Source organism: Erwinia pyri, from assembly GCF_030758455.1.
In the GTDB taxonomy this organism is placed as follows: Bacteria; Pseudomonadota; Gammaproteobacteria; order Enterobacterales; family Enterobacteriaceae; genus Erwinia; species Erwinia pyri.
In genome coordinates, this window is sequence record NZ_CP132353.1 from 2,120,542 (window position 1) to 2,234,339 (window position 113,798).

General features: G+C 53.4%; 106 protein-coding genes (2 of these 106 only partly in view). 46 read left to right on the plus strand and 60 right to left on the minus strand.

What is annotated here, in order from left to right:
* Both eptB and fabV read left to right on the plus strand, forming a co-directional pair.
* Positions 1-282: the 3' portion of a kdo(2)-lipid A phosphoethanolamine 7''-transferase gene (gene eptB, locus Q3V30_RS09840; protein ID WP_306212807.1), read on the plus strand. Its footprint begins 1,377 nt before the window's first position; only the last 282 of its 1,659 coding nucleotides appear in the window; its start codon lies off the left edge, out of view; its stop codon occupies positions 280-282.
* Positions 283-422: 140 nt separating this feature from the next.
* The gene (gene fabV / locus Q3V30_RS09845) at positions 423-1,619 is read left to right on the plus strand and encodes an enoyl-ACP reductase FabV (protein WP_306212810.1); all 1,197 of its coding nucleotides are present in this window, start codon (positions 423-425) and stop codon (positions 1,617-1,619) included.
* Positions 1,620-1,735: 116 nt separating this feature from the next.
* Here the strand turns inward: fabV and ptrR are convergent, their stop codons facing one another.
* On the minus strand, positions 1,736-2,611 hold the full coding sequence (gene ptrR, locus Q3V30_RS09850; RefSeq protein ID WP_306212812.1) for a putrescine utilization regulator PtrR: 876 nt from the start codon (positions 2,609-2,611) through the stop codon (positions 1,736-1,738).
* A 131-nt stretch (positions 2,612-2,742) separates the two neighbouring features.
* Here ptrR and Q3V30_RS09855 point away from each other — a divergent pair, with 131 nt between their 5' ends.
* A complete protein-coding gene (locus tag Q3V30_RS09855; RefSeq protein WP_306212814.1) occupies positions 2,743-4,122 on the plus strand; it encodes an NAD-dependent succinate-semialdehyde dehydrogenase in 1,380 nt (459 codons plus the stop codon).
* 1 nt (position 4,123) lies between these two features.
* On the opposite strand, the gene Q3V30_RS09860 is transcribed toward Q3V30_RS09855, so the two are convergent.
* Positions 4,124-5,902, minus strand: coding sequence for a sensor domain-containing phosphodiesterase (locus Q3V30_RS09860; RefSeq protein ID WP_306212816.1), 1,779 nt, complete (start codon positions 5,900-5,902; stop codon positions 4,124-4,126).
* 145 nt (positions 5,903-6,047) lie between these two features.
* On the opposite strand from Q3V30_RS09860, the gene Q3V30_RS09865 reads away from it, so the two are divergent.
* The 6 genes from Q3V30_RS09865 (at position 6,048) to Q3V30_RS09890 (ending at position 10,674) form a co-directional block, all read left to right on the plus strand.
* Entirely contained in the window at positions 6,048-6,470 is a 423-nt protein-coding gene (locus Q3V30_RS09865) for a thiol-disulfide oxidoreductase DCC family protein (RefSeq protein WP_306213167.1), read from the plus strand.
* 94 nt (positions 6,471-6,564) lie between these two features.
* Positions 6,565-7,278, plus strand: a complete 714-nt coding sequence (locus tag Q3V30_RS09870) for a GNAT family N-acetyltransferase (protein ID WP_306212817.1) — start codon at positions 6,565-6,567, stop codon at positions 7,276-7,278.
* A gap of 139 nt (positions 7,279-7,417) precedes the next feature.
* Positions 7,418-7,852 carry a DUF2231 domain-containing protein gene (locus Q3V30_RS09875; RefSeq protein WP_306212818.1) on the plus strand — a complete coding sequence of 145 codons (435 nt, stop codon included), beginning with the start codon at positions 7,418-7,420 and terminating at the stop codon, positions 7,850-7,852.
* Positions 7,852-9,165, plus strand: coding sequence for a PQQ-dependent sugar dehydrogenase (locus tag Q3V30_RS09880; RefSeq protein ID WP_306212821.1), 1,314 nt, complete (start codon positions 7,852-7,854; stop codon positions 9,163-9,165). The genes Q3V30_RS09875 and Q3V30_RS09880 overlap by 1 nt, the downstream gene beginning before the upstream one ends.
* A 123-nt stretch (positions 9,166-9,288) precedes the next feature.
* Complete coding sequence (locus Q3V30_RS09885) at positions 9,289-10,083, plus strand: siderophore-interacting protein (RefSeq protein ID WP_428979246.1); 795 nt, start codon at positions 9,289-9,291, stop codon at positions 10,081-10,083.
* Positions 10,084-10,140: 57 nt separating this feature from the next.
* On the plus strand, positions 10,141-10,674 hold the full coding sequence (locus Q3V30_RS09890; protein ID WP_306212823.1) for a PadR family transcriptional regulator: 534 nt from the start codon (positions 10,141-10,143) through the stop codon (positions 10,672-10,674).
* Between the two features lie 3 nt (positions 10,675-10,677).
* On the opposite strand, the gene Q3V30_RS09895 is transcribed toward Q3V30_RS09890, so the two are convergent.
* Positions 10,678-11,703 (minus strand): glycosyltransferase family 2 protein, encoded by a 1,026-nt coding sequence (locus Q3V30_RS09895; RefSeq protein WP_306212825.1) that lies wholly within the window; start codon positions 11,701-11,703, stop codon positions 10,678-10,680.
* A 620-nt stretch (positions 11,704-12,323) separates the two neighbouring features.
* On the opposite strand from Q3V30_RS09895, the gene Q3V30_RS09900 reads away from it, so the two are divergent.
* Together Q3V30_RS09900 and Q3V30_RS09905 are read left to right on the plus strand one after the other, a co-directional pair.
* Positions 12,324-13,427 (plus strand): glycosyltransferase family 4 protein, encoded by a 1,104-nt coding sequence (locus Q3V30_RS09900; RefSeq protein ID WP_306212826.1) that lies wholly within the window; start codon positions 12,324-12,326, stop codon positions 13,425-13,427.
* Between the two features lie 256 nt (positions 13,428-13,683).
* Positions 13,684-16,077 carry a membrane-bound PQQ-dependent dehydrogenase, glucose/quinate/shikimate family gene (locus tag Q3V30_RS09905; protein WP_306212828.1) on the plus strand — a complete coding sequence of 798 codons (2,394 nt, stop codon included), beginning with the start codon at positions 13,684-13,686 and terminating at the stop codon, positions 16,075-16,077.
* A 128-nt stretch (positions 16,078-16,205) separates the two neighbouring features.
* On the opposite strand, the gene Q3V30_RS09910 is transcribed toward Q3V30_RS09905, so the two are convergent.
* The 10 genes from Q3V30_RS09910 to Q3V30_RS09955 form a co-directional block, all read right to left on the minus strand.
* Positions 16,206-16,955, minus strand: coding sequence for an NAD-dependent epimerase/dehydratase family protein (locus Q3V30_RS09910; RefSeq protein ID WP_306212830.1), 750 nt, complete (start codon positions 16,953-16,955; stop codon positions 16,206-16,208).
* Positions 16,956-17,236: 281 nt separating this feature from the next.
* Positions 17,237-17,449: a transcription antiterminator/RNA stability regulator CspE gene (gene cspE, locus Q3V30_RS09915; RefSeq protein WP_306212832.1), complete on the minus strand. Its 213-nt coding sequence runs from the start codon at positions 17,447-17,449 to the stop codon at positions 17,237-17,239.
* Between the two features lie 223 nt (positions 17,450-17,672).
* Positions 17,673-17,918 carry a hypothetical protein gene (locus tag Q3V30_RS09920; RefSeq protein WP_306212834.1) on the minus strand — a complete coding sequence of 82 codons (246 nt, stop codon included), beginning with the start codon at positions 17,916-17,918 and terminating at the stop codon, positions 17,673-17,675.
* A 162-nt stretch (positions 17,919-18,080) separates the two neighbouring features.
* A complete protein-coding gene (locus Q3V30_RS09925) occupies positions 18,081-19,715 on the minus strand; it encodes a GMC family oxidoreductase (RefSeq protein ID WP_306212836.1) in 1,635 nt (544 codons plus the stop codon).
* Entirely contained in the window at positions 19,712-20,248 is a 537-nt protein-coding gene (locus tag Q3V30_RS09930) for a sugar dehydrogenase complex small subunit (RefSeq protein WP_306212838.1), read from the minus strand. Before Q3V30_RS09930 ends, Q3V30_RS09925 begins: the two co-directional genes overlap by 4 nt.
* Positions 20,235-21,635, minus strand: coding sequence for a c-type cytochrome (locus Q3V30_RS09935; protein ID WP_306212840.1), 1,401 nt, complete (start codon positions 21,633-21,635; stop codon positions 20,235-20,237). The genes Q3V30_RS09930 and Q3V30_RS09935 overlap by 14 nt, the downstream gene beginning before the upstream one ends.
* Before the next feature lie 125 nt (positions 21,636-21,760).
* Positions 21,761-22,465 (minus strand): hypothetical protein, encoded by a 705-nt coding sequence (locus Q3V30_RS09940; RefSeq protein WP_306212842.1) that lies wholly within the window; start codon positions 22,463-22,465, stop codon positions 21,761-21,763.
* Between the two features lie 64 nt (positions 22,466-22,529).
* Positions 22,530-23,678, minus strand: a complete 1,149-nt coding sequence (locus Q3V30_RS09945) for a lactonase family protein (RefSeq protein WP_306212844.1) — start codon at positions 23,676-23,678, stop codon at positions 22,530-22,532.
* A gap of 30 nt (positions 23,679-23,708) precedes the next feature.
* Positions 23,709-24,347, minus strand: coding sequence for a 3-oxo-tetronate 4-phosphate decarboxylase (gene otnC / locus Q3V30_RS09950; protein WP_306212846.1), 639 nt, complete (start codon positions 24,345-24,347; stop codon positions 23,709-23,711).
* Between the two features lie 20 nt (positions 24,348-24,367).
* On the minus strand, positions 24,368-25,675 hold the full coding sequence (locus Q3V30_RS09955) for an MFS transporter (RefSeq protein WP_306212849.1): 1,308 nt from the start codon (positions 25,673-25,675) through the stop codon (positions 24,368-24,370).
* A gap of 236 nt (positions 25,676-25,911) precedes the next feature.
* On the opposite strand from Q3V30_RS09955, the gene Q3V30_RS09960 reads away from it, so the two are divergent.
* Complete coding sequence (locus Q3V30_RS09960) at positions 25,912-26,949, plus strand: LacI family DNA-binding transcriptional regulator (RefSeq protein ID WP_306212851.1); 1,038 nt, start codon at positions 25,912-25,914, stop codon at positions 26,947-26,949.
* Here the strand turns inward: Q3V30_RS09960 and Q3V30_RS09965 are convergent.
* Together Q3V30_RS09965 and Q3V30_RS09970 are read right to left on the minus strand one after the other, a co-directional pair.
* On the minus strand, positions 26,946-27,647 hold the full coding sequence (locus tag Q3V30_RS09965; protein ID WP_306212853.1) for a molybdate ABC transporter substrate-binding protein: 702 nt from the start codon (positions 27,645-27,647) through the stop codon (positions 26,946-26,948). The two genes, Q3V30_RS09960 and Q3V30_RS09965, sit on opposite strands and share 4 nt — an antisense overlap.
* A 17-nt stretch (positions 27,648-27,664) precedes the next feature.
* Positions 27,665-28,903 carry an alpha-hydroxy acid oxidase gene (locus Q3V30_RS09970; RefSeq protein ID WP_306212855.1) on the minus strand — a complete coding sequence of 413 codons (1,239 nt, stop codon included), beginning with the start codon at positions 28,901-28,903 and terminating at the stop codon, positions 27,665-27,667.
* A 265-nt stretch (positions 28,904-29,168) separates the two neighbouring features.
* On the opposite strand from Q3V30_RS09970, the gene Q3V30_RS09975 reads away from it, so the two are divergent.
* The 3 genes from Q3V30_RS09975 (at position 29,169) to Q3V30_RS09985 (ending at position 32,013) form a co-directional block, all read left to right on the plus strand.
* Positions 29,169-29,837, plus strand: a complete 669-nt coding sequence (locus Q3V30_RS09975; RefSeq protein ID WP_306212857.1) for an aspartate/glutamate racemase family protein — start codon at positions 29,169-29,171, stop codon at positions 29,835-29,837.
* Positions 29,838-29,840: 3 nt separating this feature from the next.
* The gene (otnK, locus tag Q3V30_RS09980) at positions 29,841-31,109 is read left to right on the plus strand and encodes a 3-oxo-tetronate kinase (RefSeq protein WP_306212859.1); all 1,269 of its coding nucleotides are present in this window, start codon (positions 29,841-29,843) and stop codon (positions 31,107-31,109) included.
* A 103-nt stretch (positions 31,110-31,212) separates the two neighbouring features.
* Complete coding sequence (locus Q3V30_RS09985; RefSeq protein WP_306212861.1) at positions 31,213-32,013, plus strand: hydroxypyruvate isomerase family protein; 801 nt, start codon at positions 31,213-31,215, stop codon at positions 32,011-32,013.
* A gap of 171 nt (positions 32,014-32,184) precedes the next feature.
* Here the strand turns inward: Q3V30_RS09985 and Q3V30_RS09990 are convergent, their stop codons facing one another.
* From Q3V30_RS09990 to Q3V30_RS10025, 8 genes are all read right to left on the minus strand, one after another.
* On the minus strand, positions 32,185-32,856 hold the full coding sequence (locus Q3V30_RS09990) for an SDR family oxidoreductase (RefSeq protein WP_306212863.1): 672 nt from the start codon (positions 32,854-32,856) through the stop codon (positions 32,185-32,187).
* Between the two features lie 50 nt (positions 32,857-32,906).
* The gene (idnD, locus tag Q3V30_RS09995) at positions 32,907-33,950 is read right to left on the minus strand and encodes an L-idonate 5-dehydrogenase (RefSeq protein WP_306212865.1); all 1,044 of its coding nucleotides are present in this window, start codon (positions 33,948-33,950) and stop codon (positions 32,907-32,909) included.
* A gap of 16 nt (positions 33,951-33,966) precedes the next feature.
* A complete protein-coding gene (locus Q3V30_RS10000) occupies positions 33,967-34,521 on the minus strand; it encodes a GNAT family N-acetyltransferase (protein ID WP_306212867.1) in 555 nt (184 codons plus the stop codon).
* 50 nt (positions 34,522-34,571) lie between these two features.
* Positions 34,572-34,877 (minus strand): hypothetical protein, encoded by a 306-nt coding sequence (locus tag Q3V30_RS10005; RefSeq protein ID WP_306212869.1) that lies wholly within the window; start codon positions 34,875-34,877, stop codon positions 34,572-34,574.
* The gene (gene norW / locus Q3V30_RS10010) at positions 34,874-36,025 is read right to left on the minus strand and encodes an NADH:flavorubredoxin reductase NorW (protein ID WP_306212871.1); all 1,152 of its coding nucleotides are present in this window, start codon (positions 36,023-36,025) and stop codon (positions 34,874-34,876) included. The genes Q3V30_RS10005 and norW overlap by 4 nt, the downstream gene beginning before the upstream one ends.
* A 3-nt stretch (positions 36,026-36,028) precedes the next feature.
* Positions 36,029-37,498 carry an anaerobic nitric oxide reductase flavorubredoxin gene (gene norV / locus Q3V30_RS10015; protein ID WP_306212872.1) on the minus strand — a complete coding sequence of 490 codons (1,470 nt, stop codon included), beginning with the start codon at positions 37,496-37,498 and terminating at the stop codon, positions 36,029-36,031.
* A gap of 205 nt (positions 37,499-37,703) precedes the next feature.
* Positions 37,704-38,063 carry a TehB family protein gene (locus Q3V30_RS10020; RefSeq protein WP_306212874.1) on the minus strand — a complete coding sequence of 120 codons (360 nt, stop codon included), beginning with the start codon at positions 38,061-38,063 and terminating at the stop codon, positions 37,704-37,706.
* 13 nt (positions 38,064-38,076) lie between these two features.
* A complete protein-coding gene (locus Q3V30_RS10025) occupies positions 38,077-38,310 on the minus strand; it encodes a DUF2526 family protein (RefSeq protein ID WP_306212876.1) in 234 nt (77 codons plus the stop codon).
* 309 nt (positions 38,311-38,619) lie between these two features.
* Here Q3V30_RS10025 and norR point away from each other — a divergent pair, with 309 nt between their 5' ends.
* Positions 38,620-40,140, plus strand: coding sequence for a nitric oxide reductase transcriptional regulator NorR (gene norR / locus Q3V30_RS10030; protein WP_306212878.1), 1,521 nt, complete (start codon positions 38,620-38,622; stop codon positions 40,138-40,140).
* A 40-nt stretch (positions 40,141-40,180) separates the two neighbouring features.
* Here norR and Q3V30_RS10035 read toward each other — a convergent pair whose 3' ends face one another.
* Complete coding sequence (locus tag Q3V30_RS10035) at positions 40,181-40,795, minus strand: TetR/AcrR family transcriptional regulator (protein ID WP_306212880.1); 615 nt, start codon at positions 40,793-40,795, stop codon at positions 40,181-40,183.
* Positions 40,796-40,895: 100 nt separating this feature from the next.
* On the opposite strand from Q3V30_RS10035, the gene Q3V30_RS10040 reads away from it, so the two are divergent.
* A complete protein-coding gene (locus Q3V30_RS10040) occupies positions 40,896-41,915 on the plus strand; it encodes an NAD(P)-dependent oxidoreductase (protein WP_306212882.1) in 1,020 nt (339 codons plus the stop codon).
* A gap of 91 nt (positions 41,916-42,006) precedes the next feature.
* Here the strand turns inward: Q3V30_RS10040 and Q3V30_RS10045 are convergent, their stop codons facing one another.
* Positions 42,007-42,666, minus strand: coding sequence for a glutathione S-transferase family protein (locus tag Q3V30_RS10045; protein ID WP_306212884.1), 660 nt, complete (start codon positions 42,664-42,666; stop codon positions 42,007-42,009).
* Between the two features lie 116 nt (positions 42,667-42,782).
* Here Q3V30_RS10045 and Q3V30_RS10050 point away from each other — a divergent pair, with 116 nt between their 5' ends.
* Together Q3V30_RS10050 and Q3V30_RS10055 are read left to right on the plus strand one after the other, a co-directional pair.
* Complete coding sequence (locus tag Q3V30_RS10050; protein ID WP_306212885.1) at positions 42,783-43,670, plus strand: LysR family transcriptional regulator; 888 nt, start codon at positions 42,783-42,785, stop codon at positions 43,668-43,670.
* 169 nt (positions 43,671-43,839) lie between these two features.
* Positions 43,840-44,526, plus strand: a complete 687-nt coding sequence (locus Q3V30_RS10055) for an N-acetylmannosamine-6-phosphate 2-epimerase (protein WP_306213171.1) — start codon at positions 43,840-43,842, stop codon at positions 44,524-44,526.
* A gap of 115 nt (positions 44,527-44,641) precedes the next feature.
* Here the strand turns inward: Q3V30_RS10055 and Q3V30_RS10060 are convergent, their stop codons facing one another.
* Positions 44,642-45,535 (minus strand): SDR family oxidoreductase, encoded by an 894-nt coding sequence (locus Q3V30_RS10060; RefSeq protein ID WP_306212887.1) that lies wholly within the window; start codon positions 45,533-45,535, stop codon positions 44,642-44,644.
* A 357-nt stretch (positions 45,536-45,892) separates the two neighbouring features.
* Between Q3V30_RS10060 and Q3V30_RS10065 the strand changes: the two genes are divergently transcribed.
* Both Q3V30_RS10065 and Q3V30_RS10070 read left to right on the plus strand, forming a co-directional pair.
* A complete protein-coding gene (locus Q3V30_RS10065; protein WP_306212889.1) occupies positions 45,893-46,102 on the plus strand; it encodes a DUF2767 family protein in 210 nt (69 codons plus the stop codon).
* 142 nt (positions 46,103-46,244) lie between these two features.
* The gene (locus tag Q3V30_RS10070) at positions 46,245-46,637 is read left to right on the plus strand and encodes a YgiW/YdeI family stress tolerance OB fold protein (RefSeq protein WP_306212891.1); all 393 of its coding nucleotides are present in this window, start codon (positions 46,245-46,247) and stop codon (positions 46,635-46,637) included.
* Between the two features lie 100 nt (positions 46,638-46,737).
* Here the strand turns inward: Q3V30_RS10070 and Q3V30_RS10075 are convergent, their stop codons facing one another.
* The 3 genes from Q3V30_RS10075 to Q3V30_RS10085 form a co-directional block, all read right to left on the minus strand.
* Positions 46,738-47,916, minus strand: a complete 1,179-nt coding sequence (locus tag Q3V30_RS10075) for a PQQ-binding-like beta-propeller repeat protein (RefSeq protein WP_306212893.1) — start codon at positions 47,914-47,916, stop codon at positions 46,738-46,740.
* 59 nt (positions 47,917-47,975) lie between these two features.
* Positions 47,976-49,799, minus strand: coding sequence for a glycoside hydrolase family 15 protein (locus Q3V30_RS10080; RefSeq protein WP_306212895.1), 1,824 nt, complete (start codon positions 49,797-49,799; stop codon positions 47,976-47,978).
* 200 nt (positions 49,800-49,999) lie between these two features.
* Positions 50,000-50,641: an HD domain-containing protein gene (locus Q3V30_RS10085; RefSeq protein ID WP_306213173.1), complete on the minus strand. Its 642-nt coding sequence runs from the start codon at positions 50,639-50,641 to the stop codon at positions 50,000-50,002.
* A gap of 115 nt (positions 50,642-50,756) precedes the next feature.
* Here Q3V30_RS10085 and Q3V30_RS10090 point away from each other — a divergent pair, with 115 nt between their 5' ends.
* Positions 50,757-51,725: a GlxA family transcriptional regulator gene (locus Q3V30_RS10090; RefSeq protein WP_306212897.1), complete on the plus strand. Its 969-nt coding sequence runs from the start codon at positions 50,757-50,759 to the stop codon at positions 51,723-51,725.
* An 87-nt stretch (positions 51,726-51,812) separates the two neighbouring features.
* A complete protein-coding gene (locus Q3V30_RS10095; RefSeq protein WP_306212899.1) occupies positions 51,813-52,838 on the plus strand; it encodes an LLM class flavin-dependent oxidoreductase in 1,026 nt (341 codons plus the stop codon).
* 90 nt (positions 52,839-52,928) lie between these two features.
* On the opposite strand, the gene Q3V30_RS10100 is transcribed toward Q3V30_RS10095, so the two are convergent.
* The 5 genes from Q3V30_RS10100 to Q3V30_RS10120 form a co-directional block, all read right to left on the minus strand.
* Positions 52,929-53,897, minus strand: a complete 969-nt coding sequence (locus tag Q3V30_RS10100) for a hypothetical protein (RefSeq protein WP_306212901.1) — start codon at positions 53,895-53,897, stop codon at positions 52,929-52,931.
* 165 nt (positions 53,898-54,062) lie between these two features.
* On the minus strand, positions 54,063-54,776 hold the full coding sequence (locus Q3V30_RS10105; protein ID WP_306212903.1) for a GNAT family N-acetyltransferase: 714 nt from the start codon (positions 54,774-54,776) through the stop codon (positions 54,063-54,065).
* A gap of 153 nt (positions 54,777-54,929) precedes the next feature.
* Positions 54,930-56,402, minus strand: coding sequence for a pyridoxal phosphate-dependent decarboxylase family protein (locus tag Q3V30_RS10110; protein ID WP_306212905.1), 1,473 nt, complete (start codon positions 56,400-56,402; stop codon positions 54,930-54,932).
* 14 nt (positions 56,403-56,416) lie between these two features.
* Positions 56,417-57,799 (minus strand): diaminobutyrate--2-oxoglutarate transaminase, encoded by a 1,383-nt coding sequence (locus tag Q3V30_RS10115; protein ID WP_306213175.1) that lies wholly within the window; start codon positions 57,797-57,799, stop codon positions 56,417-56,419.
* Between the two features lie 641 nt (positions 57,800-58,440).
* The gene (locus tag Q3V30_RS10120) at positions 58,441-59,229 is read right to left on the minus strand and encodes an AraC family transcriptional regulator (RefSeq protein WP_306212907.1); all 789 of its coding nucleotides are present in this window, start codon (positions 59,227-59,229) and stop codon (positions 58,441-58,443) included.
* 252 nt (positions 59,230-59,481) lie between these two features.
* Between Q3V30_RS10120 and Q3V30_RS10125 the strand changes: the two genes are divergently transcribed.
* Positions 59,482-60,240, plus strand: coding sequence for an SDR family NAD(P)-dependent oxidoreductase (locus tag Q3V30_RS10125; RefSeq protein WP_306212909.1), 759 nt, complete (start codon positions 59,482-59,484; stop codon positions 60,238-60,240).
* A 98-nt stretch (positions 60,241-60,338) separates the two neighbouring features.
* Here Q3V30_RS10125 and Q3V30_RS10130 read toward each other — a convergent pair whose 3' ends face one another.
* The 6 genes from Q3V30_RS10130 to Q3V30_RS10155 form a co-directional block, all read right to left on the minus strand.
* Positions 60,339-60,695, minus strand: coding sequence for an MmcQ/YjbR family DNA-binding protein (locus Q3V30_RS10130; RefSeq protein WP_306212911.1), 357 nt, complete (start codon positions 60,693-60,695; stop codon positions 60,339-60,341).
* A 104-nt stretch (positions 60,696-60,799) separates the two neighbouring features.
* On the minus strand, positions 60,800-61,747 hold the full coding sequence (locus Q3V30_RS10135; RefSeq protein WP_306212913.1) for a cytochrome d ubiquinol oxidase subunit II: 948 nt from the start codon (positions 61,745-61,747) through the stop codon (positions 60,800-60,802).
* Positions 61,740-63,089: a cytochrome ubiquinol oxidase subunit I gene (locus tag Q3V30_RS10140; RefSeq protein WP_306212915.1), complete on the minus strand. Its 1,350-nt coding sequence runs from the start codon at positions 63,087-63,089 to the stop codon at positions 61,740-61,742. Before Q3V30_RS10140 ends, Q3V30_RS10135 begins: the two co-directional genes overlap by 8 nt.
* Complete coding sequence (locus tag Q3V30_RS10145; protein WP_306212917.1) at positions 63,082-63,564, minus strand: DUF1641 domain-containing protein; 483 nt, start codon at positions 63,562-63,564, stop codon at positions 63,082-63,084. Before Q3V30_RS10145 ends, Q3V30_RS10140 begins: the two co-directional genes overlap by 8 nt.
* The gene (fdhF, locus tag Q3V30_RS10150; protein ID WP_306212919.1) at positions 63,564-66,533 is read right to left on the minus strand and encodes a formate dehydrogenase subunit alpha; all 2,970 of its coding nucleotides are present in this window, start codon (positions 66,531-66,533) and stop codon (positions 63,564-63,566) included. The genes Q3V30_RS10145 and fdhF overlap by 1 nt, the downstream gene beginning before the upstream one ends.
* A 214-nt stretch (positions 66,534-66,747) precedes the next feature.
* Complete coding sequence (locus Q3V30_RS10155) at positions 66,748-67,698, minus strand: sugar-binding transcriptional regulator (RefSeq protein ID WP_306212921.1); 951 nt, start codon at positions 67,696-67,698, stop codon at positions 66,748-66,750.
* A 201-nt stretch (positions 67,699-67,899) separates the two neighbouring features.
* On the opposite strand from Q3V30_RS10155, the gene Q3V30_RS10160 reads away from it, so the two are divergent.
* From Q3V30_RS10160 to Q3V30_RS10190, 7 genes are all read left to right on the plus strand, one after another.
* Positions 67,900-68,838 carry a D-ribose ABC transporter substrate-binding protein gene (locus Q3V30_RS10160; protein WP_306212923.1) on the plus strand — a complete coding sequence of 313 codons (939 nt, stop codon included), beginning with the start codon at positions 67,900-67,902 and terminating at the stop codon, positions 68,836-68,838.
* 14 nt (positions 68,839-68,852) lie between these two features.
* Positions 68,853-69,464 carry a DUF2291 family protein gene (locus Q3V30_RS10165; RefSeq protein WP_306212925.1) on the plus strand — a complete coding sequence of 204 codons (612 nt, stop codon included), beginning with the start codon at positions 68,853-68,855 and terminating at the stop codon, positions 69,462-69,464.
* Complete coding sequence (locus Q3V30_RS10170; protein WP_306212927.1) at positions 69,464-70,984, plus strand: sugar ABC transporter ATP-binding protein; 1,521 nt, start codon at positions 69,464-69,466, stop codon at positions 70,982-70,984. The genes Q3V30_RS10165 and Q3V30_RS10170 overlap by 1 nt, the downstream gene beginning before the upstream one ends.
* A 1-nt stretch (position 70,985) precedes the next feature.
* Complete coding sequence (locus Q3V30_RS10175) at positions 70,986-72,095, plus strand: ABC transporter permease (protein ID WP_306212929.1); 1,110 nt, start codon at positions 70,986-70,988, stop codon at positions 72,093-72,095.
* Between the two features lie 75 nt (positions 72,096-72,170).
* On the plus strand, positions 72,171-73,001 hold the full coding sequence (locus Q3V30_RS10180) for a transketolase (protein WP_306212931.1): 831 nt from the start codon (positions 72,171-72,173) through the stop codon (positions 72,999-73,001).
* Positions 72,994-73,959, plus strand: a complete 966-nt coding sequence (locus Q3V30_RS10185) for a transketolase family protein (protein ID WP_306212933.1) — start codon at positions 72,994-72,996, stop codon at positions 73,957-73,959. Before Q3V30_RS10180 ends, Q3V30_RS10185 begins: the two co-directional genes overlap by 8 nt.
* 89 nt (positions 73,960-74,048) lie before the next feature.
* Positions 74,049-75,044 (plus strand): sugar phosphate isomerase/epimerase family protein, encoded by a 996-nt coding sequence (locus Q3V30_RS10190; RefSeq protein WP_306212935.1) that lies wholly within the window; start codon positions 74,049-74,051, stop codon positions 75,042-75,044.
* Between the two features lie 64 nt (positions 75,045-75,108).
* Here the strand turns inward: Q3V30_RS10190 and Q3V30_RS10195 are convergent, their stop codons facing one another.
* Positions 75,109-75,480, minus strand: coding sequence for a gamma-glutamylcyclotransferase family protein (locus Q3V30_RS10195; protein WP_306212937.1), 372 nt, complete (start codon positions 75,478-75,480; stop codon positions 75,109-75,111).
* Between the two features lie 131 nt (positions 75,481-75,611).
* On the opposite strand from Q3V30_RS10195, the gene Q3V30_RS10200 reads away from it, so the two are divergent.
* Entirely contained in the window at positions 75,612-76,217 is a 606-nt protein-coding gene (locus tag Q3V30_RS10200) for a TetR/AcrR family transcriptional regulator (RefSeq protein WP_306212939.1), read from the plus strand.
* Between the two features lie 179 nt (positions 76,218-76,396).
* Positions 76,397-77,137 carry an NADPH-dependent oxidoreductase gene (locus Q3V30_RS10205; RefSeq protein WP_306212941.1) on the plus strand — a complete coding sequence of 247 codons (741 nt, stop codon included), beginning with the start codon at positions 76,397-76,399 and terminating at the stop codon, positions 77,135-77,137.
* 222 nt (positions 77,138-77,359) lie between these two features.
* Here the strand turns inward: Q3V30_RS10205 and Q3V30_RS10210 are convergent, their stop codons facing one another.
* The gene (locus Q3V30_RS10210) at positions 77,360-78,646 is read right to left on the minus strand and encodes a methyl-accepting chemotaxis protein (protein WP_306212943.1); all 1,287 of its coding nucleotides are present in this window, start codon (positions 78,644-78,646) and stop codon (positions 77,360-77,362) included.
* Between the two features lie 201 nt (positions 78,647-78,847).
* On the opposite strand from Q3V30_RS10210, the gene Q3V30_RS10215 reads away from it, so the two are divergent.
* The gene (locus tag Q3V30_RS10215; protein WP_306212945.1) at positions 78,848-79,537 is read left to right on the plus strand and encodes an aspartate/glutamate racemase family protein; all 690 of its coding nucleotides are present in this window, start codon (positions 78,848-78,850) and stop codon (positions 79,535-79,537) included.
* A 69-nt stretch (positions 79,538-79,606) separates the two neighbouring features.
* Complete coding sequence (locus Q3V30_RS10220; protein WP_306212947.1) at positions 79,607-80,197, plus strand: DUF1349 domain-containing protein; 591 nt, start codon at positions 79,607-79,609, stop codon at positions 80,195-80,197.
* 239 nt (positions 80,198-80,436) lie between these two features.
* On the opposite strand, the gene bdcA is transcribed toward Q3V30_RS10220, so the two are convergent.
* Entirely contained in the window at positions 80,437-81,150 is a 714-nt protein-coding gene (bdcA, locus tag Q3V30_RS10225) for an SDR family oxidoreductase (protein WP_306212949.1), read from the minus strand.
* 75 nt (positions 81,151-81,225) lie between these two features.
* Here bdcA and Q3V30_RS10230 point away from each other — a divergent pair, with 75 nt between their 5' ends.
* Positions 81,226-81,849, plus strand: a complete 624-nt coding sequence (locus Q3V30_RS10230) for a TetR/AcrR family transcriptional regulator (protein WP_306212951.1) — start codon at positions 81,226-81,228, stop codon at positions 81,847-81,849.
* Positions 81,850-82,113: 264 nt separating this feature from the next.
* Positions 82,114-82,359: a hypothetical protein gene (locus Q3V30_RS10235; protein WP_306212953.1), complete on the plus strand. Its 246-nt coding sequence runs from the start codon at positions 82,114-82,116 to the stop codon at positions 82,357-82,359.
* A gap of 755 nt (positions 82,360-83,114) precedes the next feature.
* On the opposite strand, the gene Q3V30_RS10240 is transcribed toward Q3V30_RS10235, so the two are convergent.
* The 8 genes from Q3V30_RS10240 to Q3V30_RS10275 form a co-directional block, all read right to left on the minus strand.
* Positions 83,115-84,146 (minus strand): methionine synthase, encoded by a 1,032-nt coding sequence (locus Q3V30_RS10240; protein WP_306212955.1) that lies wholly within the window; start codon positions 84,144-84,146, stop codon positions 83,115-83,117.
* A 27-nt stretch (positions 84,147-84,173) separates the two neighbouring features.
* The gene (locus Q3V30_RS10245; RefSeq protein WP_306212958.1) at positions 84,174-85,151 is read right to left on the minus strand and encodes a DUF1852 domain-containing protein; all 978 of its coding nucleotides are present in this window, start codon (positions 85,149-85,151) and stop codon (positions 84,174-84,176) included.
* 318 nt (positions 85,152-85,469) lie between these two features.
* Complete coding sequence (locus tag Q3V30_RS10250) at positions 85,470-88,022, minus strand: excinuclease ABC subunit UvrA (RefSeq protein ID WP_306212960.1); 2,553 nt, start codon at positions 88,020-88,022, stop codon at positions 85,470-85,472.
* Positions 88,023-88,253: 231 nt separating this feature from the next.
* A complete protein-coding gene (locus Q3V30_RS10255; RefSeq protein WP_306212962.1) occupies positions 88,254-89,261 on the minus strand; it encodes a substrate-binding domain-containing protein in 1,008 nt (335 codons plus the stop codon).
* Positions 89,262-89,298: 37 nt separating this feature from the next.
* Complete coding sequence (locus Q3V30_RS10260; RefSeq protein ID WP_428979259.1) at positions 89,299-90,276, minus strand: ABC transporter permease; 978 nt, start codon at positions 90,274-90,276, stop codon at positions 89,299-89,301.
* 75 nt (positions 90,277-90,351) lie between these two features.
* Positions 90,352-91,857 (minus strand): sugar ABC transporter ATP-binding protein, encoded by a 1,506-nt coding sequence (locus Q3V30_RS10265; protein ID WP_306212965.1) that lies wholly within the window; start codon positions 91,855-91,857, stop codon positions 90,352-90,354.
* Positions 91,854-93,371 (minus strand): xylulokinase, encoded by a 1,518-nt coding sequence (xylB, locus tag Q3V30_RS10270; protein WP_306212968.1) that lies wholly within the window; start codon positions 93,369-93,371, stop codon positions 91,854-91,856. The genes Q3V30_RS10265 and xylB overlap by 4 nt, the downstream gene beginning before the upstream one ends.
* Before the next feature lie 3 nt (positions 93,372-93,374).
* Positions 93,375-94,409 carry an NAD(P)-dependent alcohol dehydrogenase gene (locus tag Q3V30_RS10275; protein WP_306212970.1) on the minus strand — a complete coding sequence of 345 codons (1,035 nt, stop codon included), beginning with the start codon at positions 94,407-94,409 and terminating at the stop codon, positions 93,375-93,377.
* A gap of 219 nt (positions 94,410-94,628) precedes the next feature.
* On the opposite strand from Q3V30_RS10275, the gene Q3V30_RS10280 reads away from it, so the two are divergent.
* Together Q3V30_RS10280 and Q3V30_RS10285 are read left to right on the plus strand one after the other, a co-directional pair.
* Complete coding sequence (locus Q3V30_RS10280; protein ID WP_306212972.1) at positions 94,629-95,165, plus strand: cupin domain-containing protein; 537 nt, start codon at positions 94,629-94,631, stop codon at positions 95,163-95,165.
* Positions 95,166-95,248: 83 nt separating this feature from the next.
* Positions 95,249-96,250 (plus strand): LacI family DNA-binding transcriptional regulator, encoded by a 1,002-nt coding sequence (locus tag Q3V30_RS10285; protein ID WP_306212975.1) that lies wholly within the window; start codon positions 95,249-95,251, stop codon positions 96,248-96,250.
* A 192-nt stretch (positions 96,251-96,442) separates the two neighbouring features.
* Here the strand turns inward: Q3V30_RS10285 and Q3V30_RS10290 are convergent, their stop codons facing one another.
* Positions 96,443-97,150, minus strand: coding sequence for a phage antirepressor KilAC domain-containing protein (locus tag Q3V30_RS10290; protein WP_306212976.1), 708 nt, complete (start codon positions 97,148-97,150; stop codon positions 96,443-96,445).
* Positions 97,151-97,685: 535 nt separating this feature from the next.
* On the opposite strand from Q3V30_RS10290, the gene Q3V30_RS10295 reads away from it, so the two are divergent.
* Together Q3V30_RS10295 and Q3V30_RS10300 are read left to right on the plus strand one after the other, a co-directional pair.
* Positions 97,686-99,593, plus strand: a complete 1,908-nt coding sequence (locus Q3V30_RS10295) for an Ig-like domain-containing protein (protein WP_306212979.1) — start codon at positions 97,686-97,688, stop codon at positions 99,591-99,593.
* A gap of 453 nt (positions 99,594-100,046) precedes the next feature.
* Complete coding sequence (locus Q3V30_RS10300) at positions 100,047-100,364, plus strand: hypothetical protein (RefSeq protein ID WP_306212981.1); 318 nt, start codon at positions 100,047-100,049, stop codon at positions 100,362-100,364.
* A 108-nt stretch (positions 100,365-100,472) separates the two neighbouring features.
* Here Q3V30_RS10300 and Q3V30_RS10305 read toward each other — a convergent pair whose 3' ends face one another.
* The 3 genes from Q3V30_RS10305 to Q3V30_RS10315 form a co-directional block, all read right to left on the minus strand.
* Positions 100,473-101,291, minus strand: coding sequence for an arginase family protein (locus tag Q3V30_RS10305; RefSeq protein ID WP_306212983.1), 819 nt, complete (start codon positions 101,289-101,291; stop codon positions 100,473-100,475).
* Between the two features lie 145 nt (positions 101,292-101,436).
* Positions 101,437-102,534: an ABC transporter substrate-binding protein gene (locus Q3V30_RS10310; protein WP_306213177.1), complete on the minus strand. Its 1,098-nt coding sequence runs from the start codon at positions 102,532-102,534 to the stop codon at positions 101,437-101,439.
* A gap of 46 nt (positions 102,535-102,580) precedes the next feature.
* Positions 102,581-104,710, minus strand: a complete 2,130-nt coding sequence (locus Q3V30_RS10315) for a TonB-dependent siderophore receptor (protein WP_306212985.1) — start codon at positions 104,708-104,710, stop codon at positions 102,581-102,583.
* A gap of 421 nt (positions 104,711-105,131) precedes the next feature.
* Between Q3V30_RS10315 and Q3V30_RS10320 the strand changes: the two genes are divergently transcribed.
* Complete coding sequence (locus tag Q3V30_RS10320; RefSeq protein WP_428979260.1) at positions 105,132-106,022, plus strand: MurR/RpiR family transcriptional regulator; 891 nt, start codon at positions 105,132-105,134, stop codon at positions 106,020-106,022.
* An 80-nt stretch (positions 106,023-106,102) separates the two neighbouring features.
* Here Q3V30_RS10320 and Q3V30_RS10325 read toward each other — a convergent pair whose 3' ends face one another.
* Complete coding sequence (locus Q3V30_RS10325) at positions 106,103-106,507, minus strand: GFA family protein (protein WP_306212986.1); 405 nt, start codon at positions 106,505-106,507, stop codon at positions 106,103-106,105.
* A 434-nt stretch (positions 106,508-106,941) separates the two neighbouring features.
* Positions 106,942-107,274 (minus strand): helix-turn-helix domain-containing protein, encoded by a 333-nt coding sequence (locus tag Q3V30_RS22755; RefSeq protein ID WP_428979247.1) that lies wholly within the window; start codon positions 107,272-107,274, stop codon positions 106,942-106,944.
* A gap of 746 nt (positions 107,275-108,020) precedes the next feature.
* Between Q3V30_RS22755 and ycgZ the strand changes: the two genes are divergently transcribed.
* Both ycgZ and Q3V30_RS10335 read left to right on the plus strand, forming a co-directional pair.
* On the plus strand, positions 108,021-108,266 hold the full coding sequence (gene ycgZ / locus Q3V30_RS10330; RefSeq protein WP_306212988.1) for a regulatory protein YcgZ: 246 nt from the start codon (positions 108,021-108,023) through the stop codon (positions 108,264-108,266).
* Positions 108,267-108,449: 183 nt separating this feature from the next.
* Positions 108,450-108,743, plus strand: coding sequence for a hypothetical protein (locus Q3V30_RS10335; RefSeq protein ID WP_306212990.1), 294 nt, complete (start codon positions 108,450-108,452; stop codon positions 108,741-108,743).
* A gap of 114 nt (positions 108,744-108,857) precedes the next feature.
* On the opposite strand, the gene Q3V30_RS10340 is transcribed toward Q3V30_RS10335, so the two are convergent.
* Positions 108,858-109,061, minus strand: a complete 204-nt coding sequence (locus tag Q3V30_RS10340; RefSeq protein ID WP_306212992.1) for a biofilm development regulator YmgB/AriR family protein — start codon at positions 109,059-109,061, stop codon at positions 108,858-108,860.
* A gap of 244 nt (positions 109,062-109,305) precedes the next feature.
* Between Q3V30_RS10340 and Q3V30_RS10345 the strand changes: the two genes are divergently transcribed.
* A complete protein-coding gene (locus Q3V30_RS10345; RefSeq protein WP_306212994.1) occupies positions 109,306-110,514 on the plus strand; it encodes a diguanylate phosphodiesterase in 1,209 nt (402 codons plus the stop codon).
* A 120-nt stretch (positions 110,515-110,634) separates the two neighbouring features.
* Here the strand turns inward: Q3V30_RS10345 and Q3V30_RS10350 are convergent, their stop codons facing one another.
* Positions 110,635-111,504 (minus strand): AraC family transcriptional regulator, encoded by an 870-nt coding sequence (locus Q3V30_RS10350; protein WP_306212997.1) that lies wholly within the window; start codon positions 111,502-111,504, stop codon positions 110,635-110,637.
* A gap of 567 nt (positions 111,505-112,071) precedes the next feature.
* On the opposite strand from Q3V30_RS10350, the gene Q3V30_RS10355 reads away from it, so the two are divergent.
* Positions 112,072-113,013, plus strand: a complete 942-nt coding sequence (locus tag Q3V30_RS10355) for a sugar phosphate isomerase/epimerase family protein (RefSeq protein WP_306212999.1) — start codon at positions 112,072-112,074, stop codon at positions 113,011-113,013.
* 88 nt (positions 113,014-113,101) lie between these two features.
* On the opposite strand, the gene Q3V30_RS10360 is transcribed toward Q3V30_RS10355, so the two are convergent.
* Positions 113,102-113,798, minus strand: the 3' portion of a protein-coding gene (locus Q3V30_RS10360; protein ID WP_306213001.1) for an apurinic/apyrimidinic endonuclease family protein. Its footprint extends 266 nt past the window's final position; 697 of the gene's 963 nt are visible here — the last part of the coding sequence; the start codon falls outside the window, past its right edge; the stop codon is at positions 113,102-113,104.

Genomic DNA, 113,798 nt, shown 5'->3' on the forward strand with positions numbered 1-113,798 from the left:
GATCACGGCGAGTCGATCTCAAAGAATATGCACTTCCACGGCACACCGCGCGATGAAGCGCCGATGGCGCAGCGTACCGTACCGATCATGGTCTGGGCCTCTGATAAATTCCTGCAGCAGCCTGATAATGCCAGCGCCTTCCGGCAGTTGAAAACGCTGGCAAAAAATAAGACGCCGGTCTTCCACGAGAAGCTGTTCGACAGCATCCTGGGCTGTATTGGTTATACTTCTCCGGATGGCGGCATTAATCAGCTGCGCAACTGGTGCCACGTCAGCCACTGATGCCGGAGCAGCCAGGCTGCATGAAGAGTGAGCAAACGGCTGAATGAAAAGGTATCCTTTGCCCGTTAACTTTGCCTGAACCGGCACAAGCGGGTATTCTACTGCCCATATTTACTGTGACAGTATCAATTGAGGTCGACATGATTATTAAACCACGCATCCGTGGCTTTATCTGTGTTACTGCCCATCCGGCGGGTTGCAAAGCTAACGTTGAGAAACAAATCGACTATGTGACCAGCCACGGCAAAATTGCCAACGGCCCGAAAAAGGTGCTGGTGATCGGTGCTTCTACAGGTTACGGCCTGGCAGCACGTATCTCTGCTGCTTTCGGCTGTGAAGCCGATACGCTGGGCGTATTCTTTGAGCGTGCTGGTGAAGAAACCAAACCGGCTACCGCTGGCTGGTACAACTCTGCTGCCTTTGAAGAGCTGGCGGAGGCCAAAGGTCTCTATGCTAAAAGCATCAATGGCGATGCCTATTCGGATGCTGTGAAGCAGAAGACCATTGAACTGATCAAACAGGATATGGGGCAGGTCGATCTGGTGGTCTACAGCCTGGCGGCACCACGTCGTACCCATCCGAAAACGGGTGAAGTGTTTAACTCTACCCTGAAACCAGTGGGCAAAACCCTGACCACTCGTGGCCTGAACACCGATAAAGAAACCATCACCGATATCACCCTGGAGCCAGCCTCGCAGGAAGAGATCGACGGTACCGTGGCGGTGATGGGCGGTGAAGACTGGCAGATGTGGATTGACGATCTGAAAGCCGCAGGCGTACTGGCTGATGGTGCCAAAACCACTGCCTTTACCTATCTGGGTGAGCAGATCACCCATGATATCTACTGGAACGGCTCAATCGGCGAAGCGAAAAAGGATCTGGACAAGCGCGTCCTGACTATTCGCGACACCCTGGCAGAGAAGGGCGGCGACGCGCGCGTTTCCGTACTGAAAGCGGTAGTGACTCAGGCCAGCTCCGCTATTCCGGTGATGCCGCTTTACCTCTCGCTGCTGTTCAAGGTGATGAAAGCTAACGGCACCCACGAAGGCTGCATCGAGCAGGTCTATGGCCTGTTCAAAGAGAGCCTGTACGGCAGTTCACCAATTGTGGATGAGGTAGGGCGTCTGCGTGCCGACTATAAAGAGCTGGCGCCGGAAGTGCAGGATGAAGTCACCAGGCTCTGGCCAACGGTGACCAACGAAAACCTGAATGAGCTGACCGATTTTGTCGGCTATAAAACCGAGTTTATGCACCTGTTTGGTTTCGGCCTTGAGGGCGTGGACTACGAAGCGGACGTTAACCCGGACGTGAAAATCAAAAATCTGGTACAGATGTAATTCTGTCAGAGTGTTGATCAAGCCTGTCTCCGGACAGGCTTTTTTTTGCGATATTTTCAGGAAATCAACGCTCTGTCAGCTGTCTGTGCTGGGACGCCCCCCCAAAATTAACCTGTTCAAACGGTCACGCCTGCCGGTTGCGCTTCAAGCATATTCATCATCGCACGCAGATTGGCGGAGGCGTTCCCTTTGCGCCACACCAGCCAGATATTGAGGTGCCCGCGCTGTTCAGCCAGCGGCCAGGCGAGTACGCTCTCTCTGCCCGGCATATTTTGCAGCATACTTTCCGGGATCATCGCCAGACCCGCCCCCGCGCTGACGCAGGCCACAATACCGTGATAGGACTCCATCTCGAAAATTTTGCCCGGTGCGGCGTTATCCCGCGCAAACCAGTTCTCAAACAGTCGGCGATAGGAACAGTTGGCGCGAAAAGCGTAGATGGTTGCTCCGGCAATATCCGCCGCACGCGCTACCGGCGGATGATTAAGGGAGGAGATAAGCACCATCTCTTCAGCAAAAGCCGGTATGCCTTCCAGCTGCGGCTGTTTGGGGGGCCCGTCAACAAATACCGCGCTGAAGCGGCCTGCAAGCAGGCCATCAATCATATCGCCGGAAGGGCCGGTTGAGAGATCCAGCTCCACCTCAGGCCAGGCCTGATGGTAGCGGGCAATCAGCGGCGGCAGGCGCACGGCCGCAGTGCTTTCAATAGCGCCCAGGGTGAATACCCCAGCTGGCTGCTGGCTGGAAACCCGCTGGCGCGCCTCTTCAGTGAGCGCCAGAATTCTGCCCGCGTAATCCAGCAGCGTCCTGCCTGCGTCAGTGATATGCAGGCGCAGTTTTTCCCGGGTAAACAGGGCGACGCCTAACTCCTCCTCAAGCTGGCGTAGCCGCGTGGATATATTGGAAGGTACGCGATGCAGCCTCTCTGCGGCAGCGGTAACGCTTCCCTGTTCCGCGATCGCCCGGAACACTTCCAGCTGAGTTAAATCCATAACATTCTCGAAATGAGTAAGATATTTTCATTATTATTCATTTTTAAAGAAGGTATCGCAAGCCTATGATAAGGGCATCAACCGTTAAATCTTTTATTACCGGCCAGTAAGTCTGGTCTTCAGGAGAGTTTATGACTGCACCCACTGGCGCCGTATCACGTAATCCCCTCACTGGCGAAATCTCTCGCCAGACGCCTTTTGCCTCCGCTGCAGAAGTGGACTTTGCCCTGCAGGAAACCTGGTCTGCCTTTCAGGCCTGGCGTGGTAGCGCAGTTGCCACCCGCAGCCAGCTGTTGCTGAAGATGGCCGATGGGCTGCGTCAGCATGCCCGTGAGCTGGCAGAAATGATGACTGATGAAATGGGCAAACCCATTACTCAGGGGCTGGCAGAAGTAGAGAAAAGCGCAGGGCTGTGCGAATGGTATGCGGAACAAGGCCCGGCGTTCCTTAAGCCGGAACCCACGCTGGTAGAAAACAATAAGGCCTTTGTGCAGTATCTGCCGCTTGGCCCGATCCTGGCCGTGATGCCGTGGAACTTCCCGGTCTGGCAGATCATGCGTGGCGCCGTGCCGATACTGATGGCCGGTAACAGCTACTTCCTGAAACCTGCGCCAAACGTGATGGGCTGTGCGCTGCTGCTGCAATCCATTCTGGTAGAAGCAGGCCTGCCTGAAGGGTTGTTTAAGGTAGTGAATGCCGATAACGAGGCGGTGGCAAAAATCATCAAAGATCGTCGAATCGCTGCCGTGACGCTGACCGGCAGCGTACGTGCCGGGGCGGCCATTGCCGCTATGGCCGGGGCGGCTATCAAGAAAAGCGTATTGGAGCTGGGCGGATCGGACGCCTTTATCGTGCTGGCCGATGCGGATATCGACGCTGCGGTTAAAGGAGCCATTTCCGGGCGCTTTATGAACAGCGGGCAGATCTGTATTGCCGCCAAGCGCATTATTGTGGAAGAGTCTGTTTTTGAGCAGTTCCGCGACAAATTCGTCGCCGCCGTCAAAGAGATGAAAGTGGGCGATCCGCGTGAAGCGGAGACTTATATCGGTCCAATGGCGCGCTACGATCTGCGCGATGAGCTGGACACGCAGGTTCAGGCAACCTTAAAAGAGGGGGCGGAATGTCTGCTGGGCGGTCATATCATTCCGGGCGCAGGTAATTTCTACGCGCCGACCGTTTTAAGTAACGTCAAGTCAGGCATGACCAGCTTTAAACAGGAGCTGTTCGGACCGGTTGCCTCACTGATCGTGGCGAAAGATGCCAGTGAAGCCGTTGCCATGGCCAACGATTCCGAATTTGGCCTGGGCGGCAGCCTGTGGAGCCGCGATACCGAGCGGGCCAGAGCGCTGGCGGCGCAGATTGAAACCGGCGGCGTTTTCATTAACTCTCCGAGCTTCTCCGATCCGCGCGTACCCATCGGCGGCGTCAAGCAGAGTGGCTTTGGCCGCGAGCTGTCCCATTTCGGCATCCGCGAATTCACTAATGCGCAAACCGTCTGGCAGGAAGGCTGAGTCAGCCTGCTGGCTTACTCTGCCCATTCAGCCACTGCTCGACCCCTTCAGGCAGAAGGGGTCTGCTGCAGAAAAAGCCCTGCACTTCGTCGCAGCCAAACTGGCGTAAGGCAAGCAGAGTTTGTTCATCCTCCACGCCCTCGGCCAACACGACGTAATTCAGCTCTTTCAGCATGGTGATCACATGCCTGGCGATGGTGCGGCTGGCGTCATCCGTCGCGAGTTTATAGATCAACGAGCGATCGAGCTTGATCACATCCACCGGAATACGTTGCAGATAGTTAATGTTGCTGTAACCAGAGCCGAAATCGTCCAGTGACAGGTTGAATCCCCGACGTTTTAACAAATTGAGTCCGGCCATTGCCAGCGGGCTTTCCAGCACTTTCTCCGTTTCCAGGCACTCAATTCGCAACAGTTTGACGGGCAGTCCGGCCTGCACCATTTTCTTTTCAAGCCAGTCGGCAAAGCCGGGGCGGGCGAAATCACTCACGCTGACGTTAACCGAAACGGGCAGCAGCAGCCCTTTCGCAACCCACTTCTTAAGCTGGGCCAGCACTGTCAGGATCACCCAGTCGGTCACTTCGGCCATCAGGCTGGTTTTTTCCACCAGCGGCAGGAACCCGGCGGGAGGAAGATTACCCAGTTCAGGATGTTCCCAGCGGATCAGCGCTTCCAGCCCGACAGGTGTGCCGCTGTGCAACGAAACCTGCGGCTGATAGACCAGATAGAGGCCGCTGCTGCTGCGCAAAGCGGCGGCTAAATCATGCATCAGCCTGAAATCAAGGTTACGACGGCTGTCGATCTGCGCGTCATAACTCAGGAAAGCTTTGTTCTGACCGATCGCTTCATGCAGCGCACTGACGCTGCGGCGAAGCACTTCCGGCGCCGGGCATTGGGTCGGGTTAAAGCTGACTTCCCCCAGCCGGATGGCCAGATCGATGGAGATATTCTCATGGAGCTGTGCATGAACATTGCCCAGACGCTCGCTGAGCCGTTTGAGCCATAACGGCGACTTAACGCTGGTAAGCAGGGCAAAACGGCCGGTAGCAATAGAATAAAGAACCTCTTCTTCACTCAGCTTCAGCCGTTCACGCAGCAGACTGGTCATCCCTTTCAGGATCGATTCCATCGTAGCCATCCCCAGAGAGCGGGAAATCTCATACGCTCTGGGCATATCTATACAGTCAATTAGCACCAGACTGTGGGGAGCCTCTACCGACAGCGTTTCCAGCTGCTCAATATCGCGCATCAGCTTCTGACGATTGGGCAGCAACGTTACAACGTCACGGTAGTCACTGCTGTACCACGCGTCCAGCCAGGCAGTCATAATGGCCGCCAGCAGCTCCAGCAGTTCGACCTGCTTCTGAGAGAATTCATGGGGACGGGTATCAGCCACACAGAGCGTGCCGATGACCGCACCATCCCGCGTCCTTAAAGGCGCCCCGGCATAAAAGCGGATGTAGGGCGCGGCCAGAATCAGCGGATGGTCTGCGAAACGCTCATCCTGCAGCGTATCCTGGCAGACCAGCACGGTGCCGCAGCTGGCCGTATGGCGGCATAACGCATCTTCCAGTGAGGTCTGCTCCAGGGCGAACTGTTGCGCACCTCTGATATATTGGTGCTGGTCATCCAGCACCGAGACAAAACTGCCCGGCACGCCCAGCAGCTGGCTGGTAAGCGAGGTAAATTTACTGAGGATATCCTCCAGGCCTGCGTCGTCCTGTTTAAGCATCTCCAGGGCCAGCTGGTGTCTGGACTCTGCAGGGGTACTCGGCGTCATTGTTGCCTGCCAGCTCTTCGAAATTGGGGAAGAAGTAAATGGATGCCAGATTAAAAGAGTATGCCAGGCTATAGCAATGTCATTGGAAGGTTAGCGTGCATTAAAGCGTGTATTTCTTCAGATAGGCGGATCGAAAATGCAGAAGATGAACCCAAACGGCGAACACGAAGCCAACCCGCGAATTGTTTTATATGATGGCGTCTGCAAGCTCTGCAGGGGCTGGGTCAATTTTATTATCCGACACGATCGTAAACATCAGATCAGGCTGTGTGCCGTGCAGACCCAAACTGGCCGGGATCTGTTAATTAAAGCTGGCTTATCGCCTGACAACATCAATACCATTGTGTTGATGGAAGAGGGCAAAGTCTATTTTCGCGCAGAAGCGATCTTCCGCGTAATGAGACAGTTACCGCAGCCGTGGCGCTGCTTCTCCGTGCTGCGCTTCCTGCCGAAAGCGTTAAGTAATCGTTGCTACGATATGATTGCCAAAAACCGCTATCGCCTGTTCGGGCGATATAATGATTACCAGCAGCCGCAGGCGGATTATCCTGAACGCTTTTTGCAGTAACGTCTGCAGGATCGCCAACCTCTTCTCAGACTGCCAGTGGAGAAGTAGCCTGCATTCAGGGGAAAACCTCAGATTATGTTAAAGGAGAGAAGCCGTGACTGTCAGAGTGAATGAATATCAGCAACCGGTTGGCGAAGCGATGGAAGAGTGGACTTCGCGCCCGCTTCCGGGGCGTGTGGTTCTGTCAGGACGTTTCTGTCGGTTAGAGCCTCTGGAGAGTGAGAAACATTTTCACGATCTCTGGGAGGCCTATGGTAATGCGCCCGATGGCCGGGACTGGACCTATATGTTCACCGGGCCATTTGAGGATGAAAGTCAGTTCCGTGGTCATCTTAACGCTGCCGCCGCCAGCGGAGATGCGGTGCATTTTGCAGTTATCGATCTCAAAAGCAACAGGGCGGCAGGTACGCTGGCACTGATGCGCATCGAGCCGGTTCATGGCGTGATGGAAGTAGGGCATGTCGCCTTTTCCCCCTCTCTCAAGCGTACCCCTCTCTCCACGGAAGCCCATTTCCTGCTGATGACTTATGCATTCGAGCGGCTGGGCTACCGCCGTTATGAATGGAAATGCGACGCTCTTAATGCGCCTTCACGCAAGGCTGCTGAACGCCTTGGCTTCAGCTTTGAAGGCGTATTCCGCCAGGCGCTGGTCTACAAGGGCCGTACCCGGGATACCGCGTGGTTCTCAATAATTGACAGCGAGTGGCCAGCGGTGCGGGCAGGATTTGAGCGCTGGCTGCATGCCGGTAATTTTGATGCGCACGGGCAGCAGATCCGCAGCCTTTCCGCCGTGAGGAATGCGTTTTAACAGGGGGCAATTGTGCTGCCCGGAAAAATCTGGTCACTTTTACAAACAGAAAGTTGTTAAATTTACTAACCTTTTACAGGCATGCGTGACGGCGATCGAAAAACGCGCCGTTACGTGCTTACTTATAAGGAGCCTGTAAATGTCAACCCAAGTACCCTCGCGTAATTCCACGCTGGCTATTGCGCTCTACTCACTGTTGAACCCCGTGCCGCTCGGCTTTTTTGTCGCCGCCTGGATCTTCGATATCATCTACGTCTACAGCACGGAAGTCTTCTGGACGCACGCTGCCAGCTGGCTGATCGCCTTTGGTCTGATCCTGGCCATTATTCCCCGGCTGATTAACCTTGTGCAGGTCTGGGTAGGCCACGCTTATCCGCAGGGGTCTGCTGTAAAGCTCCATTTCTGGGCCTGGCTGCTGGCTATCGTACTGGCGATCCTCAACGCTTTTATTCACAGCCGCGATGCTTATGCCGTTGTCCCGGCGGGCGTCATTTTGTCTACGCTGGTGGTTCTCCTGCTGCTGTTTTCTAATGTTCAGTACGCGCTGCGTACCCGTACTCAGGAGGTTATCTGATGAAAACAGTCCTCTCATTACTGGCCCTCTCCGTTGCGCTAACGCTTACCGGCTGTGACGATGGTGCAAAAATCGATCCTTCCCGCCAGACAGGGGCCAGCCCCGAATTACCTGAGGCGAAAAACTTCCTTCTTCCTCCGATGCAGGTACCAAGCAGCACCGACTGGAAGCAGGGTGAAAAACCCAAGGTGGCTGAAGGACTGCAAATTGAGCAGATTGCCGACGGTCTGAAACATCCACGCCAGCTCTATACCTTGCCTGATGGCGATATCCTGGTGGTGGAAGGCAGCGCGCCAGCATCGCCGACTTCGCAGCCCAAAGAGCTGATCACCGGTCTTGTGCAGAGTTCCTCTGGTAAAGGCGGTGCGGGCGGCGATCGCATTACCCTGCTACGCAACAGCAGTGGCGACGGTAAAACCTGGGAAAAACACGTTTTCCTGGAGAATCTTTCCTCGCCGTTTGGCGTGCAGCTGATTGGCGATACCCTGTACGTGGCGAATGCGGATGCGGTCAGAAAATATCCCTATAAAAGTGGTGAAACGAAAATCACCGACGCGGGCAGTGAGCTGACTGAACTACCCGGTGGGCCGATTAACCACCACTGGACAAAATCGTTGCTCGCCAGTCCTGACGGCAGCAAACTCTACGTTGGCGTGGGCTCCAACAGTAATATCACCGAAAATGGCATTGGAGCAGAATACCGCCGCGCCGATATTCTGGAGGTGGATGTCGCCTCGGGCGCCAGCCGCATCTATGCCAGCGGCTTACGTAACCCGACGGGCCTGCAGTGGGAACCACAGAGCGGCAAGCTGTGGGCAATCGTCAATGAACGTGACGAAATCGGGGCCGATTTGGTGCCTGACTATATGACTGCGGTGCAGGAGGGGGGCTTCTACGGCTGGCCTTACAGCTATTACGGTCAGCATGTTGATGAGCGGGTCAGACCACAGCGTCCGGATCTGGTGGCCAAAGCGCTGAAACCCGATTATGCGCTGAGTTCGCACGTCGCCCCGCTGGGATTATGGTTCTATCAGGGCAGTAACCTTGCAGATTACCGTGGCGGTGCCTTTGTCAGCGAGCATGGTAGCTGGAACCGCAAACCGCTGAATGGCTATCAGGTAGTCTGGGTCGCTTTCAAAGATGGTAAGCCGGTAGGTCAGCCAAAGCAGGTTGTCAGCGGTTTCCTGACGGACGATCAGAAAGAAGTCCGCGGGTTACCAGTAGGGTTGACGGAAGATCGGCAGGGCGGCTTGCTGATTGCCGATGATGCCGGAAACCGGGTCTGGCGAGTCTCTGCGGCCGCCAAGCCTTAGCCGTTCCTGAACGCTTACAGCACGGATCATCCTTGTAGTTAAGATATATCATAGATATATTTTAGCGCATTCCGGTCAGGCGGGCTCGTGACGGGCCCGCCATCCTTACAGGGGAGATTTAGCTTGGAACTGATTGAAAAAGTCCGTCGCGTGCCGCGTCGGGTCAGAAATGAACTGCGTTTTCGTCCGGTTGAGGTCATCGCCAGCGAGTTTATTGCCAACAGTTTTTACCGCATCACTTTCGCAGGAGCGGCGCTGGAAGGGTTTACCTCATCCGGTTTTGATGACCATATCAAAGTTTTTTTCCCGGATCGGCAAACCGGGGAGTTCCATCTTCCGGAAATCACTGAAGACGGGGTGGTGTGGAAGGATGGCGTAAGGCCGGTCGCCCGCGATTACACCCCTCTCTTTTTTGATCCCCAACACCAGCGCCTGACCATCGACTTCTATGTGCATGAATCTGGCGTGGCCAGCGACTGGGCAGCCAGAGCCAGACCGGGCGATCGGCTGGCGATTGGCGGACCCAGAGGCTCGCTGGTGGTGCCAGAAGATTATGACTTCCAGCTCTATGTCTGTGACGAAACGGGCCTGCCTGCCTTTAAACGTCGTCTGCGGACCTTCAGCGGCAGCCAGATCAAGCTGTTTGCCTGGACAGATGAAGCCACGGGCAGGGAGTACCTGGAGTCTCTGGAAAACGTTGAGGTTACCTGGCTGGGAAGCGGCAGCATGAGCAGCGAGAAGGTTGCCCCTCTGATTGCTCAACTGGACAACATTACGCTGCCGGATGAAGATTATTTCATCTGGCTCACTGGCGAAGGCGCGGTGGTAAAACTGCTGAGCGATTACTTCACCGGCCAGCGCGGACGGGAAAGTGATTTTGTCAGAGCCGTGGCTTACTGGCATCAGAAACAGGCTTAATTGAAATCTATCAGGGGGTCATTTACACTTGCTCCCCCTAATTTGCTCAGGCTGGCAATGAAAATCTCCTCTCACGTCTCTCAGGATGCCGCTCAATACGACGCTAGCGCCACCGTGCGCAGAAAACGGCGCGAAAAAATGCTGGATGCTGCTGATATTCGCCTGCTTATCCTGCACTTTATCTCGCAGGGGGCAGCTTACGGCTATGAGCTGATCAAATCGATTGAAGAGTTATCAAAAGGGGAATATACCCCAAGCCCGGGGATCATCTACCCTAATCTGGCGCTGCTGGAAGAGATGGAGTGCATTCGCATCAAAGAGCCGCAGGCGGCAAGAAAGGCTTTTGTGCTGCTGCCTGAGGGCGAGAAACAGCTGCTGGAGAATCATGCCCACCTGCAGACGCTGATTGCCCGCCTGACTTCAATGGCGGTACTGGTGAATAACCGCTCTATCCCGGAAGTGGAGCGCGCCATTCATAATATGAAAATGGCGCTGAATGGCCGTCTCTCCCAATCCGGCGTCAGCCAGCAAACGCTTTATGCCATCATTGACGCGCTTGACGATGCGGCTAAAAAAATTGAACGAAGCTGAACGTTAAGGCATTTTACCTGACCCGGCCGGGGAGAAGGTGCCTTCACGGACTTTCACTCTCTTCTCTTTCGCAAAACGGCGGCTGAGCTTCATACGGATCAGCGAGGAGTAGAGGGGGGGCTGATTGAGCAGGATAAAATTGATCAGTGAGCCTGGTTTTATATCCCGTCCCAGATACTTCACCGCATCGACGATATAGGGTGGTGGCGCAGCATTGTCCCAGGCGCACAAATAGATCATCAACTTAAACGAGTGGATGGCGTAGAGCCGCTTCAGATAGTCGCGCTCGGGCTGTTTATCCAGCAGCATCAGCAGCATGTTGTAAGAGCATAAAAAAGCGTCATAGCGCTGACGGTAGAATCTGTCGTCACGCACGCTGTTGGTCAGCGAGCCGCTTCTTATACGCTGTTTATAATAGATATTTTTGCTGACAAAGGCCTGACCACTGCGTAAGAAAGCCTCAACCGTGAAGATATGATCCTCATGCAATCTTCTGCTGTATTTCATGCCATGTCGTTCAATGACGTCACGTCTGAGGGCGTAATTCCAGGTGGCGGAGGTGTAGCTCTCCGTCTCCAGCAGAGAGGTAAACACACGCCGTGCCGGCATCAGGCCAAATCGCTGATGGGTCAGCTTGGGCTGCGTACGGGCTTCAGCGTCATCATCAAACATTACTGAATTAAAGCAGAAGAGTTCAACCTCAGGATTTTGCAGGCTGACACGACTGAGCTCGTTAAAAAAGCCCTCGCCCAGGATATCGTCCGGATCGCAACAAAAAATAAAGTCGCCTTTTGCTCTGGCAATGCCGTAGTCACGCGCATGACCGAGACCACCATTAGGAATGGTATAGATAGTGACGTTAGGAATATTTCTGTAATTACGCTCTACAAGTGAGAGCGTATTATCGCTGGAGCCATCATTAACAATAATCAACTCATTGGGATCCGGGATCTGAGCCAGTAGAGAATCAATACACTCTACAATATAATTTTCGACATTATAGGCAGGGATGATTACGGATAGCTTCATAGGGTTTCCCATCTTGCTGCGGCGTTTTTAATAATGCTATCTGGCGCCTGGCAGCAAAATAAGTCAACATTTTGTCTGTGGAGGGTTTTATATTCAGAGGATTCGCAGTGCATAACGTGCTCTGATTATAAAATCTGATATTTTTTATTAAACCGCAGTAAGTTAAGATCTGAGGATTATCTTAGGTGATTAAATTTATTACTATTCTACACTCTCTTTTACCGCTGGAAATAACTTAAATAATTAATTAAAATCAAGCAGATAAATTACTTCCTTCCTGCGCGCCGTCACCTGCCGGGTTGAGACGCCTGAAGGGCATTGAGTCTGGGTTCCCGGCATGCCAGCAACAAACAGTTCGACTTCTTAACAATAAGTGAAATTAATAAAAGAGAGGCTAATAGATCGCCGTTAATGCATTGCCTGCAATTATTCTTAAATCAGCAGTAACAAGGCGAAACGGGTATTTACAAGACCAGGTGTTCATGATGTTCTGCTGATGAAGATAACAATAAAAATCCATACCCCCTTTTAAACACACAGTGCTACAGGCGCAATTCTGAGAAGGTGGAAAAATGATAGTGGGCATCTCGAATGATAACTATCCTGAAAAAAGAACAATAATGGTCGATAGCAGCGTCAAATATGTCAATTTCAAAACCAATAATTACTATTATTATATCAATCTGCTCAATATGAAGTTACTGAAGAAAAGAAAGAACTTTATCTTCAAGCCTCTTCGCAGCAGTGAGAAAGAGCATGTCGATATTTTCCATTTATTCAATGAAGTGGCAATAACCGGGCAGAAGTGGATTGCTACCTTTGAAACCGAACTCCCCAGAATTTTGCCTAAAAAGAGTGGCCTTAAAAGCGAAATTTTTCCGGAGCTGGACAGACTTGCCCCGGCCCTTACTGCGGAGAACTGTCTGGCGTTAATCGCGATTTCTGATGCAGCCTGGCAGATGGAAAAAAAGCTTTACCAGCGCCGTCCTGAACTGGCAAAGGTGATAATGGAGAAAACCGTTATCATGCATCCACCACAAAAATTACATCTTACTGAACGGCCGGAACGCGACCCGGCCCAACCTATCCATTTTGTCTTTATTGGTAATGAGTTTTACCGCAAAGGGGGCGGGGAAGTGGTGCGCGCGTTTGCCGAACTGGTGGAAGAGGGGCAGTTACAACCGGATCAGATCCAGGTTTCTCTGATTGGCGATCTGGAAAAAAAACACAACTATGCCCACGGTGAGTATCAGGACGATCCGCTCTTTAGTAGTTATACCGAATCGGTTATTGCCCGCTACAGCTTCTTCAGCCATGTCAGCTTTATGCCTAATGATAAGGTCCTGGACCTTCTGCAACGGGCCGACGTCGGTCTGTTGCCTACCTGGGCTGAAACCTACGGTTTCTCTGTGCTGGAGATGCAGTCCTGCGGCTGCCCGGTGATCACTTCAAACGTCAGGGCGCTGCCGGAAATTAATCCTGTGAGTGCTGGCTGGCAGGTTATCACTGCTCTTAATGACGATTTAGACTACAGCGTAAACTCGGTTCAGGAACGTAATTACTTGCGTCAGCAGATTATTACCCAGCTTAAGGGGCTGATCCTGACGATAGTTAAAGACCCTACTCAAATTAGCCAGAAAGCAGCGGCATCTATTGAAAGAATTAAGAACGAGCATGATATATCGGCCTATCAGGAAAAACTCAGGGCGTTATACCAGCGCTGAATCGATTATACTCGTCTGAATGCTTCATGCCTTTTTTAACTAAGCCTCTGTTTAAGAGGCTTTTTTATACCATTTTCTTCTCCAGCAGCCTTTTCCCGCAGTTATCACAAAAGTATAACCAGCATGAAACTATAACCTTGTATACATTAAATAAATGGGTTTTATTTCTAATGTTTTTTTAGTTAAATTTGTGTTGTCGAATTGTAAGGGTTCGTTAGGATATTATTTATCCATTCGTATACATTGAGAGATGAAAATGATTAACAAGTTGACGAGTATCGTAATAGCGATTGCAGGTCTCGCTATGCTTTACATGGGTGGTCAGCTGCTGATGATCGGCGGCTCACCATTTTACGCCATTATGGCAATCGGACTGCTGATTACCGCAGTCGCACTGTTTAAGAATAAAAAAATCGCCCTCACCATCTACGCCATATTAATGTGGATCGTACTGGCATGGATGATTTATGAAGTTGGCTTCGATAAATGGCAGTGGATCCCTCGCGGCGATCTGATTGGTCTCTTCGGTGTCTGGCTTGCTCTGCCTTGGGTGGTTCGCCCGCTGTCAAAAGCGCAGAATCCGGCTAAGCCTGCCAGTTTCCATCCGTTCCTGGGAACAACGGTTATCGTCATGATCGCCATTGTGATTGGCATGATGTTCTACGACCCCTATCCAAAAGAGGGGACTATCACCAACCAGCGTGCGGCAACGGATAGCGACCTGGCGGCGAATGACTGGTCTGCTTATGGCGGCACCAACAACGGCACCCGCTTCTCTACCCTGAAACAGATCACCGCAGATAACGTCAGCAACCTTGAAGTAGCCTGGACCTATCACACAGGCGATCTGCGTGACCCTAAAGACGATGCGACAGAATATACCTTTGAAGCAACGCCGCTGAAGGTCAACAACACCCTCTACTTCTGTACCCCTCATAACGAAGTGCATGCGCTGAACCCGGAAACGGGCGAGGTGAAGTGGAAATATGAGCCGACTAAAGATCGCTCGTACCTGCAGCAGCACCAGACTTGTCGTGGCGTAAGCTACTATGAAGCGGGCGCGGCAGATGCCTCGAATACCGTACAGCCTGCTGCTGTCGCTAATTCACCAGCCATTTGTCGTAAGCGTATTTTCAATGCGACTACCGACGCTAAGCTGCTGGCGCTGGATGCGGACACCGGTAAACTGTGTGCCGATTTCGGTAACAACGGTATCGTCAATCTGCGTGACAACATGGGCGAAATTCGTCCGCATGCGCTGATGCAGACCGCTGCACCGCTGGTTGCCGGAAACCTGGTGATTGTGGGTGGCTCGGTGATGGATAACGGCTTTAATGCCGGTAACCCATCAGGCGTTATTCGCGCTTACGACGTTATCACTGGTCAACTGGTCTGGAACTTTGATCCGGCTAACCCGGAGAAGACTCAGCCAATTGCGGCCGGTCAGACTTACCCGCAGGATACGCCTATTGCCTGGGCCACGCTGAGTGCAGACATGAAAAATGGTCTGGTCTACGTGCCATTTGGTAACGCCTCCCCGGATGAGCTGGGCCTGAACCGTGATGCGAACAGCAACACCGAAAAATTCCGCGACACGCTGGTGGCGCTGGATCTGAAAACGGGTGCTTTCAAATGGCGCTTCCAGTCCTCCAAACATGACCTGTGGGATCGTGATAATCCTTCTCAGCCTTCTCTGCTGGATATCGATTATCAGGGAACGAAGCAGCCTGTTGTCGTCCTGCCAACCAAGACCGGCAACCTGTTTGTATTGAACCGTCTGACTGGCCAGCCTGTCTATCCGATTAATCAGGTAGATGTTTCAACCAAAGGGATTGAAGGTGAGAAGTATTCTCCAACGCAGCCGGTTTCTGCGCTGAACTTCATTCCGGATCCCCTCAGTGAGAAATCGATGTGGGGCATCACGCCGTTTGATCAGATGGCCTGCCGCATCGACTTCAAATCTCTGCGTTATGATGGCAACCCGTGGACGCCAGCCACCGAAGGCGGTTCGATTATTTTCCCTGGCAACATCGGCGTCTTTAACTGGGGTTCTGTCTCTGTAGATCCACAGCGTCAGATCCTGATCGCCTCTCCGGTTCGTCTGGCTTACAAATACAATCTGATTAAGCGTACGCCAGAAACGGCAGAAAAACGTCTGTTTACCAAAGATGGCACCCCGTACTGGAATGAAAACTTCCAGGGCGATTACGCTATCCACATCCAGCAGCTCTCATCTGGTCTGGGTATCCCTTGTATCGCTCCACCTTGGGGTCGTATGGTTGGCGTGGATCTGAAAACTGGTAAAACCGAGTGGCTGCGCCGCGTGGGAACCACCAAAAACCTGAAAACTACCTTCCTGCCGGGCCGTTTCCCAATTGGCTTCCCAATGGGAATGGTGGCGCACGGTGGACCGCTGACCACGGCGGGCGATCTGGTATTCCACGGCGCAACGGCAGATAACTTCTTCCGCGCCTACGATATCAGCACCGGTAAGCTGCTGTGGCAGACCGAACTGCCAGCAGGCGGTCAGGCTACGCCAGCAACCTATATGGGTGCCGACAACAAGCAGTATGTGGTGATTGCGGCCGGTGGCCACGGTTCACTGGGCACCAAAGAGGGTGATGCCGTTGTGGCATATCGTCTGAAGTAATAAAAGAGGAGGGAGGATGAGCTGAACTTTACTTCAGCTCAGTGAAATCACTCTCAGCCTGTGAATGAGCCCGATAATCTCTCGGGCTCATTTTTTTTGTCCCGCTTCAGCAACAAATCGTGATGAGCTTAAAAAGTCAGCGAGCCAGGCTCAAACTCAACAAAAGCATTATCTGCAGGCTGATAACCGAGAACTTCTCGCGTATGTGATAAATCGAAGCGTTTAAAGCGGTTGTCCGAAATTCCATAGCCAATAAAGAAGGTAATATTTTCAGTTTCTATCGCGCTGTTGAGGAGCCTGACGGCATCCTCCGGGCTAAGCCAGGCACTGTAATCTCTGGCGTTTTTAAGGGCTTTCGCCTCTGCTGGCTCGAAGGCGCCGATCCTTAAGGCGACACAGGATAAACCGCGCTGGGTGGCATAAAAGGAGCACAGCGCCTCGCCATAACATTTTGTCACGCCATAAAGATTGGCAGGTGATACGGCCATTCCGGGATGTATCTGTACATCAACCGGGTAACCTTCAATCGTCTGGGCGCTGCTGGCAAACACGAAGCGTCGACATGATGTCGCTGCCACCGCTTCAAGCAGATAAGTGACGGCTAAAATGTTCGCCGGCAACAGCTGCGCAAAAGTGGCATCTGCATCTGGAATCCCCGCCAGATGAACGATCGTATCGGGGGCCTCTCCACTCAGGAGTTGTTCTGCAGAACCCGGCAGAGAAAGGTCGGCGGCAATGAACTTGTGTGGGGAACCAATTTTATAATCCGGGGCAGTGAGATCGGTCAGAATAAAAGCGTATGTGTTACACATGGCATTGAAGAAAGTACGCCCTATACGGCCGCTGGCACCTGTAAGCAAGATTTTTTTTACTGCCATAATAGTGACTCCTTATGTCGTGGAACAATTATGGAGATCAAATTGGATCGCGAATGGCCTGATTGACTCTGAAGAAGTAAAGAAGAGTAAATTAAAAAAATAATATTATCTTCATATAACGATAATATTTCAGCTTCTGATTAACGGGGAAAAACAGGATGGGGGAGAAGAGAGGGCTAAAATGCAAAAAACCCGCACAAGGCGGGTTTTTAGTTTCACTGGAAGTCGCTGCTCAGGCCGGGGCCGTCATCGCTAACGTCATTCACAGGATAAGGTCTGACTTACAGCGCTACTACGTTAGCAGCTGAAGGACCTTTAGCACCGTTTTCAATGGTGAATTCAACAGTTTGACCTTCGTCCAGCGTTTTGTAATCAGTACCCTGGATTGCAGAGAAATGTACGAATACATCTTTGCTGCCGTCCTGAGGAGAGATAAAGCCGAAACCTTTTTCAGGGTTAAACCATTTTACTAAACCAGTCATTTTGTTAGACATAAATATTTCCTGTTATTTTCTGAGCCACTCAGTGTGGCGATTGAAACCTGATTTGAAGAGATTTTCTTATTGGGCACTTAGGAGGAGGCTCATGAGAAAGGATATCTATGGATAGCACTTAAACGAGGACTGCTTTACTAAAACTGCTTTCATAAGGTCTGTGTTCCAAACCGATGACCTATAAAAACACGTTAGCTAAAATAATGCAAGGCCTAATGAATATTCAGGCTTGAGTGAGCGGTTTCCCTGAATAATTGAGCAGCCCCTTTTCCAGCCTGATAAGGTTTTTTTCTTTCAGGCTGTTTTCTTTCCAGACCAGATAATAGGTTAGCGCTGAGCTTTCCAGATCCCGCCAGAAAGGGAAATCGTCAGGGTTCAGGTGCCAGACTTCAGCCCACAGACGCCAGTCGTCAGGCCTGCCCCGCACGCGAAGCAGCGTCTGCTGCGGTAAATCCTGCAGATTCAGCATCGCTAACGGTGAAGAAGGCGGGGAAGTTTTAAGGAACCACTTTGTCAGGGCGGATAAGAAAGGGCGGAGAACAGAGGGACTCTGACCAGAGGCAGTAATACTCCGATCGGATGCCGCTCTGTTATTCCGCCCTTAGCTGAGCTTACGCCGGGCGTTACTCCGTTATACTTTCACCACCTTCAGCAGGTGATCCGCCAGCCGCAGGCTTAATGCGGCCCCCGTCAGCGTGGGGTTCATACACGAAGCGGAGGGCATTACGCTGGTTCCGGCGATAAACAGGTTGGGATGATCGTGCGTCTGGCAGTGGCTGTTCACCACTGAGTTGCTGGCATCCTCTCCCATGATGGTGGTTCCCATAATGTGCTGACGATCCTGATAGCCGGTGTCGATTTTCGACACGTCGGCGTTGAGCAGTCGCGCAAAATTATCGAAATCTTTCAATCCTTCTGCTTTTCCGGCGTGCCAGTAATCGGTCACGCTGTAGTAAATTTCCGGCACGGGAATGCCTATCGCATCTTTTTTGGTTTTACTCGGCACAACTCTGTTTTCCGGCAGGGGCAGGGTCTCAAAATCGATAGCGAAGTTCAGCGATCTCGCGGACATCCTGCGCAGCTCTTCATCCAGTTTTGAACCCAGCACCCCTTTTTTAATAAGCCCGGCCGCATAGTCCGCAGTAGGCACGGTGTTGCGCACTTTGATTTTGTAGCTCGGGAAATCCTTACGGAACTCGCCGTCACGGTTATTCAGATAAACCAGCAGCTCGGTGGGCCCCTGTCCCGGCCAGACATCCTCTTTCATCATCACGTTCATACTGATGCCGGTATGCCCCATCAGATTCCGGCCTACCTGATCTGAACTGTTGGCGATGCCGTTGGGATAACGTTCTGAAGTGGACATCAGCAGCAGCTTAGGGGATTCGATACCGTAGGCAGCCAGCACAAAATAGTTTGCCGTCAGATGATGTTCCGAACCGTCGGGTTTTTTGTACCAGATGCCGGTAATACTGCCGTCATCGCCAGCTTCAATGCGGTAGACCACCGCATTGTCCAGCAGCTTCGCACCGTGCCGTTCAGCCTCATCGATATGCATCGACCCATCATATTTTGCGGCAATGGGGCAAACCGGATTACAGTTGTTGTTGCCCGCGCAGACCGGACGCTTGCCATAAGGTCGGGTCGCCCGGCCGTTTGGCTCCATAACCGGGTTATAGCCGCCTGCAGAGAGCAGCGTGGAGAGGCGTTTAAACAGGTAGCTCGGTTCCAGTCCCTCCATCGGGAAAGGAGTGGAGCGGGGCGGCCAGGCCTCGCCGCCATGTCCGCTTTCATCCTGGCCTTCCATCCCGGAGACGCCCAGCTCCCGCTCCGCTTCGCCATACCAGCTCTCCAGGTCGTTATAGCCGAACGGCCAGTCGCGCCCCCGTCCGTAAAGGCTTTGCAGCTTGAAATCGTTAGGGATCATCCGCCACAGGGCCGATCCAAAGTGCCAGGTGGTTCCGCCCACCACGCGCAGATATTTGGTGGGATATTTCACTGGCCCGGTCTGTTGCAGGTAGTCACCATAAGTGGAGGGCACATGCGGGAGATCGGGATAGGGTGACCCTACACCCTGAAGCTTCATGTTGGTCAGCGACATTTTGAACGGCGAGTTGCGGAACCGCTCCACAATATCCTGACGTTTAATGCGTGGGCCTGCCTCGACGATAATCACCGACTTACCCGCCCTGGCCAGCTGGGTTGCCACCAGCCCGCCCATTACGCCCGACCCGATAATGATCACATCGGCATCAACGTTGTTCATGCTGTCACTCCTTTATTTGTCTGCGGATCGGCTGGTTTACTGCCCCATGAATCGGGGCCGCCGCCGTAGCTGGGTACTACCAGGATGCCTCTGGTCGGCAGGTACATCATGGCGTCTGAGTAGGCGATAAGTTCACTTTCCGCCCCTTCACCTACCACGCCGGTGTACCAGCTACCGATAATCAGTGCGGCACTCTGCCTGAGCAGATCGTTATCGCCCACCGTTTGTAAAAAGTCATCGACATGAGTAAAGGAGTGAGCAGCCAGATAGCTGTTCAGCGCGGAAAGACGCTGCGGGAAATCTTTAACGTGACGTTGTAACGCCTGATAGTAGCGCTGGCTCAAGAGGGGCGAGACCGGACGGCTGACTAAAAAGGCGGAGACGGATGAAAAATTGCTGTCAACGCCCTCACGCGCCTGGGCCATCTCCGCTGGGAACAGCGAGGCGCAAGCGGCACTGAGGGAAAGCGCCGCCATCCCCTGTAGCAAACGGCGGCGGCTTAGCGAACGGGGAGAAGAATTAACGGCTGGCATGCTGCCTCCTTTTACGACTAAGCGAGATAAACGCCGCGATGATCAACAGCAGAGCGACTGCACCCACACCCATTACCTTTGGTTGAGTAAGGCGCACCAACAGCGGCTTTTCTCCGCCTTCACGCAGCGTTTTAACCTGTTCTTCGCTGACGCTGATTTGCGGATTGCCGTAGTGCTTCAGTACGTAATTGCTGACGTCAGCGATCTCTTTGTCGCTGAGCCGCGTGGTGAAATCTGCGTCAGGGCCAAAAGCAGGCATAGCGACAGCCTCACCATTAACCGTACGCTGAACGCCAAACAGAATGGCTGACACCAGATTATCCGGGTTATCGGCGCCGGTAGCGGTGTTGTGGAACAGCGAAGGATAGCGGGCGTTACCCTGGCCGTCAGGCTGATGGCAGTTAGCACAGCTGCCGCTGAAGACCTTCCAGCCAGCGTCCTGCTGCGCTTTATCCCCACGGATTTGCTGTTCAGACGTTGAGGGCTGGCCATAACTCTCCCGTGGCATCACCGCACCCGTGCTGATGGCAGGAACCTGACGCAAATAGGCGACCATCGCCTGAATATCATTATCAGAGAGATGCTGGAAGCTATGCTCGACAGCTTCAGCCATCGGCCCTGCCGCCTGAGCTTTTCCTGCTACGTGACCGGTCTTGAGATAGGTTGCCAGTTCGTCTGCGCTCCAGTTGCCGATGCCTGATTGCGGATCTGGCGTGATATTGGGGACATACCAGCTGCCGAGGCTGCCACCTGATAAGGCCTGGTCGTCCTGCTGGCCCATCAGTGTGTTACGCGGCGTATGGCAGGTGTCGCAGTGCGCCAGCGCATTCACCAGATAGTCGCCACGGTTGATGGTCTCAGAGCGGGAAGCGTCTGGCGTAAACGGCTTCGCCTGGGAGAAGAGCCAGTTCCAGACGGCCATTGAGCTGCGGATACTGAACGGGAAGGGTAAGGCTGTTTTCGGCGGATCGGATTCAACCGGCGCAACACCCCGCATAAAGTAAACATACAAGGCATGCATATCCTCATCGCTGATCCTGGCGTAGGAGGGATAAGGCATTGCCGGATAAAGATGCTCGCCCTGTTTATTGATGCCTTGCCGCACGGCACGGGAGAACTCCTCTTCGCTGTAATCCCCAATTCCATGCTCTCTGGAGGGCGTGATATTGCTGGCATAAATGGTGCCCATTGGCGAGGAGATTGCGTATCCGCCCGCCATGGGTTCGCCCTGATGTGGTGAAGTGTGGCAGGCGCCGCAGTCGGCTGCGGTGGCAAGATATTTTCCTTTCGCTATCAGCGCCTGATCTTCCTGAGGCAGAGAAGCAGCAACGCTTCCCGCCGTAAAAAGGCTCAGAGTGATGGCGAAAGGCAGACAGAGTCGTCTCAACTGACATGCTCCTGTAAAAAGAAAAAAGGACGTTTATAGGGTGCAAAGGCGCTTCTGCGTGCGCTTTTTGTCACAACAACAGTGCCCCGCTTCCAGAGGAAGCAGGGTAAAAAAGGTGGAAAGGATCAAAGCAGTTCGTAGTCGTTGAACACCAGAGGCGTTTCGCCGCCGTTGGTCAGCTCGATTTTATCCGCCTGCGTCAGGAAAGCGTCGCCGCGGTGGATCCACTGCTCTTTATTACGGTTAGGCTGGCCCGGCACGGAGGTCAGCAACCTTCCTTCGGTAAAGAACACCCGGACGCCAGGCCCGTGCTGGGTATAGAGCGTGGTGCTTTCGCCAGGTTGCAGCGTGACTTTCCAGCCTTTTACCGTTTTCTGATCCAGCACCTGCTGGAATTGTGGAATAGCGGGGCGCGTAGCTCCGCCAAAGTTAAGCGGGCCAGGCTGTTTAATCTCAAAAGAGACCTGATGATTCAGCGTGGTGCCGGTGTTGGTGACCTTATCGGTTTCAGACTTGCCCTGATGCGCGCCAAACTTGACGTTGCCGCTTTTCATCTCGTGATCTTTGGCCGGTTTATCCGGGTAGGAGATATGCACCATGCTGCCGTTCACATGCGTGTTGACGTAATCCAGATGTTGCTCGTGGAACATCGTGGAGTGGCCAGGCCGCAGCATTACCCGCATCACCGTCACGTACTCATTTTCCAGAATCACGTGGTGCAGCGGCTCCAGATTGGTGGCAATCACCTGTTCAGCAGCCTGAGTGGCAGGGGGGGCGCTCAACGCCAGGAAACCTGCGCTCAGCAGGCAGGGCAACAGTTTACTTTTCATAGATAACTCCAGTTAGTAGAGCGGCAGCCCGGCACAAAACCACGTACCGGGCCTCAAGATAACGTTACTTCTCAACCATCGAGACCCAGTTGGCGCCTTTGCCTGTCGGGTAGCGTCCTACCAGCGTCAGCGCGCCGGTGGCGCCGTTAATGGTATAGAGGGAGAGCTGAGTGGATTTCTGTCCGGACTCGATCAGGAAACGGCCGCTGTTATCAATGGCGAAACCACGCGGCTGCTGTTCGGTCTTGATACTGGTGAGATAAGTTAAATGCCCATCATTGGGGTCAACGGCGAAAGAGGAGAGCGTGCTGCTGGTGCGCTCCGTTGAATAGAGATAACGGCCATCAGGCGTAAGACGCAGGTCAGCCTGCCAGATGCGGGGTTTGTGCGAAGGAGGAAGATCGTCATCGCCGGTTAGCGGACGCGCTTCGCCGCGCTGCATATCCTCTTTTGGCGAGACTGAACTCACCACTTCGGCCGGGGTGGCAGTGCCATCTTTGTTCAGCGTCAGGCGGTTAATATTGCCCGCCATCTCGGTAAGGATATAGAGGGAGCGCTTGCCCTGTTTATCCAGATTTGGCGCGATAACAAAGTGGCGGGGGCCGGTTGCCGCTTCGCTCTGAATATTGATAAAAGGGGGATCGTTTGGCGTAACCTGCCCGGTGGCGGCATTGAAATGGTACTGAAGCAGCTGATCGGCACCCAGCAGCGTCACGTAGAGCGAGCGGTTATCCGGGCTGACCTGAATGGCGTGCGCCCGTTTACCGGTATGCACCACCTGCACCGGTTTTGCCTCGACTTCGCCACGGCTGTTGATGCGGTTAATGCTGAACAGATCGCCGCCGTAGGAGGCACTCAGCAGAAAGTGACCCTGCTTATCCATCGACAGATAGGCCATGCTCTCCGGCAAAGGGGACTCGCTGGCTTTTACCAGCTTGCCATCTGGCTGAATGTCATAGACCACCACGTGGTATGGCTTACTGCGTACCGAGACATAGAGTTTTTTCTTGTCAGGTGAGACGACAGAAGACATCGCCTTGCTCCCTGCCGGGAAGTCCCCTACAGGGATCAGCGTCATTTTCTCTTTATCGAGTTGATAGCCGGTAACGGTGCCGCTCTCGGCATTGGAAACGTAGACCAGGCTCTGCGCCTGGGCACCCGCGGCAAACAGCATCACTGACGCCACCATGCCTGCACAAATACTCTTTTTCATTATTATATCCTTGCCGTAGGGAAGAAATGGTTACCAGCGGGTAGAGAAAACCTCGCAAAGTTCCTGTACCGCATCCAGGCTTAGCGGTTGCGGTTTGGTCGCGGCCTGCTGCCATAATTTGGCGGTCTCTTCCAGCTCTTCTAAGGCTGCGCAGGCGGTGGACACGGAAGGCCCCCAGATAACCGGGCCAAGACGCTCAAGCATCACTCCCCGCACCTTGCAGGCTAATTCAGCAACCTGCTCAGCCACTTCTGCCGCGCCCGGACGGCGATAGGTAATCAGCGGAATGCGGCCCACTTTCATCACCTGGTAAGGCGTAATGGGCGGCAGAATGCTTTCTGGCTGCCATACGCCCGCCAGTGTCAGCCCGACCAGATGGGTGGAGTGGGTGTGAACCACGCCGTTTACCTCCGGGTTACGGTCATAGACCTGACGATGAAGCTGCAGCGTTTTCGACGGTTTATCACCGGAAATCCATTCGCCGCTGGAAGAGACTTTGGCAATGCTGGCCGGGTCTAAACGACCCAGACAGGCATCCGTTGGCGTAATCAGCCAGCCATCTTCCAGCCTGGCGCTGATATTGCCCGCCGTTCCCACGGTATATCCCCGGTTGAACAGGCTGGCGCCTGCCCAGCAGATCTCTTCACGCAGCTGGTTTTCGTTTTTCATCAACATCCTCACAAACAGACTTAACGATCGGCGGTGGCTACTTCATTCGCCGCCTGCTCGTTTTTGATATCAAGCGGCTCAACCTTGCCCATGATGAACAGGAAGTTGAACGCGCCAAACAGACAGATCCCACCGGCAACCAGCAGGGGCACCACAAAAGAGCCGTGGCTCAGGGTCAGCATCAGCCCGGTAAAGGAGGCAGTAACAATCCCCGCCAGGTTACCGGCAAAGTTCTGAATACCGCCCAGCGTGCCGACGTAACCCGAGCTTGGCGCAACGTCTGCAGGTAAGGTCCAGATATTGGCAGCGGTAAAGGCCAGGCCTGCATAGGTCAGAGAGAAGAGGGTGAGGATCACTGCAATGCTGTCGGTAAAGGCGGCGAAGGCAATCACGGAGGAGAGCAGCATGCCGGCAATCAGACAGGTTTTTCTGGCGGTGGTCAGCGAGTAGCCTTTGCGGTACATCCAGTCGGAAGCCATGCCGCCGAGCAGACTGCCCGGGATCCCCATCAGCGCCGGAATGGCTCCCAGCGTGCCCAGCTCTTTCAGCGAGAAGCCATGTGCCATGGTCAGGTAGGTTGGGAACCAGGTAACAAAGAAGTAGGTGGCGAAGTTCATGCAGAAGAAGCCGATCATCATGCCCCAGACGGTTCTGTAGCGGAACAGGGGAGCAATACGGACCTTCTCTGTTTTATCCACCACGTGAACGCTGCGATCTTCCAGCAGATTCTGCCGTTCCTGCTCGTCCAGCCCTTTCATCTCTTCAGGTTCGCGATAAAATGCCAGCCAGACGACAACCCAAATCAGACCCAGCGCGCCGGTTACCACAAAAGAGGTTTCCCAGTCCCAGGTACTGATCAGCCAGGCAACCAGCGGCAGAGCCAGCGCGCTACCGGCACGTGGGCCTGCATCAAAGATCCCGCTGGCGGTGCCACGCTCTTTTTTGGCAAACCAGGAGTAAACCACTTTGGCACAGCCAGGATAGCCGCCCGATTCGCCCAGCCCCAGCATCAGGCGTGAAGCGAAAATCGACGTGAATCCTTTGCCGAAAGCGGTGAAGACGGTGAAAAGCGACCACCAGCCCACGGCAATAGCGAGACCTGCACGGGCGCCTAACCGGTCAATCAGGCGGCCGGCCGGGATCTGCATCAGCGCATAGGTCCAGAAGAATGCGCCCAGAATCAGACCCATACTGGTGTCATCCAGCCCCAAATCCGCCTTAATATGTGGCGCAGCGATCGCCAGATTGATACGGTCAATATAGTTGATGGCGATGGCGAGGAAGCAGAACGCAATCATCAGCCAGCGAACCCTCGGGTATCTACGCATGGTGAATTCCTTTATTATCCTGGTGTTTTGAGGGCTGGGTAACAGCGAAATAGTGTCACTGTTATCCGCTTCTTTGTTATCAATTAGTGATGCGATGGACTACTTTTGATAATATGATGTTAAAAGTAAGCGATTACAAAAATCAGTCAAGTCAAAAGTAAGCGCTTTCAAAACGAAGCTTTGGTTGTCTGCAAATTTTGTGGGCGATGTCACTAATTTGAGTCTGGAGTCCGATCATGTCCGATAAGCCCTCTCCCTCTTCACGAGTTTCTCTGGAAGATGTTGCCCTGCGATCGGGCGTATCGACAGCAACGGTTTCCAGAGTACTGAATGGCAGCACTACGGTGCGGCAGTCGAGGCGTGAGGCCGTTGAACGAGCCTGCGAGGAGCTGGGCTATGTGATTAACCGAGCAGCCCGCACCCTGGCATCGCGACGCAGCATGACCATTGGCGCCGTGGTGCCCACGCTTGCCACCGAGACCTTTTCCCGCCCGCTGGCTACCTTTCAGCAGAAGATCCACCACTCCGGCTATACGCTGCTGCTGGCAAATTCAGATTTCGACCCTGATACCGAGCTGAAAGAGGTGAACAAACTGGTGGAGTACGGCATTGATGCCCTGATGCTGGTGGGGAATTCACACCATCCCAAACTATGGGAGCGGATCACCCAGCAGGGGATCCCCTGTATCCAGACCTTTTCCGTGGATCGGCGCTATCCCAGCGTGGGGTACGATAATGAACAGGCTGCCGCAGAAATGACGGCGCATCTGCTGGCGCTGGGCCACACGAATTTTGGCGTCATCGTGGGCACGCCGCCATCAAACGACCGCGTGTCAGACCGCATTACCGGGACAAAGCAGGCGCTGGCCGCCGCCGGCCTGACTCTGGATGAGAGCCAGCTGATTAACAGCGCCTTTACCATGAACGATGCGCGGCAGGCGATGTTCAAACTGCTGGACAGGCCGAACCCGCCGACTGCGGTGATTTGCGGTAATGATTTACTGGCGTTTGGCGCGATGCGGGGGGCGAGTGAACGCTATCTGCGCATACCCAACGATATCTCCATTACCGGCTTTAACGATTACGAGTATTCGGAGCACCTTGAGCATCCGCTGACCACCATGCGGGTTGAACTGGATGCAATTGGCCTCTGCGCCGCAGAATTCCTGCTTGCAGAACTGAATGGTGAAGAGACTGCCCGCCAGACGGTATTAAAACCGGAATTAATTGTGCGGGGCAGCTCGGGATCGGCTCCCCGTACGTCGCGTGGTTAAACGCGCCACTGCAGCCCGAACGCTTTAAAGGCGGCGCGGGCTTTCTCCGATCGCAGTGACTGCAGCAATAACGCCGCACCTTCAGGGTTTTCTGCCTGCCTGAAAATCCCGCCGGAAAACGAGGTCACTTTTTGCACCGCTTCCGGCAGCGGGCCGATCACTTTTATCCCTTCCACCATCAGCAGTTCGCTGATTTGCTGCACGGCAATATCCGCCTCTCCTGCAGTCAACTGGCTGGCCGTAAAGCCTTCCGGGATAGTGGTGGCACGCGCCATAATCTGCTCTTTGATGCCCAGTTTTTCCAGCAGCGTCAGGAAGTAGATACCGCTGGCCCCGCCCAGGGTAATCGCTACCGAGCGGGCATTCAGCAGTGCCGAGGTTAAGGCTTCCACGCTGCTGATATCCGGCGCTTCAGCGTCGGGCAGCATCGCCAGCCCCACCTGAGAATCCACCAGCTCAACGCGGCTGGCGGGATCGATCAGCCCTTCGGCAATCAGCCTGTCCATAACCGGCACGGTAAGGATCACGGCGTCGGCCTGTTCGCCGCTGGCGATTTTCTTTTCAATCACCGTGGTGGGATTCCACTCTATCGCCAGCGTTTTCTCCGGGTGCTGGCGGCTCCATTCCGCCTCCAGCTCAATGAACGGGGCGCGAATGGCTAAAGCGCTGAACACGCGAATCGGGTGTTGTTGACTCATTATGACTCTCCTGTGGGTCAGAACATGGGCTTAAGATAAGAGCTGTCCAGCTCAGAGGGGGTTCTTACGCCAATCAGCGCCAGATCGCGATCTATCTCATCGCGCAAAATATGCATGGCATGCTCAACGCCTGCCTGTCCGCCAATCACCGCACCGTAAAGGAAAGGGCGGCCGAGGAAGACAAAATCTGCGCCCAGCGCCATCGCTTTCATCACATCCGTACCGCGACGGATGCCGCTGTCGATGATCACTTTCATTGACCCTTTTTTCTCCGCAATTTCCGGCAGGGAGTAAAGCGGTGGAATAGTGTGATCCAGCTGACGGCCGCCGTGGTTGGAAAGGATCACTGCATCTGCGCCCAAATCGCGGGCGATAAAGGCATCCTGCGGGGACATCAGACCTTTGATGACCAGATTACCTTTCCACTTTTTACGGATCGCCTCCACATGTTTCCAGTTCAGCTTGTCACGCGCCTGGGTGTTACGGACTTTGCTGGACATCATTGGCGGGCCGCGCTCCGCATCAGTATTTTCAAAATGGGGCGCCCCATGCCGCAGGAAAGTTTGCGCCACGGTGCCCAGCAGCCAGCGGGGACTCATGGCGCTCTCAAAAGCGACCTTTGGCGTGATTTTGATCGGCATGCTGAAGCCGCTACGCGTGTTGTGTTCGCGGTTACCCAGCATTGGCGTATCGCCCGTCACTACCAGCGTCTGATAACCCGCCGCGGCTACACGGTCGACCAGACGGTCAATACGCGGCTGATCGCCAGCCAGATAAGCCTGGAACCAGGCATCCGGGTTCGCCGCATGCACATCCTCCAGCTTCACCAGCGACGAGGCGCTGAGGATCATCGGGACATTCATTTCCCGCGCGGCCCGCGCCATTGCCACATCCGCCTGATAAGCCACAAACGAAGCGCCGCCGAGGGGAGCCACGCCAAAAGGGTGCTGCCAGGTATGGCCAAACAGGGTGGTGCGCTGGTCGCGTCCCGAGACATCGCGGAACATACGCGGGATAAAGGTATATCGCCGGTAGGCCTCGAAATTACCGGCGATGCCGCGGCCGGTTTCCACCCCTCCGGCTACGTACTGATAGATCATGTTGGGTAGTCTGCGGCGCGCGTGACGTTCAAAATCGTCCAGCGCCAGCAGGTCACGGAACTGCCTCGGTAATGTTTTAACCGCCGGGCTGGTCACGGTCTGTCCCGGGCTGGAAGCCACGGCCTGAGATAAAGAAGAGTTGGCAGGGGATGTCATAAGGCGTTCTCACACTCCATAAGTCGTTAGCGCCAGAGCGTGCCGGAAGGGCACGTCGTGACCAGTTTAATTTTGTAAGCGCTTTCAATTCTGGTCAATCATCGCTAACATTTCAATAACACCCTAACATTACCAATACGATTTTATGTGATCTGGTTCACTTTACAGAAACAATTGTAAGCCCTTACATTTAAGGGGCGCCTTCCGTCTGCCGTTTTTATCCGCTGAGCGGGCGCGACCCGACACCCATTGCCAGGAGTTAATAATGACTGCACGAATCGTCCTACTGCATGCCACACCGGTGGCGATGGCGCCCATCCATGCTGCTTTTAATGAAGTCTGGCCCGAGGCTGAACTGATTAATCTGCTTGATGACGGACTCTCCCTCGATCGCTCAAGGGAGCCGGATCTCAGCCCGGCAATGATTGGACGGTTTGTCCGCTTCGGCCAGTACGCTTATGACATGCAGGCGGACGGCATCCTGGTGACATGCTCCGCTTTTGGTCCCGCTATTGACGAGTTGGCCGAAAAGCTGCCGGTGCCGGTGCTGAAGCCAAATGAAGCGATGTTTCATGAGGCGGTAGCGCAGGGCAAGAATATCGGCATGCTTGCTACCTTTGGTCCGGCAGTAGAAACCATGACCGAAGAGTTCAACGAATACATTGCTCAGCATAACTCTCCGGCTACGCTGACCACCATCCTGGTGGCGGACGCGATCGATCTGCTGAAAAAAGGCGATGCGGAAAGCCATAACCGGCTGGTTGCCGCAAGGGCCAGAGAGCTTGCCCATTGCGACGTCATTATGCTGGCGCATTTCTCAACCTCACGCGCCCTGGATGCCGTACGTGAACAGGTCTCCATCCCGGTGCTGACCGCGCCTCATGCGGCGGTAAAGCGCATCAAAGCCAGCGTGCTGGCCGGAAATCAGGAGTAAGCCATGTTAATTGGAGTGATAGCGGACGATTTTACCGGGGCCAGCGATATCGCTGTAACGCTCTCGAAAGGACTGCAGGGAGAAGGTGGCCTGCGCACTACGCAATACCTCGGCATTCCTTCCCGGCCCGCCACGCCTGAGGTTGAAGCGGGCGTGATCGCCCTTAAAAGCCGCTCCATTCCGGCAGAAGAAGCGGTGGCTCAGTCGCTTGCCGCCTGCCGCTGGTTACTGGAGCAGGGCTGCGAGCAGATTATCTTTAAGTACTGTTCAACCTTTGATTCAACGGATGAAGGCAACATCGGCCCGGTCGCTGATGCGCTGGCTGAAATGCTGGAAGCCAACAGCGTGGTGGTCTGCCCGGCTTTCCCGGCGATGGGGCGGACGGTTTATCAGGGGCATCTGTTTGTTCATGACCGGTTACTGAATGAATCGGGCATGGAGCATCATCCGCTGACGCCGATGAAAGATGCCGATTTGCGTCGGGTTTTAGCCCGCCAGAGCAAAAACCGCGTGGCGCATATCGGCTGGAACACCGTGGTACAGGGCAGCCAGACGCTGCGGGAAGCTTTTCAGCAGCAGGGTGAAGAAGCACGCACGCTGCTCATTGTTGATGCGGTCAGCGAGCACGATCTCACGGCGATTGGTCGTGCCTGCCAGGGCGCTGCACTGGTTACCGGCGGGTCGGGCATTGCGTTAGCCTTGCCGCACAACTTTATCGCCACCGGACGGGCGAAAGGCCAGGCCGCCAGCGTCCCGGAGATCACCGGTCCCGAGGCGATTCTGGTAGGAAGCTGTTCAGGCGCTACTCGCCAGCAAATAGCAGAGCACCAGAAGCATTATCCGGTGATGATGGTCGAGGTGAAAGATGTGCTCAGCGGCAAAACCGGCGCTGACGAACTGGTGGCCTTTATCCAGGCTAACGAGGGCAGATTGCCGCTGGTCTACTCCTCGGGCGATCCGGAATCGGTAAAACAGACTCAGCAGCAATATGGGCGTGAGAAAGTCGCCGAAGCGCTGGATACGCTGTTTGGCAGTACGGCACAAAAACTGGTGGCGGCAGGGGTACGGCGGCTGGTAGTGGGCGGCGGAGAAACCTCCGGCGCGGTAGTCAGCGCCCTGAATCTGGGGGCTTTAATTATTGGTGAAGAGATTGATGTGGGCGTACCTGCCCTGGTTTCGCAGGGGGAAAGCCCCATCGCGCTGGCGCTGAAATCTGGCAACTTCGGCGGCAAAGACTTCTTCGCCCGCGCCGTCAATACCCTTAGCGGCTGACGGAGCACGACGAACAGGGGCAAGCGGGGCTGCTTCAACAAGCCGAAATGGCTGATGCGGCAAACGCGAACTTCAGCAATATAAAACAGCTTATGAGGTAAAGATGAGCGGGTTACGCTTTTGCGCCAATCTGAAGTGGCTGTTTACCGAGCTGCCCTTTGTTGAACGCTTTGCAGCAGCGGCTGAGGCGGGCTTCACGGCGGTGGAGTATGCTTCTCCCTATGCGTTTTCACCCGCCATTCTGCAGCAGCAGCTGCAGGCCAACGGCCTGAAGCAGATCCTGATCAATACGCCAACCGGCGCACCGGACTCGGCCTTAAGAGCCGGTGCCGCTTGCCATCCTGACTTCCGGCCCGCTTTTCAGGCCGCTCTGTTACAGGCGCTGGAGTATGCCGCCGCATTAAGCTGTCCGTTCATCCATTTGCAGGCAGGGATAGCGCCTGCGGGCGTTTCGCACCAGCGTGCGCTGCGTCAGTTTGAAGAGAATATCCACTGGTCGGTTGAAAAGGCGGAGAAACAGGGCGTTATCCTGCTGCTGGAAGCGATTAATTTACGGGATATCCCCGGCTTCTTTCTGCACGATTATCATCTGGCCGCAGAGATTGTGCGTCGAATCAACCATCCCTCACTGCGCCTGATGCTGGATCTCTACCATTGTCAGGTTTTGCATGGCGATATCAGCCATAACATCAGCCGACTATTACCGCTTGCTGACCATATTCAGATTGCCGACGCCCCCACGCGCAGCGAGCCAGGCAGCGGAGAGCTGCACTGGCCGTTTATCTTCCGGCAACTGGAGCAGCAGGGCTACAGGGGATGGATTGGCTGCGAATATCGCCCTTTACACCACAGCAGTGAGAGTTTTAATTGGCTCAGGCAATACCAAGATCAACAGGGCCGCTAACACATACCGCAGCTGAAATACAGGGCGGATGGCCATTCAAACCAGCCCGTCCACTCCGGTTACGGGTGATATCGGCAAATAGCAGAAGTGCATTTTGGACAGGGGATACTGCGGGAAATCTTGCCAGAACCTTACAGCCGCCGCCTGTTCAGGCTGCGGCTGCACGTTTTATTACCAGCTAAGCTGTTTGCCAGCGTAGTCCAGATAATGGTGGCCGCCTTTGCCGGACCAAAGCTCCAGCTGATCGGCAATGCCTTTGGTACTCTGCTCAATGGTCAGCGTGGCGTTTTCCCCTCCCATATCGGTTTGCACCCAACCCGGGTGAACATTCAGCAGCGTCTGGTTTGGCGCTAAACGCCCGCTCAGCCCGCGCGACAGCATATTCAGCGCGCTTTTGCTGGCGGAATAGAGCGGGTGGGTAGCGGAAGGATTTTCCGTGACGCTTGCCAGTTGTGAACTCATTAAAGCGAGTACGCTATCGGCAGGGGAAAGCAGAGGCAACAGCTCTGTTGCGCAGCGAACCGGCGAGATGGCATTGGTGAGAAACAGTTCGCTTAACTCTTCATCCTTTGCCTGTTCAATGTCCTGATGGTCAGGCCCAAAAATGCCGGCGTTAATGAAGATCAGATCGAAAAGCGTCTCTTCAATCTCATTTTTCAGGGTTTGCCGTTGTGTCGGCTCGTTGATATCAACCGTCAGCCAGTGGATAGCAGAATCAGAAACGGGCGAGGCGTGACGGCTGGTAGCGAAGACTTTCCAGCCACGGTGCGCCAGGGTGTTTGCCAGGCCCAGACCCAGCCCGCGAGAGGCACCAATAATCAGCGCTTGTTTTTGGGTTTCCATAAGCTTTCCTTTGGTGAAAGAATCAAAAGAGTCGTTAACACTGTAACCGATCAGTTAAAAGTTAACTGGACTTTGGCCGCCTGATTTTTGTCACAGGCCATTTGCAGTGCGCTGACTATCTCCTGCTGCGGGAAAACGGCAGAGAGCAGGGGCAGCGGATTGATGCGCCCGCTTTCCAGCCAGCGTACCGCAATGGCGAACTCGTTGATAAAACGGAAGGATCCCGCCAGCTCAATCTCCTTAACCAGCAGCAGACCGAGCGGAAAATCGAGGGAGGCCGCACCCATCCCGAGCTGCACAATCCGGCCTTTCGGACGGGTGAATCCCACGGTGGAGGCGATGGCAGCAGGCGCGCCAGAGGCTTCAAAACAGAGATCAAAATAGCCGCCGTTTTCCTGCCATTTGCCGGTGGTCTCCTGGTCTGCAGGGTCCACAGCTTTTGAGGCGCCCATCTCAAGCGCCAGCGCGCGGCAGCGTTCGCTCATGTCGGTGGCGACTATCTCCGAGGCGCCAGCGGCAAAGGCGGAAGCGATCACCAGGCACCCGATAGGGCCGGAACCGGTAACCAGCACTTTCTTGCCGACCAGATCCCCCGCCTGATGCACCGCATGAATAGCCACGGCCAAAGGTTCGGCAAAGGCGATGACTCTGGCATCGGCTTCTTCAGCATAGGGCACACACTGCTCAGGGCTGACAGCGACAAAGCTGGCAAAGCCGCCCTGAACATGCGGGAAGAACTGCGCGCTCCCCATGAACTTCATAGCGCGGCAGTGATTCTGTTTACCGGCCAGACAAAATTCACAGTGATTACAGGGGCTGGAGGGGTTAATGGCGACACGCTGGCCAACTTTCAGCGTGCTGTCCGCTGGCGCTTCCGCGATCTTGCCGACGAACTCGTGGCCGAGGATCATCGGCTCTTTCAGAACGGACATGCCTGCGCGGCCGTGCTGGTAATAGTGGATGTCCGACCCACAGATCCCGCCGCGCTCCACTTCTACCAGCACCCGATCCTCAGAGTATTCCAGCGTCCGTGGCTGATTGCTGACTTCCAGCGCTGCGCTGACCACGATGGCAGTGACCTCTTTCTGCTTCATGACTCCTCCTCAGGGCTTAAACGGTTCCTGCTCTACCTGAAAGCGTAGTCGAGGTAACCGGAAGCGTGGTGTCACCTGCACCTAGCGTGCACTGCATCATCACGGTATCTACCCAGCGGCCATGCTTAAAGCCCACTGACTTCAGCACGCCGGTAAGCTGAAAGCCGAGCGAGCGGTGCAGCGCCAGGGATGCTGCATTTTCGCTGTTGCCAATAACGGAAACGACCTGACGAAAGCCGTCGGCTTCCGCAAGGCGTAACGCCTCACCCAGCAGTGCACGACCGATACCGCGACCGGCTGCCTCGGGATGCATATAGATGGAGTCTTCCAGGGTAAACCGGTAAGCGTAGCGGGGCCGGTAGGGCGCCAGGTAGCAGTATCCCAGCACCTGGCCCGCTTCCAGCGCCACCAGCCAGTAGCCGCCGCTCTCAATGACTTTGGTCAGCCTGGAGTGCATCTCCTGTGCTGTCGGAGGTTCTGTTTCAAACGTGGCCAGGCCGTGCAGAACGTGCCAGGCATAAATCTCTGCTATTCCTGTGATATGAGCCGAATGCGCCTGCGTTATTTCCATTATTTTCTCGCTGCCAGGTTAAGCTGTTGCCTGCGATGCCGCTAAATCTTTCAGAGCAGGAGTGGCTGTTGGCCTTCTGGTTGAGAGATTACGTCCGGTGTGACTTTTAAACCCTCTGCAGGCACCCACTGGTGCCACATTTCCCAGAACACCTCTGCCACCACCTCTTTAAGAGCTTCAGGACGGAACGTTACACCTTTATATGCCGAACCCATTTTTGCATCAATACGCGCGTCGCGGTCATGGGTGCCGAGATTCATCACAAAAAAGTCACAGTTCATCGTTAACCAGATGATCCTGCCGCAGGTGCAGGAGGAGGGGTTATGAAGAGTGAGATCTGTTTTAATAGTGTTCATAGCAGGTTTGTCCCGGTGAGCTTAATTTCTTTAAGCATGCTGAACGCCAGCTTCATATGATCTTCACTGACGACAAATGCTCTTAACAGGTCGTTCTCATCAAAGCCTCTGGCGATAATGCCTGCCGGAGATAACGCCATCTCCCATCGGTAAGAGGCGTTAGCCGGATCGCCTGCAAGATGAAGGGGCATATCAGGCGTTTTTACCTTGATAAGCATCGCAGGCAGGGTGAGTTTTGCAGGGTTACCGGTCAGGTTCCTGGCAAGAGTCATCGCTGCGAGCGTTGCGGGTTGCAGGTAGGGCAGCAGTTTTCCCGCTATTTCGGCACAGTCGCCCAGCGCATACACATCGGGAGCGGATGTGGCGAGGGTTTCATCGACGACAACCCCATGGCGCACCTCAATGCCCGCACCGCGCGCCAGCGTAAGATCCGGGCGTAAGCCGATGGCACACACAACGGCATCAAAGGTTCTCTTCAGCCCATTGCTGAATGAAGCCTGCAGGGCGTCCTGATATCGCGAAAGCTCAGTGAGTTCACTCCTGAAGATGAACTCAACCCCGCTGTGCATTAACCGATTCTGCAGGCGGGCAGCGATCTCCGGCGGCAGCAGCGCCGAGAGCAGGCTGCTGCTGCGATCCACCACCGTCACAGATTTACCGGCGCGGCTGAAGTCCATCGCAAGTTCTGTTCCGATAAGTCCACCACCGATCATCAGTACCCGTTCAGCCTCAGCGAGCTTTGCCTGGTAACTGCGGTATTCCTGCTGACTGTTCAGCGTGCAGATGAAATCACTGCCCTTAACAGCCGGGACGAGAGCCTGAGCACCGGTGGCAAGCACAAGCTTGCCATAGGAGAAGTCGCCAGCGGAGGTTGTGACGACGTGTGCTGCGGTATCAATTGCTGTGACGCGGGTAAAAGGGTGCAGCATGATGCCCTGACTTTCGGCCCACTCTGCCGCCGTCTGCCGCGTCAGTGAATCAGCATGACACCCCATACTGAAAACATGACTCAGTTCAGGCTTGTTGTACTCATCACAACTGTCGGCAGCGATAAGACGAACCGGCACATTTTTATCCTGATAGCGCAGGTTTTTGATCAGCTGCCGGGCAGCGAAGCCGGAGCCAATAACAACAATTTCTGCTGACACAGTTTAGCCCTCCCAGGGATCGAACACGGATTTACCCAGCGCGCATCCGGGACATAAGAAATCATCCGGGACCGCTTCCCACGGGGTTCCTGGCGCTACGTCCTGATCAGGCTCACCCTCTGCCGGATCGTAAACCCACTGGCAGACCGTACAGATCATTTTCTGCCCGAGATCTTCACCCGCTTCAACCACGCCAACTCCGTTGCCGTTAACGGGCGCGGCGGCTGCAATAGCGACAGAGTTGGTATCAGCCACTGGGGCTGGCACAGGCAGCGGCGACAGCGCCCACTCACGGGCAATTTTCCGGCCATGCTCCCGGCACGTTTCCAGAGCGGAAAGATCGGGGCGCCACTTGGTTTTGAGGGCGATGGTCATATCAAAACCGGCATCCTGCAGACGGGTCGCCACACGATCAACCGCGCCGCCCGTCCAGCCATAAGAGCCGAAGGCAGAGGCGCGTTTATTGCGGAACTTCAGGCCGGTGATCTCTTCCAGCATCCCCGCGACTTTGGGCATCATCACGTTGTTCATGGTGGACGATCCCACCAGAATGCCCTTAGAGCGGAAGCAGGAGGTGATAATTTCATTCTTGTCATGGGTGGAGACGTTGTAAACCTTCACGGCGACGCGCGGATCGGTTTCCCGGATGCCCTGAGCGATCGCTTCTGCCATCCTGCGCGTATTGTCAGACATGGCGTCATAGAAAAGGGTGATCCGGTCTTCCTGATAATCGGCAGCCCATTTCAGGTAGAGCTCAATAATCTGGGCAGGATTATCGCGCCACACCACGCCGTGCGAGGTAGCAATCATGCTCACCGGCAGGTTGAATCCCAGGATTTCGTTAATTTTTGGCGCAACCAGGCGCGCAAAAGGGGTAAGAATATTGGAAAAGTAGCGCTGGCACTGGTCAAACAATTCGTTCTGGTCCACTTCGTCGTTGAACAGATGCTCATCGCAATAGTGCTGGCCGAAGGCGTCATTGCTGAACAGTACCGCATCTTCGGTGATATAGGTCATCATGCTGTCAGGCCAGTGCAGCATCGGCGTTTCCACAAAGATAAGTTTTTTACCGTTGCCGATATCGAGCGAATCGCCGGTTTTAACAATGTTGAAATTCCATTCAGGGTGATGATGATGCCCGTTGATGGAATCGACGCCGTTGGCCGTGCAGTAAATCGGGGTTCCCGGGATCAGTGCCAGCAGTTCAGCGAGTGCGCCGGCATGATCTTCTTCCGCATGGTTAATCACGATGGCATCGATGGTTTTCAGATCGATCTCTTCCGCCAGATTGTTGACGAAATCGCTGCGGAATTTCAGATCAACGGTATCGATAAGGATGTTTTTCCCTTCGCGGATCAGGTAGCTGTTGTAACTGGTGCCACGCTGCATTTTGTATTCTTTGCCGTGAAAATGCTCAACTTCCCAGTCTCTTTTACCTACCCAGAATATGTTGTTTTTTACGTGAATATTCATTTAATGCCCCGTTAGCGTAAATTGATTTCACGGAGACAATTGCATTAAGTATGCCAATTTTTAAGCTATTGATCTGATGATCTATTTTTCAATTACCTTGTTTTTATGACTATAACTATTTTTGTGTTTTAAACAATGAGTTGTTTTAATGACAAAGCGTCAGGCATAAAAAAACCCGCCGGAGCGGGTAAAGGGCAAGCAGTAGTCATGACGATTTAGGGATATGAACTTCACGTGAAAATCCTTGCCCCTCCAATATCACATTCGGATCGGCAAAAAAATCAATATTAAAATAAGTATCGTCACTTAAAAGCTCAATGCAATGCCAGTATTGCGGCGGGCTGATGCCAAATTCTCCTGCCGTGATGGTGACCTCCATTTCATGCTCACGCGCTGTTTCACTGGCGTAGCCATAATATTTTACGGCGCCACGCATTACTGACAGCCTGCCGTACACGCCTTTTTTGGTGTTGTGGTGTGTCAACAGGGCCTTTGGCACGCTCTCTTGATCCCAGAAAGGAGTAGAGCGGGTATGAGTAAAATTTTTAGGGATGGTATGGGACATCAGAGATCTCCTGTTAACTAATGAGGCCGCCGTGGGTAAGCCAGTTACGGCGCTGTTCGGCCAGCTCTTCTTTCTCGGTAGCGTGTTTGAAAACGGCCAGGCGCAGGCGCTGTTGCTGCTCAAAACGTTCCTCACGGGTGAGCGCGTGGTCGTCGCTGAGTTGACACAAAAGCACGTTCATATCGTGGATCACATTCTTCAGGATGGCGGCATCGACCGCTTTAATGACTTCATCTGTATGGTTCATGGTTTAACCCAGCGTATGGAGCTGTTGCAAAAGGAGCTTTGTTTATATTTTAGGGCAGGTCCGCGATGCGTGCTGCCGAAAGCTGCCCATCTCAGGGCGCTGGCGGCACATTTCATCTCTTCAGCGCTGAGCGCTCTGGCGGGTTCGCGATTTAACATGGTTCTACTCCTCAAATAAATGACCTGACCTTATTACGCATATTCCGTGCCAATTGATAAGAGGTTGATTTAAAACAAACGGACAAAGGGATGATTGTTATAATTACAAAGATTCTCTTGTTATAAAGACAAGGTTTGTAAAGGTGACAATATGACTTTATCTGTCGGGACGCTGGCTTCGCTGGCTGTCGATATTCAGAATGGTGTGCGCGGCCGCGATCGTTTTATGCGGATGATTAACAGTATCCACAGCGCCTTAGGCTGTGATGCTACTGCGCTGCTACGTTATGAAAATCAGCAGTTCCGCCCGCTGGCCACGGCCGGTCTGGCGCCGGATGTGATGGGCCGCCGGTTTAACCTTGAAGCCCATCCGCGGCTTGAAGCGATCGCCCGCGCCGGGGATGTGGTGCGCTTTCCCGCCGAGAGCGATTTACCCGATCCCTATGACGGGCTTATCCCGGAACAGGGCGATCTGCATGTCCACGCCTGCGTCGGCATGCCTCTTTTTGCGGGGCAGACGCTGATCGGCGCGCTGACCCTGGACGGTATGAACGCCACCCAGTTTGATGATTACAGCGATGAAGAGTTGCGGGTTCTGGCCAGCCTGACTGCGGGGGCGCTGAACAACGCATTACTGGTTGAAGAGCTGGAAAAACCTGCATCGTCATTTACGCCACAGCCGCACCGGCCGGAGGAAAATGAGGAAGTTGAAATTATCGGCAAGTCAGCGGCATTGACGCATCTTAAAAAAGAGATAAGCGTCGTTGCCCCCTCTGACCTGAGCGTGCTGATAATGGGCGAAACGGGGACCGGCAAAGAGCTGGTCGCCCGGGCTGTTCATCAACAATCCCATCGCGCTGCGCAACCGCTGATCTATCTCAACTGCGCCGCGTTACCGGAAAGCGTGGCGGAAAGCGAGCTGTTTGGTCACGTTAAAGGGGCCTTTACCGGCGCTATACACGACCGGCCAGGAAAGTTTGAGCTGGCGGATAAAGGGACGCTGTTTCTGGATGAAATTGGCGAGTTGCCGCTTGCGCTACAGGCTAAACTTTTACGCGTGCTGCAGTATGGCGATTTACAACGGGTCGGCGAAGATAAGCCGCTTACTGTCGATGTGCGGATTATTGCGGCCACTAACCTGAATATGCGCACGGCAGTTACGGAGGGTAAATTCAGGGCCGATCTCTATCACCGTCTGAGCGTTTTCCCCCTGTTTGTCCCGTCGCTTAACGAGCGTCGTGACGATATTGTGTTACTGGCTGGCTACTTCAGTGAAAAGTGTCGGATAAAATTTGGCCTTACCAGCGTCGCGCTCAGCCCGGCCTTCAGCGCTATGCTTGAAGCGGCAGAGTGGCCGGGCAATATTCGCGAGCTGGAACATACTCTCTATCGCGCGGTAATCATCGCCCAGGCAGAGTCGCACAGCGGGGAAATCATTCTGCTTCCACACCATTTCAATTCAGAGGGCGGTAAACCCCTTTATCCAGCGCAGACCACTTCCCAGAAGATAACGCCGGCGATGAGTTTGCATGATGCGACCCGCCAGTTTCAGTACGATTATATAAAACAAGCGTATGAAAGCAGCGGGCGGGTCTGGGTCAGAACGGCGCGGACGTTGGGAGTTGATCCTGGCAATCTTCACAGGTTGGCAGTAAAACTTGGCCTGAAGTAAAACAGAAAAATTACCTGCCGGGGTTTTCTGTTGCCACTTCTCAGCTTTTGCTTATCGCCATCGCTCCCGTGATCAGCGAGGTGAAGGAGGTCACGGCTTCATCCTGATCAAGTTGTCCACGGGCGATCGCAGCGGAAAGCGCTTCGCCTGCGCCCACCAGGCCAATGCAACATTGCTGCAGCGAGCGGGGCGGCATGTTTACATGTGGCGTCAGCACTGATACGAACATCGCCACGCAGTTATCCAGAAGCTCCTGAAAAACCGCTGACTTCTCTTCACTCCCCGCCAGCGCGGCCCCTACTGAGTGAAACTCATCTGTTTTGTCTGCTGCACAGTTGATGTAGGCGCTGGCCAGCACCTGGGCGGTTTCCTGCGCACTTCTGGGGGTGGTGGTCATCGCCTCAGCAAACGTTCTGACCCGCTCCATATCTATCCACCTGTACAGCTCGATCAGCAATGCGGAGCGGGTGGCGAAATGATCGTAAACCACAGGTTTGGAGACGCCTGCACGCACGGCAAGGTGCCCCAGAGTAAGTCGATCCGCGTTCTCCTCGCGCACGATGAGAAGGGCGTTATCGAGAAGCTGCTTGCGCCGCTCTGCCTTCGCTAACCTGCGCGAGGGGGAGGCGGGCGTCGGAGTATTGCTCTTTTTCATCATCTCTCTCAGTAAAACCTACTAAAAGTAGCTTAGTGACATAATGCGTGCTACCTTTCCTACTAATGGTAGCTTACCACGTACATAAGGAAACATACCTATGTCATTTGATCCCATACTGATCCTGGGCGGGTCCGGCGCTATTGGGCACCAGACCGTTCGGGCAATACAGGCAACTTATCCTGACCTTCCCCTGCTTATAGGCGGTCGTGACCTGACCAGGGCGCAGAACGCAGCGGCAGAATTTAGCGGAGTAGAGGGGGTGGAGATCGACGCGGCCTCGGCCGATCTGGGTCTCGGTCAGCGGAAAATCAGTGCTGTCGTGGTGCTCTACAAGGATCACTCGCTTGCTGCTCTCCGCTTCGCGCAATCGCGAGGCGTGCCGCATCTGAGCATCTCATCGGGCGTATTCGAGATCGCGCCGGAAATCGCAAGCTTTATGAACGCTCCGGGTGCAGCCGCGGTGGTGCTGGGATATGAGTGGCTGGTGGGGGCCACCACTGTTCCTGCGCTCCATCTGACTAAGCAATTCAGTCAGGTTCATGAAATCCGTATTGGTGCGCTGGTTGATGAAGAAGATGTTGGCGGTCCGGCGGTCGCGGCTGATTTCGAACATCTTAACCACCTGCTTCCTGCGGCACTCACGCGCCGGGATGGCGTCTACCTGTGGCGTGAAGGCAGTGAGACAAAGGCAGTGTTCTCAGCAGTTGACGGAACCCAGATTGATGCCACGGGCTTCTCATCGATTGACGTGGTCGGACTGGCTTCAGCAACGGGCGCGCAAAGCGTCAGGTTTGACCTGGGGATGGGCATCAGTTCGAGCCGACGCAAAGGCGGAGCGTTCTCGACCGAAATCCTCATTAATATTTCTGGTCTGGGGGCTGAGGGAGAGACGCTTTGCACCCGCCATGCCGTAGTGCATCCGGGCGGCGCGGCACCGCTGACAGGAATGGGAATAGCCTTGCTGCTGGAACGACTGGTTGGCCTGGATGGAAAGCCGCCGGTCAAGGCTGGCCTCTATTTTCCCTACCAGATAGTGGATGCATCGCATTACCTGGCGCGTCTGGCGCAGGAGGGAGGTCAGTTGCTTGCCCTCCCGGCCAACCCGACATCCGGTTAAAACAGAGAAAGAGCTCATTAAGCATGGCTCGCCGACAGCTGCAATTTGCTGTCGGACGAGTCGTGATGTGTGACCTTCAGGAGTTTGGCGGTCAGTTCAGGGCGCTGAGGACTCCAGCCATCCGCTGTTCAACTTCATCACGAGTAGCGGCCCATGCGGGTACGGTATCGAGCAGGCGCTGTTGCCAGGCGGAGAGATTTGGGTAATCTTCAAAAGGTGCACCAGTCCGTTTGTATTGCGAAAAAGGCGCGGCAATATCAATATCTGCCAGCGTCAACGCATCTCCGACAATAAAATTACGGGTCGCGAGATGGCGTTCCAGAACGTTTGCAGCATTGCTAATGTTAGTCATCGCTAACTGGACGATCGCCTCGGTTTTTGGCTTATCCATGAACGTCGCGTTCGCCCACTCATTAAAGAGCAGGGTCGAGAATATCCGCCACTGCTCTCCAGACCAGAACATCCATTGCAGGACTTCCAGCTTCTCTGTGGGTGTCCGACCAAGCAGGCTGGAATTCTTTTTCCCTGCAAGGTAGAGGTTAATGGCTGACGCTTCCCAGATAAGGGTATCCCCGTCCTGAAGTACGGGGGTGAGCCCGTGCGGGTTCAGGCGCAGAAATTCGGGGGTATGACTTTCACCCTTGAACAAATCGATGTTCATACGTTCGATATCAATATCCATGATAGCGGCAGCGGCAGTAACCCGGCGAAGGCTGCCAGAACCTGGATCGCCGTAGATTTTAATGGACATAGTTTTCCTCATATTTCGCTGTTGGTTTTTAAATCAAAGGATGACGAAACCAGGATAAACCTTTTCTCCGGATAAAATTATACTGTCGTTTTGCAGAACACTTATTTGGAATATGAATGAGCGATCGTTGGCTGGAGATTGAAGTTTTCACCCGTGTAGCAGAATCGGGAAGTTTTTCTCGTGCCGCTCAGGAGCTTGGGCTGTCACAACCATCAACCTCTCGTATCGTCACGGGGCTGGAAACGCGTCTGGGAGTAAAGCTCTTACTACGTACGACCCGGAACATGGCGCTCACTGAAGCAGGCGCTGCGTTTCTGGAAAGGGCTCGCCAGGCCGCTGCCGACCTTGAGGACGCGGAAGATGCAGCCAGGGGAATCGATTCCCTGCGTGGCACTATCCGTCTTGCGGTACCTGTTATGTACGGTACACGAGCAATCATTCCCGCCTTGCCTGGTTTTCTTGAACGCTATCCCGAGCTGCGCGTTGAGATCACCATGCGGGATGAGAGGCAAAATCTGATAACAAACGGCGTCGACATGGCAATCCGAATGGGTACGCTTGAGGATTCCACATTTGGCGCCCGGCAAATTGCATCGGTGGCACGGATGTTAGTGGCTTCGCCAGCTTATCTTGCCAGAAGAGGAGTACCTGAAACGCCTGAAGAACTGATGTTTCACGAGATGCTGTTGCACCAACAAAGCTTTCCTGAGAAAAGCATCTTAAAATTGATGAAAGCTGGTATAGAGCATGTCGTGACGTTGCGTGGGAGAATTAAAATCGATGCTGCGCCCGGGATTCTGGCAGCGGCGGCGGCAGGCCTTGGCATTGCAAACGTGACAACTATCATGTCTGCACCAGAGCGGCAGGATGGCAGCCTCGTTCAGATCTTGCCTGACTACGAGCTTGAGCCTTTGAAAGCGTTTGCCCTGTTTCCTTCAGGGCCTAAGCCTTCAGCTAAGGTACGGGCGCTGACAACTTATCTCATTGAGGTATCTGGAAACTAATTTCCCTCTATTCCTGGAAGGCCTGTGGGAATTTTTCAGGAAAATAAAAGTGTGCTCGCGGCCTCAGCTTTGCTCCCTGTCTGAGGGGACGATCTTCGCACTGTTATACGCTTCTCAGGTACCGTTATAAATAACGAAAGTGAAAAGAGGTGACGCTGTGAGTCTGTCGATGCTTGATGCGGTAAAAGGAAAATTAATCGTCTCTTGCCAGGCGCTGGAAGAGGAGCCGCTGCACAGCGACTTCATCATGAGCCGGATGGCGCTTGCCGCCCAGGCTGGCGGCGCGGCTGGCATTCGTGCCAACAGTCTGGTGGATATCCGGGCCATAAAACAGACGGTCAGTCTGCCGGTGATTGGCCTTCTGAAGCGAAACTATCCCGGCAGTGATGTCTATATCACCGCCACGATGCGGGAAGTGGATGAGCTGATGGTTGCCGCACCGGAAGCGATCGCTCTGGACGCGACTTCTCATGCCAGGCCGGATGGCGTATCGCTCGCTCAGCTGGTTGTACAGATCCGCCAGCGCTATCCCCGGCTGTTGCTGATGGCCGATATTGCCACTGTGGCGGAAGCAGAGACGGCTTCTTCACTGGGCTTTGACTGCATTGGCACCACGCTTTATGGCTATACCTCTGAGACGCAAGGTAAAGTGCTGTCCGATGATGATTTTGCTTTTCTGCGCGCGGTGTTAAGCGTGGTGAATAAACCGGTTATTGCGGAAGGCAATATCAGCACCCCGGCGATGATGGCGCGCTGCCTGCAGCTTGGTGCGCATGCGGTGGTGGTAGGCGGCGCAATTACGCGTCCGCAGCAAATTACCGCCCGCTTTGTTGAGGCGTTACCGTCACGTACCTGAACTCCATATTCGTCTGAGCAACTGATATCCCGGTTGCGGATGAAACGCATAAAAAAAGCCTCCCGTTCGGGAGGCTCTTATTCAGGCTGTCAGCCCGTTTAACTGATAACAGTTTTTACAGCGTGCCGGTGCCGCCATCGGTGCACCAGACCTGACCGGAAGTGTAGCTGCTCTCGGTAGAAGCCAGCGTCACATAGAGCGGTGCGATCTCAGCAGGCTGTCCCGGACGGCCCAGTGGGGCAGAGGCGCCAAACTGTTTTACTTTTTCCTGAGGCTGACCGCCGCTTGACTGCAACGGGGTCCAGAACGGGCCAGGCGCTACCGCATTCACACGAATGCCTTCTTCACCCAGCTGTTGCGCCAGAGATTTGGTGAAGGCAACAATACAGGCTTTAGTCTGCGCATAATCCAGCAGAATATCGCTGGGCTGAAAAGCCTGCACGGAAGAGGTATTAATAATCGATGCGCCACGCGGTAAATAATCTACTGCCGCTTTGGTGATCCAAAACATGGCGTAAACATTTGTTTTGAATGTTGCATCAAAATCTTCAGTGCTTAACGTGCGGATAGATTCATTAAACTGCTGGCGTCCGGCATTGTTAACCAGAATATCCAGGCCGCCCAGCTTCGTTGCCGCTTCTTTTACCAGAGTCTGGCAGAAAGCTTCGGTACGAATATCGCCCGGAATGGCAAACGCTTTACGACCTTCCGCTTCAATCAGCTTAATAACTTCAGCCGCATCGGACTCTTCTTCAGGGAGATAATTAATAGCGACGTCAGCACCTTCACGTGCATAAGCAATAGCCACTGCGCGGCCAATACCGGAGTCACCACCTGTGATTAAAGCCTTGCGTCCTGCCAGACGGCCTGAGCCACGATAGGAAGTTTCACCATGATCGGGAACCGGGATCATTTTACTGGCCAGGCCTGGAACTGGCTGGGGTTGCTCCGCAAATGGCGGCGCAGGGTAATCAACGGATAAGAGAGATTTTTTATCGTTGCTGGACATATTTAGCTCCTTCTTTATTCATTCGAGTAGCAATAAGCCTGGCACAAATGTGAGGGTTGTCACATATAAACTGGAAAAAAATGCCTTCGGGGGAAATATTTTTTTCTGTAAAGAGCCAGAGGCAATTAATTCATTTCAAAAAGCGTGGCCTGCTGATGCGGTTATTTTAAACAGCGCGCTTCAGGCTGAAGTGGAAGGGGAGAGAACAACGACTATAATATTCTTCGGGCCTGATTTTGCCCGAGTGGTAATAAAGGTTAAGTAAGTTTTACAAAGGGTGTTGCTGCTTGTTTACTCTGTGAATATTTGCCAGGGTTAGGCCACAACGGTGTGAGACAAAGGTAAAAAGGAACAGCTATGAAACGTGACGTGCTGAGTGAAGAGTATTATGACGAAGTCTGCCGGGTGATTGGTGACGCTGTGATTGTGCTGGCGGAAAGCGGCTATAATACTCACCGCGAAGTGCTGACGGATCTCTTAAAGAAAACCCGACATGATCGTGCCGACGCGGACAGGGATGAGCAGAAGGTTCTTGAGCACGCCATTCGTTTGATTAAACCAGAATAAGAGAGATCGTCGCTGCTCGCCTCACTTACTGGGCGCTCTTTTAAGGCGAGCGGGTTATTTTATAAGGAAAATTTCCGCTGATGTGCCAGGCTTAAAGAAGACACATCGAGCAGGGCAAAGCCTGAGACATTAAGGAGAAAGAATGAAAAAGATGCTGGCACTGGCCGCAATACTTGCCTTCACGGGCCATGCAATGGCTGCGGAAGGGGGATTCAAAAGTGGTGAAACACCGCCTCCGGTTCATAAGAAAGATGCCGGTTATAAAGGCTCTGAAGATACCGGAGAAAGTACCATTCACTCCCTGTTCTCACAGCGTGACAATGCCTGGGTTACCGTTGAAGGCTATCTGATCAAACAGACTGATGATAAGAGCTACATGCTGCGTGACGACTCCGGCAAAATTAACATTAAGGTTCCCACACCTGCCTGGGACGGTAAAGAGTACAACTCCAAGGATATGGTGCGGGTAAGCGGATATGTGAAAGGGAAAGGGGACGCACGTTATCTTCAGGTACAGAGAGTCGAAAAGCCCTGATCCTTTTCTGACCTCTGTCTGAAGAGGTTTGAGTCACTGAAACTCTCTCCTTTCATGAATAAAAGCCCCTGTAGTTTTAACGCTACAGGGGCTTTTTTCGCTAGCGAGCGGGCAGCGCATAGGCCATTAACGCATCTCCCGAAGGAGTACCAAGCCCGCCATGGCCGCCCGCGGCGATCACCACAAACTGCCTGCCATCGCTACCGGTATAGGTCATCGGCGTCGCCTGACCGCCTGCCGGCAATCTTGCCCGCCAGAGTTCCTGCCCGCTGCGTTCGTCGAAAGCACGCAGGTAATCATCGGCCGTTGCGCCCATAAAGATCAGCCCGCTACCGGTAATCACGTTTCCACCCATCATAAAAATACCCGTAGGGAGCGGGGCATTAGTATGCGTGCCAAAGACGTTCATATCTCTGGTGGTACCGGCTGGCCGTTCCCAGGCAATTTTGCGCGTAGTAAGATCAATCGCCACTAACTTACCCCACGGCGGTGCGCTGCAGGGCGCGCCAAGCGCGGTAAGCCAGGGCTTAACAATCGCCGCCCAGGGCGTGCCATATTGTGGCCCGACGGAGAACTCTTTGGGTTTAGGGTAGGCCTGCTTACTACCCCAGCCAGCCCAATCCTGCATCAGACCCTGTTTTTTGGCCTCGCTGGCTTTCATCATCTCCATGGTGAAAGGGATATAACTGGTATTGGCAATCAGCAGGTGCCGTTGCGGATCTACCGACGCACCGTACCAGTCCATCACACCATCAAAAGCTGGATAGGCGATGGAAGTGCCTTCGGCGGGCGGCGTGTACTGTCCCTGATAGCGATACCGATGAAACTGAATGCGGCAGAGCAGCTGATCCACCGGCGTTGCCCCCCACATATCCCTCTCTTTCAGATCGGGTGGCGAGAGGTTGGGCATGCCCACAGAATCTGGCTGCGTAGGTGACAGGTGTTCCCCTGGCAGGGCTGGGGTGACAGGAACCGGCTTCTCAGTGACCTGAGCCAGCGGCTTGCCTGTTTCCCGGTTCAGCAGGAACAGCTGGCCCATTTTGGTGGTCTGTACCAGTGCAGGGATGGTTGCACCCTTGCCATCAGGCAGATCCACAAGCGTAGGGCCAATGGGCAGATCGAAATCCCAGACGTCGTGGTGCACCATCTGATAATGCCAGCGCTCTGCTCCGGTATGGATATCGAGCGCCACCAGCGAAGTCGAATATTTTTCATCGAACGGCCGACGTTGGCCGCCAAAATAGTCGGGCGTGGCGTTACCCAGCGGGATAAAGATCAAACCTTCCGAAAAGGGATGCGTTATCCCTTTCCGGAAGTCACTTCAGTTCAGGCCGGGCGTTAACCAGCGCGATCTGCTTCAGAGAGTGCCTGCGCCGCACAGATAAGCGCCAGATGACTCAAACCCTGAGGCAGGTTGCCCCGCCAGCTATTGGTGCGCACGTCAAACATCTCATTGAAGGTTTCCACATTGCCCTTATCGCACAGGCAGGAGAGGATGTCATCCATCGCCTTCTGTGCACGCTCTTTTTCACCCATTGAGGCAAAAGCCTCCGCCAGCCAGAAAGAGCAGGCTACAAAGGTGCTCTCTTCCTGCTCCACGCCGCTGTAGCGATAGATCATCGCGCTGTTATGCCCCAGCTCGCTGTAGATCGCCTCATAGGTCGCCAGCATTCTTTTGCGATTCACGCTGTTGCCGTAGTGATAAACCAGCGCCATTGAAGCGTCCAGCCGATCCTCACTCCCGGCATAAAAGAGATAGGCCTGGCGCTTTTCAGACCAGCAGTGCGTTTCAATCCATTCACTGATACGGTCGCGCTCACGCTCCCACCGTCCAACCCAGGTGGGTTCGATATGCTGGTCCTTCGCCATCGCCACTGCCCGGTCAAGCGCCAGCCAGCAGGCCATTTTGGAATGGGTGTAATGCTGTTCGTCAGGCAACTCCCAGATCCCGGAATCCTTTTGCCGCCAGTGGTCAGCGCTGCAGTTAGCCAGCTCTCCCAACATGCGCGAGGTGGCAATATCCAGAACGTGTCCCGCCTCTACAAACAGCTGGGCGGTAGCCAGCATATCGCCATACATACTCAGCTGAACCTGATCCCGGGCGTTATTGCCTACCCGAACGGGCTGCGACCCCTTATAGCCCTCCAGCGGCAGGAAACGCTCGGCAGGCACCTCATCACCCTTAAGGGTGTAGCAGGCACGAAGCTTCACGCCATGGCGAATAATGGTATGGGTCAGCCAGGAGAAGGCCGCTTTAGAGTCTTCAAGCGCGCCAAGATAGACAAAGGATTTGATAATCAGGCAGGCATCGCGCACCCACGCATAGCGATAGTCATAGTTTTTCTCGCCGCCAATGCCTTCCGGCAGGGAGGTGGTTGCCGCTGCGGCAAGCGCGCCGGTGGGGGAATACCAGAGGAACTTCAGCGAAAGCGCAGAACGTTTTACATGCAGCGGAAACAGGCCATCGTAGCTGAGACTTTTAACCCAGTCGCGCCAGGCGAGGTGACTGGTTTCAATTCGTTCATCAATCGCCGCCAGCGTGGGCACAGCCAGCGGCTCCTTTTCGGTGGCCAGCAACGCCACCAGCGAGCTGGAACCGGCAGAGGTGGTGACTTTTCCCTCGACCTTTTCATCGTCGCAATGGGTGAGCTGGATATCTTCGCTGGTACGCAGCATTGCCATCAGATCGGCAATGTGGAAAACCGTGCCCTGCGCCGTCTCGGCCAGCCACGGCGAGCGCGTTTCTGCGGCGGTGCCGAAGCGCAGCCTGAGGTTCAGTACCACTTCGCCTTCAACGCCTTCAATACGCCGCGCCAGCTCACTCCATGGCAGCCTGCCAGCCAGCGTACTGTTGATGGACTCGGTGATTAACACGCTTCCGGTTTCAGTCTTGAAGGAGGTTTCCAGAATATTGCTGTCTTTGCGGTAGCGCCGCTCAACGGTATAAGGCTGGTTGGGTTCCAGCTGAAAATAACCTCCTATGCCGCTATCCAGAATGCGGTCAAACAGGGGGGGGGAATCAAGATTGGGCGCGCACCACCAGTCGATCGAGCCGTCGGGTGCAATTAACGCCACGGACCGGCCCTCGCCGATGGCCGCATAGTCACCTAATTCGGCATAACCATTATCCCGCTCTGGCGTGTTATAGCTTTTATTCTTCATCGTTCGTTCATCCTTGTCAGGGAAAGTTATACGCCTGGAAGGGAGCTGGCGTAACTGCAACGGGTGCCTGAAAGGAAGTGTTCCCGGCTCCTGATTGAAAAGTATAGATAAAGGAGCCGGGAATGGAGGGTTAACAGAGCAATCATTTCATGGTGACAACGTCACGTATTCAGTTGCGCCCATGTGACAACGTCACGAAATCAGCCCGGCCAGCGTGACTGCCGGATGACCTGACAGAAATTACCCGCTGTAAAGCCCGGCTCTTTATCTGCGATAACATCAGCCTTTACGTTGCCGAAGGTGGTTTGCGGTTTCTGTTTGATGCCCTCATAAAACGCCTGAATGATCTCCTCCTTGAATGCCAGCGGACGGGGATGTAAGCCTGTCACTGCTCTAATCTCCTGTGGCGAAAACTGGTCGAACCCTATACCCAACACATCCATCTCCACGCCGGCAGTCACCAGTGCTATCTCGGGATCCATAAATTCCGGAATACCGGGCGTGGTATGCAGGGCAATCGCGGTCCAGACCTTGTTAATATCTTGCCGGGAGATGCCGTAACGTTGCAGAAAATCCCTTGCTGCATTGGCGCCATCCACTTCAAACCGCTTATCGCAGCTGCAGTGATCGTGCGTCAGCCCCATATCGTGAAACATGCAGCCGACGTAGAGCAGCTCGGCATCCACCTTCACGCCTCGCTGCTGGCCCGCCAGTGCTCCCCAGTAATAGATGCGGCTGGAGTGATGGAACAGCAGGTCAGATTCCGTATCGCGTACTAACTCGGTAACTTCCTGCGCCATCTTACTCTGTGGGATCGCTACGCCATTTATCGACTTGGTCATTTTTTTATACTCTTCAGGATTGATTTGCCCCAGTCTGAAGGCGATCATTAATGGCTTAAACCGTCTCTTTACGACGAAATGAGACAAAACGATCCTTAAGGACACCGGAGGAGCAATGCCACATGAAATGGTTATTCTGGCCGTGCCTGGCGTGCAGTTGCTGGACGTTTCCGGCCCCGTAGACGTCTTTACCGAGGCCAATCGCATCCTGAACCGTCAGGTCTATTCCGCAAGCGTTATGGCGACAGAGTCGCTTACCATCCACTCATCTTCCGGAGTCAGAGTGCTGGCAGACCGCCTGCTCAGCGAGAAGCAAGGGATTGCTACTAACACCTTTCTTGTTGCGGGCGCGCCTGAGATGGCTCACTACCTGCCGGAAGCGGCGGCATTGGCCGCCATCAGCCGTTACTGTCTGCAAAGCCAGCGCTATGGCTCGATCTGCAGCGGCGCTCTGCTTCTGGCGCAGACAGGATTGCTGAAGGGAAAGAGGGTAACGACGCACTGGGCCTGCGCCAGCGAGCTGGCGCGTTATCCGGAGGTCAGGGTAGACGCGGATGCACTCTATGTTGCGGACGGGCGGCTGCGAACCGCGGCGGGCGTCACCTCGGGTCTGGACCTTGCGCTCAGGCTGGTCGAGGAGGATCTGGGACAAGAAGTCGCGCTGGAAGTAGCGAATAACCTGGTAATGTTCTTTCGTCGGCCGGTTAATCAGAGCCATTTTATGCGGAGCGCCTCCATTACCTTAAGTGGCCGTTCCTCCTTCCAGGATTTGCTGCGCTGGAGCAGCAGCAACCTGCAGAGCGTGAAAAATGTCGCCATGATGGCGGCGCATATGAACCTCAGCGAGCGGCATTTGAGCCGGCTTTTTCGTCAGGAGCTTTCGGTCACGCCCGCTCAGTGGCTGGAGCGAGAGCGGGTAGCGAAAGCTAAGCTGCTGCTGGCGCGAGGTCTTGCCGCTAAAGTAGTTGCAACCGAGTGCGGTTTCTCCGGTGTGGATGTGATGCGCAGAGCATTCACGCGGGTAACCGGGATGACGCCAGGCGTCTATACGCGGTTTATCGCAGCGCCGGAGAATGCCCCTTAAGCCGAAGTTAATGAGCTTGCCAGCGGGAGGCGTTCACCTTCATGCTGCAGGCTGGGAAATATTTCTTTGCTACAGGAGACCTGAATCATGAAAAAAATTGGATTTCTCTCGTTTGGCCACTGGACGCCGTCGCCGCAGTCGGCAACACAATCAGCAGCCGATGCGCTGTTGCAATCCATTGAGCTGGCGGTTGCGGCTGAAGAGCTGGGCGCTGACGGCGCCTATTTCCGCGTACACCATTTCGCCCGTCAGCTAAGCGCGCCTTTCCCGCTGCTGGCTGCTGTGGGCGCTAAAACCAGCCGCATTGAAATTGGTACCGGCGTGATCGATATGCGCTATGAAAATCCTCTTTATATGGCTGAGGATGCGGGCGTAGCGGATTTGATCAGCGGCGGGCGTCTACAGCTTGGCATCAGCCGCGGCTCTCCAGAGCAGGTGGTGGAAGGGTGGCGCTATTTCGGCTATCAGCCCGAAGAGGGCGAGAGCGATGCGGATATGGGCCGTCGCCACACGGAAAAACTGCTGGAAGTGCTGCGCGGTGAAGGTTTTGCCAAACCGAACCCTCAGCCCATGTTCCCGAATCCTCCCGGTCTGCTGCGGCCAGAACCCTTCTCGGCAGGTTTGCGCGAGCGTATCTGGTGGGGATCGGGTTCTAACGCTACCGCCATCTGGGCAGCAAAGCTGGGCATGAATCTGCAAAGCTCCACGCTGAAAGATGATGAAACGGGCGAGCCGTTCCATATTCAGCAGGCAAAACAGATCCGCGCCTATCGTGAAGCCTGGCAGGCAGCAGGGCATACGCGCACGCCGCGGGTCTCGGTCAGCCGCAGCATTTTTGCGCTGATGAACGCCACCGATCGGGCTTACTTCGGCGCCAGCCGTGAAGGGGGCGATCAGATCGGTTATCTGGATGAGAAGACGCGCGCCATTTTTGGCCGCAGCTATTCAGCGGAGCCGGAAGCGCTGATAGCGCAGTTAGCGAAAGATGAAGCGATTGCGGAGGCAGATACCCTGCTGCTAACCATCCCAAACCAGCTGGGGGTGGAATATTGCGCGCATGTGATGGAGTCGATTCTTAAGCATGTTGCACCGGCGCTGGGCTGGCGCGACTGATTACTCTGTAAAGGGAGAAGAGAGGAGGCGGAAGAGCCTCCTCTCATCAGAGCCGTGGGGAGCGCACTTCTCTCCGCCACGTCAGCAGGATTATTCGCTGCTGCCCGAGGTCTGGGCGGTGGCAAGCGGGGTGGTTCCAGACTGCTCTGTGGTGCTGTTCTGAGTGGTTGCTGAAGTTGTTGCCGGAGAACTCTCTTCAGTGGTGCCCTGCGTCGTTTCCGTAGTAGTCGCAGATGGGGAAACCGTGGTGCTCTGAGAAGAGGCCGCGGGTTGAGAAGCGGCTGTACTCTGCGTGGTTTCCGTTGTGGTGGTGGTCACAGGCTGCGTGGCAGCGGTGCTCTGTGAACTCTCCGCTGTGGTTGCAGGCTGTGAATCGGCCGCGCTCTGGGTAGTCTCTGTAGCCGCAGGCTGAGAAGTCACTGTACTCTGCGTTGTTTCGGTGGTGGTTGCAGAGGGATCCGCTGGAGCGCTGACGGGCGCTGGTGATGCCGTCTGCGTTGTTGCCGCAGGCGTCGCGGTTGCCTGAGCAGTCGCGCTGTTCTCTGTTACGGCGGCCGGTACGGTGGTGTCAGTGACTGGCGTTGTTGCTGCCGCGTTCTGATTCTCCTGCGCCGGGGCTGCTTCCTGTTTAGCCGGTTCAGGGGCCGGGGCAGGCTTAGCCGGAAGCTTCGTCACGCCCTCTTTGACAAACACCGGTTTATCCCGGGTCACAGAATAGGCGAGTTGTGTAACTTCCCCAGGATTGGTGGTGACCTCAATGGACTGGATAGTCACGCGGCCAAGACCAAGCAGCGTCTGAGCATAACCGCCCACCTGATGCTTTCCGGCCGGGATCTGCACTTCGGTGTTCTTACCGGGCAGCAGTGGACCGGCATCATTGCCATCAACCGTCAGGAAGATAGAGGAACCGTCATCAGCGCGGGTCATCACATGAGAGACATTGATCTGCGATGGGCCATTAAAGAAATCATCGGGCGTACCGGCCTGCTGATGTTTGGCGCAACCGGTGAGGGTTAAAGCGGCCGTTAACGCGGCCAGTGTGAAACGATAAGACATCATACCTCGCTATCCTGGGTTGCTTCGAATCAACCATTTTACCGTGACTGCAGAAGGAATACAGCAGGATAGCGTTAGGGTTCGTCTCAAAAATTACCACTAACTGTTACAGTTATGCGTTAAACCGGCGGCCATATTTAACGAAATAAGACCATTTTTTATGCTGTTTCAGAGCGGGGTACGGACCCTCTTTAATAATGTTTCCAGCTTAACTTTCTGCTCCCCTGCATCCGTAAAATTCTCCTCTGCCAGCCACGCTGTCAGCGCTTTATCTACCGCTGGCCACTCGGCATCAATAATCGACAGCCACTCCGTATCGCGATTACGCTGTTTACGAACCATAGCCTGACGGAAACGCCCTTCGTAAGTGAAGCCCAGTCTCTCTGCCGCGCGACGCGACGCCTGATTCAGCGAATCACAACGCCAGGCCACGCGGCGATAGCCCAGTGAAAAGGCGTATTGCAACATAAGAAACACTGCTTCTGTTCCGATGGCCGTACGTTGCATCAGCGGCGACCAGGTGACATGACCTATTTCGGTAAGACCGTGCTCTGTATCGTTCTCGGCGAAACAGACCACACCCACGGCCGTTGCGGTTTTCTCGTCAATCACGGCATAGGGAACCAGGCTCTTATCCTGGATCTTGTCCGTTATCCAGGCGCTCATCTCTGAAAGAGTGCGCGGCATCATCGAGCCCAGCCAGGTCCAGTCACGATCGTCGCCAGCCAGAGAGTAGGCGGCAAATAACGCTTCTGAATGATCCAGAGCAAGAGGCACTAAATGCGAGAACCGGCCATGTAAAGTGCCGCGAACCAGCTCGGGCACCGGTTGCCAGTCAGGTAACTCCGCGCCGGTTGGCTGACCATATTGATTGATGCACATGTTTTGCACTCCTTATCCTCTCTCCGTCCCGCTAATATAGCGTTAATTCGCTGTTTATCATCAGAACAGATACACGGATGCCAGGTCGACTGCAATAAAAAAGCCGACAACAAATGTTGTCGGCTTTCAGGCGCTACAGGCGGTGATAAGTGCTTAGCCTGCCAGCAGGCTTTCCGCTGTGCTCTCCACCAGTGCCAGCAGGACTTTGATATCCTCCAGGGTCACCGTTGGGTTAAGCAGGGTCAGTTTCAGGCAGGTCACGCCGCCTGATTCGGTCACACCCACGTTTGCACGACCGGAATCGAGCAGGGCATCACCAATCTTCTGGTTCAGCAAGGCCACTGCAGCATCGCTGTTCAGCGAGGCGTGCTGCGGACGATAGCGGAACAGCACGCTGGCCAGCTGCGGCTGCATCACCAGCTCCAGCGAAGCCTGCCCGGTAACGTAGCCTGCCACTTCCTGAGCCAGCGTCACGCCGTGATCGATGATTTCGGCATACTGTTTCTGACCCAGCGCTTCCAGACCCATCCACAGTTTCAACGCATCAAAACGGCGGGTGGTCTGCAGTGATTTCGACACCAGATTCGGCACGCCCTGAGCTTCATCAAACTCGGAGTTCAGGTAAGCGGCCTGGTAACGCATCAGTTCATAATGACGCGCTTCTTTCAGCAGGAAGGCGCCACAGCTGATGGTCTGGAAGAACTGCTTGTGGAAGTCCAGGGTGATGGAATCCACCAGCTCGATGCCGTCCAGATAATCACGGTACTTCTCAGAGAGCAGCAATGCGCCACCCCAGGCCGCATCAACGTGCACCCAGATCTGCTGTTCAGCGGCAAGCTTAGCAATGGCACGCAGCGGGTCGATAGCGCCCGCATCCGTGGTGCCCGCGGTGGCAACGATAGCCAGGATCTGCTCGCCGTTGGCTTTCACCTGCGCCACTTTCTCTGCCAGATCGTTCAGATCCATACGTGAGAAGCGATCGGTTTTCACCAGAGTAACGGATTGATAACCGAGACCCAGCAGCGCCATGTTCTTCTGCACAGAGAAGTGTGCATGCTCAGAACAGAACACTTTGATCTTCTTCAGGTCACCGATCAGGCCATCCTGCTGCACAGAGTGACCCTGACGCGCAAAGAAGGCATCACGTGCCAGCATCAGGCCCATCAGATTACTCTGGGTGCCGCCGCTGGTGAACACGCCCGCATCGCCAGGCTGATAGCCAACCTGAGTACGCAGCCATTCAATCAGCTTCATCTCGATGATGGTGGCTGACGGGCTTTGATCCCAGGAGTCCATGCTCTGGTTAGTGGCGTTGATCAACACTTCCGCTGCCTGGCTGACCACCAGGCTTGGGCAATGCAGGTGCGCCACGCACTGCGGGTGGTGAACCGACAGGCTGTCTTTTAAAAAGTACTCAACCGCACGCTCAATAGCGGCCTGGTTGCCCAGGCCCTGAGGATTGAAATCCAGCTTGATACGTTCGCGCAGTTCAGCAACGCTTTTGCCCTGATACATCTCAGGCTGTTGCAACCATTGCACCACGGCACGGCTACTCTGTTCAATTGCTTGCTGGTAGGCTTCAGTGCTTTGCGCTGAAGCAGCCAGAATTGGGTTTGACCCGGACATCCACTTCACTCCATTCAGACAGGTTTGACGCCAGCTGATAACAGGGCGCTTTCAAACTTATCAATGAAAACAGCCAGTTCTTCCTTAGTGATCAACAGCGAAGGCAACAGGCGCAGCACGCAACCGTTACGACCGCCACGTTCGAGGATCAGACCCGCCTCAAAACATTTTTTCTGCAGCAGGGCAGAAAGCTGACCGTCGGCTGGGTAGCAACCCATATGATCCTGCGCTTCGTCTGGTTTAACGATCTCAATACCGATCATCAGGCCCAGACCGCGAACGTGGCCGATAACCGGATAACGTTTCTGCAGTTCAGCCAGCTGGCCTTTCAGCCATTCGCCCTGTGCCGCCACTTTGTCGGCAATATTATTTTCTTTCAGCAATTTCAGCGTGGTCAGGCCGGTAGCCATCGCCAGCTGGTTGCCGCGGAAGGTACCGGTATGATGACCCGGCTCCCAGGCGTCAAACTGCTTTTTAATGCCCAGCACGGCCAGCGGCAGGCCACCGCCCACAGCTTTGGACATCACGATAATGTCTGGCTCGATGCCTGCGTGTTCAAAGGCGAACTGTTTGCCGGTACGGCAGAAGCCAGCCTGAACTTCATCAAGGATCAGCAGAATGCCGTGCTCCTGAGTCACTTTACGAATGCGCTGCAGCCATTCAGCCGGAGCCGGGTTCACGCCGCCTTCGCCCTGAACCGCTTCCAGGATCACCGCAGCAGGTTTGCGTACGCCGCTTTCCACGTCGTTGATCAGGTTGTCGAAGTAGTAAGTCAGTGCTTTAACGCCAGCGTCACCGCCAATGCCAAGCGGGCAGCGGTACTCATGCGGATAAGGCATAAACTGCACTTCCGGCATCATGCCGTTAACGGCTTCTTTTGGTGACAGGTTACCTGTTACCGCCAGCGCGCCGTGCGTCATGCCGTGATAACCGCCAGAGAAGCTGATCACGCCGGTACGGCCAGTATGCTTCTTAGCCAGTTTCAGGGCAGCTTCAACCGCATCTGCGCCGGAAGGGCCGGTAAACTGCAGGCAGTACTCTTTACCCTGACCCGGTAATAAGGAGAGCAGGTACTCAGAGAACTGATCTTTTAAAGGTGTAGTAAGATCCAGGGTATGTAACGGCAAGCCGCTGGTAATGACATTTTGGATGCTTTGCAGGACAGCAGGATGGTTGTGTCCAAGCGCCAGCGTTCCCGCACCGGCCAGGCAATCAAGATATTGATTATTCTCAACATCGGTGATCCATACGCCTTCCGCTTTCGCAATGGCGAATGGTAATTTACGGGGATAACTCCTGACATTCGACTCCATTTCAGCCTGTCTGGCTAAATAGGTCTCATTGTTAGCATTAGCAGAATTCGCACCTAAATTATCAATACGGACTTTATCCGTCATCATATCTCTCCTACAACCCGGCACGTCGTCGTTCCTGGTTGAATAAATGGTTAAAAAAGTAGCAAATCGCTGTAAAAGCGCGCCCAATATAGGACTTTTCTTGCCTGACCTCAATGATTAATTTTGTTAAGAAATGCTTACATTTTTTCTATAGGAATCATAACGTTGCAGTAGACGTACTTTTTGTATGGCTATCGCTCGTTTGTTACACTTTGTATAACTTATCTTAAACCCAAATTTTCAGGTTTCCTGTCAGTCAGATAGCAGTCTGAAAGCGTGAATTTACCGGAATTAAAAAGTGTGTTGAGAAGGAAATTTGCAGGTTATTTTCATAATTGTTTATTAAGCGAAGCGGTTATTAACGCTCTGGGGTGGCTTAACGTTAAATGCGAAATCGCGGTTACGCTCTTAAAAAATAATTTATTTATTCTTAAAAAAAGATTTATCAGCGCGAATGCCCGCTCTTTCAGGTTTTGCTATTAATTTTTTCCGGGCAGCATTTATCCTGAACAGAGAACGATCCGCAGGGAAGGGCGGAGAGATGTTTCTCCGCTTATTTGTTGAAATTTTAGGGCTATAACGCGGGCGTGCGCTGGAGCTTTTAACGCGTGAAGCCTGTGGCGTAAAGCGCATCCGGTTTGTTATATCGCTTGCCGGATTTCTCGCACGTTGCGTGCGGGTGGGGAACCAAATTGCCGCAAATATTCGCGGCTGAATTGCGACGCGCTTTCATATCCGACCACAAAAGCCACCTCAGAAGCGCGATATTCACCAGAGAGTAAAAGCTGGCGGGCTTCCTGCAATCTGAGCTGCTTCTGGTACTGAACCGGGCTCAAACCGGTCAGCGACAGAAAATGGCGATGCAGGCTCGCACGACTCATACCGCTGACCTCACACAGCGCTTCCACACGCAACCGGATAGCGTAATTCTCTCTGATCCAGGCAACGGCGCGCCGGATACTGCTCAAAGCGCCCTCGGGTTGGGCAATCTGACGAAGCAGTTTCCCCTGAGGCCCTTGCAACAGACGATAGAGCAGTTCACGCTCTGTTAAAGGTCCGAGCACCGGAATATCTTCGGGAGTCTCAAGCAACGACAAAAAGCGAAATAATGTGTCGCGAATCGAAGCGGTCATCGGGTTTATCGTCATTCCTGTCCCCTTTATTTCGCGCTCGCGGGCCGGTGGCATAGCCGCCGCCAGATCGGCCAGAATAGCTGGATCCAGTACCAGCGAAATCGCCACGTAGGGCTGCCCCTCCTCCCCATTAAATATCTGCCCGGTCAAAGGCAGGTCAAGCGCGCTGATAAGATAGTGTTCACTGTCGTAGCTCAGGAGAGTTTCATTTATCGCCACGCTTTTTGAGCCTTGCAGAATAAAGCAGATCATCGAGCGATAGAGACAAGGCGTGCTACCAGCAGAGCCCTGGCCCACGCTGATCTCTAAGCGAGGGATCCGGGCGCAGGTTAAACCTGGGGACGCATGCCGCAGGGCTATGTCCAGATGAGGAGCAAGGAAGTTGGTCATGGTTCGACTATATCAACGTTCCGCGACAGCGCAAACCATTGAGACAATCAGGCAATAAATTGAGCGTATCCGGCGTAGTGAACAAAAGGAGCATTGCCTATCATGAGCAGGTCAAAAAGGCACCAGCAGGTGCACCGGATAACCTAAAAGAGAGAGTCCATGTCCCGAAAAATTGCACTTATAACTGGCACCAGCAGAGGCCTTGGCCGCAATATGGCTCTTCACCTTGCAAGACGCGGTGTGGATATTATCGGTACCTATCGCAACGGTGCGGCAGAGGCTCAGACACTGAAGCAGGAGATTGAAGCGTTGGGTGGTCAGGCTGTCATGCTGCCGCTGGATATCATCGATACCACCCGTTTTCTGGCCTTCTCTGAAGCTGTGACGGCAACACTGCAGGCAGATTTCGGCCGCGAGCGCTTCGACTTTCTCGTTAATAATGCCGGTAACGGCCTCTTCTCAAACTTTGTTGATGCCACTCAGGAGCAGTTCACTTCACTGGTCAACACGCACCTTCAGGGGCCGATTTTTCTGACTCAGAAACTGCTACCGCTTATGGAGGACGGCGGTCGGATCCTGAATGTCTCGTCAGGTTTTGTGCGCTTTACGCTACCGGGATACAGTATTTATGCGGCGGTGAAGGCGGCGGTAGAGGTGCTGACTCGTTATATGGCCGTAGAGCTGGGATCGCGTCAGATCCGGGTCAATGCCATTGCGCCTGGCGCTATCGCAACCGATTTTGGCGGGGGGGCCGTGCGGGATAATGATGAGGTCAAAGCCTGGGTTGCTCAGGGGATTGCCCTTGGGCGTGTCGGTTTACCGGATGATGTGGGTGGCGCCGTAGCCGCCATACTCTCTGATGATATGGCATGGGCCAACGGCACCAGCTTTGACATTTCAGGAGGCCAATTGCTGTAAACCCGATCGCATTGAGTCCTTCGGTATGCACTCAAGCCAGCCTGCCTCGCGCCGTATGCATGCGCATTCTGTAAAAAAACGCTGCCCGTGAGCAGCGTTCATGCCGCGGTCAGTTCATGGCTTTCAGATAAAAGATCGTGGATTTCCCGGGTCGATAATGGGCCGGACAGGAGAATGCTGATCCAGTGCTCTTTATTCATGTGGTAAGCAGGCAAAATTCCCTCTTTCTTTCTCAGGGAACCGATGTGCTCCGGCCTGACTTTTACCTCCAGCACGTCAATTTTCTCTTCGGTTTCCAGACCAAGCTTGGTCCCCGTCACGTTCATCACTATGCCGAACCACTTTTCTCCATCATGATGCCGGAGAACGGCATAGCCAGGAAGATTGCTCCATAAATATTCTGGCTCTGCTTTGTAATGCTCGCGGGCATATTTGAACAGCGTTTCGCGTTTCATCGTCTCTTTCTCCCTTTAAGTAGAATTGTACATGTAATTTACTGGAATGAACTATGCACTCCAGGTGAATGACAGCAGGTCTGGCAGCCTGCCGTCACTGGAATCTAACTGACTTTTCCGCGTAATATCCAAAACGCCCAGCTGTTATAAATGAGCGTAATGGGGATAGCCAGGGCGGTACCTCCCAGTACAAAGGCGCGGGTTGCCTCCGGTGCCGCCGCATCCTGCAGGCTGAGCACGTTGGGAATAAGCCAGGGGTAGACGGCGCGAAGCGTCAGCGCGATCAGGCTGATCACCATCAGCAGTGCCGCGGCCAGCGGCAACAGCCGCACCTTACTGCGCAGGGCTATGGGGACCAGAAGCGCAAAGAGCGTGCTGGCAGCTAACATCAGCTTAGTGCCCGGCAATGCAACTAATGTGGCTAACCGTGGCTGTTGCAGCAACAGCAGACCGATCACCAGAATAACCGTCAGCGCCAGAAACGCCCCGGCTAAACGGATCGCCCGCCTTGCTGGCTGCCCCTCGGTTCGCCAGTGTACCCAGCAGCAGCCCAGTAGAAGATAGCCCGCTATCGTTGCAGCGCCAAAAAGCACGCTGAAGGGAGAGAACACCGCCAGAACGGAGTCCAGCGGCTTGCCTGCCACAATGCTGCCAGCCAGCAGGCCCTGAATAAAAGCTACACAGGCTGAGGCGGCAATGCATACCCTGTCCAGCAGAAACTTCACCCTCAGGGAAGCATCACGCCGGTACTCAATCCCTACCGCCCGGAAAATCAACGCCAGCAGCATGATTATGATCCAGGGGTAGAAGCCGGTCAGCAACGTCCCATAGGCGGCAGGGAAAAGGGCGAGCATGCCTCCTCCCAGCAAGACCAGCCAGGTTTCGTTCGCATCCCAGACAGGAAGAATAGTGGCAATCAGCTTATGCCTCTCCTGGGTTTCCGGGAAAAAGCCCAGCAGCATGCCCACGCCTAAGTCGGTTCCATCCAGCAGCACATACATCAGAAGCGTAAAAGCGAGTACGCCCGCAGCTAACGTGACGGAGTCAAACATTGTATTTCACCTGCTGTTCGCTGCCATGGGTGGAGACATAGCGCAGAAAATAGTAGAGCCCGGCGAAGAAGGCGATGGCATAAACCACCAGGATTGCTGCGCCTGAAGCGATAATCCAGTTCGCCGGGTGGGCAGAAACACTCTCTTCCGTTCGCAGATGCCCCCAGACGGTCCAGGGTTGCCGCCCGGTTTCCGTCACCACCCAGCCTGCCAACATGGCGATAAAGCCGGCGGGCGCCATCAGAGTCATCCATTTCAGCAGTGGTTTCGACACATACAGGCGCTTGCGAAGGCGAAGATAGAACGCTGTCGCGCTAAGAAGAAGCATCATGATCCCCATTCCTACCATCACCCTGAAGCCGAAAAATACGGGGACTACCGGAGGGATATTGCTGGCCGGAAACTCACTAAGGCTTTTGATATGGCTGGAAAGATCGTGCTTAAGATAGAGCGAGGCGATCTGAGGGATAGCCACCTCGGCATAGTTACGCTGTTCCTGCTGGTCCGGCAGCGCAAACAGGCGCAGAGGTTCGCCCACGCCTGGCGGGGGGCTTTGCCAGCTTCCCTCCATCGCGGCCACTTTTTGTGGCTGATATTTAAGCGTATTTTCGCCGTGCAGATCGCCCACAACGATCTGCACGGGCATCAATACGATCGCCAGCCACATAGAAGAGGAGACCATGAGTTTCGCCGTAGAGGGGTTTAACCCCCTGAGCAGGCGCCAGGCACCCACGCCGCCCACCATAAAAGCCGTTGCCAGCAGGGCGGCGATAACCATATGCGTCAGACGCCAGGGAAACGAGGGCGAAGTGATGATGCTCCACCAGTTATCGGGCCGGAAATGACCCGCCGCGTCCATGCTGAAGCCGGTGGGCGTCTGCATCCAGGAATTGGCCGCCAGGATCCAGAAGGCACTGATAAAGGCACCGATCGCGACCAGCAGCGTGACGCAAAAATGGAGCTTTGGGCCAATTTTGTTCAGGCCAAAGATCATCACCCCGGCCAGCGCGGACTCCATAAAGAAGGCCACCAGAACTTCGTAAAACATCAGCGGGCCAACTACAGCGCCCGCTTTAGCGGATAACGGCCCCCAGTTGGCACCAAACTCAAACTCCATCAGCACGCCGGTTACGGCTCCCACCACAATGGTAAGAGCAAAGACTTTTAACCAGAAGGTGTAAGCCTCGAAGTAGCGTGCTTCCTTGCGAATAAGCCAGGCCGCCTCCAGAAAGGCCAGAAAAGAGGCGAGCCCGAGAGCAAAAGCGGCCAGGGTGATATGCAGGCCAATGGTCACGGCAAATTGCCACCGTGAGAGCAGTAGCGAGAGTGCGGCATCAGACATGGCTTTTTTTACCGGAGTAACGGGTGATCGGTTTCTCCGGTGGCTTTTCCATTGAGGTGGCAAAAGCACGGAAGCCTTTCAGCAGCGGCGAGATACCCTGCCAGAGCTCATCATCCCGCAGCAGCCTGATCACGCCCTTGATCCCCGGCGCGCCCTGTTTCTCAACATTTTCGGACTCATGGCTGAGGGCGTTTGCGGCATCGGTTATGGCTATCAGTAACTGATTAAAACGTTCAGGCGGCACCCGTGAGAGTGCCATCAGCAGCAGCGAGATATTCTGGATCGCTGTCAGAGAGCCGGGCCTGTTTGCCCCGTCTACCAGCACTTTCGCAATATCGGTATTGGCGCAGACCATGTCGTTGGCCAGGCGCAAAAAACCGTGCTGATGCAGATTCTCGATCAGTTTGTCGAGTGACTCTCTGGCATTGGGTTCCGTGCGGGTTGGAGGAACCTCATACTTCATACGTTCAGCCATTAAAACTTCTCCGGGTGTTCGGTGTGTTCAGGGGGAAGGGTGTAGCCATCCTGCTGCCATTTTTCTTCGATCGGCAGATGGACAAGGGGTGTCCGATCGCCATAACGGAAGTTTTCACGCGGAAGCGGGCTTCGGTTAAGCGAACGGCCAAGCTTGCGCAGTGAAATGGCTATCTCTTTATAGGCGGGAGTATTCACATCCGGATCGTGATGTTCGCCAGTCAGCCCGTTAATGCCGGGTTTACCATGATGAATAGGAATAAACAGCACGTTTCCCTGCACGCGGTCGGTGATCAGCACCGGGACCTCTAACGAACCCCGGCGGGAAGTCAGCGATACCCAGTCGCCTTCATTCAGCCCACGCTCCTTCGCCAACTCCGGGCTGATTTCCACATACCATTCCGGGGAGAGTGACAGCACTCTTCCGCCGCGTCCGGTCTGATTGGTGGACTGGAAATGCTCCAGCATCCGGCCATTGTTCAGCAACAGATCGTACTGCTCATCAGGGCTTTCTGCCGGTGGCTGCCAGTGCAGAGGGTGAAGCTTCGCTTTACCGTCAGGGAATTTGAATTTGTCCGTATAGAGCAGTGGGGTATCGCTACCGTCAGCGCTGACCGGCCACTGCTGCGACTGCCATCCGCTGAGGCGGTCATAGCTCACCCCGGCAAAGATCTCGGCGATGCCTGCCACCTCAGCCATGATTTGTGAGGGGTGGGTGTAATACCAGGGGTGGCCCAGATGCGATGCGAGATCGGTCAGGATCTTCCAGTCTGGCCGGCTCTGTCCCAGCGGCGGCATCACTTCATAAAAACGCTGGATGCGCCGTTCCGTATTGACAAACGTTCCCTCTTTTTCCACGCTCGGGCAGCCGGGCAGCACTACGTCGGCGAATTCTGCCGTGCGACTCATAAAGATATCCTGCACCACCATAAATTCCAGCCCGCTGAAGGCTTCATGCACGTTGGAGGAGTCCGCATCGGAGAAGGCGGTCTCTTCGCCGATAACATACATCGCTTTCAGCTTGCCGGAGTGGGCCTCCTGCACCATCTGGAAGTTATCCGCTCCCACCTCACCGGAGAGCTTCTCTGGATCCACACCCCACGCCCTGGCCCATTTCTCACGCATGGCCGGGTCAGTGACCTTTTCATAACCGGGATAGATGTTGCTGAGGCAGCCGAAGTCACTGGCGCCCTGGACATTATTATGTCCACGCATCGGATAGCCGCCCGTGCCCGGACGACCATAATTTCCGGTGACCAGCAGCAGGTTAGAGAGGGCGGTACTGGTATCGGCTCCGTGGCTGTGCTGGGTTATCCCCATTGCCCACAGAATGCAGACGCTCTCCGCCTGGCCAATCATCTCTGCTGCCGCGACCAGCTGCTCCTGGCCGAGTCCGGTCAGCTCACTGGCATACTCAAGACTGAAAGGGCTTAGGGAAGCAAGGTACTCATCCCGATCGTTCACTTTCTCTGCCAGAAACTCTTCGTCAGCATAGCCATGCTCAAACATGTAGCGTGACATGGCGGAGGCCCAGGCGAGATCGCTGCCCGGTTTGATGCGCAGATAGCAGTCGGCCCGCTCAGCCATCTCATGCCGACGGGGATCGACGACCAGTAATTTTTGCCCCTGATATTTATGGGCGTGCTTGATACGGGCAGCGATCACCGGATGGTTTTCTGAGATATTGCTGCCCACAACCACGATCAGCGAGGCTTTCTGCAGATCCTCAATACTGCCCGCATCGCCACCGTAACCGACGGTGCGGAACAGCCCTTCAGTTGCCGGGTTCTGGCAGTAGCGGGAAGAGTTATCAACGTTATTGGTACCAAATATCAGGCGGGCGATTTTCTGAGTCAGATAGGCTTCTTCGTTACTGGCTTTGCTGGAGCCGATAAAGCCGATGCTGTTGCCCCCATGCTTTGCAGCAACGCCTTTCAGCTTTTGCGCGACGGTTGCCAGCGCCTCTTCCCAGCTGGCTGGGCGGAAGCGGCCATTTTCGCGAATGAGCGGGGTGGTCAGACGCTCTTTGCTGTTGACAAAATCCCAGGCGAATTTCCCCTTGATACAGGTGGAAATGCCGTTAGCGGGCGCATCTGCCACCGGCTGCACCTTGAGAATGTGCCGGTCTCTGGTCCACATTTCAAAGCTGCAGCCAACGCCGCAGTAGGTACAGACGGTCTTAGTTTTTTTGATCTCATGCTGGCGCATCTTCATGTCAATCACCGAGATGCCGGTGATCGGCTCCATCCCGATGCTGTTCTCCAGCGATTTAACGAAATCGATCATCGGTCGTTTAAGATCTATTGGCATGTCGGTCAGCGGACCCGCGTCCGGCTGCATGGTTTTTTCCAGCAGCGCGTTACAGGGACAGACGGTAACGCAGTGACCGCAGCTGACGCAGCTCGACCCGGCGATCTGCTCTCCGCCGTCCCACAGCACCCGCGGATGGTCGCTGGTGTAATCGATAGAGAGCGTCTCGTTAACCTGGACGCTCTGGCACGCCTCTACGCAGCGCCCGCACAAAATACACTGGTCAGGATCATAGGTATAAAAAGGGTTGCTGTGATCTTTGTCCGAGGGCTTGCGCTCGTAAGGGTAATACTGAATGGGGATATGCATATCGGCGACGGTATTGTGCAGCGTACAGTCGCCGGTGTTGTGTTCGCATACCGTACAGTAAAGCTCATGCCGGTTAAGTATCCGGTCCATTCCCTCCTGCTGGGCGGCCTTTGCAGCAGTGCCGGTACTGGTGATCTCCATCCCTTCTGCAGAGCGGAGCGTACAGCCCCGGACCAGCTCGCCGTTGTGCTTAACCCAGCAGACATCACAGGATTGCAGAGGAGGAAGTGAAGGGTGGTAACAAACATGGGGAAGGATCTTGCCCTGGGCGGTCAAAAAATCGATAAGGGGCTGATCCGCTTTGCCGGTCAGTGCCTCACCATCATAAAGAAGGGTGCAGTTGTCTCTCATTATGTCTGTCTCTTTTCCACGACATTGAAAATTGCTTCCTGCAACCGAGCCTGTCCCTGGGTGTTTTGTAAAGTTACGTGGTTAAAGCCTGGTAGCTTTCTGTAGATTTGTCACGGCGGCGACAGAAATGCTGGCAGGAAACAGGTGAAAAGCGGGGAATGAGAGGGCGGTAAAACAGACCCGGACGGCTGCCGGGTCTCTGGTCAGGGCAGATTTACTCCTCCAGTAGCTTTCGTGCAGTAGGGTAATCCACAATCAGCACGTTGATGTAATGGCCCACCAGCGCGCCGCGAATGGCGCTGGCCTTGCTGATGCCGCCAGCCAGCGCCACCACCTGCGGGCAGGCGCGGGCCTGAGCCAGTTCCATGCCGATCACCGGATCTTCATCCGCGCTGAGTACCGGTCTGCCGCTGGCGTCATAGTAGTGCAGACAGATATCGCCCACCGCTCCGCGTGATGCCAGGGTCCTGAGCATCTCCTCATCATAATAGTTACCCGAGCTTTTTAACTGCTGCGAAGGTTCCAGCTCACCAATACCTACAATGGCGACATCAACCTCGCCAAACTTACTGACCACTTCCGCAACTTCGGCATTGGTTGAAAGACGGAGACGTTCCTCAACCGAGCGCTCAATGCTTTGCGAGGGGAGCAGCCAGGCTTTACAGCTCATATAAGCGGCCAGCGTTTGCGTAAGAATGGTGGCCTGCACATTGCCGTTAGCCCCGACACCACCTAACAGCTGAATCACTCCCCGTGCCTTAACGCTTTGTGGGTGCAGGGCGTCCACCATGGCGCGAATGGTATCGCTCCAGGAAGAGATGCCCACCAGATCGTTGGCGCGAATGCGCGTTTCCATATAGTGCGCGGCTGCTGAGCCTATCGCATAGCGGATTTGCGCCGGGGTCGCCTCTTCTGCGGCATCCACCACGATCGCCTGTTTCAGGCCATATTTTTTCTCAAGGCTTTTTTCGACGGCGGGGAAAATGTTGCCGGGCGGAATCACGCTAATCTTCACCACGCCTTCGTTCAGGCAGCGCACCAGCATGCGTGAAACAAAGGACTGAGATAAACCCAGCGTTTTAGCAATATCAGACTGCTTCATTCCCTCGGTGTAATAAAGAGTGGCAATTTTTACCATCAGGCGCTGCTCATCCTGCTTAGACATCGTTTCTTCCTGGTTTTGCTCTGTCGATTTTCCTGAAAGTCATAAAAATGACGCCCCACGCCCATTTCCGATCAAATCCCTGAGCGAGCTGTGATCCTGTTCGCTTTTCTGCACAGTTTATCTGGCAGGAAAGCTGAGTGTAAATCATATTCAATGAATAATAAATCACGATTGAATATATATTCATAACGGAGATAATAAATGAAACGTACCCTGCTTACCGGTTTACTCCTGTCCGCCATGACCCTCTCTGCTGCCGCACTGGCTGCTGAAAAAGGGCTGATAGTCATTATCACCCCTTCACACGATAACCCTTTCTTTAAAGCGGAAGCCGATGGCGCGGAGCAAAAAGCGAAAGCGCTTGGCTACTCTACGCTGATCGCCTCCCACGATGATGACGTGAACAAACAGAATCAGCTGATCGAAACGGCCATTGCCCGTAAGGCCAAAGTCATTGTGCTGGATAACGCCGGCGCAGACGCCACCGTCGGCCCGGTGCAAAAGGCTAAAGATGCCGGGATCCCCACTTTTCTGATCGACCGGGAAATTAACAAACCGGGGATTGCTGTCGCCCAGATCGTCTCTAACAACTATCAGGGCGCGCAGTTAGGGGCAGAGAAATTTGCCAAGCTGCTGAACGGCAAAGGTGAATATGTGGAGCTGCTGGGTAAAGAGTCCGATACCAACGCCGGAGTTCGCTCTCAGGGCTACCACGATGTGCTGGATGATTATAGCGATATGAAAATGGTGGCGCAGCAAAGTGCTAACTGGAGTCAGACCGAAGCGTTCAGCCGCATGGAAACCATTCTGCAAAAAAATCCCAATATCGTCGGCGTGATCTCCGGTAACGACACCATGGCGCTGGGCGCTGAAGCGGCGCTTAAAGCCGCCGGTAAGAAGGATGTGATTGTGGTGGGCTTTGACGGCAGCGATTACGTCCGGGACTCCATTATCAACAAAGGCAATATCAAAGCCACGGTGCTGCAACCCGGCTGGGCGCAGGCGCAGATGGCTATTGAGCAGGCTGACTATTACCTGACAAACGGTAAGGCGCAAAAAGAAGAGAAGCAGCTGATGGACTGCACCCTGATAGATGACTCTAACGCCAGCAAACTGAAACTGTTCAATCTCGCACAGTAGTCAGGGAGATAACAATGGTGACTAAACGTGCACATGGCTCTCTGCTGGCCGCCGCCGCGCTACTGCTAAGCGCCTGTACCGTGGTCGATCTGGATGCCAGTGGGCAGCCGATTATTCCAAAGGATCCGGCGGTAAAACAGGGCTATCGGGACCAGACTGCGCAGCAGATAGCCGAAGCCACCTGGCAGAGCAGAGTGCTGGCGGAAGCGGACAGGCACGCCCTGAGCTGGGCCGACATGAAAGTCCGCAGCACTACTGTTAAAGCGGGCACCACTGACGCTCTGTTTGTTCGCGGCACAGGAACGGTCACTGCGGTGAGTTCGGCCAGCGAGCGGGAGCGCATTATCACCGTGACCCTGAACGGTGAAGCGGTACCGGTGGCGATCGGCCCGGTGATCCGCAGCAATGCAATACGCGATGCCGCGGGCTTCCGCTTTGAAGAGTTCACTAATCAGGTTCAGTACGCTCAGCTTACCAGAGCGCTGAACCGCCATGCGGTGAAACAGCTGCCGCCGGTTGATGAGAGTTGGGTCGGCAAGCCGGTGCAGCTGCTGCTTGCCGTCACGTTACAGACCAGCAAGGTGCAGGACGTGGTCGCCGTTTCCCTGAAACAGGAGCAGCCATAATGACGCAGCCCGATCCGATTATTTTGCAGACCCGCGGCGTATCGATGCTGTTTCCCGGCACGCTGGCGCTGGACAATATCGACTACAACGTCTGGCGCGGTAAAGTGAACGTGATTATTGGTGAAAATGGCGCCGGTAAATCCACGCTGATGAAAATTCTTGCTGGCGTGCAGCAGCCTACCAGCGGAGAGATCCGGCTCAATGGCGAGCTGGTAACCCTGAACAGTACGCGTGAGGCGGCCCGGCACGGGATTGGCATGGTGCATCAGGAGCTGAACCTGTTTGAAAACCTGTCGGTAGCAGAGAATATTTTTCTGGGCCGTGAGTTACAGCATGGCCTGAAGCCAATTGATGAGAAAACGCAGGAGGCGCGTACCGCCGAGCTGATGCGGCGGCTGGATCAGGCTATCTCGCCGCGTGAGCAGGTCGCCAATCTCAAGGTGGGGCAACAGCAGCTGGTGGAGATTGCCAAAGCGCTGGCAGAAAACACCGATATCCTGATCCTTGATGAACCCACCTCAGCACTGAGTAAAACGGAAGTAGAGATCCTGTTCCGGGTGATCCGCGAGCTGACGCGTCAGGGGGTGACAATTATCTATATTTCCCACCGGCTGGAGGAGTTAATGGCTATCGGGGATGTGATAACCATCCTGCGGGACGGGCGCTTTCAGGCCCAGGCTGAGGTCAGCGACATTGACGTGCCGTGGATCGTGCGTGAAATGCTGGGGAGTGAACCCGTCACCAGTTTTCTCTCGCCAGGAAGGGAATTTGGCGTGCCGGTTCTGGAGGCGGAAAAGATCACCTGCGTTGGCCCGGCGGGGATTGCGGTGGTGGACGACGTCTCCTTTACGGTACGTGCCGGGGAAATTGTCGGCATCTATGGCCTGATGGGCGCGGGACGTACCGAACTGTTTGAGTGTCTGCTCGGCACGCAGCGTAACTATCTCGGCAAGCTGTGGCTTGACAGTAAACCGGTGCCGCAACGGCTGGAGCCTGCAGAACGCATCCGTATGGGGATGAGCCTGGTGCCGGAAGACCGCAAACGTACCGGCATCTTCCCGGTCTCATCGGTGGCCAGCAATCTCACTATTGGCAGTTTGTGGCAGCGCCTTGAATACCGCTTTGCTATCTCCCGGCGGCAGGAACAGGCGGTGGTAAAGGATACCGTCAGCAATCTGTCGATCAAAATATCCTCCCCGGAAGTCACGATTAATGCCCTGAGCGGCGGCAATCAGCAGAAGGTGGTGATTGGGCGCTCGCTGCTTACCAATCCCCGTCTGTTGCTGCTGGATGAGCCGAGCCGTGGGATCGATGTGGGGGCGAAAGCAGATGTGTTCCGCATGATGGTCAGTTTGTCGGAGCAGGGGATCGCCATACTGTTTTCCACCTCAGATTTGAAAGAAATCATGGCGGTTTCGGATCGAATTCTGGTGATGTCCGGCGGGAAGCTCACCGCCGATATTCCTCGTGCGGCGGCAGAAGAGTCGGCGCTGGTAAAAGCAAGTGCTCAGGGGTTCTGACATGAAAAACAGCCACACGGCCGCGCTGGGGATCCCGCCGGTAAAAGCCTTTAATTCGCGGGAAAGCCTGATTCTGCTGCTGTTAAAGATGCGCACCTTTATCGCGCTGATCCTGATCGTCGGTTTCTTTTCGGTCACCGTGCCCGATTTTCTCGCGCTGGGCAGTATGGTGATCATGATTAAACATATCGCGATTAACGCCTTCCTGGCGCTGGGCATCACCTTTGTGATTATCACCGCCGGGATCGATCTCTCTATCGGCGCCACGCTGGGGCTGTGCGGCATGATTGCCGGCTGGCTGATTACCAAAGGCATTGTGCTGCCGATGTTTGGCATTGCTATCTTTCCGAGCGTCTGGGTGATTGTGCCGTTCGTCCTGCTGGTGGGCGCGCTGATTGGCGCCGGAAACGGCTGGATTATCACCCGCTATAACGTGGCGCCTTTCATCTGCACGCTGGGCACTATGTATATTCTGCGCGGTGCGGCCATGCTGACTTCGGGAGGCGAGACATTTCCGGGGCTGCAGGGTAATCCGCAGCTGGGAAATACCGGATTTGATGATATCGGCGCGGGCTATTTCCTCGGCCTGCCTTACGCCATCTGGATGATGATTGTGCTGGCGCTGGTGATTGCCTATATAGCCAGACGGCTGCCGTTTGGCCGTCACGTCTACTCAATTGGCGACAATGAGCGGGCGGCGGAGCTCTCTGGTGTAAGAGTGAAGCGGGTAAAAATCATGGTCTATGCGATCTCCGGTTTCTGTGCAGCGATCGCCGGGATTGTGGTCTCTTCTCAGCTGGTGGCGAGCCACCCTGCGAACGGCACCTCTTTTGAGATGAACGCCATCGCAGCGGTAGTGCTGGGTGGTACTTCACTGGCGGGCGGACGAGGCACCATTCTGGGCACGTTGATTGGTGCCTTTGTGATCGGGTTTCTGGCTGACGGACTGATCATGATGGGCGTCAGTGAGTTCTGGCAGATGGTGATCAAAGGTATCGTGATCATCATTGCCGTGATTATCGACCAGATGCAGAACCGCATGCAGCAGAAAGCAGCCGTGGTCGCGCAGAAGGCGCTGATCGAGGAAGGGGGATCCAGCCAGCCTGGCTGAGAGGGGTAATTCCCCCATTTTTTTACCCTCTATGAATATATATTCAATGGTAAATTAAAATTCAAAGGTGGCACCATGAACCCATTCAATCTCTCTGTAGAACAGTTAAAAAGCAAAGCGCGGGCCGTACGCCGGCGCATTATTCACCTCAATGCGGGCAGCCCGGCTGGTGGGCATACCGGCGCCGATCTCTCTCAGGTTGAGATCGTCACGGCGCTCTATTTCCGGTTACTCAACTGCGCGCCGGAACGTACTCAGGACAACACGCGAGATATCTATATCCAGTCCAAAGGTCATGCCGTGGGCGGATATTACTGCGTGCTGGCTGAAGCGGGTTACTTTCCTGAAAGCTGGCTGCCCACTTATCAGCATGCAGACTCTCATCTGCCGGGTCACCCGGTGAAGCATAAAACGCCTGGCGTTGAGCTGAATACGGGCGCGTTGGGCCACGGTTTGCCGGTAGCGGTAGGCATTGCGATTGCCGCCAAAAAAGAGGGCAGCTCGCGCAAAGTGTTTGTGGTCACCGGGGATGGGGAACTGGCTGAGGGGAGTAACTGGGAAGCCGCGCTGGTTGCCGCCCATTACGGTCTGGACAACCTGGTCATCATCAACGACCGCAATAAACTCCAGCTTGCCGGGGCGACCAGCGAAATCATGAATACGGAACCGCTGGCGGAGAAGTGGCAGGCATTCGGCCTCAACGTCACCGAGTGTGCCGGTAACGACATGGCTTCGGTGGTCACTACGCTGGAAAACCTGCCAGCTAACGGCAAGCCGAACGTGGTTATCGCCAATACCGAAAAAGGGTATGGCGTCTCATTTATTCAGAGCAAGGCTGAATGGCACCATCGCGTGCCTAAAGGCGAAGAAATTATGCTGGCACTGGAGGAGTTGAAAGATGAGTAATGCACAACATCTGGCCACGGTGATGGTAGATACGCTGATAGCCGCCGTGGAGCGCGGCCTCGACGTGGTGCCGGTGGTAGCGGACTCCACCTCAACCGCCAAGATCGCCCCGTTTATTAAGGCGTTTCCCGATCGGCTGGTAAACGTTGGGATCGCTGAGCAGGTTCTGGTGGGTACCGCTGCGGGCCTGGCGATTGGCGGAAAAATAGCGGTGACCTGTAACGCCGCGCCGTTTCTGGTTTCGCGCGCCAATGAGCAGGTAAAAGTCGACGTCTGCTACAACAACACCAACGTCAAGCTTTTCGGGCTGAATGCCGGGGCAAGCTACGGCCCGCTGGCGAGCACGCATCACAGTATTGACGACCTGGCGGTGATGCGCGGCTTTGGCAACATCCAGATTTACGCTCCCTCCTGTCCGGTAGAGTGCCGTCAGATCATTGAGTATGCGCTTGATTACCAGGGGCCGGTTTATATCCGCCTTGATGGCAAAGCGCTGCCGCAACTGCACGACGAGAACTATCAGTTTGTGCCGGGCGCTATTGATCTGCTGAGTGAGGGAAGCGACATCACGCTGATCGCTACCGGATCGACCGTGCATGAAATCGTGGATGCAGCCATCGCCCTGGCCGGACAGGGTATCTCTGCCGCCGTCATTTCTGTTCCTTCGATCCGGCCGTGCGACACGCAGCAGCTGCTGCGGTTATTAAAACGTGCACCGGCAGCGATCAGCGTTGAAGAGCACAACATCAATGGTGGCGTCGGCAGCCTGGTCGCCGAAGTTCTGGCGGAGAACGGTTGTGCCATTCCGCTACTGCGCCTCGGCATTAAAGATGGCGATTATGCCATTGCTGCCGACCGCGTTGAGATGCGCGCCCGTCATGAAATTGATGCCGGGGGTATCGTCCGCCACGCGCTCAGGATCTGCAAAGAGCAGGGCGATCGCGCCCCTCAGCGGTGAGGAGCAGCACCTGACTCACCGGTTAACCAGCCTTTTCTCACTCACGCAGCCGCGTGCACTTTTTTGTCGATATGCATGGAGAAGAACAGATGACCTATAACTATCCCAAATTCGGCGCAGGATTATGGCATTTCGCCAACTACATCGACCGCTACGCGGTTGATGGTTACGGCCCCGCGTTGAGTACGCTGGAACAGATTCAGGAAGCAAAGAAGGTTGGGGATCTCTCTTATGTGGATATTCCCTACCCGTTCTCGCCGGGCGTCACCCTGAGCCAGGTGAAAGAGGCGTTGAAAGAGGCGGGGTTGCAGGCCATTGGCATTACGCCAGAAATTTATCTGCGTAAGTGGTCACGCGGCGCTTTTACCAATCCCGATCCGGTGGCGCGTGAAGAGGCGATGAAGCTGATGAATGAAGCCGCAGACGTGGTGCGCGAGCTGGGCGCCAGCTATGTCAAAGTCTGGCCGGGTCAGGATGGCTGGGATTACCCGTTCCAGGTGGATCACAAACAGCTGTGGAAACTGGCGGTTGATGGCATGCGTGAACTGGCAGCCGCTAACCCGGACGTGAAATTTGCCATTGAGTATAAACCGCGTGAGCCCAGGGTGAAAATGACCTGGGATTCAGCGGCACGTACGCTGCTGGGTATTGAGGATATCGGCCTGGAAAACGTCGGCGTACTGCTCGACTTCGGTCATGCGCTGTTCGGTGGGGAATCCCCGGCGGATTCCGCTCAGCTGATCATCGATCGCGGCCGCCTGTTCGGCATGGACGTGAACGATAACCTCCGCAGCTGGGATGACGATCTGGTGGTCGGCACCGTGCATATGACCGAAATCTTTGAGTTCTTCTATGTGCTGAAGATTAACAACTGGGAAGGGGTATGGCAGCTGGATCAGTTCCCGTTCCGCGAAGATAACGTTGAGGCGGCACGGCTGTCAATCCGCTTCCTCAAGCATATCTATCGCGCCCTGGATAAGCTCGACATTCCGGCATTACAGGCCGCGCAGGCGCGCCAGGATGCCATGCAGGCGCAGCGGATCATCCAGAATGCGCTGCTCTCCTCTATTGAGGATGAGTCATAACCCAGGCGATAACCGGTGAGAAAAGGATCTGCGGATCCTTTTTGAGCATCGCTTTCAGGCTGGCTTACAACGCTTTTTCAGTGACCGCAGCAGCAGCAGGGCGCTCTTCAACCTGCGGCTGCAGCTGGTAAATCCAGGCCGTGATTTTCTGCCCTTCACTGGTGGTCACTTCAACCGGCACGCGGTCATAACCCTCTTCGAACTCATCCAGCAGAGGCCAGTGGGCATCCAGATTGTCTGAAATAAACAGGAAGCCCGCCACCGCCGGAGCGCGCTCGTCGAGCACAATGCCCGGAAAGTCTGCAGCGGCTCCCCAGCCGCGCTCGTAATAGAATCCCGATACGGAGCCGGGCTGCCATTGCCCGCCAATATTCTCCAGGATATGCGCATTTGAGCGGCCGGGGCAGAGCGTGCCGTAGACAAACAGACGTTTCATTTTTTTCCTTTGTTCAGCGCAAAAACAGGCAGCAGGTAAATTAGCTGAAAACTTTCAAGGCGTTAATCAAATTATGTCTGTTATCATAAAAATATATAGACGGTCGGTCTAATTGGGCTTATTATGTCGCTATGACAACATCAACGCACTCTCACAGAAATGATATCCGCGAGCATATCCTGGCGACAGGCCAGCGTATTATGGCCAGCAAGGGATATTCGGCGGTCGGCCTCAATGAAATTTTGAGTGATGCCGGCGTACCCAAAGGCTCGTTTTATCATTACTTTGGCTCCAAAGATGCCTTTGGCGTGGCGATGCTGGAGAGTTATTTCGATGACTATCTGGCCGAGCTTGACGCTACGCTAAGCCTGCCCGACCGTACAATGGCGCAGCGACTGATGCAGTACTGGCAGCAGTGGCAGGAGACGCAATCTTTTCTGGATTGTCAGGGCAAATGCCTGGCAGTGAAGCTGGGTGCGGAAGTGGCTGACCTCTCGGAAAATATGCGTATTACGCTTAAAACGGGGACCACCGGCATCGTTCAGCGCCTTACCAGAGCGATTGAAGCGGGTCAGGTGGAGGGTTCACTCAGCATTGATGACCAGCCGGCAATAGTGGCAGAAAGTCTTTATCAGCTCTGGCTGGGTGCCAGCGTGATGGTGAAGATAGTGCGCAATAAAAAGCCTTTTGATTCAGCGATGCTGCTGACCAGACAGAGCCTGCATCTGGCCCCTTAAACCGGGCGATGATTAAAGCACCGGAAGGTGCTTTTTTTATGCCTTGCGCCAGGCAAACTAAAAATAGCGATATTCAGCCCTTTTTATTGGCTTACCTCAGGCTCTTTTTACAGGGCAAATACGGTTAAGTTTGGCGACAACGCTTTTGTTATTGTTGCTTTTCCAACTCAGGAGAGATTATGAATTCTATTATTGAAAACTTCATCAGCCATAAAAGTGAACGCAGCTTTAAAGATCAGCCAGTCGATGATGAGGTTTTGAATCGCATTATCAGCACGGCCTACCACGCCCCAACTTCTGTTAACTCGCAGCAGGTTTCCGTTATCGTGACGCGGGATGCAGAGAAGCGCGCAAAGATCTCTGCAATTGCAGGGGGCCAGCCGTGGATTGCAAAAGCGCCGGTCTTTATCACTTTTGTTCTGGATATGCATAAATCTTATACTGCCATGGCCGCTATCGGGCAGACCCAGATTGCGCATCAGAGTATTGAAAGCATTGTTTCTGGATCAACAGACGTTGGTATTGCGTTAGGTTCAGTGATGGCAGCGGCGCGTGCGGAAGGGTTAGGGATTGTGCCAATTGGCGGTATTCGTCGTGACCCTCAGGCGCTGATTTCTCTGCTTGAATTGCCGGAACTCACCTTCCCGGTAGCTGGCGTGGTGATTGGTCACGTTGATCAACCCTCCCATATGAAACCTCGTCTGCCAATGGAAACTTTCCGCCATGAGGAAGCCTATCACAGCGCAGGCATGGCGGAGCAAATTGCCAAATATAATGACGTGATGGTTCAGCACTGGAAAGAGATAGGGCGGAACGATGGCGAGAGCTGGAGTGAAAGCGTCAGCGGTTACTACAAGAACATCTATTTTCCGGAAGTCCTGCCCGGGCTGAAAAAGCAGGGTTTTGGAACCGATAAGTAATCTCAGATAATGGGGGGTGATATTGCTCCCCATGCGTAGCTGCAACGACCAGCTGGCGTTATTTATACCAAACTACCATAGCAAAATAAGTCATCTTCCGGCGTCGCTACGTGAATTCTGCGGAAACGGCAGGGGTCTTATCCCCCAGAATTTACGTAGCAGCCTCTTTCTGAAGGACTTTTTCAGGGCCTGATAAGCTATATCGCTCCCGCTCAGGGATCCTCAGACATCCAGCCGGTGAATGACGTTAACGAACTGATGCACGCCGCTGTTAATTTCCCGCAGGCTGCGTGAGAGATCGCTGATTTTATCCTGTTCTGTTACTACAAATTTTTCTACCGCATCCAGCTGTTGGTACATTTGCTGGATCAGCGTGCTGTTGACCTCTACCACAGCCGTAATTTTTTGCGTGGCGCTGGCAGTTGATGCTGCCAGGCGGCGAACTTCAGCGGCCACCACGCTAAAGCCGCGTCCCGCTTCGCCAGCTCTGGCGGACTCAATGGCGGCGTTCAGCGCCAGAATGTTAGTTTGTGCCGCGATCACGTTGATGGTATCGACCACCTCGCTGATGCTTTTCGCCGACGCATTCAGCTGGGCGCCAATTTCTGTCGCCGCTTTCACCTGTAGCGCCACCAGTCCGGAATTACGCACCGTCTCATCCAGAACTTCGTTGGCGTTGTGCGTTATCTGCGAAGTTTGTTCCGACGTGGTTACGGCAATATCCGCGACGCGTTTTGCCGCTTCAACACGGGCAGTGATGTCCGAAGCGATCTTGATTACTTTGCAGACTTTTCCGTCGGTGTCATAGACCGGGTTATAGCTCGCCTCAACCCAGATCCTTTCGCCGCTTGCCGTTTTACGCTCAAAGCGGCCAACAAAGTGCTGACCCTTACCAATTTTCTGCCAGAAGTCAGGGTTTTCCTTATAAAAACTGTCGAAGCAAAAAATGCGGTGATGCTGCCCCACAAGGTCAGATAAGGCATAACCCATATGGGTGAGAAAGTTGCTGTTGGCCGTAATAATGCTGCCGTCAGTGGTAAATTCAATCACTGCCATAGAGCGATCCAGCGCGGTGATCACCGCCTCTTTATGCTCCAGCTCCTGATGACGCGCGGTAATATCCGTCGCCACTTTGATCACCTTGTAGACGTTCCCTTTATCATCGCTGACCGGGAAGTAGGTGGCGCTGAGATAGAAGCGCTGATGCTGTTTGCTAAAGCGTTCGAAAATCCCGGTGATCGACTCGCCCGAGGCCAACTTCTGCCAGAAAGCGCTGTAGCTTGATGAGCGACAGTAGTCTGGTTTACAGAATATCCGGTGATGTTGGCCCTGGATCTCACTCAGTGAGTAACCGGTCATCTCAAGAAACTGCTGATTGGCGCTGAGAATTTCTCCATCGGGCAAAAACTCAATCCATGCCACATGCTGCTTTATCGCATTGATGTCCTTAGCTATGCCGTTACCTTTAGACAAGGGCAGAGAAATACCCGATTTTTTCACACCAAACATAGTGAGCCTCATAATGTATCAGACTTGTTAAAGTCTGTTCTTAAACTGATATCGGCAGCGTTGCAGAAAGTTTGAGGGTCAAGTGAAAAAGATGAGGCAACTACACAATAACACCAGAAACGTGCATAGTTGATCAGCTGCCGGGAGGGCTGTTTCAGATCCCTCTTCCGGGATTATGCTGTCATAACAGAAGGAATGGTCATGCAGACAATTGGAATACTGGGAGGCATGTCCGCAGCCTCAACGCAGATTTATTACCGGCAGATGTGTGAACTGGTTCGGCAGCGTAAAGGCGGCCTACATTCACCTGAACTGCTGATCCGCTCACTTAACTTTGCCAACATCGAACATTTGCAGGCTAAAGGTCAATGGGATGAAGCGGGATCCATCCTGAATGCAGAGGCGAGGGCGCTGCAACGCGGCGGCGCAGATTTCATCGTGCTGGCTACCAACACCATGCATAAACTGGCCGATCGCATGATGGACGGCGTCACCATTCCGCTGCTGCACATTGCGGATGCAACGGCCAGCCAGATTGTTAAAGCGGGCCATAAAGCACCGGGTTTAATAGCCACAGCCTTTACGATGGAGCAATCTTTCTATCTCGACCGCCTCAAAGCTGCGGCACTACAACCCCTGGTGCCAGGTGAAGCCGATCGGGCGATGGTGCATCGCATCATCTATGATGAACTGTGCAGGGAGATAACATCCTCAGAGAGTCGCAAAGCTTATGAAGGTATCGCGCAGCGATTAGTGGAAAAGGGCGCTGATTGCGTGATCCTCGGCTGTACGGAAGTTGGCATGTTACTTAATCAGGATAACGTCTCAGTACCGGTCTTCGATACCACCTTAATTCATTGCGAGGCAGCAATAGACCTGGCGCTACGTTGACAGCCTTATTCAGCCGCATGATGAAATCGCGGAAACACTCTACCTGTTCTGAAACATAAAGGTTTTGAGATGAATGAATTATCTTTTACGGATCGGCAAATATGGCTGAACAAGCCGCATCATGCTGAGGTAAGTGGCGATCGTATCTTTATGATTTCTGATGAAAACACGGATTTCTGGGAGAAAACATATTACGGTTTTCAGCATCACAACGGCCACGCCGTAGGCGCAGAAACCACGGAAGATTTCACGTTTCAGGTCAGGATCAGAGCAGATTTCCGCTTTTTATACGATCAGGCAGGTGTTCTTATCCGCAGGGATGAAAGCCACTGGATCAAAGCGGGCATAGAGTTTAATGACGGACAGCCCTCTGTTGGCTGTGTGGTAACGTCTGACTTCTCTGACTGGTCTACAGGTATATTTCCGGGAGATCCCGGAGATTTCTGGATCAGGGCGACGCTGAAAAATGATGCTGTCCGCATACAGTATTCAACTGACGGGCAGACCTGGCCGCTGTTACGATTGTCTCCCTGGCCGGGCGGTTATCAGACCTTCATTGGGGTCATGTGCTGTTCTCCAACCCGTAAAGAGCTGAGCGTAGAGTTTACCGAGTTTTCACTTACGCCTGCGTTAAGTAAGGATCTGCACGATCTGAGCTGAGCCTGTGAAAGTGCGATTCTGGATGCAGAGTAGGAATGCTTCATCTGATAAATGAATACGCGCTGAGCCGCCTGCCAGCATTGTATTACTGACGCTGGAGTAGAGGGCAGGGTAGAGATGGCTTGTTATTGCCCGGTAAAATGCGGCTCATGCATTTCTGAATTAACGAAGAGCCTCACCGGCCAGCAGACTACTTCGCAAGGATGAACGGGGTTTAGCGATACCGAACCCCGGCGGGTTTACGCGCCAAATGCGCCGTCAATGGTGTGCATGGCTCCGGTCACGAAAGAGGCTTCCGGCCCGGCAAGCCAGGCAACCATGCCGGCCACTTCTTCAGGTCGCCCGTGGCGTTTTATGGCCATAAAGCTGTGCATCAGATCTTTCATCGGGCCATTTTCCGGGTTGGCGTCAGTATCAATTGGACCAGGCTGAACAATGTTGATGGTGATGCCGCGCGGCCCAAAATCTCGCGCTAACCCGCGCGCCATGCCCTGCAACGCGGATTTGCTGACTGCGTAAGAGGCCATGCCGGGGATTGGCATCCGGTCGCCATTGACCGAGCCAATAATAATGATGCGTCCTCCTTCCGGCATTTGCCGGGCGGCCTCGACGGCGGCGTGGTAAGGCGCATGGATGTTGATGCGAAACAGACGATCCACGGCATCGCTATCCTGCTCAAGCGCATCACCGAAAAGCGCAATGCCTGAGTTCACCACCAGAACGTCCAGCGATCCGGCCGCACGTACCAGATTGATTACCGCGTCGCGATCGGCGCTGTCTGCCTGGACCGCTTTACTGCCTGTTTCGGCCGCAAGTTGCGTTGCCGCGTCATGTGAGCCAGCATAGCTAAAGGTGACCGATGCACCTTCGGCAGCAAACCGGCGGACGATGGCCGCACCGATACCACGGCTGCCACCCATTACGAGAACGGATTTGTGTTGAAATGAACTCATGTGTGTGTGTCCTTGTGATATTGTAGTGGTTATTACAATATTCGACGGTCACACAGCGTGTCAAGGAGTTATGTAGTGTCTACTACAAAAGCCTGTAAAACCCCAGGGCGTCCCCGCAAGTTTGATGCAGAGCAGGCGATCGCTACAGCGCAAAAACTTTTTCATTCTAAGGGCTACGACGCCCTGAGCGTAGCGGATCTGACCAAAGCGCTGGGTATCAATCCTCCCAGCTTTTACGCAGCGTACAGCAGCAAGTTCGGCCTGTATCAGCGCGTGCTGGCGCGTTATTCCCACCAGGACGCTATTCCCTTTGCCGGGATTTTGCGTGCAGACCGGCCGGTTGCGCAGTGCCTTGCGGAAGTGCTGAACGAGGCCGCAAGCCGCTATGTTGCCGATCCGATCGCCAGTGGCTGTATGGTGGTCGAGGGCACGCATTGTGACGATCGGGAGGCGCGCAACGCTGCCTGCGAACTTCATCAGGCCGCAGAAGCGATGATCTGCAATTTCATCGCGCGACAGTATCCGGAACAAGCCGAGCGGCTAACTGATTTTATGGTAACGGTGATGGCCGGCCTTTCTGCCAGAGCACGGGCAGGGTACAGCGAAGCGCGATTGCGGGAAACCGTGCGCCTGTGTATCGGGGTGCTGGAGCAGGCTCTGCCGGTTGATGTCCTGGATGCTGACGCAGGCACTGTATGATGTTTTCTGGCATGAGCCGCATAACGTTTCTGCAAATCCGGCAACCGTGCCGGGTTTGTTATTAGCCATGTATGACAAATTTGCACGTAATCATGAAGGGCGAGGAGTGACTTACAAACAGCACGCGTAACCATGAATCTCATTTAACATAATATACATTATGCGAACCTAAGTCAGAGTCCCATTTTATAATGTACTTTTTAGCTGGTTTATCATGTCATCCAGATACGGTCCATTTGCCACCTTTCTGGGAGATCTGTTCTGATGCTGGTAACCATCTCTACTAAAGAACTTCACCACTTGCCGTTGATCCAGGCCGTTGTTGAAAAGTGCCTGCATCGTGATGCAACCTCTCGGTTGGATCTCACCGAACGTCAGGTACAGCTTCTGATCAACCGCTTCCGGGAATCCGGTGCTGTCGGGCTGGCAAATACCCGTCGAGGAATTCCCGGAATTCATTGCTTTGATGTTGCTTGCACTTCGCCATCGGATATTGACGCTGCTACGTGAATATTACGTCGATTCCGACCCCACACTTCCGCAGAAATGCTGCAGGAGCGTCACGTGATTTCCATTTCAGTCGAGATGCTGCGTTGCTGGATAACTGCTGATGATCTCACGGTGCCGCCTGGCCACCAGAAACCGCGAGTTTATAAACCCTGTTATCGCCGCGATTGTTTGGGTGAACTTATTCAGGTAGACGGTTCAACACTATGACTGGTTTGAATGACACGCCTCCGGGTTCTACCTTGGTTTACATCGATGACGTCCCCGGTAGCCTGATGCATCTGTGATTCTGTCAGAGCGAATCAGCCTCCGACTACATGCTGGCCACGCGCGATTACGTGGATAAACATGGCAAACCTGTGCCGTTTACAGCGATAAGCATGCGGTGTTAAAAGCCAACCAGGCGAGCGTGCCAATCCAGAAAAGATGACCTTACTGCCCTTTTCTCTTCTATAACGTACCGTGCGGCGGCGGCTGGTAGCGTTATGAGAATATGTGTTCTGACTGGATGCATTCCCAAAAGTCCCCTGAACAGGCCGTCTTTTACCGGGCCACAGGCCCGGAATGAGGTTATTTTACATTGTGTGTTGTAACTAAAATAATATGGCATACTGACAGGTACTACATGCTTATCACTACGGTTGCCTTGTGTAGAACCAACATGCTTGTCTCTCAGTCCGGTTGTTTGCATAGATATTGACGACAGATCGGAGCGTCTTACCCGGACTGAGTTCCTTTCACTTAATCTTTTGGCGAGATTATTTAGCGAGCAGCTCTTTCCGGACGATTTCCGCGCCGGCACTTAAAGCACTTAGCTTACCCCTGGCTACGCGACGGGATAACGGTGTCATGCCACAGTTGGTTGAGGGATAGAGCTTGTCGGCATCAACATACTGCAGTGCTTTGCGTAAAGTGCTGGCTACTTCTTCCGGCGTCTCGATGGTATTAGTTGCCACGTCGATGGCCCCTACCATGACTTTTTTACCGCGGATAAGCTCAATAAGATCCATTGGTACGCGGGAGTTATGGCATTCCAGCGAGATGATATCGATACTGGATTTCTGCAGTTTAGGGAAGATTTCTTCATATTGCCGCCACTCTGACCCCAGCGTCTTTTTCCAGTCGGTATTGGCTTTGATGCCATAGCCATAGCAAATATGCACGGCAGTTTCACACTTAAGTCCTTCAACTGCCCTTTCTAAAGCAGCAATACCCCAGTCATTCACTTCGTCAAAAAATACGTTAAATGCAGGCTCATCAAACTGAATGATATCGACGCCGGCAGCCTCCAGCTCTCTGGCTTCCTGATTGAGAATGGTGGCGAATTCCCAGGCAAGTTTTTCACGACTTTTATAGTGACTGTCATAGAGCGTATCGATCATCGTCATGGGGCCAGGTAATGCCCATTTAATAGGTTGTGTGGTTTGCTGGCGTAAAAACTTGGCATCTTCAACAAAAACGGGCTTTTGGCGACTTACCGCACCAACAACTGTGGGTACGCTCGCATCGTAGCGATCGCGAATTCTGACGATCTCCCGCTTTTCAAAATCAACCCCGTTAAGGTGCTCTATAAAGGTCGTGACAAAGTGTTGGCGCGTTTGTTCGCCATCACTGACAATATCGATACCTGCCTGCAGCTGATCTTCCAGGCATAAGCGCAGAGCATCTTGTTTGCCCTCAATCAGCTCCTCATCCTGCAATTTCCATGGGGACCAAAGTGTCTCAGGTTGTGCAAGCCAGGACGGTTTAGGTAAACTGCCCGCAGTCGATGTGGGTAATAAAATTTTCATAACAGGTGACCTTCTGTTTTTAGTTAATCAAAGAACGTAATCAGCAGACCACTGCTCAAGAATGGTTCTGTAAGGTTTGATGAAGTGCTCTTCAGTAAATTTACCCTGCTCTACCGCCAACTGACTGCGTTCTTCCCGATCATAAACAATTTGTGTTAATGAATAATCGTGATGATTCAAATCGGGTTGATACTCTTTTCCGGCTACAGAATTAGCATTGTAAATTTCGGGTCGATAGATCTTTTGGAAAGTCTCCATCGTGCTGATGGTACTGATAAGCTCAAGATCCGTGTAATCGCTAATTAAATCACCGGTAAAATAAAATGCTAAAGGCGCCACGCTATCTCGCGGCATAAAATATCGGGCCTGCAACCCCATTTTACTGAAGTAGTGGTCGGTCATAGAGTATTCATCTTGCTGGTATTCAACACCCAGTACAGGATGCACATTTTCTGTGCGATGATACTTATTTTTACTTGAAACGCTCAGGCATATAACAGGCGTTTTCTTAAAGCGTTCTTGGTAAGATTTTGAATGGATAAAAGCTTTGAACAGCTTGCCATGCAAATCGCCAAAATTATCAGGCGTGCTGAATTTAGCGTTGCTTTTGTTGTGCTCTGACAGTAAAACACTAAAGTCATAATCTCGTACGTAAGAGGAAAAATTATTCCCCACAATGCCTTCAGTGCGTTCGTTGGTCTTTTTATCAACAATATTCGTTTTCAGGATTTCAATGACCGGGAAGGTATCGCCCTTGCCTTCAACATCCATCTCAACGGAAATTATTTCAAGTTCAACAGAATAGCGATCGCCTTTTGGGTTATCCCCATGGGCCAGACTATTGAAACGATCGTCAATCATCCTTAAGGCATTGCGCAGGTTTTCCTGGCGTTTCTCGCCTCTTGCTAGGTTAGCAAAATTGGTGGTGATACGCGTACTTTCGGATGGATTATAATTTTCATCGAAGGCAAGACTTTTAACTGAAAATGTAAATTCTTTATTCATCGTGATCGGCCACCCTAATTTTTTTAACTGAAATCTGGTTTTATTTCTTGCTTGTCAGCGTGTTCAGATTTTTCTGTTTTCATATTCTGCGCTCTTCATATTGTTTAAAGCGAAAAGCAGTGCATACTTTATGCCAGAGTCACTGATTGAGTAAAAGTGATATAAATTCACTGAATATGAGACATCTTCATGATGGTGTATGGATGCGGATCGATTTTGATGCAGAAGCCCTCTTCCCATACCCGGAACCTATGGGGTCAGAGGACTTCCCTGTAACGGCCTGTTATCCCTTATCCGGCGCGCTGCCAGATTATAAAGTCAGGAGGCATTCTCCCTTTTTTGGCCATTTCTCGCCTGAACCTGCTTTTTCAGATAGGGCGCCGTGCGGCTCTCCGCGGTATTGCTGACCTCCTCGGGCGTCCCGGCAGCAACTATCTCACCGCCCCTGTCGCCAGAACCTGGCCCAAGGTCTATGATCCAGTCTGCCTCGGCGGCAATACGCATATCATGTTCAGCCATGACCACGGTATTCCCACGCGCTATCAGTTTGTCCAGCACGCTCATTAGTTTGTCCATGTCGGAAGGGTGCAAACCTGAAGAAGGTTCATCCAGCAGATAGATGGTGTTGCCTTTCTGCACTCGCTGCAGCTCCCGGGCCAGTTTAATGCGCTGGCACTCGCCGCCAGAAAGCTCGGTGGCCGGCTGGCCCAGCGTCAGATAACCCAACCCCAGCGCCATAAGTGCAGTGAGCGATCGCTGTATCGGCTCGTTGTGTTGAAAGAAATTCACGGCGTCCTCTACCGTCAGATCCAGAACATCCGCAATGGTTTTATTTTCCCAGGTGACGGTCAGCGTTTCATCGTTATAACGTTTGCCGCTGCAGGCCTTACAGGGAGCGCTCGCTTCCGGCATAAACAGCAGTTCGATGGTAATTCTGCCCTGCCCTTCACAGACAGCACAGCGCCCGGCTGGAAGGTTGAACGAGAAGCGTCCGGCATCAAAACCTTTACGTTTTGCCTGCGGCGTTTCGGCAAACAGTTTACGCACGATATCGAAAAATCCGGTATAGGTAGCCAGGTTTGAGCGAGGAGTACGGCCTATTGGGCGCTGATCGATTCTCACCAGGCGTCCTGATGCATCCCGGCCAGCGATCACTTCGCCGCGCACGCTCTGAACATCTTCCTCTTCACTATTTTCATCATCCGCCTCGGTCTGCTCCAGCTGATTGAGCAGACCGGGCAGGACCCGCGTCAGCAGGGTCGATTTTCCCGAGCCTGAGACGCCAGTGATAACGGTCAGGTTTTCCAGCGGGATCGCGACATCAACACCGGAGAGATTATTGCAGAAGATATTTTCCAGCCTGAGCCATTTATCTGTCGCTTTACGTTGACGTAATGAGGGCTGTTTCTTGTCAAACAGATAGCTGGCTGTGGCTGATGCCGCCACCTTTTTAAGACCTGCTGGCTTTCCGTTATAAATTACTTCACCGCCCTGCCTGCCAGGCCCCGGCCCGACCTCTACTAACCAGTCCGCTTCTGCAATAAGGTCGAGGTTATGTTCAACGATAAGCAAAGAATTTCCTTCGCCCAGCAGCGAGCGCAGCGGCGGCATAAGCGCAGCCACGTCCGCCGGATGTAAACCCGCTGAAGGTTCGTCAAGCACGTAGAGGACGCCGAAGAGTTTGGCGATCATCTGCGTTGCCAGCCTGATACGCTGCAGCTCGCCGGAGGAGAGCATCGTCGTGCGGCGTCCCAGTGAGAGATGGCCAAGTCCCAGCTTATCAAGCTGGATAAGACGACTGATCACATCCCCGGTCAGGCGGATAACGGCATCTCTGAGTGCGGCCTCACCGGGTAAATCAGCAGATTCGCCCTGCGCGTAAGGATGCAGAAGGTCCTGCAGCTGTCTGATGGTCATATCGCCTAATTCAGCAATATCATACCCGGCGAAAGTGACCGCCAGCGCCTGTGGGTTAAGCCTTTTACCATTACAGGCTGGGCATACGCCGATTCGCACAAATTTTGACAGGCGTTTTTTAATCGAATCTTTACCGCCCGAGACGTTCTGCAAAACGTATTTCGCCGGACTGGTGTAGGTGCCCATGTAATCGGGTTCCACACCGGCTGCGATCGCTTTCTGGCTTTGAACGGCATTCAGACCGGGATAAACAGGCACGGTTGGCTGTTCATCTGTGAAGAGGATCCACTGCTGTTCCTTTTCAGAGAGCGATCCCCAGGGCGCATCCACGTTGTACCCCAGCATTTCCAGAATGGTTCTCAGGTTTTTTCCGTGCCAGCCAGCAGGCCATGCGACGATAGCACCTTCACGAATACTCATGGCACGATCGGGCACCAACGCATCGCTCTTCAGTTCAGGCACCACACCCATGCCGTGGCAATGGGTACAGGCACCCTGAGGATTGTTCGGTGAAAAAGCCTCCGCCGCCATAAAAGGTATCTCAGCAGGCCTGCTTCCGGCGCGTGAAAAAAGGAGGCGCAGGTTGACCGAAATTCGGGTCATGCTCCCCACGGTCGAACGCTCCTGCGTGCCTCCGCGGCTCTGCTTGAGCGCCACGGCTGGCGGAAGGCCCTGAATATCGTCTACATCAGGCGCGGAAAGCTGCTCAATCAGGCGCCTGGCATGCGGTGCCACAGACTCCAGGTATCTCTGTTGCGCTTCTGCGTAGATGGTATCAAACGCCAGCGACGATTTTCCTGAGCCTGATATTCCCGTAAAAACAACCATTGCATCCCGGGGAAAAGAGAACGACACCTCTTTCAGATTGTGCGTCCTCGCTCCGCTAACGGTGACAGCACCCCCTTTAAGTTGCAGGGCGTTGATAGCGGCTTTCTCATTATCGTTGTTTATCATCATTGTTCCATGGCAAAAAATTTGTCGTCTGTGCGGGATCCCCTGAGACGTTTTATGGCTTCCGTTAAGAAACAGGCAATCACACAGTGTAGCTGAGGGTTCACTCCCCGCTACAAAGAGAAGCGGGGAGTGATTTCTCACTCCCCGCTATTCAGGACAAAACAGAAACAGATAATGTACCGTCAACCACCCCCTGTCAGAGCGGGATGGTGTTTAATCAGGCGAGTCTGTTTATTTACGCGCATCCAGCAACTGCTGCGCATTCTCTGGGGTTACAGTCGTCCATGGAATGTAATAATGTTTTTTGCTGCCGCCATCCCACGCCAGTTCTTTAGCGTACTGCTTCCAGATCTCAGACTGCGGCTTATAGCTCTCGCCTTTCGCGGCACGCATGGCAACGTCGATAGCTCCCTGCATCTGCCCTTTTGCATCCTGCAGAATGGAGACCATTTCGCCCGCCTGCACCGCATGGATAGCATCAGAAACGCCATCCACGCCAGCGATGGCGAAATCTTTCACGTTCAGACCGGCACCTTTAATTGCTTCGATTGCGCCAAGTGCCATTTCATCGTTCTGGCCAATGACGCCGTTGATCTTCCCGCGATGCTTCTGCAACCAGTTCTCCATCAGCGGCTGTGCTTCAGCGCGTGACCAGTTAGCGGTCTTACGCTCCAGCACGGTCACCTGACCTGCGCCACATTCAGCAATCGCTTTGTCGTTGCCCTTTCCACGCTGAATTTCACCGCTGCCACCTTTCGGCCCTTCGATGATCACCACGTTGACCTTTTTGGTTTTGCACTGCAGCTTATCCAGCACCGCTTTCGCTTCCAGATAGCCGCCCAGCTCGTCGTTGGAGACCACTTCAGCCGTCATCTCTTCAGTATTGAGACGGGCGTTAGTCACCACCACCGGAATTTTTGCTTCATTAGCATTAGTCACGATGTCGATATTGGCTTCAAAGTCCATGGGGTTAACGATGATCGCATCAGCACGAGTTTGAATGGCGGTAGAAGCCTGGTCATTCTGCACCGAGGCATCATAACGGCCGTCATAGAAGGTCAGCACCGCTTCGCCGCTTTTCACTGCCGGATGCTCTTTGCCATAGCGCTCCATCAGCTGGACAAACTCCGCCTTGTTGCCGTACATCAGCACCGCAATCTTCACCGGCGCGGCCTGAGCAATCGCCATGCCCCCCATCATCATTGCCGAGGTAAGCAACGCAATTTTGGTCAGTTTCATTCTTATCTCCTGGTAGGGTTTTATTATTTAAGCAGGGTTAATCGCGTTGTTGTTTACGCGAAGGGTCGAGCAATACAGCCACTACAATCAGGCCGCCTTTGATAATCTGTTGGTAATAGGACTGCACCCCCAGCAGATCGAGGCCATTATTCATTACCCCGATAATCAGCACGCCGAAGAAGGTGCCCACCAGCGTCCCGACGCCACCAGCCATGCTGGTGCCGCCAATAACCACAGCTGCGATGGCATCCAGCTCATAACCAGCACCGGCGCTGGTCTGGGCAGAGCCGGTGCGGGCAGTAAGGATCAAGCCAGCAACGCCTGCCAGGGCGGCACAGAGGGTATAAACCAGCACCTTAATGCGCACCACGCTGATGCCGGAGGTGCGGGCGCTTTTGGGATTACCGCCCACGGCATAGACGTAGCGGCCAAAGATAGTTTTATTGAGCAGCAGCCAGGCGAGACCAAACAGCACCACGAAGATAATTACCGGTACCGGAATAGCGACGACGTAGCCATTCCCCAGCCAGCGGAAGTCGCTGTTAAGCTGTGAAACCGGGTTTCCATCGGTAGTAAGCATCGCCAGGCCACGGGCGGCCGAAAGCATGCCCATAGTGACGATAAAGGGTTGCAGACGATAGCGAGCCAGTACCGTGCCGTTAATCAGCCCGCAGACGATGCCGATCCCCAGCGCGATTATCAGCGGCATCATCACCGCATGCGCGGTATCGCCAATCGCCAGTCCGCTGTTATTGGTGGCAAAGCGCGCGGCGACTATGCCGCTTAACGCCAGTACCGAACCCACAGAGAGATCCACACCCGCGGTGATAATCACGAAAGTCATGCCGATGGCAAGAATGCCGTTGATCGATACCTGACGCAGGACGATCAGCATGTTTTCATTACTGATAAAGTAGTTGCTGCTCCAGGCGCCCTTTGCCACCTGCACCTCGCCAATTGCCGCCACAATTAGGCAGAGCACAAAGAAGGCGATAATGATGCCGTACTTATGCATACGGCGTTTGTTACGCGTGAAAAACGAAATCCCGGGTGTTATTGAATGTGTACCGTTCATCTTATTATCTCTCTGTTATACCGCCAGCTTCATCAGCCCGGCCTGGGTAGCCTGCGCCGCAGTGAGTTCTCCGGCTAACTCTCCGTCGCGAAACACCAGAATGCGATCGCTCATGCCGATGATTTCCGACAGTTCGGACGAAACCATGATGATCCCTTTGTTCCTGAGGGCAAATTCCGACATAAAGCGATAGATCTCTTTCTTGGCGCCTACGTCGATGCCGCGCGTGGGCTCATCCAGCAGAAGAACGTCAGGATCGAGCAGCGCCCAGCGTCCCAGCACCACCTTCTGCTGATTACCGCCGCTGAGATTACCCACTATCTGATCCCCGTCCGGCGTTTTGACGTTAAAGCGCTTAATCATCTGACTGGCACGCTCCCTCTCCTGCTTCTCATTGATAAAGCCCGAACGGCTGATGGCGCCAAAAGAGGAAATATTGATGTTCTCGCTGACCGAGCGACACAGCACCAGGCCGGTCTGTTTGCGATCTTCGGTGACATAGGCGATCCCGCATTTGATCGCCTCTTTTGGCGAGTGGCGACCCAGAGTGGTATTGCCCAGCTGAATGGTGCCGCTGTCGGCATGGTTGATGCCAAATACCAGGTCGAGAAATTCGCTGCGCCCCGACCCGACAAGGCCATAGATCCCCAGGATCTCGCCGCGTTTCAGATGCAGGCTGATATCCTTGATCTTGTTACGCCAGCAGAGGTTTTTAACCTCCATCATCACCTCTTCCCCCGGCTGATTGAACTTGGCAAATTCGCTGTCATACTCCCCGCCGATGATATGTTCAATCAGCTGCTCTCTGGTGATATCGGCGATAAATCCCTCATGGATATAGGCGCCGTCACGGAAGATGGTGTAGCTGTCTGCGATCTGGAATATTTCCGACAGCCGGTGCGAGACATAAATAATTCCCTTACCTTTCTCTGCCAGCCGGGTGATGGTCTGGAAGATCTTCTGCACGTCCTCTTCACCGATAGCCGATGTGGGTTCATCCATGATGATGATGTCAGCGTTCGCATGTGAGAGCGCCTTGGCGATCTCAACCAGCTGCTGCTCGGCAACACTCAGGTTGCGCAATTTCTCGGTGGCAGAGATATGAAAATCCAGCTCCTGCAACAGCTCCCGGGTACGTTGATTCAGAGTGGTGAAATCAACAAAACCGAGACGGCGCGGCTCGCGGCCCAGCCAGATATTTTCCGCTACGGTGAGATCGGGAATGGCACTCAGCTCCTGCTGTACAATCGCCACGCCTGCGGCCAGCGCATCTTTAGGGTGATGAAACTCGCAGCGTTCGCCGTTAATGAAAATGCTGCCGCCATCGGGTTGGATAAAGCCCATCAGAATACTCAGGAAGGTGGATTTCCCGGCGCCATTGCCACCACAGAGCGCATGGATGGAACCACGGCGCAGGGCGAACTCGGCGTTTTTCAGTGCCACCACCGGGCCAAACGCTTTTTTTACGCCGGTCACTTCCAGCAGATAAGCGGGTTGTTTAGTTTGCGGATCGCGCGTCACAGTTGAACCTCCGGGTATGCCTGCTGCAGGCGTTGCAGGTAACGCTGATAACGTTGCTCATACTGCGCCTGATGCTCAGTATCAGGGGCTGTTCGGGTTGCTTCATCAAGCGAGACGAAACGCTGGCAAAGGTGACTGAGCAAGCGCTCTGCTTCCTGCGCGGGATCCTCCGCCAGCGCTGTGGCCCACATTGCCTGAATGGCTCCCCCCAGCGCCGCTGTCTCTTTCACGTTAAGACAGACCACCGGACAGCCCATAACATCCGCCACAATCTGCCGCCAGAGCGGGCTGCGGGCGCCGCCGCCGGTCAGACGAATTTCACGTGCTTCAATGCCCTGGCGACGGAACAGCTCTATGCCATAGCGCAGACCATAGGTAGCGCTCTCCACTACCGCCATGCAGAGATTGGCGCGGGTAAAGTTGTCGCTGTCCAGGTTATGCAGGCTGGCGCGGGCAGCAGGTAGTTGCGGCACACGCTCGCCGTTAAAGAAGGGCAGCATCTCCAGGCCGCCAGCGCCAGGCGCTGCCTGAGCCAGCAGTTGGTTAAAGCCTGTGACATCCTCCTCCAGCAGCGACTGTACTGAAGTGGTTGCAGAGGTAACATTCATGGTGCAGATAAGCGGCAGCCAGCCGTTGGTACTGGAACAGAAACCGGCAATCATTTCTGACTCCGCCACTACCGGTGTACCGGACCAGGCGAACAGCGTACCCGACGTCCCCAGACTCATGGTCACGGTGCCGGTAGCGATATTACCGGAGCCGATAGCCGCCATCATGTTGTCGCCGCCGCCGGTGGCCACGCGTGTGGCAGTAGAGAGACCCAGACTCTGCGCCGCTTGCGGACGCAGCCTGCCAATACAGCTTTCCGCGCTTTTTAGCGGCGGCAGCGCATTCCACAGCCGGCCGCTACTGTCGATCAGATCTACGGTACGCCGGTCCCACTCACGGGTGCGGACGTTCAGCAGCCCGGTACCCGAGGCATCGCCATATTCCGCCACGCGTTCGCCGGTAAGCCAGAAGTTGAGATAATCGTGCGGGAGCAGCACCGTGTGCAAACGTGCCCAAAGCTCGGGATGCTGTTGTTTAAACCAGATGATTTTCGAGGCGGTATAGCCCGTCGCCACCATCACACCAAGCTGCGCCAGTGAGCCCTGCACACCACCCAGCTGCGCCAGCAGCGCTTCATTTTCCGCAGCGGTTTCGGTGTCGCACCACAGCTTGACGCTGTGTAGCACGTTGCCCTGTTCATCCAACGGGACAAAACCGTGCTGCTGACCGGAAACACCGAGCGCGATAATCTGATGCGGATCTACTCCTGCCGCAGCGACTGCCTGATGAAACGCGGCAATAAGCGCCTCAATCCACCAGCCAGCTTCCTGCTCCCGACGACCGTTCGAGTCGCTGATGAGACGGTGAGCAGCGCTGCCCTCACCGAGGATCGCACCCTGCTCGCTGTCGACAATCACCACCTTGGTGCCTTGTGTACCACAGTCAATGCCAGCATAGAGCGACATGTGTTACTCCATTTCCAGCATGATTTTGATGTCAGAGGCGTTTCCCGCAGCGGCGCGTTCAAAGGCGGCAACGCTTTCTGAGAATTTATAGGTCTTACTGATCAGTGGCTGAATACGCAGCTTGCCGCTGCTTAACAGACGCAAAGTACGTGGGTACATGTTGGCGTAGCGGAAAATCGTTTTGAAGGTGATCTCTTTCGCCTGCGCGGCCACGATATCCATCGGAGCTGCATCAATTGGCATGCCGACCAGCACTGCGGTAGCGCCTGGCGCAGCATGTTGCGCCAGAGTGGCAATCGCCGGTTTGGCGCCACTGCACTCAAACACAAGGTCAGCACCGTTGCCGCTGGTTAGCTCCGCTACTTTGGCTGCCAGGTCACCGTTTTTGATATTTACCGCATGCAGGCCATCATATTCAGCGGCGACCGCCAGCTTCTCATCAAACAGATCGCAAATGATGACGTCTGAACAGCCGCCTGCCAGCGCGGCCAGCGCCGTCACCACGCCGATGGGACCCGCGCCAATGACCAGCGCAATATCACCCGGCTTAATTCCCGCTTTGGTGGCGGCATGCATGCCAATCGCCAGTGGCTCAACCATGGCGCCTTCAGCAAAGCTGACGTTATCCGGGAGCTTAAAAGTGAACGAGCCGGGATGAATAACAGTTTCCCGCAGGCAACCATGTACTGGCGGTGTAGCCCAGAAACGCACGGCGGGGTCAAGATTGTAGATACCGGCGCGTGACTGGGCTGAATTCGCATCCGGGATACCCGGCTCCATGCAGACGCGATCTCCGGGCTTAACATGAGTGACATTTTTGCCCGTCGCCAGCACCACGCCGGAGGCTTCGTGACCGAGCACCATCGGTGCTTCCACCACGAAAGGACCGATACGACCATGCTGATAGTAGTGAACGTCGCTGCCGCAAATGCCTACGGAATGGATTTTAATCTCGACATCGTTGTCACCCAGCGTTTCATTAAATTCACGCTCTTCGATAGCAATTTTTCCCGCTTCTGCCAGAACTAACGCTTTCATATACGCTCCCGGTAAAGTCATTTTAATGGTATCGGTATCATTTAACTGCGGCGATACTGGCGGAAAAAATGCTGCAAATCTGTGATGCTTGTTAAATATTCGTCAAATAGGTAATTAACACCAGGGCCCGTGAGGAGAGAACATTGATAGCGATCACAGATTATACCTGCCAGGCCCGTGTCTAATGGTATCGATACCATTACCCTGAGTGAGAAAATAATGAGCCACGCCAATGATTACCTGCAACGCACGCTGAATATTTTGCAACAGGCTACTATTCTGCTCACCGAAGATGAGCAACAGCGGATTGAAATCGCCACGTTTGGTCTGCCCGATTACCCTGTTTCCGGCCTGCAACTGCTGACCTATGTGAACTCTCCGCGCTACTGCGCCAAGGAACTGGTGCTGTTTCCCGGACAGACCTGCCCCGAGCATCTGCACCCGCCGTTTGCAGGGACGCCAGGTAAACAGGAAACCTTCCGCTGCCGCTGGGGCGAGGTCTGGCTGTTTGTTGATGACAACAGTCTGGCGCAGAGTGATGGCAATATGGCCTGCCGTGTACCGGAAGGCAGTGAAGCCTGGTACACCTGCACAGGCTACGTCTTACTGCGTCTAGGCGAGCAGTACACCATTGCGCCCAATACTCGCCACTGGTTCCAGGCCGGAAAGTCAGGGGCGGTAGTTTCAGAGTTCTCATCCGAAAGCCGTGATGAGCTGGATATTTTTACCGATCCCCGCGTTAACCGGCTGGCATGAAAAACAGCGTTCGCTTCATCAGTAAAGATCTGTCATGATTCAAAAATGATACAAAATGATGTATTTTAACCAAGGAGCTGAATTTGGCAGCAGGTCGGGGACGAAAGGCGACGCTGGCAAGCGTCGCCGCGCAGGCGAACGTCAGTAAAATTACCGCTTCGCGGGCATTTTCACAGCCTGAGAAAGTGCATCCGGAAACGTTGCAACGCATACGCGATACGGCGGAACAGCTTGGCTATGTAATGAATACTGCTGCCCGCAACCTGCGGGCGAAGGCCAGTAAAACTATCGGTATCGTCAATCCTGATATGGCTAATCCTTTTTTTGGCGGCCTGACGCGGCTGATGACGCTTGAAGCGCAAAAGATGGGTTACGACACGCTGGTGTTTGACTCCTATGAGTCGCAGGAGGCGGAAGATCGCATTATCGACAAGCTGATCGGTTATAACGTGGATGCCATTATTCTGTCGGTTATTTCCAACGATCTTAATTACCATCCAGCGTATATGAAGCGGCTGGAAATTCTTAACATTCCGGTAGTGCTGGTCGATCGCGAACTGCAGGCGTCACATTGCAGCGGGGTCTATATCGATAACCTGGACTGCGGTTTACAGACCGGACGCTGGCTGCTGGAGCAAAAAGCACAGCGCGTGGTGGTTGTTTCCGGGCCAGAAAATTCTAATGTGGCGCGAGAAAGGGTAACGGGTTTACAGGCGGCTTTGCAGGGTAAAGTAGCCTCATTTGAAGTGCTGTATGCCGATTTCTTTATGGATGTCGCCTGGCAGGAGACCAGTCGCTGGCTTAACAGCAATGACGCACCGGACTATTTTGTCGGCTGCAATAACCAGATTTCCCTTGGCATTGTTAAAGCCTGTATTGAGCACAGGCTGCAACTTATGAAGCAGGTTAAATTGTTCAGCATTGACGATGTGTCGCACGCCGGAATTTATGGTTTCCATTTCCCCTGCATTACGCACGATCTGCAGGAGATTGCCTGGCAGGCTCTCAATCTGGCTGTCCGCCGCGTGGCAGACAGTGACAGCAAACCAGGGAAAGTGATTGTACGCGGTAAGGTGGTGTCATAAGTAAACCGATCGCCGGAAGCGGTTAACAGTTCTGAAAAGTGTTAAGCCTCATCCTGATGGCTGTCAGATCGATTTACAAACACCCCGATACCGTAGAAATAAAAAAGCCGCACTCCGGTGCGGCCTTTACTACTCGCGGTTAATGCCTGGCAATGATTATTCCCCACTCCCGGTACCCTCACCACGCAACCTCTATGCCGCAGCGCCTTTAGGCTGGGCTGAAACGTGGCCTGCCCACAGGCTGGCAACCCATTTCACCCCTTTGGAGGTGAAGCGCGCCTGAGAAAAGGCGTGTTGGTTTTCTCCCACGCCAGAGTGCAGCGTGAAGTAACCGGCCTGCAGATGGTGATGCTGCGGTGTCAGCGTGCCTTTGGCGCGGTACATAATATTGCGCTCAAGCAGGAACTGGCGGAACTCCGGCTCTTTTACTTTGAGCAGTTTACAGAGCTGACGAAAGCCGAGAGAATCCTGGACCTCCATAAAACTGTCAAAGAATGCCGCCTTTGGGGCAGAGAGCGCCAGCTGCTGCTCGGCAGCCTGACGCTGCTCAAACTGCTCAGCCCAGGCGCGTGCCGCTTCGGCCGGATTGGTGAAGTCAGGCAAATGAGTGGTTTTTTCGCGATCCTGCCAGCGGTCCAGAACCTCAGCCGTAAAGCCTGGCGATAAACGGGCGACCGCCAACAGCGAATCTCGTTTATTCAGGCGATATTCCTGACGCAGTTCCCCTTCTCGCTCATAGTCATTAACGATAATGGGCTGCGACAGACGCTGGGCCGTTTCCAGACTTTTAAATAACCGCTTAACTTCTCCATGCGTGATGCCGGTCATCTCAGCCAGTTCACGGCTGCTCATTGTGACCGATTGTTCCAACGATTTAAGGCTTTCAGTCGAAATCATCATGGGTTAACCCCTCACTAACCTTACCAATACCCAGCGGGCAGTAGGATTATTATACAAATACCTGTTTAGATATCCAGTATTTTTTTTGAGCGATGTTATAACTGGAGTTTGTAATGTAAACAGGCTCTGGTGATGAGATGACTCAGCTATTGTGGACGCTGTTGCCCAATCGGCTGCCAGCTCCTTTGCGAGGGGGCCTGCCGGCACCCTAACCGTTACGCGTTTAGCTAATTATTTTTGCTATCCCGGCGTGATAATCATGCTTTCCAGATTTTCGCCACTATTCATAAATCCCGTGAACGATTAGGGTGAGGTCATCTTAAGCGGGGTAACACCTTCCTGAGTATAAAATCAGAAAAAGAAGTTTCCTGTTTGTTCCGAAAAGGAACGCATTTCCTGGCTTTTTTGCCCGCGGGCAGGCTGTTATCACCAGAGGGAACGGGCCGTTTTAACCGGCCTGCAAACCGATCCGTCATCCGGCAATGTTGAGTGGTGCTGATGACTAGCATGCCAAAATTATGAACAGAGGTTATCTATGTCTCAACGCGACGATTACCGCGCCCTCCGTCTGGACTCTGTTTTCCAGAGCGCAGTCAGTGATTATGCCGTTTCAGAAACATCCCTTCCCGCAGAGATAAACCGTGTCGTTATTCCGGCCTCTGCGCAGGCGAGTGAAAGCGCACTCAGCGCGCCGGTCAGTGATACCTTCGCAGTCAGCGCAGTGGCTGCGGATGCCCCGGCAGCGCTGCGTCCTTACGAGCCCATTGCTGCTGATGGCGTGATTGCCGCCTGGGAAGCCGCCAAGCCCATCCACCTGCGCGGTCAGGCAGTTGGCGAAGCAGGCTCTACCGTGACGCTCACTTTCAACGATCAAAGCTGGGTAAGTACGGTGAACAAGTGGGGCTACTGGAACGCCTCAATGCCGCCGGAGGTGCTGAAGGGTCTGCCTGATGGCAATTACAGCCTCAAGCTCACCATTACGGATAAGGCGGGCAACAGTCAGGATACTTCGGTTGACTTTGGCCTGTATGTGGACAAAACCATCAAGCCAACGGTGACGATCGATACGGTCAGTGGCGACAATGCGGTAAACTATGCAGAAAGTATTTACGGGGTGGATATCAGCGGCACTTCCACCCATATGGCGAGCGGAAGCAAAATCACGCTGAAACTGGGTGCCATCAGCGTAATGACATCTGCCGCCAGCGACGGGACCTGGACCGGGCATTTCTCTTCGCAACAGTTGCAGGAATTGCAGGATGGGGTTCACAGTCTGAGCGTCACCGCCGTCGATCCCAATGGCAAAACCAACACCGTGACGCATGAGCTGACGCTGATAACGCATCTAAGCAGCGTACCAAACATCTACTTTGACAAGGTGACTGATGATAACGTCATTAACCTGGTGGAAAGCCAGCACGATCTGCTGTTCAGCGGTTCGCTCTCTACCGTCACCGTGGGACAGGAGCTGATTCTTCAGGGGTGGGATGGCAAAGATCACTCCGCCACTATTGATGCGCAGGGTCACTGGCAAGTGTTGATTACCGCTGCCGATATGCCGGGATTCACCCACAACGGAGAGATTCATGCCTGGTATCATGACGGCGCGAATAACTACACCGATACGACGCATGATCTGAAGATCGTCACTGGCTTTTTGCCGGTCTATTACGAGATGTCTATCGGTGGTGATATGACGCTCAATTATCAGGAAGCGCAGAAGGATTTAAGCTTCTTTATAGAAGGCTTGAACGAGCTGGAGATAAACGGCAAAACCTATCAGCCGGATCATGGCATGGTTACCTTACCGAGCGCAGATTTACTGGCGCTGGCAGAAGGCCCGGTCACTGCTCTCGCGCACCGTTGGGATGAGTACGGCAACAGCGATACGACTACGCTTACGGACTTCTTTAACGTGGCAACCCACAATTTGCCCACGCTGACGCTGAACACCCCTTTTGATGACCACGTGGTGGATGCTGACGACGTAAATACATGGCATCTGCTTCAGGGAACCTCAACGCACCTTGACCAGGGTACCACGGTGACTTTAACGCTGGGCGATCAAAGCTATAACGCCGCCGTTAAAGCCGATGGACGATGGGCTTTAACCATTCCTGCCGGCGCGCTTGCCCCACTGGATGATGGCGATTATGAGCTGAAGGTGACGGCACACGATAGTGCAGGTAACACCGCCTCTGCGGGTGAGACTGTCACAGTGGCATCCCATCTGAACGCACTTAATATGGATGCGTTGCTGGACTTCTACTCTCCTGCCGCGGCGCAAGATGAGACTTCAACCGGAGCGGTTTCCATTGCGCAGAGTGAGGTTGTCGCGACCCCTTCCCACGTTGCGGCAGCCCCGATTGACAGCAATCTGGTTAGCGATGCGCCTTACACGCTGGCTGATCACCTGTTGCAGCATAACGCCGTGCTGGTGTAAACCCGCCAGCTTTCCCCTCTGACAAGCCAGCCCGCAGTGGGCTGGCTGAAGTCATAAAGACGACTTAGCATAATAATAAGAACACCTCCAGGAAGCATAAATACAATTAACCATTCATTTTTGCATCAATAGCCGCAACGACGCAGTTATTCCGTTTTTTTAATAACGTCTGCTTACGCAATAATTAAAAGGTTTAATTCAAATATATCTTTCACTCTACAGAATTTAAGATAAATCTGTATGATTACTGCTCTACTGTTATTATTAACAGTAAAATAACGCCTAAATAATTTGAGGGGAAATCATTATTTTTTATTAAAAAATATGATATTAATCAATTATTTATATAATTTACCCTTAATAATAAAAGAATGACATAAATTATTTTGTGGTATTTATTTCACAAATGTCAGGAAGCGTATTAAGCTTTAGACACTTTATTAGGAGGAGAAAATGTCTGATTCTGACGATTATGATAAAATCCATATTCTTCTCGGCGAAGCTACCATGAGCCTGATTGATAGCCGCAAAGAGGTCAGCAGTGAAAGCCTGTCAATTCAGCTTAAACAAATGGCTGCAGAAGAAAGTGACGACCTGCGGGTGATAGAAATATGGAAAGCCAGAAAATGGCTGCTACAACATTCAGTTCAGTTTACGGCAGGACGTAACGGCGGGTACGCTTCACCTCTTCGCCTGCGTGAAAACCAGAGCAGGCTGCAGGATTTTTATCACCTGCCCTCTTCTAATGACGCCAAGAAGCAGAGTTCCTGACTCAGTTACAACAGTGAAAAGCGGCACACCCTGCTGTGGTTTTCAGCCAGATAGCTGTTCTGGCTGAAAACAGGCGGTTAACAACAGCGGCGCAAAAAGTAACTCACTTCATCCCTCTCTTTTCAGAATCGGGGAAAGCGCCTCCAGCAGAGGAACGGGAGAAGCAGCCTCCTCCTGCCCTTTCCAGCGATGCTGAAACTCGGCAATTTCAATCCCTACGAAACGTTGAGTCGCTATGACTTCGCAGCACTCTTTCAGTTCTGCCAGAGTCAGCCCCCCGTCGATAACATAATCTGTAGGGACGATCCCTGGTTCCAGCACGTCGCAGTCAAGGTGAACATAGAGTGCGCGTCCGGCAATCGCTTGTTGAAGGCGCTCTGCCAATCCTTCCCCCGGTTTTATGCAGGTAATGTTATGTCGGGCTATAAGGAGAGATTCCGAAGGGTCGATATCACGTTGTCCCACTAACACTATCTGCTCAGGCTTGAGGCCACTTCCAAGCCCGGGATCCCACAGTCCCAGCGGCCCCGCCAGCGCCATGCCTCCCAGATAGCCTGATGCCGAAACCTCTGGCGTATTCAGATCGGCGTGTGCATCAAACCAGACCACACAGATATCAGGATGATATTTTGCCACAACAGGTAAGGTCGAGAGCGATACGACACAGCGCCCGGTTGCGGCCACAGAGATCGCTTCACTACGAAAAACCTCTTCAAAACGATGCTGCATCGCCCGGAGACCAGACATTGCGGCATCCAGCTCTTCCTGCCAACTACTGTTGAGTGCCGGTTCCGGTGTACCGATAATCACAGGGCTGATGCCGCTCTGGCGAGCCAGCGCCTCGCCAATAGCTTTCGATCCCGGCATGGCAAGATCGTTCGGATCCCCGGCCCTGCCACAAAAAACGGTGTAAGCAACTTCATTCACAGACGTTCCCTCCTGATTTTCAATGCTTTTTGATAATTAAGTGCCTGTTAATAGTAGCGCTGTCGAGGCGTGACGATAATAAAAATGCCCCCCTGATGGCGGGCATTATCAGAAAAGAAGAGAAAACCTGGCTGCAGCTGATGAATTAACCGGGATGCATAAACCAGGTACCGCTATAAGGAACTGGCAAGTAATCCCGGAAAATCTGTTGCAGAGTCTGCTCAGGTTGCAGATCGGCAAAGAGATCAGGATAGAGGGTTTTTGCCATGAATTCGGTAGCGGCAATGTGCCAGGGACTGAGATAGAAGTTCATCCAGATAACCGAGGCGTGCCCGTTAGTTAACGCCTTCAGTTCGCGTAATCCGCGCTGTTTTTGCGTCATCTCTGTAAAACTGCGCTTTACGGCCTCCGCTTCTACCGCAGGCCCCAGCTTCAGCACGCTATGGGCCGTATTATCCCCGGCACCGGTCGCAATGTAGTAATCTGGCTGGGCGGCAATCACCTTCTCTTCACTCAGTCGCCCAAACACCCCCTGAACCGTGTTGGCAGCGATGTTATTGCCCCCAGCAGCCGCAAGCAATTCGCCAAGACTCCCCTTAACTGCGGTAACGCAGCACTCATTTCTTCTGCCAAGATGAAGCTGAAGTAATACGCTGGGTTTGTGCCCTTTATAACTGGCCAGGCGCGTCTGAATAACGTCAAGGTGAGCGCGATAAAAATGATTGAAAGCCTCTGCACGGGCAGTCTGATTGAGTACTTCGCCCAGGATCGAAACGCTGCGAGGGGTGTTCTTCAGCAGATGAACGCGAAGATCCACCTTCACCACCGGAATATGTGCCGCTTTCAACATCGCCGCTAAACGTAAGTCACCGTCATCATACCTTGCCAGACTCGGCAGAATAACCACATCCGGCTTCAGCGCCAGCACCTGCTCGGGATCCATATTATTGCTTCCCCCTAAACCCAGCGAAGGGATCCTGAGCATTTGGGGAAACTTGCGGGCGAAAATTCCCCACATCTGGCTGTCATATTTTTTCAGATCCAGCGGCCAGCCAATAATATGTTGAAAAGGATTGCCAGGCTCCAGCATCGCCAGGGTATAGAGCATCCGGCTTTCGCCCAGCACAATACGCTGCGGATTATCGGGAATTTCTACCTTTGTACCGTCAATGTCTGTCACCGTTTTAGCCATCACAGCGGGAGAACACGCCAGATAAAGCGGTGCGGTAACGCCGATCAGCATGGCAGTAAGCCAGCTCAACCGACGGGTATTGTTCAGCTTCATGGGATCAGAACTCAACGCTGGCCTCGACCATCAGATTACGGGTTTCCCCTTCACGCACGCGCAGATTACCGCCGCTTGAGGTGTAATAGTGTTTATTAAACAGGTTATTAAGATTTAATTTCAGCTGCGTTTTCTCGCCAAAAAGGCGGTTGTTCCACATGATAAAACTGTCAGCTACAACATAATCCGGCAGGGTGAAGCTGTTTTCAGGATCGCCTGCCCGTGTGCCAACATAGCGTGCGCCGCCACCAACGCGGAAGTCGCCTGGAAGGCCCCGGATAGTGAGGTCGTGGCTGAGATAGAGGGCACCGGCATGACGCGGCGCGTTCTGCAGTCGATTCCCATTATTGGCACTGTTTTGGCCATCATCCACAATCCCGGCATTGTCATAACTGTAATTTGCGCTCAGATCCCACCCCGGAAGCACTTCACCGTTCAGCTCGAACTCGACGCCGCTGGAGCGCGCCTTATCAATCGCTCTGGTTTCGCCGTTGATGCTGAGCGACATGTCGCGTTCATCAATGCGATAGAGCGCAATGCTGGCAAACAGGCGAGGGGAAATTTGCCATTTACTGCCCACTTCCCATGTAGTGCCCTGTTCTGGCTTCCCCACATCCCCGTCATCGTTCACCTCAGCAGAGGGCGTAAAGGATTTACTGACGCTGCTGTAGAGGCTCACTTCAGGCGTCAGCTTGTAGATCACGCCAGCCTGTGGCAGAAATTTATTACCTTCATCATCCAGCGTCCCGATGACCGGATCAAAACCTCTGGAGGCGCGCTGTTCATAATGCTGATAGCGCCCTCCGGCCACCACTATCCACTTCCGGGTGAGGGAGATACTGTCTTTAACGTAAACCGAACGGCTGTGAATACGGTTGAGCAGATTGCCGTTCGCGGTTTTTTCGGTACTACTGTCGGTAACCGGGGAGAGTATGTCGTATTGCGGGGTATAGAGGTTAAAGTCACTATTGGCTTTGCCCTGATACTGATGAGCACGGTAAGTCTGGATCATCTCATAATCACTCCCGGCGACGATATTGTGCGCCATTCCCGCTATTTCAGGCGTGCCGGTCACATCCCAGGAGAGATATTTAGTTTTATGGTTAAAGCCACGGTTGGCATCCGCGCGGCGGGTTACCGCGCCGGTTTGACTGTTCACCGCAGTCACCCGGACCTCATTATTACTGTACTGGCGCTGATTCATACCCAGCGTCAGGCGGGTGATCCACTCATCACTGAACTGCCAGTCGTAGTGCGCATTAAGGGTCTTATTGTGGCCCCAGGCGTGATTGGCTTTGTCATCCAGACGATCTTTATAGCCAATGCTGACTGGCTTACCATCAATAAAGGCCGTGCCGCGATCGTAAGGGATATCATAGCGATAATCTTCATAGCTGATGAGGAAACTGGCCTGCTCGCCATACCATTGCAGCGAGGGAGCAATCAGCGTGTGTTTATCGCTGCCGAAACTGCGCCAGTAATCCTGATTTTGTTTTTCCGCAATCAGACGGAAAGCAAAGCCATTGCCAAGCGGGCCGGTCACATCAATCGTCCCGGCACCTCCCCCTTCGCTGGCGTAGCGTCCACTGACTTTACTCTGCCACGCATAGCGTGGCTTTTTACTGACCACATTGATAATGCCGCCGGGATTCTGAATGCCATACAACAACGAGGCGGAGCCCTTCAGCACCTCCACCCGTTCAGTGGTGGCATCAAAATTCAACCCCTGGCTGCTGCGCACGCCATCACGGTAAACCGATCCATCAGAGTTAGAACCGAATCCGCGACGGACAAATCCATCTTCTGTACCAGCCAGCGTATTGCCTTCTGTTACGCCACTGACAAAGCGCATCGCGTCCGAGAGGCTGCTGGCCTGGTAATCTTCCAGCTGCTGCTGAGTGACCACGCTGACCGACTGCGCTTCAGCCAGCCCCGATGTGGCGGTTTTGCTGGCAACAGAACTGCTGCTGGCGCTGTAACCCGAATCACTATTTTCCTGCGCAGAAACGGTCAGTGTGGAGGCGTCGTCAGCAGCAAAAACCATTGCAGGCGTAAAAATCATCACGCCATAAACTGCGGTAATCAAAGCCGGACGAGGAGTGTGATTGAGCACCAAAGGAAGACCACTATTCATTTTAATAAAACCTGGCATTAATTTTAGTGAATGCTTTGTCGGGAAGATAAACGCAGCCTTCCCAATACCGGACCCGGTTTGTGACTGACCGGTTCTCTGGCAACAGTAACTTACCCTGCTCAGGGGCAGAATTGAGCCAGACAAATGTAATTGAGAATCAATCAAACTCTGGCGATGTAGTAGTAAATGATTTACTCTGCTTGCGGCACTACAGCGGAAATCGAACTTAACCCATTTCCCGTTAACAAATAAAAACTTATAATACAATGACATAATCGGAGTATTTTGCCGTAACGGATAAAGAACGCCGGGCATTTTTACCACACTCCAGGCAGATAAAAGTTTGCTAAGCCTGATTTACTCACTACAAAAGAGTTGTGGCTTTGACAACAACAACCTCCGGACAGATAAGCGGTCAATGATGGTGGCAGGCAATAAACTAAATAAACGGGTAGATCTATTTGGCGAACGTTACCGTGCGCGCGCATCTGCCCTCTCCCCGCTGTTACAGTCGGTCGTCCGTTATATCCATGAGAATCGTGAGATCTTTATGGAAGCAACGGCCCTTGATATCGCTGAGGCAACCAACAGTTCGGATGCGACGGTCATTCGCGCGGTTCAGGCATTAGGGTTTACCGGACTGCGGGAGGTAAAACAGACGCTTGAAGCCTGGTTTGGCCCGGCACAAAAATCGGATGAGAAAATCATTGCTACCGTCAGTGAGTTGGCCAGCGACGTCAACTCGGGGATCGATTTTGTGCTGGAGGGACACAAACGCGCCTGCGATGCGCTCTCTGGGCCGCATAACCGAGAAGCGATCTCTGCAGCTGTTGCCTTACTGACGGAAGCGAATCAGGTCGCGCTTTTTGGCATTAACGCCTCTGGTATTCTGGCAGAATACAGCCGCCGGTTATTCTCGCGGATTGGTTTCCCCGCTATAGTGCTGAACCGTTCAGGCGTGGCGCTGGCAGAGCAGCTGATTGGGTTACAACGCGGTAATGTGCTGATTATGATGGCGCAGAACTCAGCGCACCGGGAGGGTGTTCTGACCCTGAAAGAGGCAAAAAGGTTGGGTATTCCGGTTATCTTACTTACTGATGCCACAGACTCTTACTTCAGCAAAGAGGCGGATGTGGTGATTAAGGTTCCCCGCGGGGGTGAAAAAGGTCGCATGCCCCTGCATGGTACCGTACTGGTTTGCCTGGAGATGCTGATACTATCGGTAGCATCAGCCACGTCGGGGCGAACAGTAAAAACCATGAGGCGGATCCAGGAGCTTTCCCGGGGACTGAAAACCTCGCCCAAGAGCTGAAATGAGTAGTTCAGGCAAGGCCAGTCGTTTTCCAGCCATTGTGCACAGACAAAATGGGCAGCAGTTTTGTCCTGGCTTAGTTAACTGGGAAAATATTTAACTTTACCCGCAATGCCACCCACGCCACCATCTTTTGGATGACTGAGGCCATTACTGACATTCACCGAAGGGAAATCAAACGGCGAGACGCCTTCAAGACAGGCGGCATTGACGCCATAGATCTCAGGATTAGAGCGCCGCTGGTGGAAAGTATAAATCCCACACTCTGAACAGAAGTAATGCGCCACTTCCCCACTGTTGAACCGGTACTGCGTAAGCTTCTCCTGCCCTTTAACCACTTCTATTCTGTTGGCAGAGACCATAACCGCGCCACGCATATCACAAAATGAACAGTTGCAGCGGGTGGCCGTGTTAAGCCCATCTGTAAGTTCAACGTTAAAAACTACCGCGCCACAATGACATTGTGCAGATCTGCTATCAGCCATGGAAATCTCCCGTTTAATTTATAATGCGTAAAGGCATTTTAGCCTGGGAATCGGTTCAGGCGCGCGAGATTAGCGGTTAATTATGACAATATCATGTTCAGACGGACAGGATGACGCTCTGGTAAGCCTGAAAAGAGCCGGCTTGCGTGTCTGAAAGCCGTTCTGAATGGCTTGAGGAAAAGAGAGAACAGCAATAAAAGGTGATTTGTACGGCGCGGTAAAAATATAAAAGGCGTCAGCAAAGATTTTTTGGCTCTGCCAGAGCGGCGATATTCAGCCGGTCAAAATCGTGCTGACGCAGGATAAACCAGAATGAATTCTTAGTCGGATTATTAACAGTGCTGAATGAGGAGTAAATACTCCGGAGGTAATCACTCGGCACTGACAGATTAACAAAAATCTGTACCGGACCTATTTATCGTTTGTCATCGAATTCAATCTTTACTCAAAAGTATCTTGAGTGGGACGCCTAACGCGAGCGCTATACTGTGCATTGTGGTCAGACTGGCGTTACGCTTTCCATTCTCGATAGCACTTAAGGTGCTTCGATCAAGTTCAGCATGAAAGCATAAATCTTCCTGGCTGAGCTTGCTTTTCTTTCTCCATTTGCGGACTTGTTTCCCGAAATGGAGCGAATGTTCGTCGTACACATTTTCTCCTCTCTCTGAGTCCGCTGAAATTTTACAAAAGAAGTCCTGATAAACCAATATTAAATCAAACAGTGATAACTGCTTTGTGTCGATTACAGCAGGCAAAGAAAACGGCACTTCATTAATCTAAATGATTGTAATTAAAGTATAAAAAAATCAATCACCCCCTTTGCGGCAAATAATACCCAGCACAATAGTACAAAATCATCATCAAAAAAGTGATAAAAACTGATTAATTAATTCTTTCGCTACATTCATTCAAAATTAACACTTAATTTACATAAGCCATTGATATTTATAATAATAAATATTATTGGCAGACCATTCTTCTCTCTATTTGCGAAAATAGCTCGATACGTTATTACTTCTGTCAGCTTAAAAAATGAATACTTCAGCTTAGGGTAACAGTTTGGTCACAAGGGAATTCCATTATAAAAAATGGCGGGCAAAAAATCATTAACGGCCTCAGGAGTGATTGCGGCATCGATAAAGCGGTGCCAGATGAGAAGATAAAAACAGTGTTTCTGAACAATACCGCAACACAAACCGCGACTTTTTCAGCCGTAACGGCGTTGAAGAACCAGGAGCAGGAGGGATTTCGCCTTGCTGTCAATGAAATTGAGTGACCTGATTTTACCTGAGCGGTGCTACCCCTCACGCTGGTAGAAGTTATACTCTTCAACCTGAATATCCGGTTAAGCCAAATTTCAACTTAACTCATTGAATTTATTATACAATAGTGAATATTATTTTTCCGGCAAGGGGAAAAGGCATTTCATTGCTGTACAAGTAAGAAACTTTTGTATAACTTCACCGCTTACGGACTGAACCATTCCACAAAATTTACGACTGAGGGGCACTCTATGCGTCAGGGCGGAACAAACCTTAAGACTGAAAATGATCTCAGCCATTTTTTTAGCGAAGCGGTTGTACCTTCGCAGCAAGAGATGCTTGGTCAGGTCGTTTTTGAGATCCTGCGTACGGGTAAAACACTCAACCGCAAAACACTTTGTGTCACGCTGTTGAAAAAGCTTGAACTGACTTCTGAACCTGAGCAGAAACAGCACTACTATGCGCTGATTGGCCTGTTATTTGGTCGTGATGACTGAGTATGACAACAGGGGTTGTACCCTTCAGTTTTATGCCAGTGATTATTAACACGACAATCTGACTGGCAGCCCGTCTGAGCCACAGCGAGGCTGCTGTCCAGCCGACTACTGCAAAACAAGGTTTGCTCCCAGTACCTGTGGTCATTGCCGTTCTGCCCACATCACTGATTCAGAGACGTTGTTATGTACAAAGACGAAGAAGAAAGATTAACCGACATTATGTTAGGCGAGGCCGTGATGGTTTTGCTGAAAGATGACGCCAGCATCAATAGCGCTAACCTGTTGCGCCTGCTTCACTCTATGTTCGCTGCCGAAAAAGATACTTTCCGGCAGCAAGCCTGTCGTGCGGCTATGGAAGAGCTGAGAAATTACTCCTCTTTTGAAACCGAAGAAGCCGCTTTCGAACAGCCGGGCCGTGATGATATGTCTCACCTCTTTACCAATGAAGTACCGCCAGACGGTAGCAAAAAGCATTAAAGGCTGGCGGGATTAGCGGGGATGTTTCGGTAAGCGAAGCGCAAAGGGTAAGGCGGAAATAACCCGGGTTAAAGAGAGGACGCCGGGAGTCGTCCTGGCCTGATTGCGAAACAATCAGTGAAAGCTTTCCAGAATATGACGTAGCGCCTGAAGATAAACAGCTTTCAACTTTTCATCAGACGTTAATTTACTCTGCTGTTGCAGCATGGCGAGAACATTTTTTTTACCAAGCGGTTGCTCCTTCCTGATAAGCTCCGAGACGGCCCTGCCTATTACCGCGCAAATCTCTGCAGGAGAATCCCAATCTTTGCCGTGCACATTTCCCCCGTAGTTTTTGATTATACCTCTTTAATTTAGCATCACTTTCCAAAAAATGCATAATTACCCCCCCTCTTTTCCGCTAATTTGTCTTAAGAAAGGGCTGCCAGCTATAGCTGGTTTGACTTAACTTTTCCCTTTCAACCTGCGTCAGTCATCATCTCTAAAGGTCTACTGGACAACACCATATTACCTTCTGTTAAAGTAGGCTTCCCTGAAGTAAAAACGCTGGAAGGCTCCGAACTTGATTACCATTATCTACCGCAGTCATATTGCTGATGACGTTCCGGTTAAGTCTCTGGCAGCATTGGTGAAAAAAGCCAATCTGTTGAATGAGTCGCTGGGCATTACCGGTATTTTACTTTTTAACGGCACCCATTTTTTCCAGATCCTTGAAGGCTCTGAAAAAGCCGTCTGCTCGGTTTATGACCATATTTGTCAGGATCGTCGCCACCACAATCTGGTAGAACTGATGCGTGATTACGCGCCATCACGCCGTTTTGGTAATGTGGGTATGGAGCTTTTTGATCTCAGGGAACACGACAGACCTACCGTTCTGCAGGCGGTTCTGAATAAAGGCACATCAAAATATCAGCTCACTTACGACGATCGGGCGCTGCAATTTCTGCGTACCTTTGTTGAAGCCCTGGAAACAGAAAACTATTTTGAAGTTCCTCCGGCAGAGCACTGGGATTTTATTACCGATAGCGATCCTGCAGAGGCTGAAATCGCCACGCTTCCCGCGTCTCAGGGGATCAGCTTTGCGTTCCAGCCGATCATCGATCCGCTCGCCAGAAAAATTGTTTCGCTGGAAGCCCTGATCCGCAGCGAATCGGGGATCCCTCCGCTGGACTATTTCTCACAGCTCTCGCGGCAGGAAATTTACACGGTGGATCTGCAATCCAAAGCTCATGCTTTTGCCCTGGCGAAAGAGCTGAACATTCAGGGTTTGACGCTCTCCATTAACCTGCTGCCCATGGCGCTGGTTGAAGTGCCCGACGCCGTTAATTATCTGCTCGCTCTGATCCGCGATCACGGTCTGGTGCCTGAACAAATCGTAGTTGAGGTAACAGAGACGGAAGTTATCTCCAGAATCGATGATTTTGAACTGGCAATCAGGCAGCTGAAAGCGGCGGGCATCAGTCTGGCTATTGATGATTTCGGTGCAGGCTCTGCCGGTCTGCTGCTGCTTTCGCGTATTCAGCCCGACAAAATCAAAATAGACCGCAGCATTATCACAGACGTGCATAAAAGCGGGCCTAAACAGGCTATTATTCAGGCGATCATTAAATGCTGCTCCTCGCTTGAGATCGCCGTTATTGCAGAAGGTGTGGAAAAAGCGGAAGAGTGGATGTGGCTGGAATCTGCCGGGATCTTTAATTTCCAGGGATTCCTGTTCGCCAAACCGCTGCTGAACGGTATTCCTGCTGTTGCATGGCCTGAATTGCGTTAATCTGCCCGTTAATAACGGTTTCAGCCATTAAGGTTATAATTTTCTCTGGTTTGATCCTGCGTTATAACTGAGATCGATCTGGCTTTATCTGAAGCCGGATCGATTTCAGTATGCCTGAAGTCACGCCCTTTTTTGGCCGCTCAGCCAGAATCTTTTATATTGCCCTGGTGGAACACCAATCAAATTATGAAAAATGCGGTGGAAATTATTCACGTTATCATAGCCCACCGCTTTCGCTACCTCCGCAACGCCTGACTCCGTCCCGAGCAGTAACGTTTGGGCTTCTCCAATTCTGCGACGGGTTTGATAATGTTTAGGAGAATAGCCGGAAAAGGCTTTGAACACATGGGCCAGATAGAATGCGTTCATATTAATAGCCGCCGTTAACGATTTCAGATCGATATCATTTTTATAGTGACGGTCGAGGTAATCTTTAATACGCTGCCCCAGTAAATCCCCCGCACTTTCATACTCCTGCTGGCTTTCATTCCAGAGGTTACGACAGAGAAGTAATAATGCGCACAGAAGATGAGAGCCAATTTCCGCGCTGCCGCTTTTTTTACTGCTGACATGGTGCCATATCTGGTGAAAGAGTTGCTGAATATCCTTACCTGACTCACCGCTGTGTATGACCGCAACCTGCGAACGCGTGGTCAGATGGTTCAGCGGCAATCCCTCAAACTTCAGCTGCTCAACTCCACAGCTAAAGATAAGGAGGTCATCAGAGGCCGAGGGATTTTCGTCATGCAGAATACCGGCGTTAAACAGCAGTAGATCCCCCTGTCTGACCTCATATCCCCGGCCATCAATATTGTAAACGCCGCTTCCTTGCTGAATAAACATCAGTTCAAAGCGTTCGTCATGTTTATGCATGACGCGGGGCATCGCGGCTTCTCTTCCTTCCGCTTTACAGATAAACAGCAGTCGTGGCGTGGCCGCCGCATCAAAACCTGATAAGCATGGTCGATCGTTCAGGCAATGGGTAATCATGATATCTCCCGTATCTGTGCTGCCACTTTTACCTTATTGCAGGCCAGAACTAAATTATCATTAAAGTGCAGGCAGAGGATTATTTTTCTCATCTTCGGATAATTCTGCCTGCTTTTAGGGAATAGAGAGAATAATGAGCGTTTACGGGGTTTGCAAGGTTAGAAAGTGCTTCTGCCTGCAGTGATTTTCCCTTCACTTCTAAAAATGCGAATTTTATGAATTTTTTAAATATCTTGATTCTTGCTGTGTCAATTATAAAATTATAAAGCGTGACTGCGGTCACTGATATCTGGATTTCTTAGTGGGAATTTATGATCTTTAGCACGTCGTTAACTCTTAACCTGCCCCCGAGATAGTTTTCCAACCTTATTCTGATATAACTTCCATAGTACAAAGAACACTCATTAAGAGAGATGGAAATAACTTCCTCTCTGGTTTTAAATATCTAACGAGTAAAATATGTGGTTGTTTTAAAAATTAAAAATGAGAATAAACTGGCTGCCGGGAAAATATAACTCTGCCGGAATTTATATTATTATACCGTTCGAGAACTATTAAGGACACATTATGAAACTCGCATTATGCACCGACGTTCTGGCCGATCTCTCTTTTACCGCTATGTTGGACAAAGTCAGGGCTTACGGTATCACTGGCGTTGAGATGACCGCAGGCGGCTGGTCTCCCTGTCCGCATCTTCCTACAGAAATGCTGCTCAGCTCTGCTGAAAAGCTGGAACAGTTCCGTAGCGAACTGACCGCGCGGGAAATGGAAATTGTTGCGCTTAATTGTTCCGGCAACACTCTTGCTCCGGGTGAGCTGGGCGAAAAACATAGCCAGAGCAGCTATCGTGCCGTTGAGCTTGCAGGCAAGCTTGGCGTGAAAAAGATAGTGATGATGAGCGGATTGCCCGGCGGCTGTGCAGAAGACCGTATTCCCAACTGGATCACCTCTACCGTCTCCTGGCCCGATTACATGCCCGGCGTTATTGACTACCAGTGGAACGAGGTAGCCATTCCCTGGTGGCAGAGGTTCACTGAACACGCCAGGGAGCATGGCATTGAAAAAATTGCGATTGAAGAGTTCCCCAGCCAGCTGGTCTATAACCCCTCCACCCTGCTCCGCCTGCGCGAGGCGGTAGGTGAGATGATTGGCATGAACCTGGATCCGTCACATCTGATTGCTATGGGTGCAGATCCTGTCGCCGCCGCACGCAAACTGGAAGGCGCCATTTACCACGTCCACGGTAAAGATGCCCGTATTGAGCGCGGTCTGGCAGATATTGATGGCCTCCTGGAGTCTCAGCCCGTTACCAACACCAAAACGCGAAGCTGGAACTATGTTGCCGTGGGCTGCGGAAAGGATCTTCAGTGGTGGAAAGAGTTCTTCTCGGTGCTGCGAATGACCGGTTATGACGGCTACGTCTCGCTGGAGATGGAAGATCTGACCATGAGCGTGGAAGCGGGACTGCAAACCTCAATCGACGCCCTGAACGCCACTCTCAGCCGTTGAGAGTATCCGTTGAAAGCGGCGCACTGCTGCTGCAATCGGCGCCTTTATGGAAACTGGTCGCGGCCGGGTCAGCCCCTCTCAGGGTTGTTCAGCGATGACGCTCAAGGCTGTAACGGTAAAGTCTGTCCCTGGCGATATTCTTCATCTTCACTTCACACATGATGTCAAAGTCTTCAAAGGATAAAGCCCACTCGTTCAGCGTGGGGTTAAAATAGAAGTCCGAATGGCCGCGTAATTTCATTTTGGAGAGGCCAAGCGTACTTTGATCCGGAAAGCCCTCTTCCGGGATCAATCCTTCCTGAGAGATGGAGTAGTGCATTACCGGACGAACGCCGCGCCAGGAGGCTTTAATCTGCTGGATGCGCGGATCGTCAGGTTTGATAAAGTCATTCTCTTTCACCCAGTGATGGTGAATATCAAGCACGATTGGACAGAGCCCGGCAGCCTGTAGTACATCGTTTAATGAACAGGAGACTTCATCATTTTCAACGGTTAACATTCGTTTAGCTTCAGGACTCAAGCGGTTAAAGGCCTGCTTAAAGCCATCGAAACCGTTTTTACCGTTCATATGGATATTTATTTTGAAATCCTGAAACTGTTGGCCATAGCCCATCAACGTAGCACACAGCGTATGGTATTCGACATCTTCGATTGCCCGGTCAACTACCCCCGGATTATCTGAGGCCAGCACCGTATATTGGCCAGGATGGAATGAGAGCCTGATATCGTTCTCGCGGGCAAATTCGCCGCATGACTTAAATAAGGGGATGAGATCCGGCAAAAAC

Excerpts from the sequence above, each read along its gene's own strand:
- Q3V30_RS10250 (WP_306212960.1), bottom strand. The coding sequence starts at position 88,022 with ATGATAAACAACGATAATGAGAAAGCCGCTATCAACGCCCTGCAACTT.
- Q3V30_RS10350 (WP_306212997.1), bottom strand. The coding sequence starts at position 111,504 with ATGATTACCCATTGCCTGAACGATCGACCATGCTTATCAGGTTTTGAT.
- Q3V30_RS10050 (WP_306212885.1), top strand. The coding sequence starts at position 42,783 with ATGAGCGATCGTTGGCTGGAGATTGAAGTTTTCACCCGTGTAGCAGAA.
- Q3V30_RS10085 (WP_306213173.1), bottom strand. The coding sequence starts at position 50,641 with ATGACCAAGTCGATAAATGGCGTAGCGATCCCACAGAGTAAGATGGCG.
- Q3V30_RS09880 (WP_306212821.1), top strand. The coding sequence starts at position 7,852 with ATGAAAACAGTCCTCTCATTACTGGCCCTCTCCGTTGCGCTAACGCTT.
- Q3V30_RS09925 (WP_306212836.1), bottom strand. The coding sequence starts at position 19,715 with ATGAACAACGTTGATGCCGATGTGATCATTATCGGGTCGGGCGTAATG.
- norV (WP_306212872.1), bottom strand. The coding sequence starts at position 37,498 with ATGAATATTCACGTAAAAAACAACATATTCTGGGTAGGTAAAAGAGAC.
- fdhF (WP_306212919.1), bottom strand. The coding sequence starts at position 66,533 with ATGAGAGACAACTGCACCCTTCTTTATGATGGTGAGGCACTGACCGGC.
- Q3V30_RS10135 (WP_306212913.1), bottom strand. The coding sequence starts at position 61,747 with ATGTTTGACTCCGTCACGTTAGCTGCGGGCGTACTCGCTTTTACGCTT.
- Q3V30_RS09940 (WP_306212842.1), bottom strand. The coding sequence starts at position 22,465 with ATGAAAAGTAAACTGTTGCCCTGCCTGCTGAGCGCAGGTTTCCTGGCG.
- Q3V30_RS10145 (WP_306212917.1), bottom strand. The coding sequence starts at position 63,564 with ATGGCTGAACGTATGAAGTATGAGGTTCCTCCAACCCGCACGGAACCC.
- Q3V30_RS10110 (WP_306212905.1), bottom strand. The coding sequence starts at position 56,402 with ATGTCCGGGTCAAACCCAATTCTGGCTGCTTCAGCGCAAAGCACTGAA.
- Q3V30_RS09955 (WP_306212849.1), bottom strand. The coding sequence starts at position 25,675 with ATGCGTAGATACCCGAGGGTTCGCTGGCTGATGATTGCGTTCTGCTTC.
- Q3V30_RS10320 (WP_428979260.1), top strand. The coding sequence starts at position 105,132 with ATGGTGGCAGGCAATAAACTAAATAAACGGGTAGATCTATTTGGCGAA.
- Q3V30_RS10140 (WP_306212915.1), bottom strand. The coding sequence starts at position 63,089 with ATGTCTGATGCCGCACTCTCGCTACTGCTCTCACGGTGGCAATTTGCC.
- Q3V30_RS10170 (WP_306212927.1), top strand. The coding sequence starts at position 69,464 with ATGACGCAGCCCGATCCGATTATTTTGCAGACCCGCGGCGTATCGATG.
- Q3V30_RS09970 (WP_306212855.1), bottom strand. The coding sequence starts at position 28,903 with ATGACATCCCCTGCCAACTCTTCTTTATCTCAGGCCGTGGCTTCCAGC.
- Q3V30_RS10080 (WP_306212895.1), bottom strand. The coding sequence starts at position 49,799 with ATGAAGAATAAAAGCTATAACACGCCAGAGCGGGATAATGGTTATGCC.
- Q3V30_RS10355 (WP_306212999.1), top strand. The coding sequence starts at position 112,072 with ATGAAACTCGCATTATGCACCGACGTTCTGGCCGATCTCTCTTTTACC.
- Q3V30_RS10070 (WP_306212891.1), top strand. The coding sequence starts at position 46,245 with ATGAAAAAGATGCTGGCACTGGCCGCAATACTTGCCTTCACGGGCCAT.
- Q3V30_RS10040 (WP_306212882.1), top strand. The coding sequence starts at position 40,896 with ATGTCATTTGATCCCATACTGATCCTGGGCGGGTCCGGCGCTATTGGG.
- Q3V30_RS10175 (WP_306212929.1), top strand. The coding sequence starts at position 70,986 with ATGAAAAACAGCCACACGGCCGCGCTGGGGATCCCGCCGGTAAAAGCC.
- Q3V30_RS10295 (WP_306212979.1), top strand. The coding sequence starts at position 97,686 with ATGTCTCAACGCGACGATTACCGCGCCCTCCGTCTGGACTCTGTTTTC.
- Q3V30_RS10020 (WP_306212874.1), bottom strand. The coding sequence starts at position 38,063 with ATGTCCCATACCATCCCTAAAAATTTTACTCATACCCGCTCTACTCCT.
- Q3V30_RS09990 (WP_306212863.1), bottom strand. The coding sequence starts at position 32,856 with ATGGAAACCCAAAAACAAGCGCTGATTATTGGTGCCTCTCGCGGGCTG.
- Q3V30_RS10090 (WP_306212897.1), top strand. The coding sequence starts at position 50,757 with ATGCCACATGAAATGGTTATTCTGGCCGTGCCTGGCGTGCAGTTGCTG.
- Q3V30_RS10035 (WP_306212880.1), bottom strand. The coding sequence starts at position 40,795 with ATGAAAAAGAGCAATACTCCGACGCCCGCCTCCCCCTCGCGCAGGTTA.
- Q3V30_RS10130 (WP_306212911.1), bottom strand. The coding sequence starts at position 60,695 with ATGAAACGCGAAACGCTGTTCAAATATGCCCGCGAGCATTACAAAGCA.
- Q3V30_RS10310 (WP_306213177.1), bottom strand. The coding sequence starts at position 102,534 with ATGCTGATCGGCGTTACCGCACCGCTTTATCTGGCGTGTTCTCCCGCT.
- Q3V30_RS09865 (WP_306213167.1), top strand. The coding sequence starts at position 6,048 with ATGAACCCAAACGGCGAACACGAAGCCAACCCGCGAATTGTTTTATAT.
- Q3V30_RS09920 (WP_306212834.1), bottom strand. The coding sequence starts at position 17,918 with ATGCTGAATCTGCAGGATTTACCGCAGCAGACGCTGCTTCGCGTGCGG.
- Q3V30_RS10125 (WP_306212909.1), top strand. The coding sequence starts at position 59,482 with ATGTCCCGAAAAATTGCACTTATAACTGGCACCAGCAGAGGCCTTGGC.
- Q3V30_RS09860 (WP_306212816.1), bottom strand. The coding sequence starts at position 5,902 with ATGACGCCGAGTACCCCTGCAGAGTCCAGACACCAGCTGGCCCTGGAG.
- Q3V30_RS10105 (WP_306212903.1), bottom strand. The coding sequence starts at position 54,776 with ATGTGCATCAATCAATATGGTCAGCCAACCGGCGCGGAGTTACCTGAC.
- Q3V30_RS10190 (WP_306212935.1), top strand. The coding sequence starts at position 74,049 with ATGACCTATAACTATCCCAAATTCGGCGCAGGATTATGGCATTTCGCC.
- Q3V30_RS09895 (WP_306212825.1), bottom strand. The coding sequence starts at position 11,703 with ATGAAGCTATCCGTAATCATCCCTGCCTATAATGTCGAAAATTATATT.
- Q3V30_RS10095 (WP_306212899.1), top strand. The coding sequence starts at position 51,813 with ATGAAAAAAATTGGATTTCTCTCGTTTGGCCACTGGACGCCGTCGCCG.
- Q3V30_RS10215 (WP_306212945.1), top strand. The coding sequence starts at position 78,848 with ATGCAGACAATTGGAATACTGGGAGGCATGTCCGCAGCCTCAACGCAG.
- bdcA (WP_306212949.1), bottom strand. The coding sequence starts at position 81,150 with ATGAGTTCATTTCAACACAAATCCGTTCTCGTAATGGGTGGCAGCCGT.
- Q3V30_RS09890 (WP_306212823.1), top strand. The coding sequence starts at position 10,141 with ATGAAAATCTCCTCTCACGTCTCTCAGGATGCCGCTCAATACGACGCT.
- ptrR (WP_306212812.1), bottom strand. The coding sequence starts at position 2,611 with ATGGATTTAACTCAGCTGGAAGTGTTCCGGGCGATCGCGGAACAGGGA.
- Q3V30_RS09965 (WP_306212853.1), bottom strand. The coding sequence starts at position 27,647 with ATGAGTCAACAACACCCGATTCGCGTGTTCAGCGCTTTAGCCATTCGC.
- Q3V30_RS10165 (WP_306212925.1), top strand. The coding sequence starts at position 68,853 with ATGGTGACTAAACGTGCACATGGCTCTCTGCTGGCCGCCGCCGCGCTA.
- Q3V30_RS10045 (WP_306212884.1), bottom strand. The coding sequence starts at position 42,666 with ATGTCCATTAAAATCTACGGCGATCCAGGTTCTGGCAGCCTTCGCCGG.
- Q3V30_RS09985 (WP_306212861.1), top strand. The coding sequence starts at position 31,213 with ATGAGCGGGTTACGCTTTTGCGCCAATCTGAAGTGGCTGTTTACCGAG.
- fabV (WP_306212810.1), top strand. The coding sequence starts at position 423 with ATGATTATTAAACCACGCATCCGTGGCTTTATCTGTGTTACTGCCCAT.
- Q3V30_RS10060 (WP_306212887.1), bottom strand. The coding sequence starts at position 45,535 with ATGTCCAGCAACGATAAAAAATCTCTCTTATCCGTTGATTACCCTGCG.
- Q3V30_RS10205 (WP_306212941.1), top strand. The coding sequence starts at position 76,397 with ATGAATTCTATTATTGAAAACTTCATCAGCCATAAAAGTGAACGCAGC.
- norR (WP_306212878.1), top strand. The coding sequence starts at position 38,620 with ATGACTTTATCTGTCGGGACGCTGGCTTCGCTGGCTGTCGATATTCAG.
- Q3V30_RS09855 (WP_306212814.1), top strand. The coding sequence starts at position 2,743 with ATGACTGCACCCACTGGCGCCGTATCACGTAATCCCCTCACTGGCGAA.
- Q3V30_RS10240 (WP_306212955.1), bottom strand. The coding sequence starts at position 84,146 with ATGAAAATTTTATTACCCACATCGACTGCGGGCAGTTTACCTAAACCG.
- Q3V30_RS09910 (WP_306212830.1), bottom strand. The coding sequence starts at position 16,955 with ATGGCAGTAAAAAAAATCTTGCTTACAGGTGCCAGCGGCCGTATAGGG.
- Q3V30_RS10280 (WP_306212972.1), top strand. The coding sequence starts at position 94,629 with ATGAGCCACGCCAATGATTACCTGCAACGCACGCTGAATATTTTGCAA.
- Q3V30_RS10210 (WP_306212943.1), bottom strand. The coding sequence starts at position 78,646 with ATGTTTGGTGTGAAAAAATCGGGTATTTCTCTGCCCTTGTCTAAAGGT.
- Q3V30_RS10235 (WP_306212953.1), top strand. The coding sequence starts at position 82,114 with ATGCTGGTAACCATCTCTACTAAAGAACTTCACCACTTGCCGTTGATC.
- Q3V30_RS09900 (WP_306212826.1), top strand. The coding sequence starts at position 12,324 with ATGGTCGATAGCAGCGTCAAATATGTCAATTTCAAAACCAATAATTAC.
- Q3V30_RS09875 (WP_306212818.1), top strand. The coding sequence starts at position 7,418 with ATGTCAACCCAAGTACCCTCGCGTAATTCCACGCTGGCTATTGCGCTC.
- Q3V30_RS10195 (WP_306212937.1), bottom strand. The coding sequence starts at position 75,480 with ATGAAACGTCTGTTTGTCTACGGCACGCTCTGCCCCGGCCGCTCAAAT.
- ycgZ (WP_306212988.1), top strand. The coding sequence starts at position 108,021 with ATGCGTCAGGGCGGAACAAACCTTAAGACTGAAAATGATCTCAGCCAT.
- Q3V30_RS10325 (WP_306212986.1), bottom strand. The coding sequence starts at position 106,507 with ATGGCTGATAGCAGATCTGCACAATGTCATTGTGGCGCGGTAGTTTTT.
- Q3V30_RS09960 (WP_306212851.1), top strand. The coding sequence starts at position 25,912 with ATGTCCGATAAGCCCTCTCCCTCTTCACGAGTTTCTCTGGAAGATGTT.
- idnD (WP_306212865.1), bottom strand. The coding sequence starts at position 33,950 with ATGAAGCAGAAAGAGGTCACTGCCATCGTGGTCAGCGCAGCGCTGGAA.
- Q3V30_RS10220 (WP_306212947.1), top strand. The coding sequence starts at position 79,607 with ATGAATGAATTATCTTTTACGGATCGGCAAATATGGCTGAACAAGCCG.
- Q3V30_RS10000 (WP_306212867.1), bottom strand. The coding sequence starts at position 34,521 with ATGGAAATAACGCAGGCGCATTCGGCTCATATCACAGGAATAGCAGAG.
- Q3V30_RS10200 (WP_306212939.1), top strand. The coding sequence starts at position 75,612 with ATGACAACATCAACGCACTCTCACAGAAATGATATCCGCGAGCATATC.
- Q3V30_RS10005 (WP_306212869.1), bottom strand. The coding sequence starts at position 34,877 with ATGAACACTATTAAAACAGATCTCACTCTTCATAACCCCTCCTCCTGC.
- cspE (WP_306212832.1), bottom strand. The coding sequence starts at position 17,449 with ATGTCTAACAAAATGACTGGTTTAGTAAAATGGTTTAACCCTGAAAAA.
- otnC (WP_306212846.1), bottom strand. The coding sequence starts at position 24,347 with ATGAAAAACGAAAACCAGCTGCGTGAAGAGATCTGCTGGGCAGGCGCC.
- Q3V30_RS10300 (WP_306212981.1), top strand. The coding sequence starts at position 100,047 with ATGTCTGATTCTGACGATTATGATAAAATCCATATTCTTCTCGGCGAA.
- Q3V30_RS10255 (WP_306212962.1), bottom strand. The coding sequence starts at position 89,261 with ATGAAACTGACCAAAATTGCGTTGCTTACCTCGGCAATGATGATGGGG.
- Q3V30_RS10065 (WP_306212889.1), top strand. The coding sequence starts at position 45,893 with ATGAAACGTGACGTGCTGAGTGAAGAGTATTATGACGAAGTCTGCCGG.
- Q3V30_RS09945 (WP_306212844.1), bottom strand. The coding sequence starts at position 23,678 with ATGAAAAAGAGTATTTGTGCAGGCATGGTGGCGTCAGTGATGCTGTTT.
- Q3V30_RS10055 (WP_306213171.1), top strand. The coding sequence starts at position 43,840 with ATGCTTGATGCGGTAAAAGGAAAATTAATCGTCTCTTGCCAGGCGCTG.
- Q3V30_RS09930 (WP_306212838.1), bottom strand. The coding sequence starts at position 20,248 with ATGCCAGCCGTTAATTCTTCTCCCCGTTCGCTAAGCCGCCGCCGTTTG.
- Q3V30_RS10275 (WP_306212970.1), bottom strand. The coding sequence starts at position 94,409 with ATGAAAGCGTTAGTTCTGGCAGAAGCGGGAAAAATTGCTATCGAAGAG.
- Q3V30_RS10025 (WP_306212876.1), bottom strand. The coding sequence starts at position 38,310 with ATGAACCATACAGATGAAGTCATTAAAGCGGTCGATGCCGCCATCCTG.
- Q3V30_RS10185 (WP_306212933.1), top strand. The coding sequence starts at position 72,994 with ATGAGTAATGCACAACATCTGGCCACGGTGATGGTAGATACGCTGATA.
- Q3V30_RS10260 (WP_428979259.1), bottom strand. The coding sequence starts at position 90,276 with ATGCATAAGTACGGCATCATTATCGCCTTCTTTGTGCTCTGCCTAATT.
- Q3V30_RS10290 (WP_306212976.1), bottom strand. The coding sequence starts at position 97,150 with ATGATGATTTCGACTGAAAGCCTTAAATCGTTGGAACAATCGGTCACA.
- Q3V30_RS10315 (WP_306212985.1), bottom strand. The coding sequence starts at position 104,710 with ATGAATAGTGGTCTTCCTTTGGTGCTCAATCACACTCCTCGTCCGGCT.
- Q3V30_RS10155 (WP_306212921.1), bottom strand. The coding sequence starts at position 67,698 with ATGTCTAAGCAGGATGAGCAGCGCCTGATGGTAAAAATTGCCACTCTT.
- xylB (WP_306212968.1), bottom strand. The coding sequence starts at position 93,371 with ATGTCGCTCTATGCTGGCATTGACTGTGGTACACAAGGCACCAAGGTG.
- otnK (WP_306212859.1), top strand. The coding sequence starts at position 29,841 with ATGTTAATTGGAGTGATAGCGGACGATTTTACCGGGGCCAGCGATATC.
- Q3V30_RS10160 (WP_306212923.1), top strand. The coding sequence starts at position 67,900 with ATGAAACGTACCCTGCTTACCGGTTTACTCCTGTCCGCCATGACCCTC.
- Q3V30_RS10115 (WP_306213175.1), bottom strand. The coding sequence starts at position 57,799 with ATGACGGATAAAGTCCGTATTGATAATTTAGGTGCGAATTCTGCTAAT.
- Q3V30_RS09975 (WP_306212857.1), top strand. The coding sequence starts at position 29,169 with ATGACTGCACGAATCGTCCTACTGCATGCCACACCGGTGGCGATGGCG.
- Q3V30_RS10180 (WP_306212931.1), top strand. The coding sequence starts at position 72,171 with ATGAACCCATTCAATCTCTCTGTAGAACAGTTAAAAAGCAAAGCGCGG.
- Q3V30_RS10100 (WP_306212901.1), bottom strand. The coding sequence starts at position 53,897 with ATGATGTCTTATCGTTTCACACTGGCCGCGTTAACGGCCGCTTTAACC.
- Q3V30_RS09905 (WP_306212828.1), top strand. The coding sequence starts at position 13,684 with ATGATTAACAAGTTGACGAGTATCGTAATAGCGATTGCAGGTCTCGCT.
- Q3V30_RS10335 (WP_306212990.1), top strand. The coding sequence starts at position 108,450 with ATGTACAAAGACGAAGAAGAAAGATTAACCGACATTATGTTAGGCGAG.
- Q3V30_RS10245 (WP_306212958.1), bottom strand. The coding sequence starts at position 85,151 with ATGAATAAAGAATTTACATTTTCAGTTAAAAGTCTTGCCTTCGATGAA.